The sequence below is a fragment of the Cupriavidus sp. H39 genome, assembly GCF_050271075.1.
In the GTDB taxonomy this organism is placed as follows: Bacteria; Pseudomonadota; Gammaproteobacteria; order Burkholderiales; family Burkholderiaceae; genus Cupriavidus; species Cupriavidus necator_B.
Map to the genome: position 1 here is coordinate 729,440 of NZ_CP189848.1, position 112,104 is coordinate 841,543.

At 67.8% G+C, this 112,104-nt stretch carries 103 protein-coding genes, 1 tRNA gene, 1 other RNA gene and 1 pseudogene (2 of these 106 only partly in view); 58 read left to right on the forward strand and 48 right to left on the reverse strand.

Going from position 1 to position 112,104, the window contains the following annotated elements:
• The 3 genes in view from ACOCMH_RS18845 to ACOCMH_RS18855 are tightly spaced (at most 27 nt apart) and all read right to left on the reverse strand, a layout consistent with a single transcriptional unit that may run on beyond the window.
• Window positions 1-176 carry the 5' end (the start) of an FAD binding domain-containing protein gene (locus ACOCMH_RS18845; protein ID WP_427312499.1) on the reverse strand. Its footprint begins 625 nt before the window's first position, so the window shows 176 of its 801 coding nt (coding positions 1-176); the start codon lies at window positions 174-176; its stop codon lies off the left edge, out of view.
• Window positions 177-203: 27 nt separating this feature from the next.
• Window positions 204-2,585: a xanthine dehydrogenase family protein molybdopterin-binding subunit gene (locus ACOCMH_RS18850; protein ID WP_427312500.1), complete on the reverse strand. Its 2,382-nt coding sequence runs from the start codon at window positions 2,583-2,585 to the stop codon at window positions 204-206.
• A gap of 12 nt (window positions 2,586-2,597) precedes the next feature.
• Window positions 2,598-3,095: a (2Fe-2S)-binding protein gene (locus ACOCMH_RS18855; RefSeq protein ID WP_427312501.1), complete on the reverse strand. Its 498-nt coding sequence runs from the start codon at window positions 3,093-3,095 to the stop codon at window positions 2,598-2,600.
• 333 nt (window positions 3,096-3,428) lie between these two features.
• Between ACOCMH_RS18855 and ACOCMH_RS18860 the strand changes: the two genes are divergently transcribed.
• Both ACOCMH_RS18860 and ACOCMH_RS18865 read left to right on the forward strand, forming a co-directional pair.
• Window positions 3,429-4,007, forward strand: a complete 579-nt coding sequence (locus ACOCMH_RS18860; RefSeq protein WP_427312502.1) for a YqaA family protein — start codon at window positions 3,429-3,431, stop codon at window positions 4,005-4,007.
• Between the two features lie 179 nt (window positions 4,008-4,186).
• Window positions 4,187-8,161: a DUF3683 domain-containing protein gene (locus ACOCMH_RS18865; protein ID WP_427312503.1), complete on the forward strand. Its 3,975-nt coding sequence runs from the start codon at window positions 4,187-4,189 to the stop codon at window positions 8,159-8,161.
• Between the two features lie 18 nt (window positions 8,162-8,179).
• Here ACOCMH_RS18865 and ACOCMH_RS18870 read toward each other — a convergent pair whose 3' ends face one another.
• A complete protein-coding gene (locus tag ACOCMH_RS18870) occupies window positions 8,180-9,199 on the reverse strand; it encodes a fimbrial protein (protein WP_427312504.1) in 1,020 nt (339 codons plus the stop codon).
• Window positions 9,200-9,358: 159 nt separating this feature from the next.
• On the opposite strand from ACOCMH_RS18870, the gene ACOCMH_RS18875 reads away from it, so the two are divergent.
• From ACOCMH_RS18875 to ACOCMH_RS18945, 15 genes are all read left to right on the forward strand, one after another.
• Window positions 9,359-9,796, forward strand: coding sequence for an HIT family protein (locus ACOCMH_RS18875; RefSeq protein WP_427312505.1), 438 nt, complete (start codon window positions 9,359-9,361; stop codon window positions 9,794-9,796).
• A gap of 140 nt (window positions 9,797-9,936) precedes the next feature.
• Window positions 9,937-11,802: an ABC transporter ATP-binding protein/permease gene (locus tag ACOCMH_RS18880; protein WP_171514211.1), complete on the forward strand. Its 1,866-nt coding sequence runs from the start codon at window positions 9,937-9,939 to the stop codon at window positions 11,800-11,802.
• A gap of 79 nt (window positions 11,803-11,881) precedes the next feature.
• Window positions 11,882-12,298 (forward strand): gamma-butyrobetaine hydroxylase-like domain-containing protein, encoded by a 417-nt coding sequence (locus tag ACOCMH_RS18885; RefSeq protein WP_012351720.1) that lies wholly within the window; start codon window positions 11,882-11,884, stop codon window positions 12,296-12,298.
• A 31-nt stretch (window positions 12,299-12,329) separates the two neighbouring features.
• A complete protein-coding gene (gene ubiE / locus ACOCMH_RS18890; RefSeq protein ID WP_171514209.1) occupies window positions 12,330-13,061 on the forward strand; it encodes a bifunctional demethylmenaquinone methyltransferase/2-methoxy-6-polyprenyl-1,4-benzoquinol methylase UbiE in 732 nt (243 codons plus the stop codon).
• Window positions 13,062-13,123: 62 nt separating this feature from the next.
• Window positions 13,124-14,116, forward strand: a complete 993-nt coding sequence (locus tag ACOCMH_RS18895) for a Tim44 domain-containing protein (protein ID WP_427312506.1) — start codon at window positions 13,124-13,126, stop codon at window positions 14,114-14,116.
• Window positions 14,117-14,240: 124 nt separating this feature from the next.
• Entirely contained in the window at window positions 14,241-14,921 is a 681-nt protein-coding gene (locus tag ACOCMH_RS18900; protein WP_427312507.1) for a ubiquinone biosynthesis accessory factor UbiJ, read from the forward strand.
• 64 nt (window positions 14,922-14,985) lie between these two features.
• Window positions 14,986-16,563, forward strand: coding sequence for a ubiquinone biosynthesis regulatory protein kinase UbiB (gene ubiB / locus ACOCMH_RS18905; RefSeq protein WP_427312508.1), 1,578 nt, complete (start codon window positions 14,986-14,988; stop codon window positions 16,561-16,563).
• A gap of 33 nt (window positions 16,564-16,596) precedes the next feature.
• Complete coding sequence (locus ACOCMH_RS18910; RefSeq protein ID WP_427312509.1) at window positions 16,597-17,217, forward strand: methyltransferase domain-containing protein; 621 nt, start codon at window positions 16,597-16,599, stop codon at window positions 17,215-17,217.
• Window positions 17,218-17,511: 294 nt separating this feature from the next.
• Entirely contained in the window at window positions 17,512-18,948 is a 1,437-nt protein-coding gene (locus ACOCMH_RS18915) for a sodium:solute symporter family protein (RefSeq protein WP_427312510.1), read from the forward strand.
• A gap of 163 nt (window positions 18,949-19,111) precedes the next feature.
• Window positions 19,112-19,459, forward strand: a complete 348-nt coding sequence (locus ACOCMH_RS18920) for an FmdB family zinc ribbon protein (protein ID WP_427312511.1) — start codon at window positions 19,112-19,114, stop codon at window positions 19,457-19,459.
• A gap of 14 nt (window positions 19,460-19,473) precedes the next feature.
• Window positions 19,474-20,187: a DUF502 domain-containing protein gene (locus ACOCMH_RS18925; protein WP_171514202.1), complete on the forward strand. Its 714-nt coding sequence runs from the start codon at window positions 19,474-19,476 to the stop codon at window positions 20,185-20,187.
• 65 nt (window positions 20,188-20,252) lie between these two features.
• Window positions 20,253-22,061 (forward strand): aspartate--tRNA ligase, encoded by a 1,809-nt coding sequence (aspS, locus tag ACOCMH_RS18930; RefSeq protein ID WP_171514201.1) that lies wholly within the window; start codon window positions 20,253-20,255, stop codon window positions 22,059-22,061.
• A 220-nt stretch (window positions 22,062-22,281) separates the two neighbouring features.
• Window positions 22,282-23,196 carry a hypothetical protein gene (locus tag ACOCMH_RS18935; protein ID WP_427312512.1) on the forward strand — a complete coding sequence of 305 codons (915 nt, stop codon included), beginning with the start codon at window positions 22,282-22,284 and terminating at the stop codon, window positions 23,194-23,196.
• A gap of 103 nt (window positions 23,197-23,299) precedes the next feature.
• The gene (nudB, locus tag ACOCMH_RS18940; RefSeq protein ID WP_427312513.1) at window positions 23,300-23,791 is read left to right on the forward strand and encodes a dihydroneopterin triphosphate diphosphatase; all 492 of its coding nucleotides are present in this window, start codon (window positions 23,300-23,302) and stop codon (window positions 23,789-23,791) included.
• On the forward strand, window positions 23,788-24,570 hold the full coding sequence (locus tag ACOCMH_RS18945) for an endonuclease/exonuclease/phosphatase family protein (RefSeq protein ID WP_427312514.1): 783 nt from the start codon (window positions 23,788-23,790) through the stop codon (window positions 24,568-24,570). Before nudB ends, ACOCMH_RS18945 begins: the two co-directional genes overlap by 4 nt.
• Before the next feature lie 12 nt (window positions 24,571-24,582).
• Here the strand turns inward: ACOCMH_RS18945 and mobB are convergent, their stop codons facing one another.
• Window positions 24,583-25,113 (reverse strand): molybdopterin-guanine dinucleotide biosynthesis protein B, encoded by a 531-nt coding sequence (mobB, locus tag ACOCMH_RS18950; protein WP_171514452.1) that lies wholly within the window; start codon window positions 25,111-25,113, stop codon window positions 24,583-24,585.
• Window positions 25,114-25,347: 234 nt separating this feature from the next.
• Between mobB and clsB the strand changes: the two genes are divergently transcribed.
• From clsB to ACOCMH_RS18980, 6 genes are all read left to right on the forward strand, one after another.
• Entirely contained in the window at window positions 25,348-26,559 is a 1,212-nt protein-coding gene (gene clsB / locus ACOCMH_RS18955) for a cardiolipin synthase ClsB (protein ID WP_427313317.1), read from the forward strand.
• Between the two features lie 346 nt (window positions 26,560-26,905).
• Window positions 26,906-27,496, forward strand: coding sequence for a TetR/AcrR family transcriptional regulator (locus ACOCMH_RS18960; protein WP_062796770.1), 591 nt, complete (start codon window positions 26,906-26,908; stop codon window positions 27,494-27,496).
• Window positions 27,497-27,571: 75 nt separating this feature from the next.
• Entirely contained in the window at window positions 27,572-29,359 is a 1,788-nt protein-coding gene (locus ACOCMH_RS18965; protein ID WP_427312515.1) for an acyl-CoA dehydrogenase C-terminal domain-containing protein, read from the forward strand.
• Window positions 29,360-29,435: 76 nt separating this feature from the next.
• Window positions 29,436-31,859 (forward strand): 3-hydroxyacyl-CoA dehydrogenase/enoyl-CoA hydratase family protein, encoded by a 2,424-nt coding sequence (locus ACOCMH_RS18970; protein WP_427312516.1) that lies wholly within the window; start codon window positions 29,436-29,438, stop codon window positions 31,857-31,859.
• 20 nt (window positions 31,860-31,879) lie between these two features.
• Entirely contained in the window at window positions 31,880-33,079 is a 1,200-nt protein-coding gene (locus tag ACOCMH_RS18975) for an acetyl-CoA C-acyltransferase (protein ID WP_427313318.1), read from the forward strand.
• 77 nt (window positions 33,080-33,156) lie between these two features.
• Entirely contained in the window at window positions 33,157-33,933 is a 777-nt protein-coding gene (locus ACOCMH_RS18980) for an enoyl-CoA hydratase (protein WP_427312517.1), read from the forward strand.
• Window positions 33,934-34,191: 258 nt separating this feature from the next.
• On the opposite strand, the gene ACOCMH_RS18985 is transcribed toward ACOCMH_RS18980, so the two are convergent.
• Window positions 34,192-34,596, reverse strand: coding sequence for an acyl-CoA thioesterase (locus ACOCMH_RS18985; protein WP_063236959.1), 405 nt, complete (start codon window positions 34,594-34,596; stop codon window positions 34,192-34,194).
• A gap of 111 nt (window positions 34,597-34,707) precedes the next feature.
• Between ACOCMH_RS18985 and ACOCMH_RS18990 the strand changes: the two genes are divergently transcribed.
• The 10 genes from ACOCMH_RS18990 to ACOCMH_RS19035 all read left to right on the forward strand — a co-directional run bounded on the left by ACOCMH_RS18990 (window position 34,708) and on the right by ACOCMH_RS19035 (window position 45,420).
• Window positions 34,708-36,606: an ABCB family ABC transporter ATP-binding protein/permease gene (locus ACOCMH_RS18990; RefSeq protein WP_427312518.1), complete on the forward strand. Its 1,899-nt coding sequence runs from the start codon at window positions 34,708-34,710 to the stop codon at window positions 36,604-36,606.
• Between the two features lie 200 nt (window positions 36,607-36,806).
• The gene (locus ACOCMH_RS18995; protein WP_427312519.1) at window positions 36,807-37,949 is read left to right on the forward strand and encodes an ABC transporter substrate-binding protein; all 1,143 of its coding nucleotides are present in this window, start codon (window positions 36,807-36,809) and stop codon (window positions 37,947-37,949) included.
• Window positions 37,946-38,815 carry an ABC transporter ATP-binding protein gene (locus ACOCMH_RS19000; RefSeq protein WP_427312520.1) on the forward strand — a complete coding sequence of 290 codons (870 nt, stop codon included), beginning with the start codon at window positions 37,946-37,948 and terminating at the stop codon, window positions 38,813-38,815. Before ACOCMH_RS18995 ends, ACOCMH_RS19000 begins: the two co-directional genes overlap by 4 nt.
• 13 nt (window positions 38,816-38,828) lie before the next feature.
• Entirely contained in the window at window positions 38,829-39,605 is a 777-nt protein-coding gene (locus ACOCMH_RS19005; RefSeq protein WP_427313319.1) for an ABC transporter permease, read from the forward strand.
• 45 nt (window positions 39,606-39,650) lie between these two features.
• Entirely contained in the window at window positions 39,651-40,595 is a 945-nt protein-coding gene (locus ACOCMH_RS19010) for a LysR family transcriptional regulator (RefSeq protein ID WP_427312521.1), read from the forward strand.
• A gap of 133 nt (window positions 40,596-40,728) precedes the next feature.
• Window positions 40,729-42,036: a Glu/Leu/Phe/Val family dehydrogenase gene (locus tag ACOCMH_RS19015; protein ID WP_427312522.1), complete on the forward strand. Its 1,308-nt coding sequence runs from the start codon at window positions 40,729-40,731 to the stop codon at window positions 42,034-42,036.
• 268 nt (window positions 42,037-42,304) lie between these two features.
• On the forward strand, window positions 42,305-43,204 hold the full coding sequence (locus ACOCMH_RS19020; RefSeq protein WP_427312523.1) for a glutamate/aspartate ABC transporter substrate-binding protein: 900 nt from the start codon (window positions 42,305-42,307) through the stop codon (window positions 43,202-43,204).
• 63 nt (window positions 43,205-43,267) lie between these two features.
• Complete coding sequence (locus ACOCMH_RS19025) at window positions 43,268-43,996, forward strand: amino acid ABC transporter permease (RefSeq protein WP_427312524.1); 729 nt, start codon at window positions 43,268-43,270, stop codon at window positions 43,994-43,996.
• A 9-nt stretch (window positions 43,997-44,005) separates the two neighbouring features.
• Entirely contained in the window at window positions 44,006-44,689 is a 684-nt protein-coding gene (gltK, locus tag ACOCMH_RS19030) for a glutamate/aspartate ABC transporter permease GltK (protein WP_306852892.1), read from the forward strand.
• Complete coding sequence (locus ACOCMH_RS19035; protein WP_427312525.1) at window positions 44,686-45,420, forward strand: amino acid ABC transporter ATP-binding protein; 735 nt, start codon at window positions 44,686-44,688, stop codon at window positions 45,418-45,420. The genes gltK and ACOCMH_RS19035 overlap by 4 nt, the downstream gene beginning before the upstream one ends.
• A 62-nt stretch (window positions 45,421-45,482) precedes the next feature.
• Here ACOCMH_RS19035 and ACOCMH_RS19040 read toward each other — a convergent pair whose 3' ends face one another.
• Window positions 45,483-46,313 carry a class II glutamine amidotransferase gene (locus tag ACOCMH_RS19040; RefSeq protein ID WP_171514184.1) on the reverse strand — a complete coding sequence of 277 codons (831 nt, stop codon included), beginning with the start codon at window positions 46,311-46,313 and terminating at the stop codon, window positions 45,483-45,485.
• 155 nt (window positions 46,314-46,468) lie between these two features.
• On the opposite strand from ACOCMH_RS19040, the gene ACOCMH_RS19045 reads away from it, so the two are divergent.
• The 5 genes from ACOCMH_RS19045 (at window position 46,469) to rnpB (ending at window position 51,138) form a co-directional block, all read left to right on the forward strand.
• A complete protein-coding gene (locus ACOCMH_RS19045; protein WP_427312526.1) occupies window positions 46,469-47,542 on the forward strand; it encodes a tartrate dehydrogenase in 1,074 nt (357 codons plus the stop codon).
• A complete protein-coding gene (locus ACOCMH_RS19050) occupies window positions 47,539-48,843 on the forward strand; it encodes a glycerate kinase type-2 family protein (protein ID WP_427312527.1) in 1,305 nt (434 codons plus the stop codon). The genes ACOCMH_RS19045 and ACOCMH_RS19050 overlap by 4 nt, the downstream gene beginning before the upstream one ends.
• Before the next feature lie 45 nt (window positions 48,844-48,888).
• Window positions 48,889-49,923, forward strand: coding sequence for a dihydroorotase (gene pyrC, locus ACOCMH_RS19055; RefSeq protein ID WP_171514181.1), 1,035 nt, complete (start codon window positions 48,889-48,891; stop codon window positions 49,921-49,923).
• Between the two features lie 11 nt (window positions 49,924-49,934).
• The gene (locus ACOCMH_RS19060) at window positions 49,935-50,774 is read left to right on the forward strand and encodes a DUF3025 domain-containing protein (protein WP_427312528.1); all 840 of its coding nucleotides are present in this window, start codon (window positions 49,935-49,937) and stop codon (window positions 50,772-50,774) included.
• 23 nt (window positions 50,775-50,797) lie between these two features.
• Window positions 50,798-51,138, forward strand: an RNA gene (gene rnpB, locus ACOCMH_RS19065) — RNase P RNA component class A.
• 63 nt (window positions 51,139-51,201) lie between these two features.
• On the opposite strand, the gene ACOCMH_RS19070 is transcribed toward rnpB, so the two are convergent.
• Window positions 51,202-51,624, reverse strand: a complete 423-nt coding sequence (locus ACOCMH_RS19070) for an OsmC family protein (RefSeq protein WP_427312529.1) — start codon at window positions 51,622-51,624, stop codon at window positions 51,202-51,204.
• A 725-nt stretch (window positions 51,625-52,349) separates the two neighbouring features.
• Here ACOCMH_RS19070 and rplM point away from each other — a divergent pair.
• The 4 genes from rplM to erpA all read left to right on the forward strand — a co-directional run bounded on the left by rplM (window position 52,350) and on the right by erpA (window position 54,398).
• On the forward strand, window positions 52,350-52,778 hold the full coding sequence (rplM, locus tag ACOCMH_RS19075) for a 50S ribosomal protein L13 (RefSeq protein ID WP_010813907.1): 429 nt from the start codon (window positions 52,350-52,352) through the stop codon (window positions 52,776-52,778).
• A 12-nt stretch (window positions 52,779-52,790) separates the two neighbouring features.
• On the forward strand, window positions 52,791-53,183 hold the full coding sequence (rpsI, locus tag ACOCMH_RS19080; RefSeq protein ID WP_018312775.1) for a 30S ribosomal protein S9: 393 nt from the start codon (window positions 52,791-52,793) through the stop codon (window positions 53,181-53,183).
• Window positions 53,184-53,440: 257 nt separating this feature from the next.
• Window positions 53,441-53,929, forward strand: a complete 489-nt coding sequence (locus tag ACOCMH_RS19085) for a bactofilin family protein (RefSeq protein WP_427312530.1) — start codon at window positions 53,441-53,443, stop codon at window positions 53,927-53,929.
• Between the two features lie 100 nt (window positions 53,930-54,029).
• Entirely contained in the window at window positions 54,030-54,398 is a 369-nt protein-coding gene (erpA, locus tag ACOCMH_RS19090) for an iron-sulfur cluster insertion protein ErpA (protein ID WP_010813904.1), read from the forward strand.
• A 60-nt stretch (window positions 54,399-54,458) separates the two neighbouring features.
• Here the strand turns inward: erpA and ACOCMH_RS19095 are convergent.
• Window positions 54,459-55,256, reverse strand: a pseudogene (locus tag ACOCMH_RS19095) (phytanoyl-CoA dioxygenase family protein).
• 89 nt (window positions 55,257-55,345) lie between these two features.
• On the opposite strand from ACOCMH_RS19095, the gene ACOCMH_RS19100 reads away from it, so the two are divergent.
• The gene (locus tag ACOCMH_RS19100; RefSeq protein ID WP_427312531.1) at window positions 55,346-56,272 is read left to right on the forward strand and encodes a LysR substrate-binding domain-containing protein; all 927 of its coding nucleotides are present in this window, start codon (window positions 55,346-55,348) and stop codon (window positions 56,270-56,272) included.
• Here the strand turns inward: ACOCMH_RS19100 and ACOCMH_RS19105 are convergent.
• Both ACOCMH_RS19105 and ACOCMH_RS19110 read right to left on the reverse strand, forming a co-directional pair.
• A complete protein-coding gene (locus tag ACOCMH_RS19105; RefSeq protein ID WP_427313320.1) occupies window positions 56,260-57,348 on the reverse strand; it encodes an anhydro-N-acetylmuramic acid kinase in 1,089 nt (362 codons plus the stop codon). The two genes, ACOCMH_RS19100 and ACOCMH_RS19105, sit on opposite strands and share 13 nt — an antisense overlap.
• A 50-nt stretch (window positions 57,349-57,398) precedes the next feature.
• On the reverse strand, window positions 57,399-58,790 hold the full coding sequence (locus ACOCMH_RS19110; protein ID WP_427312532.1) for a M23 family metallopeptidase: 1,392 nt from the start codon (window positions 58,788-58,790) through the stop codon (window positions 57,399-57,401).
• A 251-nt stretch (window positions 58,791-59,041) separates the two neighbouring features.
• Between ACOCMH_RS19110 and tyrS the strand changes: the two genes are divergently transcribed.
• The 4 genes from tyrS (at window position 59,042) to ACOCMH_RS19130 (ending at window position 62,226) form a co-directional block, all read left to right on the forward strand.
• The gene (tyrS, locus tag ACOCMH_RS19115) at window positions 59,042-60,283 is read left to right on the forward strand and encodes a tyrosine--tRNA ligase (RefSeq protein WP_427312533.1); all 1,242 of its coding nucleotides are present in this window, start codon (window positions 59,042-59,044) and stop codon (window positions 60,281-60,283) included.
• A 10-nt stretch (window positions 60,284-60,293) separates the two neighbouring features.
• Window positions 60,294-60,755 (forward strand): D-aminoacyl-tRNA deacylase, encoded by a 462-nt coding sequence (dtd, locus tag ACOCMH_RS19120; RefSeq protein ID WP_427312534.1) that lies wholly within the window; start codon window positions 60,294-60,296, stop codon window positions 60,753-60,755.
• A gap of 53 nt (window positions 60,756-60,808) precedes the next feature.
• On the forward strand, window positions 60,809-61,468 hold the full coding sequence (locus ACOCMH_RS19125) for a YbhB/YbcL family Raf kinase inhibitor-like protein (protein WP_427312535.1): 660 nt from the start codon (window positions 60,809-60,811) through the stop codon (window positions 61,466-61,468).
• Window positions 61,469-61,551: 83 nt separating this feature from the next.
• Entirely contained in the window at window positions 61,552-62,226 is a 675-nt protein-coding gene (locus ACOCMH_RS19130) for a histidine phosphatase family protein (protein ID WP_427312536.1), read from the forward strand.
• Window positions 62,227-62,234: 8 nt separating this feature from the next.
• Here ACOCMH_RS19130 and ACOCMH_RS19135 read toward each other — a convergent pair whose 3' ends face one another.
• The 17 genes from ACOCMH_RS19135 to ACOCMH_RS19215 form a co-directional block, all read right to left on the reverse strand.
• A complete protein-coding gene (locus ACOCMH_RS19135) occupies window positions 62,235-62,960 on the reverse strand; it encodes a queuosine precursor transporter (RefSeq protein ID WP_427312537.1) in 726 nt (241 codons plus the stop codon).
• A 185-nt stretch (window positions 62,961-63,145) separates the two neighbouring features.
• Window positions 63,146-63,730 (reverse strand): BPSL1445 family SYLF domain-containing lipoprotein, encoded by a 585-nt coding sequence (locus tag ACOCMH_RS19140; RefSeq protein ID WP_427312538.1) that lies wholly within the window; start codon window positions 63,728-63,730, stop codon window positions 63,146-63,148.
• Between the two features lie 44 nt (window positions 63,731-63,774).
• On the reverse strand, window positions 63,775-64,368 hold the full coding sequence (locus ACOCMH_RS19145) for a hypothetical protein (RefSeq protein WP_427312539.1): 594 nt from the start codon (window positions 64,366-64,368) through the stop codon (window positions 63,775-63,777).
• Between the two features lie 198 nt (window positions 64,369-64,566).
• Window positions 64,567-65,631, reverse strand: coding sequence for a Holliday junction branch migration DNA helicase RuvB (gene ruvB, locus ACOCMH_RS19150; RefSeq protein ID WP_427312540.1), 1,065 nt, complete (start codon window positions 65,629-65,631; stop codon window positions 64,567-64,569).
• 71 nt (window positions 65,632-65,702) lie between these two features.
• Window positions 65,703-66,284 carry a Holliday junction branch migration protein RuvA gene (ruvA, locus tag ACOCMH_RS19155; RefSeq protein ID WP_427312541.1) on the reverse strand — a complete coding sequence of 194 codons (582 nt, stop codon included), beginning with the start codon at window positions 66,282-66,284 and terminating at the stop codon, window positions 65,703-65,705.
• Window positions 66,285-66,349: 65 nt separating this feature from the next.
• Entirely contained in the window at window positions 66,350-67,591 is a 1,242-nt protein-coding gene (locus ACOCMH_RS19160; protein ID WP_427312542.1) for a glycerophosphodiester phosphodiesterase, read from the reverse strand.
• Window positions 67,592-67,658: 67 nt separating this feature from the next.
• Complete coding sequence (ruvC, locus tag ACOCMH_RS19165; protein ID WP_012351785.1) at window positions 67,659-68,204, reverse strand: crossover junction endodeoxyribonuclease RuvC; 546 nt, start codon at window positions 68,202-68,204, stop codon at window positions 67,659-67,661.
• A gap of 172 nt (window positions 68,205-68,376) precedes the next feature.
• Window positions 68,377-69,951, reverse strand: a complete 1,575-nt coding sequence (purH, locus tag ACOCMH_RS19170) for a bifunctional phosphoribosylaminoimidazolecarboxamide formyltransferase/IMP cyclohydrolase (RefSeq protein ID WP_427312543.1) — start codon at window positions 69,949-69,951, stop codon at window positions 68,377-68,379.
• Between the two features lie 22 nt (window positions 69,952-69,973).
• A complete protein-coding gene (locus ACOCMH_RS19175) occupies window positions 69,974-70,207 on the reverse strand; it encodes a Fis family transcriptional regulator (protein ID WP_010813887.1) in 234 nt (77 codons plus the stop codon).
• Window positions 70,204-71,265 carry a tRNA dihydrouridine synthase DusB gene (dusB, locus tag ACOCMH_RS19180; protein WP_427312544.1) on the reverse strand — a complete coding sequence of 354 codons (1,062 nt, stop codon included), beginning with the start codon at window positions 71,263-71,265 and terminating at the stop codon, window positions 70,204-70,206. The genes ACOCMH_RS19175 and dusB overlap by 4 nt, the downstream gene beginning before the upstream one ends.
• Window positions 71,266-71,587: 322 nt before the next feature.
• The gene (locus ACOCMH_RS19185; RefSeq protein WP_427313321.1) at window positions 71,588-72,826 is read right to left on the reverse strand and encodes a UbiH/UbiF/VisC/COQ6 family ubiquinone biosynthesis hydroxylase; all 1,239 of its coding nucleotides are present in this window, start codon (window positions 72,824-72,826) and stop codon (window positions 71,588-71,590) included.
• Window positions 72,807-73,286: a hypothetical protein gene (locus ACOCMH_RS19190; RefSeq protein WP_427312545.1), complete on the reverse strand. Its 480-nt coding sequence runs from the start codon at window positions 73,284-73,286 to the stop codon at window positions 72,807-72,809. The genes ACOCMH_RS19185 and ACOCMH_RS19190 overlap by 20 nt, the downstream gene beginning before the upstream one ends.
• Entirely contained in the window at window positions 73,283-74,683 is a 1,401-nt protein-coding gene (locus tag ACOCMH_RS19195; protein WP_427312546.1) for an aminopeptidase P N-terminal domain-containing protein, read from the reverse strand. The genes ACOCMH_RS19190 and ACOCMH_RS19195 overlap by 4 nt, the downstream gene beginning before the upstream one ends.
• Window positions 74,684-74,763: 80 nt before the next feature.
• Window positions 74,764-75,489: an N-acetylmuramate alpha-1-phosphate uridylyltransferase MurU gene (murU, locus tag ACOCMH_RS19200; RefSeq protein ID WP_427312547.1), complete on the reverse strand. Its 726-nt coding sequence runs from the start codon at window positions 75,487-75,489 to the stop codon at window positions 74,764-74,766.
• Window positions 75,489-75,812 (reverse strand): AzlD domain-containing protein, encoded by a 324-nt coding sequence (locus tag ACOCMH_RS19205; protein WP_427312548.1) that lies wholly within the window; start codon window positions 75,810-75,812, stop codon window positions 75,489-75,491. Before ACOCMH_RS19205 ends, murU begins: the two co-directional genes overlap by 1 nt.
• Complete coding sequence (locus ACOCMH_RS19210) at window positions 75,809-76,615, reverse strand: AzlC family ABC transporter permease (RefSeq protein WP_427312549.1); 807 nt, start codon at window positions 76,613-76,615, stop codon at window positions 75,809-75,811. The genes ACOCMH_RS19205 and ACOCMH_RS19210 overlap by 4 nt, the downstream gene beginning before the upstream one ends.
• A gap of 4 nt (window positions 76,616-76,619) precedes the next feature.
• Window positions 76,620-77,654 carry an aminoglycoside phosphotransferase family protein gene (locus ACOCMH_RS19215; RefSeq protein ID WP_427312550.1) on the reverse strand — a complete coding sequence of 345 codons (1,035 nt, stop codon included), beginning with the start codon at window positions 77,652-77,654 and terminating at the stop codon, window positions 76,620-76,622.
• A 250-nt stretch (window positions 77,655-77,904) separates the two neighbouring features.
• Between ACOCMH_RS19215 and ACOCMH_RS19220 the strand changes: the two genes are divergently transcribed.
• The 5 genes from ACOCMH_RS19220 to trpS all read left to right on the forward strand — a co-directional run bounded on the left by ACOCMH_RS19220 (window position 77,905) and on the right by trpS (window position 84,929).
• On the forward strand, window positions 77,905-80,346 hold the full coding sequence (locus ACOCMH_RS19220; protein ID WP_427312551.1) for an LPS-assembly protein LptD: 2,442 nt from the start codon (window positions 77,905-77,907) through the stop codon (window positions 80,344-80,346).
• A gap of 9 nt (window positions 80,347-80,355) precedes the next feature.
• A complete protein-coding gene (locus tag ACOCMH_RS19225) occupies window positions 80,356-81,828 on the forward strand; it encodes a peptidylprolyl isomerase (RefSeq protein ID WP_427312552.1) in 1,473 nt (490 codons plus the stop codon).
• 35 nt (window positions 81,829-81,863) lie between these two features.
• Window positions 81,864-82,964, forward strand: coding sequence for a 4-hydroxythreonine-4-phosphate dehydrogenase PdxA (pdxA, locus tag ACOCMH_RS19230; RefSeq protein ID WP_427312553.1), 1,101 nt, complete (start codon window positions 81,864-81,866; stop codon window positions 82,962-82,964).
• 17 nt (window positions 82,965-82,981) lie between these two features.
• Window positions 82,982-83,815 carry a 16S rRNA (adenine(1518)-N(6)/adenine(1519)-N(6))-dimethyltransferase RsmA gene (gene rsmA, locus ACOCMH_RS19235; protein ID WP_427312554.1) on the forward strand — a complete coding sequence of 278 codons (834 nt, stop codon included), beginning with the start codon at window positions 82,982-82,984 and terminating at the stop codon, window positions 83,813-83,815.
• Between the two features lie 70 nt (window positions 83,816-83,885).
• Window positions 83,886-84,929 carry a tryptophan--tRNA ligase gene (gene trpS / locus ACOCMH_RS19240; protein WP_427312555.1) on the forward strand — a complete coding sequence of 348 codons (1,044 nt, stop codon included), beginning with the start codon at window positions 83,886-83,888 and terminating at the stop codon, window positions 84,927-84,929.
• A 173-nt stretch (window positions 84,930-85,102) separates the two neighbouring features.
• Here the strand turns inward: trpS and ACOCMH_RS19245 are convergent, their stop codons facing one another.
• The 15 genes from ACOCMH_RS19245 to ACOCMH_RS19315 all read right to left on the reverse strand — a co-directional run bounded on the left by ACOCMH_RS19245 (window position 85,103) and on the right by ACOCMH_RS19315 (window position 101,183).
• Window positions 85,103-85,954, reverse strand: a complete 852-nt coding sequence (locus tag ACOCMH_RS19245) for a DMT family transporter (RefSeq protein ID WP_427313322.1) — start codon at window positions 85,952-85,954, stop codon at window positions 85,103-85,105.
• Window positions 85,955-86,019: 65 nt separating this feature from the next.
• Window positions 86,020-86,427, reverse strand: coding sequence for a lactoylglutathione lyase (gene gloA / locus ACOCMH_RS19250; protein ID WP_427312556.1), 408 nt, complete (start codon window positions 86,425-86,427; stop codon window positions 86,020-86,022).
• A gap of 84 nt (window positions 86,428-86,511) precedes the next feature.
• The gene (locus ACOCMH_RS19255) at window positions 86,512-87,372 is read right to left on the reverse strand and encodes a M48 family metallopeptidase (protein ID WP_427312557.1); all 861 of its coding nucleotides are present in this window, start codon (window positions 87,370-87,372) and stop codon (window positions 86,512-86,514) included.
• The gene (locus tag ACOCMH_RS19260; RefSeq protein ID WP_427312558.1) at window positions 87,369-88,133 is read right to left on the reverse strand and encodes a lysophospholipid acyltransferase family protein; all 765 of its coding nucleotides are present in this window, start codon (window positions 88,131-88,133) and stop codon (window positions 87,369-87,371) included. The genes ACOCMH_RS19255 and ACOCMH_RS19260 overlap by 4 nt, the downstream gene beginning before the upstream one ends.
• A 50-nt stretch (window positions 88,134-88,183) precedes the next feature.
• On the reverse strand, window positions 88,184-88,819 hold the full coding sequence (gene gmhB / locus ACOCMH_RS19265; RefSeq protein WP_427312559.1) for a D-glycero-beta-D-manno-heptose 1,7-bisphosphate 7-phosphatase: 636 nt from the start codon (window positions 88,817-88,819) through the stop codon (window positions 88,184-88,186).
• A gap of 31 nt (window positions 88,820-88,850) precedes the next feature.
• A complete protein-coding gene (gene glyS / locus ACOCMH_RS19270; RefSeq protein ID WP_427312560.1) occupies window positions 88,851-90,974 on the reverse strand; it encodes a glycine--tRNA ligase subunit beta in 2,124 nt (707 codons plus the stop codon).
• Between the two features lie 38 nt (window positions 90,975-91,012).
• Window positions 91,013-91,642, reverse strand: coding sequence for a hypothetical protein (locus tag ACOCMH_RS19275; protein ID WP_427312561.1), 630 nt, complete (start codon window positions 91,640-91,642; stop codon window positions 91,013-91,015).
• Window positions 91,639-92,583, reverse strand: a complete 945-nt coding sequence (glyQ, locus tag ACOCMH_RS19280) for a glycine--tRNA ligase subunit alpha (protein ID WP_171514141.1) — start codon at window positions 92,581-92,583, stop codon at window positions 91,639-91,641. The genes ACOCMH_RS19275 and glyQ overlap by 4 nt, the downstream gene beginning before the upstream one ends.
• Window positions 92,584-93,149: 566 nt before the next feature.
• Window positions 93,150-94,757: an apolipoprotein N-acyltransferase gene (gene lnt, locus ACOCMH_RS19285; RefSeq protein WP_427312562.1), complete on the reverse strand. Its 1,608-nt coding sequence runs from the start codon at window positions 94,755-94,757 to the stop codon at window positions 93,150-93,152.
• Window positions 94,754-95,641 carry an HlyC/CorC family transporter gene (locus tag ACOCMH_RS19290; protein WP_427312563.1) on the reverse strand — a complete coding sequence of 296 codons (888 nt, stop codon included), beginning with the start codon at window positions 95,639-95,641 and terminating at the stop codon, window positions 94,754-94,756. Before ACOCMH_RS19290 ends, lnt begins: the two co-directional genes overlap by 4 nt.
• 132 nt (window positions 95,642-95,773) lie before the next feature.
• Window positions 95,774-96,529 carry an rRNA maturation RNase YbeY gene (gene ybeY / locus ACOCMH_RS19295; RefSeq protein WP_427312564.1) on the reverse strand — a complete coding sequence of 252 codons (756 nt, stop codon included), beginning with the start codon at window positions 96,527-96,529 and terminating at the stop codon, window positions 95,774-95,776.
• The gene (locus ACOCMH_RS19300; RefSeq protein WP_427312565.1) at window positions 96,530-97,531 is read right to left on the reverse strand and encodes a PhoH family protein; all 1,002 of its coding nucleotides are present in this window, start codon (window positions 97,529-97,531) and stop codon (window positions 96,530-96,532) included. It abuts the gene before it with no gap.
• Window positions 97,532-97,561: 30 nt separating this feature from the next.
• The gene (gene miaB, locus ACOCMH_RS19305) at window positions 97,562-98,914 is read right to left on the reverse strand and encodes a tRNA (N6-isopentenyl adenosine(37)-C2)-methylthiotransferase MiaB (protein WP_427312566.1); all 1,353 of its coding nucleotides are present in this window, start codon (window positions 98,912-98,914) and stop codon (window positions 97,562-97,564) included.
• Window positions 98,915-99,004: 90 nt separating this feature from the next.
• Window positions 99,005-99,388 carry a hypothetical protein gene (locus ACOCMH_RS19310; RefSeq protein ID WP_427312567.1) on the reverse strand — a complete coding sequence of 128 codons (384 nt, stop codon included), beginning with the start codon at window positions 99,386-99,388 and terminating at the stop codon, window positions 99,005-99,007.
• 109 nt (window positions 99,389-99,497) lie between these two features.
• Window positions 99,498-101,183: a ClcB-like voltage-gated chloride channel protein gene (locus ACOCMH_RS19315; RefSeq protein WP_427312568.1), complete on the reverse strand. Its 1,686-nt coding sequence runs from the start codon at window positions 101,181-101,183 to the stop codon at window positions 99,498-99,500.
• Between the two features lie 312 nt (window positions 101,184-101,495).
• Between ACOCMH_RS19315 and ACOCMH_RS19320 the strand changes: the two genes are divergently transcribed.
• Both ACOCMH_RS19320 and ACOCMH_RS19325 read left to right on the forward strand, forming a co-directional pair.
• A complete protein-coding gene (locus ACOCMH_RS19320) occupies window positions 101,496-103,061 on the forward strand; it encodes a DEAD/DEAH box helicase (protein WP_427312569.1) in 1,566 nt (521 codons plus the stop codon).
• Between the two features lie 18 nt (window positions 103,062-103,079).
• Window positions 103,080-104,126: a serine/threonine protein kinase gene (locus ACOCMH_RS19325; RefSeq protein ID WP_427312570.1), complete on the forward strand. Its 1,047-nt coding sequence runs from the start codon at window positions 103,080-103,082 to the stop codon at window positions 104,124-104,126.
• 46 nt (window positions 104,127-104,172) lie between these two features.
• On the opposite strand, the gene ACOCMH_RS19330 is transcribed toward ACOCMH_RS19325, so the two are convergent.
• A complete protein-coding gene (locus ACOCMH_RS19330) occupies window positions 104,173-104,613 on the reverse strand; it encodes a universal stress protein (protein ID WP_427312571.1) in 441 nt (146 codons plus the stop codon).
• Window positions 104,614-104,960: 347 nt separating this feature from the next.
• Between ACOCMH_RS19330 and ACOCMH_RS19335 the strand changes: the two genes are divergently transcribed.
• The 4 genes from ACOCMH_RS19335 to ACOCMH_RS19350 all read left to right on the forward strand — a co-directional run bounded on the left by ACOCMH_RS19335 (window position 104,961) and on the right by ACOCMH_RS19350 (window position 109,191).
• The gene (locus ACOCMH_RS19335) at window positions 104,961-106,028 is read left to right on the forward strand and encodes a CaiB/BaiF CoA transferase family protein (RefSeq protein WP_427312572.1); all 1,068 of its coding nucleotides are present in this window, start codon (window positions 104,961-104,963) and stop codon (window positions 106,026-106,028) included.
• Between the two features lie 235 nt (window positions 106,029-106,263).
• A complete protein-coding gene (locus ACOCMH_RS19340; protein ID WP_427312573.1) occupies window positions 106,264-106,890 on the forward strand; it encodes a LuxR C-terminal-related transcriptional regulator in 627 nt (208 codons plus the stop codon).
• Window positions 106,891-106,983: 93 nt separating this feature from the next.
• Window positions 106,984-108,573: a L,D-transpeptidase family protein gene (locus ACOCMH_RS19345; protein ID WP_427312574.1), complete on the forward strand. Its 1,590-nt coding sequence runs from the start codon at window positions 106,984-106,986 to the stop codon at window positions 108,571-108,573.
• A gap of 30 nt (window positions 108,574-108,603) precedes the next feature.
• Complete coding sequence (locus ACOCMH_RS19350) at window positions 108,604-109,191, forward strand: YcbK family protein (protein WP_427312575.1); 588 nt, start codon at window positions 108,604-108,606, stop codon at window positions 109,189-109,191.
• Window positions 109,192-109,294: 103 nt separating this feature from the next.
• Here ACOCMH_RS19350 and ACOCMH_RS19355 read toward each other — a convergent pair.
• From ACOCMH_RS19355 to ACOCMH_RS19370, 4 genes are all read right to left on the reverse strand, one after another.
• A tRNA-Met gene (locus tag ACOCMH_RS19355) sits at window positions 109,295-109,371 on the reverse strand.
• A gap of 131 nt (window positions 109,372-109,502) precedes the next feature.
• Window positions 109,503-111,200, reverse strand: a complete 1,698-nt coding sequence (locus ACOCMH_RS19360) for an MFS transporter (RefSeq protein ID WP_427312576.1) — start codon at window positions 111,198-111,200, stop codon at window positions 109,503-109,505.
• A gap of 245 nt (window positions 111,201-111,445) precedes the next feature.
• Window positions 111,446-111,778 (reverse strand): DUF4212 domain-containing protein, encoded by a 333-nt coding sequence (locus tag ACOCMH_RS19365; RefSeq protein WP_427312577.1) that lies wholly within the window; start codon window positions 111,776-111,778, stop codon window positions 111,446-111,448.
• Window positions 111,775-112,104: the 3' portion of a sensor histidine kinase N-terminal domain-containing protein gene (locus ACOCMH_RS19370; protein ID WP_427312578.1), read on the reverse strand. Its footprint extends 1,218 nt past the window's final position; 330 of the gene's 1,548 nt are visible here — the last part of the coding sequence; its start codon lies off the right edge, out of view; it ends in the stop codon at window positions 111,775-111,777. Before ACOCMH_RS19370 ends, ACOCMH_RS19365 begins: the two co-directional genes overlap by 4 nt.

A 112,104-nucleotide genomic window follows, 5' to 3' on the forward strand; every position in this document is an offset into this window, starting at 1 on the left:
GCGGCCATGCCGGGAATGCGCACCACGTCGACCAGCATGGAAGGCGAGGCCAGCCGCAGCTTCATCGCCGCCAGCAGGCTCTGGCCGCCGCCGAGGAACTTGGCGTCGGGATCGGCCTTGAGCCTGGCCACCGCCGCCTTGGCATCCGCGGCGCGTTCAAAGTTGAATGCGTACATGTCGGTTTCCTTTGCGATGCGGTTGGATCACGGCTGGGGCTGCGCGGCCCGGATCGCCTGCCACACGCGATGCGGCGTGGCGGGCATCTGCACATCCTGCACGCCCAGCGGCGACAGCGCATCGACCAGCGCGTTGATGAACGCCGGCGGCGAGCCGATCGCGCCGGCCTCGCCGCAGCCCTTCACGCCCAGCGGGTTGTGCGTGCACGGCGTGCCGCTGGCGGTCTCGACGGTAAAGTCGGGCAGGTCGCCGGCGCGCGGCATGGCGTAGTCCATGTACGAGCCGGTCAGCAGCTGGCCGCTGTCGTTGTCGTAGACGCACTGCTCCAGCATGGCCTGGCCCAGCCCCTGGCCGATGCCGCCATGGACCTGGCCCTCGACGATCATCGGGTTGATGATGTTGCCGAAGTCGTCCACCGCGGTGAACTTGACCACCTGCGACGCGCCGGTGTCGGGATCGACCTCCACCTCGCACACATAGGCGCCCGCCGGATACGTGAAATTGGTCGGGTCGTAGAACGCGTTCTCGTTCAGCCCCGGCTCCAGCTTGTCGAGCGGGTAGTTGTGCGGGACGTAGGCGCTCAGCGCGACCTCGCCAAAGGTCTTGGTGCGGTCGGTGCCGGCCACGCGGAACACGCCGTTGCTGAACTCGATGTCGGCGTCGGACGCCTCCAGCAGGTGCGCGGCGATCTTCTTGGCCTTGGCCTCGATCTTGTCGAGCGCCTTGACGATGGCGGAGCCGCCCACCGCCAGCGAGCGCGAGCCGTAGGTGCCCATGCCGAACGGCACGCGCCCGGTGTCGCCATGCACGACCTCGACCTGGTCGAGCTGCAGCCCGAGGCGGTCGGCCACCACCTGCGCGAAGGTGGTCTCGTGCCCCTGGCCGTGGCTGTGCGAGCCGGTGAAGACGGTCACCGTGCCGGTCGGGTGCACGCGGATCTCGCCCACTTCGAACAGGCCCGCGCGCGCACCGAGCGCGCCGGCGATGTTCGAAGGCGCCAGCCCGCAGGCTTCGATGTAGCAGGAATAACCGAGGCCGCGCAGCTTGCCGCGCTGCTTCGCTTCATCACGTCGTGCGGGGAAGCCCTTGACGTCGGCCAGCTCCTGCGCGCGCGCCAGGCAGGGCTCGTAGTCGCCGGTGTCGTAGGTCAGGCCCACCGGAGTGGCGTACGGGAACTGGCGGATGAAGTTCTTGCGGCGCAGCTCGGCCGGATCGATCTTCATCTCGCGCGCCGCGGTTTCGACCAGGCGCTCGACCACGAAGGTGGCCTCGGGGCGGCCCGCGCCGCGATACGCGTCGACCGGCGCGGTATTGGTAAAGACCGCCTGCACCTCGGCGTAGATCGCCGGGGTCGCGTACTGGCCGGCGAGCAGGGTGGCATACAGGATGGTCGGCACGCTGCTGGCGAAGGTCGACAGGTAGGCGCCCATGTTGGCCACCGTATGCACCCGCAGCGCCAGGAACTTGCCGTCGGCGTCGAGCGCCAGCTCGGCCTTGGTCACGTGGTCGCGGCCGTGCGCATCGGTCAGGAAGGACTCGGACCGGTCCGCCGTCCACTTGACCGGCCGGCCTATCTTCTTCGAGGCCCAGGTCAGCGCCACGTCTTCCGGGTACAGGAAGATTTTGGAGCCGAAGCCGCCGCCCACGTCGGGCGCGATGATGCGCAGCCGCGATTCGGGCAGGCCCAGCACGAACGCGCCCATCAGCAGGCGCTCGACATGCGGGTTCTGGCTGGCCACGTAGACGGTGTAGCTGTCGTCCTGGCGCGCATAGCTGGCGTTGACGGCGCGCGGCTCGATCGCGTTGGGAATCAGCCGGTTGTTGACGATCTCCAGCGTGGTCACGTGCGCGGCTTTGGCAAAGGCGGCTTCGGTGGCGGCCTTGTCGCCGTGGCCCCAGGTGTAGCAGGTGTTGGCCGGCACCTCGTCATGCACCAGCGTCGACGCCGATGCGGCATCGGCGGCGCCGACCACCGCCGGCAGCTCTTCGTAGTCGACCTCGATCTGCTCGGCGGCGTCGCGCGCCTGCTGCAGGGTCTCGGCGATCACCAGCACCACTTGGTCGCCGACGTGGCGCACCTTGTCGTGGGCGATCACCGGGTGCGGCGGCTCCTTCATCGGCGTGCCGTCGATGCTGTGGATCAGCCAGCCGCAGGGCAGGCCGCCGACCTTGTCGGCGGCAAGGTCCGCGCCGGTCAGCACGGCGATCACGCCGGGAGCGGCCAGCGCCGCGCTCTTGTCGATCGCGCGGATGCGCGCGTGCGCGTGCGGCGAGCGCAGGAAATACGCGTAGCTCTGCTGCGGCAGCACGATGTCATCGGTGTACTGGCCGTTGCCGGTCAGGTAGCGGTAGTCTTCCTTGCGCTTGACCGGCGCGCCGACCAGGCGTTGATTCTCGGGTGCGTTCATGACCGGTCTCCCTTATTCCGCGCTGGCCGCGCTACCCTGCATCGCCGCCTGGCCCTGCTGCACCGCGCGCACGATGTTGTGGTAGCCGGTGCAGCGACACAGGTTGCCTTCCAGGTGCGCGCGGATGGTGGCGGCGTCGGCGCCCGGATGTTCCTGCACCAGCGCGGTGGCGCTCATCACCATGCCGGGCGTGCAGAAGCCGCATTGCAGCCCGTGGCATTCGCGGAAGGCCTCCTGCATCGGATGCAGTCCGTTACCGGCCTTGTCCCCGGCAAGCCCTTCGATGGTGGTCACGGTGGCGCCGTCCGCCTGCAGCGCCAGCAGGTTGCACGACTTGACCGCCCGGCCATCCAGGTGGACCGTGCAGGCCCCGCATTGGGCGGTGTCGCAGCCGACGTGGGTGCCGGTCAGGCGCAACTGCTCGCGCAGGAACTGGACCAGGAGGGTGTTGGGTTCTACCTGCGCGTCAACGGGCTTGCCGTTGACCGTCAGGCGGATCGGAATCGCCATGCTTGTCTCCATGTGGGGTGGACGCGCATGACCAATTCCAGAACCCCGAAAGCCACTGCGCGGGACTGGCCACGACGCGGTACTGCCGCTTGGTACTGCCGCTTGGAACGGCTATAGGACGGCTAATTCGTGATATTGGTGCTGCCGCTGCAACTGCTGAGGGTGCGCCGGCGCACGCTGCGGCCGGCGCGTTGGCACGGCCGGCGAACGATTGGCCGCGACAGGCTCTAACAGTTAATCACAAATCCAGCACAGGTGCCATGTGGTTTGCCCGCCCCCCGTCCGGGGCACGGCCGGCTAGAATGAGCCGCGCCACCGGCCCTGTCCCCTTACATGGAAGCCTTCTTCGACTGGCTGTTTGAAACCGTTGCCTTGCCCAAGGTAGGCCTGCCCGCGATCTTCCTGGTCAGCCTGGTATCGGCGACCCTGCTGCCGCTGGGCTCCGAGCCCGCGGTGTTTGGCTACGTCAAGCTCAATCCGCAGATGTTCTGGCCGGCGATCCTGGTGGCCACCGCCGGCAACACGGCCGGCGGCGCGATCGACTGGTGGCTGGGCTACGCCGCCAAGCTCGCACTGGTGCGCTACCACAAGCGGCGCCGCGCGCGCGAGCACGAGGCCGAGCACCTGCAGCACCGCGCCCACGCACGCAAGCCGCCCAAGCCCAAGCTGGACGCGCGCTACTTCCGCTGGATGCGGCGGCTCGGTCCGCCCACGCTGCTGCTGTCGTGGCTGCCCGGCGTTGGTGATCCGTTGTGCACATTGGCAGGCTGGCTGCGGTTGTCGTTCTGGCCCAGCCTGGCCTGGATGGCGGTCGGCAAGTTCCTGCGCTATCTGGCCATGACCGCCAGCCTGCTGTGGATACCGGATAGTTTTTGGCAGAACATTGCGCATACGGTGAAGGCCTGGTTCTGATCACCGTGCCGCCGGCGCCATTGCAGAGGCCCATCCGGCCCGCCGCTCAGGCGCTAATCCCTTGTTCCGACAAGGATTCCGCCATGCTGCGGTGCGGCGAAACCAGGGGTTGCAGTACAATCGCCCTTTAATGAACGATTCGCGCACAGTCCCCGTGCGCAGCAGGAAGCGGTCCCCCAATGAACGCCCCACTCGTGCTCGACGCCAAGCTCGCCGCGCAGGACGCCCCGCCGCGCCTGCGTGAAATTCCCTATAACTACACGTCCTTCTCGGACCGCGAGATTGTCATCCGCCTGCTCGGCGAGGAAGCCTGGCGCATCCTGGACGAGCTGCGCAGCGAGCGCCGCACCGGCCGCTCCGCGCGCATGCTGTACGAGGTGCTGGGCGATATCTGGGTGGTGCGCCGCAACCCCTACCTGCAGGACGACCTGCTGGAAAATCCCAAGCGCCGCCAGATGCTGGTCAGCGCACTGCACCACCGCCTCTCCGAGATCGAAAAGCGCCGCGCCGCCGACCGTGCCGAGCACGCCGAGCCCGCCGCCGAGGACCGCTCGCACCGCGTGGAGCAGCTGGTCGCCTTCGCCAAGCAGGCGATCGAGGACTTCAAGAACGAATTTGCCGCCGCCTACGACCTGCGCAAGCGCGCGCAGCGCGTGCTGGGCCGCGTCACGCAGAAGGACAACATCAAGTTCGATGGCCTGTCGCGCGTGTCGCACGTGACCGACGCCACCGACTGGCGCGTGGAATACCCGTTCGTCGTCCTGACCCCGGATACCGAGGAAGAGATCGCCGGCCTGGTCAAGGGCTGCTTCGAGCTGGGCCTGACCATCATCCCGCGCGGGGGCGGCACCGGCTATACCGGCGGCGCCGTGCCGCTGACGCCGATGAGCGCGGTGATCAATACCGAGAAGCTGGAACAGCTGGGTCCGGTTGAGCAGACCGACCTGCCGGGCGTGTCGCACAAGGTTGCGACCATTTTCTCCGGCGCCGGCGTGGTGACGCGCCGCGTGGCCGATGCCGCAGACAAGGCTGGCCTCGTGTTCGCGGTCGACCCGACTTCCATCGACGCCTCGTGCATCGGCGGCAACGTTGCCATGAACGCCGGCGGCAAGAAGGCCGTGCTGTGGGGCACCGCGCTGGACAACCTGGCGTGGTGGCGCATGGTGGACCCGGAAGGCAACTGGCTGGAAATCACCCGGCTGGACCACAACCTGGGCAAGATCCACGACGTGCCGGTGGCGACTTTCGAGCTGAAGTGGTCGGACGGCAACCGCGCCCCGGGCGAGAAGGTGCTGCGCACCGAGACGCTCGCCATCGAAGGTCGCAAGTTCCGCAAGGAAGGCCTGGGCAAGGACGTCACCGACAAATTCCTCGCCGGCTTGCCCGGCGTGCAGAAGGAAGGCTGCGACGGCATCATCACCAGCGCGCGCTGGATCCTGCATCGCATGCCGAAGTACATCCGCACCGTGTGCCTGGAGTTTTTCGGCCAGGCGCGCGACGCGATCCCCAGCATCGTCGAGATCAAGGACTACCTTGACGCCGAGACGAAGAAGCCGGGCGGCGCCATCCTGGCCGGCCTGGAGCACCTGGACGAGCGCTACCTGCGTGCGGTCGGCTACGCCACCAAGAGCAAGCGCAACGCGTTCCCGAAGATGGTGCTGATCGGCGATATCGTCGGCGACGACGAAGACGCCGTGGCGCGCGCCACCTCGGAAGTGATCCGCATGGCCAACGGCAAGAGTGGCGAGGGCTTTATCGCCGTCAGCCCCGAGGCCCGCAAGAAATTCTGGCTCGACCGCTCGCGCACCGCTGCGATCGCGAAGCACACCAACGCCTTCAAGATCAATGAAGACGTGGTGATCCCGCTGAACCGGATGGGCGAATACACCGACGGCATCGAGCGCATCAATATCGAGCTGTCGATCAAGAGCAAGCTGCAGCTGGTCGATACGCTGGAAGCGTTCTTCGCGCGCGGCAACCTGCCGCTGGGCCGCAGCGACGACGCCAACGAAATCCCCAGCGCCGAGCTGCTGGAAGACCGCGTCCAGCACGCGCTGACGCTGCTGCGCGAGATCCGCGCGCGCTGGCGCTATCTGCAAGACCATCTGGACACGCCGCTGGCGCAGGCCAAGGCCTCGCTGATCGGGCACGGGCTGGGCCTGCTGGGGCAGGAGTTCGAGGCGCGGCTGCAGCAGCAGCCGGACGCCAGCGTATTCCACCTGCTGCAGGACCGCACCATCCGCGTGTCGTGGAAGACCGAGATCCGCGCCGAGCTGCGCAAGATCTTCAACGGCGGCGAGTTCAAGCCGATCCTGGACGAAGCCCAGAAGATCCACAAGCAAGTGCTGCGCGGCCGTGTCTTCGTGGCGCTGCACATGCACGCCGGCGACGGCAACGTGCACACCAATATCCCGGTCAACTCGGACGACTACGACATGCTGCAGGACGCGCACCGCGCGGTGGCCCGCATCATGGACCTGGCGCGTTCGCTTGACGGCGTGATCTCGGGCGAGCACGGCATCGGCATCACCAAGCTGGAGTTCCTGACCGAGGAAGAGATCGGCGACTTCCGCGCGTACAAGCAGAAGGTCGACCCGCAGGGCCGTTTCAACAAGGGCAAGCTGCTGCCCGGCGCCGACCTGCGCAATGCCTACACGCCGTCGTTCGGCCTGATGGGGCATGAGTCGATCATCATGCAGCAGAGCGACATCGGCGCGATTGCCGAGAGCGTCAAGGACTGCCTGCGCTGCGGCAAGTGCAAGCCGGTATGCGCCACGCACGTGCCGCGCGCCAACCTGCTGTACAGCCCGCGCAACAAGATCCTGGCGACGTCGCTGCTGGTCGAGGCCTTCCTGTATGAAGAGCAGACCCGCCGCGGCATCTCGGTCAAGCACTGGGACGAGTTCTCGGACGTGGCCGACCACTGCACCGTGTGCCACAAGTGCGTGACGCCGTGCCCGGTCAAGATCGACTTCGGCGATGTGTCGATGAACATGCGCAACCTGCTGCGCAAGATGGGGCAGAAGAAGTTCAACCCCGGCACCGCGGCGTCGATGTTCTTCCTCAATGCCACCAGCCCCGAGACCATCAACCTGACCCGCAAGGTCATGATCGACTGGGGCTACAAGGCGCAGCGCCTGGGCAACGACGTGCTGAAGAAGATCGCGAAGAAGCAGACCGCGCACCCGCCCGCCACGGTCGGCAAGCCGCCGGTGCGCGAGCAGGTGATCCACTTCATCAACAAGAAGATGCCGGGCAACCTGCCCAAGAAGACCGCGCGCGCGCTGCTCGACATCGAAGACAACGAGATCGTGCCGATCATCCGCGACCCCAAGGCGACCACGCCGGAAACGGAAGCGGTGTTCTACTTCCCGGGCTGCGGCTCGGAGCGGCTGTTCTCGCAGGTGGGACTGGCCACGCAGGCGATGCTGTGGCACGTGGGGGTGCAGACCGTGCTGCCGCCGGGCTACCTGTGCTGCGGCTATCCGCAGCGCGGCAATGGCCAGTACGACAAGGCCGAGAAGATCGTCACCGACAACCGCGTGCTGTTCCACCGCGTGGCCAACACGCTGAACTACCTCGACATCAAGACCGTGGTGGTCAGCTGCGGCACCTGCTACGACCAGCTCGCGGGCTATGAATTCGACAAGATCTTCCCGGGCTGCCGCATCATCGACATCCACGAATACCTGCTAGAGAAGGGCGTGAAGCTGGAGGGCGTGACCGGTACGCGCTACATGTACCACGACCCCTGCCATACGCCGATCAAGACCATGGACCCGACCAAGCTGGTCAACGACCTGATGGGCGGCAATACCGGCGTCGGCAAGATCGAGAAGAACGAACGCTGCTGCGGCGAATCGGGCACGCTGGCGGTGACGCGTCCTGACATTTCGACGCAGGTCCGCTTCCGCAAGGAAGAGGAAATGACCAAGGGCGCCGACAAGCTGCGGGCCGACGGCTTTACCGGCGACGTCAAGATCCTGACCAGCTGCCCGTCATGCCTGCAGGGGCTGTCGCGCTACAAGGAAGATGCGTCGGTGCAGGCCGACTACATCGTGATCGAGATGGCCAAGCACCTGCTGGGCGAGAACTGGATGCCCGAGTATGTCGCCCGGGCCAACGCCGGCGGTATCGAGCGCGTGCTGGTCTGAGTGTGGCCGGCGTCCGGGCTACTGATAGCTCATGGTGAAGGTCGCATTGGCGAGCGCCGACCCTGGCGTCAGCGGACCGGTGCGTATGTAGCGCGCCGCTAGCGGGATGTTCAGGGTGGTGGCGCCGGCAATGGTGCCGACGTTGAACTGATTCAGGTTCCCGGCAGTGGCCGAGTCGGGTCCGAAGCTCACCGGCGTGCCGTTGTAGAGGATCTGGTAGGCGACGCCGCCAGCGCCCGATCCTTGCCCGAGCGACAGGTTGCTGCCGGCGTTGCCAGGCTGGGTGGCGTCGGTGATGGTCATGGTGATTGCAGTCGCCCCGGAGCAACTGAGCGAGATATTGAAGCCGGTTCGTCCGGCGGTCGCACCGGCGGCCGGCAAGGCGGCAACGCTGACCGTCGGCATGTTCACCACCACCGACGTATTCTGTACGGCGCAGGCTGGCGCAACGATGTTGGTGTTGCCCGCCACCGCAAGCTGGTTCACGATCAGCGAGCCATAGCTGGCCTGGGCCAGCAGGGCCGGCAGGGTGATGGTGCCCGGCATCACCGGACCCGTCACGACGAATTGCAGCCGGTAGCGTCCCATCGGGCCGTAGGGCGTCGTGGAGGGGTTGGCGACGGCCTGTGAAGTCTGCGGCCAGACCAGCGCCGTGCTGTCGACATCGGGGGAGCCAGAAAGCCAGTTGGCCCAGCCGGTCTTGATGCCTATGCCGCTTACTGGCGTCCGGTACACATTGCCGTACCCGGGCACGGAGACCATGGGGCTCGTATAGCCCCAGTTCTGCATGACGGTGCCCGTGCAGAGAATGCTGGTGGGACCTGCGGTGACCCAGCCGGAATCGTAAAGAATGGTGCCCGCTGCGGTGTTGCGGGGCACGCTGAGTTGTACTGGCAATGAAATGGTTGCGATGCCGCGCGCTTTGCCGCTGACGAAGCTGCAATCGGCGGCTGCCGGTACGGACAGCAGCAGGGCCGCCAGCGCCAATGTGCACGACACGATGGCCCTGCGTAAGAGCGGGTGGTGGCGGTGAGGCATGGCCTTCTTTGACCTTGGCGAGGGAGAAAGAACCAGTATTCCAGCCCGAGGAAGGTAATAGAATCAGGCGTTACTTAAAACGCCCGATCACGGCGAGTGAGTGCTGCCGCTTTCGCCAACGACCACGGGCCCCGCCATAACCATGGAAAGATTCGCTTCATGAGCCGCTCCCCCAACTGCCCCCTGTGCGAAACCGATGGCGGCGAACTGGTCTGGATGGGCGACCGTGCCCGCCTGATCCTGGTCGAGCATGACCGTTTCCCCGGCTTCTGCCGCATCGTCTGGAACGACCACGTAGCCGAGCTGAGCGACCTCGGCGAGGCCGACCAGGCCTGGCTGATGCGGCTGCTCGCGCGCGTCGAGCGGGTGGTGCGCGAGGTCATGACGCCCGACAAGGTCAACCTGGCGGCGTTCGGCAACATGGTGCCGCACCTGCACTGGCATATCATTCCGCGCTACCGCTGGGACACGCATTTCCCGGAGGCGATCTGGGCCGCGCCGCAGCGCGCGGCCGACGCCGCGCGCGTGCAGGAACTGGCCAGCCGGCTGCCGGCGCTGCGCACGGCCCTGGCGCTGGTCGAAGCGAGCGACGCCTGAGGCCGCCAGCCAGCGACAAGCCGCGCGCGCGGAACCCGCGCAGGGCCCTGACCGTCTGAATGCTGTTGCCGCCGTGGCCCGCCACGGTATCCAGAACAACAAGCCCGGCCGGCTACGCTGGCGGGCCAAGCGCTGCCGCTATGTCCTCCACTCCGACTTCCGTCACCGTACCGGGCCCCGCCGTACCGGCCAGGGCCCTGAAGATCCAGAGCCGCCTGCGCATGAGCGCCACCTGGGCGCTGATCAAGCCTTACTGGAAATCCGAAGACCGCGTCGCCGGGCTTGGGCTGCTGGCGCTGGTGGTGGTGCTTAACCTGGGCATCGTCTATATCAACGTGCTGCTCAACGAATGGAACCGCGTGTTCTACAACGCGCTGGAGCAGCGCGACTATGCCTCGTTCAAGGTATTGCTGCTGCGCTTCTCGTGGATCGCCGCGTTCTTTATCGTCGCGGCGATCTCGCGCCAGTACTACACCATGATGCTGCAGATGCGCTGGCGTACCTGGATGACCGGCCGCTTCATGGGGCACTGGCTGGGACACCAGGCCTACTACCGCATCGAGCAGACCCACGCTACCGACAACCCCGACCAGCGGATTGCCGATGACCTGCGCCTGTTCACCGACGGCGCGCTGTCGCTGTCACTGGGCCTGCTCAACTCGGTGGTGACGCTGCTGTCCTTCGTCGGCATCCTGTGGACCGTGTCCGGCCCGATCAGCTTTGCGCTGGGTGGCACCGAATGGACCATCCCGGGCTATATGGTGTGGTTCGCGGCAGGCTATGCGGTGATCGGCTCGCTGGTGGCGCACGTGGTCGGCCGCCCGCTGATCGGCCTGAACTTCCAGCAGGAGCAATACGAAGCCGACTTCCGTTTCACGCTGGTGCGCCTGCGCGAGAACAGCGAACCGGTGGCGCTGTACCGCGGCGAGCCGACCGAACAGGCCGGCCTGCGCGCGCGCTTCGACCGCATCCGCGCCAACTGGAACCAGCTGATGCGCTATACGCGGCGCCTGACCTTCGTCAGTTCCGGCTATGCGCAATTCGCCATCATCTTCCCGATCCTGGTGGCGGCGCCGCGCTACTTTGCCGGCAAGATGACGCTGGGCGGGCTGATGCAGACCAGTTCGGCCTTTGGGCAGGTGCAGGGCGCGCTGTCGTGGTTTGTCGACAGCTATGCCACGCTGGTGGGCTGGAAGGCGGCGGCCAACCGCCTGATCGACTTCCAGGAAGCGATCCGCGTGGCCGAGCGCCAGGAAGCATCGCATGACGGCAGCCGCGATATCGAGGTGGCCTACCATGGCCGGCCACAGGAGGGCATCGCCATCGACGGCCTGGCATTGGCGTTGCCGGTGCGCGCCGCGCGCGGCGCGGCGGTGGGCCAGCGGCCGCTGGTGGCGCCGTTCTCGCTGGCGGTGGCGCCGGGCGAACGCTGGCTGGTCAGTGGCCCGTCGGGCTGCGGCAAGAGCGTGCTGTTCCGCGCGCTGGCCGGGATCTGGCCGTATGGCAGTGGCACCGTGACCATGCCGGAAGACAAGCGCCGGCTGTTCCTGCCGCAGCGCAGCTACCTGCCGATCGGCACGCTGGCCGATGCCCTGGCCTACCCGGATGCCGGCACCGAGCACAGCAAGGAAGTCCTGCAGGCGGCGCTGCGCCAGACCCGCCTGGCGGCGCTGGCGGACCAGCTCGACGTGTTCGACAACTGGTCGCTGCGGCTGTCGCCGGGCGAGCAGCAGCGCCTGGCCTTTGCGCGCGCGCTGCTGCAGAAGCCGGACTACCTGTTCCTCGATGAAGCCACCAGCGCGCTGGATGAAGACACCGAGCGCGCCATGTACCAGCTGATGGTGCAGCAGTTGCCGCAGGCCGCCATCGTCAGCATTGCGCACCGCAGCACCGTGGCCGCGTTTCACCAGCGCCGGCTGCGCTACCTGCCGCAGGACGAGGCAGCGGCCCGGGCTGCGCAAGCCGGCGAGCCTGGGGTAAGCTATCGGGTCGTATGCGAAGCGTGACGCGGGGCTGCCGCGGCAGCCAGCGTCGCATTGCGCGGCAATCACCCTCAGGAGCGCCCGTTACCGGGCTGCGATCACCATGGCAGGCCTGGAAAAAGATACCCCCCATCCCACCGCGCTGACGGTCCACACGCAATCGCGCGTGCTGGAGATCGGCTTCGACAACGGCCGCAGCTTCCGGCTGCCGTTCGAGCTGCTGCGCGTGTATTCGCCCTCCGCCGAAGTCCAGGGCCATGGCCCGGGGCAGGAGGTGCTGCAGACCGGCAAGCGCGAGGTCGGCGTCGACGCGGTCGAGCCGGTCGGCAACTACGCCATCCAGATCCGCTTTTCCGATGGCCACGACACCGGCATCTATTCCTGGGACCTGCTGTACCGCCTGGGCGACAACCAGGACGCGTTGTGGCAGGACTACCTGCAGCGCCTGGAAGCGGCCGGCGCGGACCGCGACACCCCGATGCCCGCCGCCGGCGGCGGGCACGCCTGCGGCCATCACTGAGCCGCCCCCGACAATCCTGGAGTCTTGAAAGATGAGTGAAACCCACTTCGGGTTCGAGAAGGTCGACGAAACGGAAAAGGCCGGCAAGGTGGCCGGCGTGTTCCATTCGGTGGCCAGCAAGTACGACGTGATGAACGACCTGATGTCGGGCGGCATGCACCGGCTCTGGAAGATGTTCACCATTGCCCAGGCCGGCGTGCGCCCGGGCCACAAGGTGCTGGACATCGCCGGTGGCACCGGCGACCTGGCCAAGGCGTTCGCCAGACAGGCCGGCCCGACCGGCCAGGTCTGGCTGACCGACATCAATGAGTCGATGCTGCGCGTCGGCCGCGACCGGCTGCTGAACCAGGGCATCGTCACGCCGGTGGCGCTGTGCGACGCCGAGAAGATCCCGTTCCCCGACAACTACTTCGACCTGGTCACGGTGGCCTTCGGCCTGCGCAACATGACGCATAAGGACGCCGCGCTGGCCGAGATGCGCCGGGTGGTCAAGCCCGGCGGCAAGGTCATGGTGCTGGAGTTCTCCAAGGTCTGGAAACCGCTGGAGAAGGCCTACGACGTCTATTCTTTTAAGGTGCTGCCGTGGCTGGGCGAGCGCGTGGCAGGGGATGGCCCCAGCTATCGCTATCTCGCGGAATCGATCAGAATGCATCCAGACCAGGTCTCACTTGTACGCTTGATGGAACATGTGGGCCTGGAAAAGGTCGAATACTTCAATCTGACGGCCGGAGTGGTGGCGCTCCACGTCGGGCGCAAGTACTAGAAGCATTGAAATCGCCATGCCTCGCCCCAAGATGGGGTGAAACTGACAGGGGATAGCAGAATATGTCGTCATTTCGTGGAAAATTCCTGGTTGGGTCGCTGATTACCGCGCTTGCCCTCGGGATGGTGTTCGACGCCAATGCCAAGCGCATGGGCGGTTCGCGCAGCATCGGCAAGCAGTCGTCGACGGTCACGCAGCAGCGCCAGCAGGCGCCGCAACCGACTTCGCCGACCCAGCAACCGGCACAGCAGCCGAACCAGGCAGCCCCGGCCACCGCCGGTGCCGCCGGAGCGGCCGCCGCCGCGGCGCCCAAGCGCAACTGGGGCGGCATCCTGGGCGGCATCGCCGCCGGCCTGGGCATCGGCTGGCTGCTGTCGCACTTCGGCCTGGGCGGCGCGGCGCTGGGCTTCCTGTCCAACCTGATCCTGATCGCGCTGGTGGCGTTTGCCGCGATCTGGCTGATCCGCAAGTTCCGCGGCGGCAGCAAGCGCAGCCCGCAGCCGGCCTACGCCGGTGCCGGCAATGCACCGAACCTGGGCCACAATGCCGAGCCGATGTTCCGCGGCGAGCCGACGCCACTGTCGTCGGGCACCTCCTCGGGTAGCCCGTCGGCCAGCCCAGTGCTGCCGGCAACGGCAGCCCCGGTCGCAGCCGACGCCGTGGCACAGCAGCCGTGGGGCGTGCCGGCCGACTTCGACACCGAAGCCTTCCTGCGCAACGCCAAGGTCCACTTCGTGCGCCTGCAGGCCGCATGGGATGCTGGCAACCTTGACGACATCCGCGAGTTCACCACGCCGGAGATGTTCGCCGAGATCAAGATGGACCTGGCCGAGCGCGGTGCCGAGGTCAACAAGACCGACGTGGTCACGCTGGAAGCCCAGCTGCTCGGCATCGAGTCGGCGCCGGCGCAGCACCTGGCCAGCGTGCGTTTCTCGGGCATGATTCGCGAAAAGGCGGGCGAGGCGGCGCAGCCGTTCGGCGAGGTCTGGAACCTGGCCAAGCCCGCCACCGGCACCGGCGGCTGGCTGCTGGCCGGGATCCAGCAAGAGTCCTGATGCCGCACCCCCGGCGGTGATGCGCCGGGGGTAGTAGCTTAGAATGGAGGCCCACGTGAAAGCGTGGGCCTTTTTGTTGCGACGCCGCCCCGCGCGTCGCCACCTGCCCGCCAACCGCGCTGTCATGAATACTCTGCCTTCCGCCCTGGCCACGCCTGCCGTCTCGGCACTGAACCACCTGCTCGAGCAGGAGCCGTGGGCCCGCAACCAGCTGGCGCCGTTCGCCGGGCGCGTGATCCGCTTCGATGCCGCCGCCTTCGAACTGTCGCTGAAGGTGACCGAACACGGCTGCACGGAGCTGGCGCCCGCGGCCGAGGCGCCCGCGGTGACGCTGCGCGTGCCGGTGCAGCAGTGGCCGCTGGTGGCCGCCGACGTGGCCGAAGGCGGCCAGGCCGCCGCCATGCGCCATGTCCGCATCGAGGGCGATGCCGAACTGGCCAATACGGTGTCGACGCTGGCGCGCAACCTGCGCTGGGACGCCGCCGAGGACCTGTCGCGCGCGCTGCGCGGGATCCTGGGCGGGCCGGTCAGCGACAGCGTGGCGCAGCGCGTGGTCGACGGCGTGCGCGAGGTTCATGCCCAGGCCACGCGCGTCGGCCGCGCGCTGGTGGACAACGTCACCGACTACCTGCTCGACGAACACCCGACGCTGGTGCGCCACGCCGCGCTGGACGAGTTCGGCGCCGACGTGGGCCGCCTGCGCGACAGCCTGGCGCGGCTGGAGAAGCGCCTGGAACGGCTGGAGCGAGGCGCCACCCCGCCCGCGCCGGGGCCGTCCGGCAAGCTGCCGTCGCCGCACCGCTGAGCCGGCCGCGCCGCGCCTTCATCCACCAACCTGACTGCCTGCCCGGCCCTGTGAAGACTCCCGAATGACCCGCCTCCTGCGCCTTGGCAAGATCCTCTTCGTCATCCTCTACTATGGCCTGGACGAGCTGGTGCTCTCGGGCTTCAGCAGCCGCCGGATCCGCTTCCTGGTACGCGTCATCACCATCGGGCGCAAGCTCGACATGCCGCGCGGCGTGCGGCTGCGGCTGGCGCTGACACGGCTGGGCCCAATCTTCGTCAAGTTCGGCCAGGTGCTGTCCACCCGGCGCGACCTGATGCCGCCCGACATTGCCGACGAACTGGCCAAGCTGCAGGACCAGGTGCCGCCGTTCGATTCGGTGGTGGCGGTCAAGATCATCGAGCGTGCGCTCGGCCGGCCGCTGGACCAGTTGTTCGAGACCTTCGAGCATCAGCCGGTGGCCAGCGCCTCGATCGCGCAGGTGCACTTCGCCACGCTCAAGGGCGGCCCCTGCCACGGCCGCGAGGTTGCGGTCAAGGTGCTGCGCCCCGGCATGCTGCCGGTGATCGACAGCGACCTCGCGCTGATGCGCGACATGGCCACCTGGCTCGAGCGCTTCTGGGCCGATGGCAAGCGGCTGAAGCCGCGCGAGGTGGTGGCCGAGTTCGACAAGTACCTGCACGACGAGCTCGACCTGATGATCGAGGCGGCCAACGCCAGCCAGCTGCGCCGCAACTTTGCCGACACCAGCCTGCTGCTGGTGCCCGAGGTGTTCTGGGACTGGTGCAGCAGCACGGTGTTCGTGATGGAGCGCATGCACGGCATCCCGATCTCGCGCACGGAATCGCTCAAGGCCGCCGGTGTCGACATGCACCAGCTGGCGGAGGAGGGCGTCGAGATCTTCTTCACCCAGGTGTTCCGCGACGGCTTCTTCCATGCCGACATGCACCCCGGCAACATCCTGGTGTCGGTGCAGCCCGAGACCTTCGGCCGCTATATCGCGCTGGACTTCGGCATCGTCGGCGCGCTGTCCGAATTCGACAAGAACTACCTGGCACAGAATTTCATCGCCTTCTTCCGCCGCGACTACCACCGCGTGGCGCTGCTGCACGTGGAATCCGGCTGGGTCCCGCCCGAGACCCGCGTCGAAGAACTTGAAAGCGCGGTGCGCGCCTGCTGCGAGCCGTACTTCGACAAGCCGCTGAAGGAAATCTCGCTCGGCATGGTGCTGATGCGGCTGTTCCAGACCTCGCGCCGCTTCAATGTCGAGATCCAGCCGCAGCTGGTGCTGCTGCAGAAGACGCTGCTCAATATCGAAGGGCTGGGCCGCCAGCTCGATCCGGACCTGGACCTGTGGAAGACCGCCAAGCCGTTCCTGGAGCGCTGGATGCACGAGCAAGTGGGCTGGCAGGGGGCCTGGGAGCGGATCAAGGTCGAGGCACCGCTGTGGGCCAAGATGCTGCCCGACTTCCCGCGCCTGGCGCACCAGTTCCTGGAGCGGCGCGCGCTGACCAGCAACGGCGAGCAGGACAAGCTGCTGGCGATGCTGGTGCTGGAGCAGCGCCGCACCAACCGGCTGCTCGGCACGGCGGTGCTGCTGGTGGGCGGCTTTGTCGCCGGCATCGTGCTCACCCACCTGCTGGGCTGGGCGGGCTACTGGTAAATGCAGCCCCGGCAAGGGGACGGGAGGAGACCGATGAGCGATGCCACGAAGCCCGTGCCCAGCTTCACCACGCGCAACGCCGGGGAACCGGCGTTCTGGGACGAGCGTTTCAAGGAGGGCTTCACGCCCTGGGACCTGGGCGGCGTGCCCGAGGAATTCCGCTGCTTTATCGAAGGCCAGCAGCCGCGTCCCACGCTGGTGCCCGGCTGCGGCAACGGCTGGGAGGCGGCGTGGCTGTTCGAGCGCGGCTGGCCGGTAACGGCGATCGACTTCTCGGCGCAGGCGGTGGCGTCGGCACGGCGCGCGCTGGGGCCGGCCGGTGCCGTGGTGCAGCAGGCCGACTTCTTTGCCTTCACGCCAGAGCCGGCGTGCGAGTTGATCTACGAACGCGCCTTCCTGTGCGCGCTGCCGCCGGCGATGCGGGCCGACTATGCCGCCCGGGTGGCGCAGCTGCTGCCGCCGGGCGGGCTGCTGGCCGGCTACTTCTACCTGGGGGAAAGCCGCGGCGGGCCGCCGTTCGCGATGCCGGCCGAGGCCCTTGACGCGCTGCTGGCTCCTGCCTTCGAGCGCGTCGAGGACCGCCCCTCGGCCGCGCCGCTGCCTGTGTTCCAGGGGCAGGAGCGCTGGCAGGTCTGGCGCCGGCGAGGCGGCTGAAGCCCCCACCGGCCAGCCCCTGTGGTGAAGGCGATGCACCGCGTGGCGCATTCGCGCCAGCGGGGAATTTTTTTCGCCCACGCCGGTCTGCGTCGCTATAATCCGCGTTTTGATTCGGCTACGACCGCGGGCCAGGCCGCGTTTCCCACCAGCTGTGGGACACGCCAGGCAGCTCGACATGCGGCCCCGACCGATGAATTGGACTCCGGGCGGCGGCGCACCAGAACGTGCACCCATGCGCCGCCCGGCATTCGGTTTCTCGCCACAAGGGCACCTTCTGCATAGGGCGGCGGCATGCTGATCTGGTTTGTCATCATCTACTGGGTAATCTCGGTCGGCATCGGCCTGTGGGCGGCGCTGCGCGTGCGCAACACCACCGATTTCGCCGTGGCCGGGCGCAGCCTGCCGTTCCATATCGTCACCGCCACCGTCTTCGCCACCTGGTTCGGCTCGGAGACGGTGCTGGGCATTCCCGCCGTGTTCCTGAAGGAAGGCCTGTCGGGCGTGGTGTCGGACCCGTTCGGGTCGTCGCTGTGCCTGATCCTGGTCGGCTTGTTCTTCGCCCGGCCGCTGTACCGGATGAACCTGCTGACCATCGGCGACTACTACCACAACCGCTATGGCCGGCTGGCCGAGGTGCTGACCACGCTGTGCATCGTGGTCTCATACCTGGGCTGGGTCGCGGCGCAGATCAAGGCGCTGGGGCTGGTGTTCTATACCGTTTCGGACGGCGCGCTGTCGCAGGAGGCCGGCATGATGATCGGCGCGGCCAGCGTGCTGGTCTATACGCTGTTCGGCGGCATGTGGTCGGTGGCCATCACCGACTTCATCCAGATGATCATCATCGTGATCGGGATGATGTATATCGGCTACGAGGTCAGCGGCCAGGCCGGCGGCGTCGCCGCGGTGGTGTCGCACGCGGCCGCGGCCGGCAAGTTCGAGTTCCTGCCGTCTCTGGACCTGATCCAGATCATCGGCTTCGCGGCGGCGCTGTTCACCATGATGCTGGGCTCGATCCCGCAGCAGGACGTGTTCCAGCGCGTGACCTCGTCGCGCACCGAGCTGATCGCCGGGCGCGCCTCGGTGCTGGGCGGCGTGCTGTACTTCTGCTTCGCCTTCATCCCGATGTTCCTGGCGTATTCGGCCACCATGATCGACCCGGGCATGGTGTCGAAGTACATCGACACCGATTCGCAGCTGATCCTGCCGCAACTGATCCTGCAGCACGCCCCGATGTTCGCGCAGGTGATGTTCTTCGGCGCGCTGCTGTCGGCGATCAAGAGCTGCGCCTCGGCTACGCTGTTGGCGCCGTCGGTGACCTTCGCCGAGAACATCCTGCGGCCGTATTTCCGCCACCTCGACGACAGGCAGTTCCTGCGCGTGATGCAGACCGTGGTGCTGGTGTTCACCGCGCTGGTCACGCTGTTCGCGCTGAACTCGCACCTGTCGATCTTCCATATGGTTGAAAATGCCTATAAAGTCACGCTGGTGTCGTCGTTCGTGCCGCTGGCCTTCGGCATGTTCTGGAAACACGCCACCCGCCAGGGCGGGCTGGCGGCGATCCTGCTGGGCCTGTCGTCGTGGCTGACCTGCGAGGTCGCCTTTGCCGACGCCATGGTGCCGCCGCAGATGGTGGGCCTGGTGTTCTCGATCAGCGGCATGGTGGTCGGTTCGCTGTTGCCGCAGTGGATTGCAGATCACGCGCCGGTCAAGGAAGTCCATATCGCCTGACGTCACGGCGGCCGCCACCCCCTTATTTCCGCCGATCAGGCAGCCCCGGAACGGTTTATAATTCAAGGCTTTGCATCGCCGAGCGGGATATCCCGCTGCCGCCATGGCTTGCGGCGATGTCCGCCCTTGTACCGATTCCGAAGTTTTCTCGCGAAATAACACCATGCCGATCTATGCCTACCGTTGCGACGCCTGCGGCCACGGGCGCGATGTGCTGCAGAAAATGAGCGATGCCCCGCTGACCGACTGCCCGTCCTGCGGCGCCGCCGGCGCGTTCAAGAAGCAGCTGACCGCTGCCGGCTTCCAGCTCAAGGGCTCGGGCTGGTACGTGACCGACTTCCGCGGCGGCAGCAGTGGCGCCGGCGCGCCAGCGGCCGCCAGCGCCACCGGCGCCACCGGCGGTGCGGCCGAGGCAAGCGCCAGCGCCCCGGCGGCGGCTGAATCGTCGGGCAGCACGGCTGCCGCGGCGCCGGCCGCCGGCGGTTGCGGCAGCGCCTGCGCCTGCCACTGAGCCGGACCCGCGCCGTGGTCGCCAAGAAGACTTCCGCCCTGAAAACCTGGTTCCTGACCGGGCTGCTGGTGCTGGTGCCGCTGGGCATCACGCTGTGGGTGCTCAGCCTGATCATCGGCACGATGGACCAGAGCCTGGCGCTGCTGCCGGAGGCCTGGCGCCCGGACCGGCTGATGTTCGGCAAGCGCGTGACCGGCCTCGGCGCCATCCTGACGCTGCTGTTCATCCTGCTGGTCGGCCTGCTGGCGCATAACTTTATCGGCCAGCGCCTGGTGCGCTGGTGGGAAGCGCTGCTGGGCCATATCCCCGTGGTGGGGCCGATCTACACCAGCGTCAAGCAGGTCTCGGACACGCTGCTGTCATCCTCCGGCAACGCCTTCCGCAAGGCGCTGCTGGTGCAGTACCCGCGCGAAGGCTCGTGGACCATCGCGTTCCTGACCGGGCGCCCCGGCGGCGACGTGCAGAACCACCTGCAGGGCGAATACGTCAGCGTCTACGTGCCGACCACGCCCAATCCGACCTCGGGCTTCTTCCTGATGATGCCCAAGGCCGACACCATCGAACTCGACATGACCGTCGACGCCGCGCTCAAGTACATCGTCTCGATGGGCGTGGTGGCACCGGCGGAATTGCCGCGCAAGAACGGCAGCGCCCCCCGGCCGGCGGTCCCCGCCCATCCGGCCGGCAGGGCCAGCAGCGAGGAACCGGTCGAGACGACCGATCCTTGAGCCTCCAAACTGATCACGGGCTGCCCGATGCAATCGGGCAGCCGCGTTTTACCGGGAATCTCCTTATGTCCTCCATGCGTACTCACTACTGCGGTCTGGTGACCGAACAATTCTCGGGCCAGGAAGTGGCCCTGACCGGCTGGGTCCAGCGCCGCCGCGACCATGGCGGCGTGATCTTCATCGACCTGCGCGACCGCGAGGGCCTGGTGCAGGTGGTATGCGATCCGGATCGCCCCGAGATGTTCAAGGCCGCGGAAGAGATCCGCAACGAGTTCTGCATCCGCATCACCGGCAAGGTGCGCCCGCGCCCGGCCGGCACCGAGAACGCCAACCTGACCTCGGGCAAGATCGAGGTACTGTGCCACGAGCTGACCGTGCTGAACCCGTCGGTCACGCCGCCGTTCCAGCTCGATGACGACAACCTGTCGGAAACCACGCGCCTGACGCACCGCGTGCTGGACCTGCGCCGCCCGCAGATGCAGTACAACCTGCGCCTGCGCTACAAGGTGGCGATGGAAGTGCGCAAGTTCCTCGACGCCCAGGGCTTTATCGACATCGAGACGCCGATGCTGGGCAAGAGCACGCCCGAAGGCGCGCGCGATTACCTGGTGCCGTCGCGCGTGAACCCGGGACACTTCTTCGCGCTGCCGCAATCGCCGCAGATCTTCAAGCAGATGCTGATGGTGTCGGGCTTCGACCGCTACTACCAGATCACCAAGTGCTTCCGCGACGAAGACCTGCGCGCCGACCGCCAGCCGGAATTCACGCAGATCGACTGCGAGACCTCGTTCCTGACCGAGCAGGAGATCCGCGACCTGTTCGAGGACATGATGCGCACGGTGTTCAAGAACGCCATCGATGTCGACCTCGACGCGAAATTCCCGGTGATGGAGTTCCGCGAGGCCATGGCGCGCTTCGGCTCGGACAAGCCTGACCTGCGCGTCAAGCTGGAATTCACCGAGCTGACCGAGGTGATGAAGGACGTCGACTTCAAGGTGTTCTCGGGCCCCGCCAACAGCGACAACGGCCGCGTGGTCGGCCTGCGCGTGCCGGGCGGCGGTGCCATCTCGCGCGGCGAGATCGACGCCTACACCCAGTTCGTCGGCATCTACGGCGCCAAGGGCCTGGCCTGGATCAAGGTCAACGAAGTGGCCAAGGGCCGCGACGGCCTGCAATCGCCGATCGTCAAGAACCTGCACGACGCCGCCATTGCCGAGATCCTGAAGCGCACCGGCGCGCAGGACGGCGACATCATCTTCTTCGGCGCCGACAAGGCCAAGGTGGTCAACGACTCGATCGGCGCGCTGCGCCTGAAGATCGGCCACTCTGATTTCGGCAAGGCCAGCGGCCTGTTCGAGGACGCCTGGAAGCCGCTGTGGGTGGTCGACTTCCCGATGTTCGAGTACGACGAGGAAGACGCGCGCTGGGTGGCGATGCACCACCCGTTCACCAGCCCCAAGGACGAGCACATGGAGTACCTGGAGACCGATCCGGGCAAGTGCCTGGCCAAGGCCTACGACATGGTGCTGAACGGCTGGGAAATGGGCGGCGGCTCGGTGCGGATCTTCCGTTCGGACATCCAGAGCAAGGTGTTCCGCGCGCTCAACATCAACGACGAGGAAGCCCGCGCCAAGTTCGGCTACCTGCTCGACGCGCTGCAGTACGGCGCGCCCCCGCACGGCGGCCTGGCCTTCGGCCTGGACCGCATCGTCACGATGATGGCCGGCGCCGACTCGATCCGCGACGTGATCGCCTTCCCCAAGACCCAGCGCGCCCAGGACCTGCTGACGCAGGCGCCGAGCTCGGTCGACGAGAAGCAACTGCGCGAGCTGCATATCCGCCTGCGCACCGCCGAGCCCAAGCCCAACGCCTGACCGGTTCCGGGTCGTCTGGTCCGCAAAAAAGCCGCGCGATTGCGCGGCTTTTTTGCTTGATGCGCAACATCCGCGCCCCGCGCATTGGTTTCGATTTGTTACCGGTCGGAACGAAGGCAGCGCCAGGCGGGTCTTCTTCCTTTGATCCGCAATTCGACACGCAATTTGCCGAGGAACCCTGTCATGAAGGTTCCCGGCACTCGGGAGGAAATTCGTGAACATGACCCTGGATACCGAACTCATCCGCCAGTTCCTGCTGGCCCATCAGGAAACCATCCTGACCTGGCTGGCGGCGGGACTGATCATGATGCTGCTGGCCCGTTTCGAGCTGCGCCGCGCCCAGCGCCGCGCGGCGCAGGCCATGTCAGAATCGGTGGCCACCACCGTGGCCGCCTGCGTGCCGGATATCGCCCATGCGGTGCAGGCCGCGTCGCCCCAGGCGGTGGCCGAGCAGCCGGTCGAGATGCAGCGCGCCGAAGCCCTGCGCCGCCTCGCACTGGACACCGTCGGCGTGGTGATGACGCGCGGCCGCTGGCTCGATGAACTGGGCAACCTGCGCCTGGCCGACGATGCCTTGCTGGCCGGCCAGCGCGCCGACGGCGCCGATCCGCTGCTGGTGGTGGCGCCGCAACCGGTGGTGCAGGCCTACCTCGATGCGCAGCGCGTGTTCGAGGACGAGGCCGCGCAAGTGCAGGCGCTGCGCCGCGACGCCCAGCGCGTGCAGGAGGCGCTGCAGGCGCTGGACGCCGAGGCTGCGCATATCGAGCAGGAAACCGGCAGCATCGTACTGCGCTTCGAACAGGTCAACGCGCAGGCCGCCCAGGGCGTGGATGGCGGCGATTACCAGCGCTTCCTGATCCAGAAGTACAACACGCTGGGCCAGCGCGAGAAGGAAATCGCGCAGGAGCGCGCGCGGGTGCAAGGCGAGGCGCGGCAACGCGCCGAGGCCCTGGCCGCGCATGCGCATGGTGCGTCCAGGCGTTACCGCCAGGCGCTGGCGCCGCTGATGGACCAGCTGCGCGCGGCCTGGGGCCATGGCGACTCGCCGCAGGTGTTCGACACCTGGCAGCGCCACGGCACCACCGAGCCGTACCTGGCCCCGCATACCATGCACGGCGCGCGCAACGCGGCCTGATCCGGCGCGCGGGCGCAGCGTCCGCAAGCAGGCGGCGCGGCGCTTTCACGTGGCAAGCGCGCGCGCCTGCGCTATCCTTGGGTTTGTCCTTTGGCCCAGACCCATGTCACACAAGATCCCGGAATCCGTGCTGGTGGTGATTTACACGCCAGATCTTCAAGTCTTGCTGCTGGAACGCGCCGATCGCCCGGGCTTCTGGCAGTCCGTCACCGGCAGCCTCGACACCCTGGACGAACCGCTGGCGCTGACCGCGGCGCGTGAAGTGGCGGAGGAAACCGGCATCATCGCCGGCGAGCACCAGCTCACCGACTGGGGCCATGCCATCCAGTACGAGATCTACCCGCAGTGGCGCCACCGCTATGCCGAAGGCGTGACGCGCAATACCGAGCACTGGTTCGGCCTGCGCGTGGCCGAGGCGCTGCCGGTGACGCTGGCGCCACGCGAGCATCTGCAATACAAATGGCTGCCGTGGGAACTGGCGGCGCGGCAATGCTTCTCCAGCAGCAATGCCGAAGCCATACGCCAGCTCTGCTGGCGCGCTGGGGCCGTTGGCGACGTGGCCAGCAGGCAGCCGGCATTCGGAGGGCAGCCATGAAGCTGCGCGTGGTCACCTACAACATCCACAAGGGAGTGACCGGCATCTCGCGGCGCCCCCGCATCCAGAACGTGCGCGCCGGCCTGCATGCGATGGATGCGGACATCGTCTTCCTGCAGGAAGTGCAGGACCGCAACGACCGCCTGGTGGCCGCGGCGCTGTTCGACCCGGAACACACCCAGCTCAACTACCTCGCCACCGACGCCTATCCGCATTCGGTCTACGGCCGCAATGCGGTCTACGACTACGGCCATCACGGCAACGCGATCCTGTCGCGCCATCCGATCCTGATGTCCGAAAACCTCGATATTTCCGATCACCGCTTCGAACAGCGCGGCCTGCTGCACGCGGTGGCGGATGTGCACGGCGTCGAGACCCACCTGATCTGCGTGCATTTCGGCCTGTTCGCGCGCAGCCGCGTCCGCCAGGCCGAGGCGCTGGTGGAGCGGGTGCAGAACGTGGTCCCGGCCGGCGTGCCGCTGGTGATCGCGGGCGACTTCAACGACTGGAACCACCGGCTCGATGCGCAGATCTGCAATACGCTGGGCGCGGTCGAAGCGTCGCACGCGCGCGGCGCGCGGCTGCATACGTTCCCGAGCCATATGCCGTGGTGGCAGCTCGACCGGATCTATGTGCGCGGCTACGAGATCGAGCGCGCCCACGCGCTGACTGGCCGCGACTGGGCGCAACGCTCCGATCACGTGCCGCTGGTGGCGGAGCTGGGCCATCCGCTGGGCGGGATGGTGGAGCGGGACGCGACCGCGGACAAGGCCGCCTGAGGCCGGTTTGACTCAGCCCGCGCCGCCGTCGCGGCCGGGCACGCGGTAGTCGCGGATAAACGTGAACACCGCCGGCGCGTCGTTCAGGTCCAGCACCGGCAGCGTGGTCATGGCGGCGACGGCGGCGGGGTCATCGGTCGCAACCGCCACTACGCCCGGCACCTCGTCCCACAACGGCGCACGGCCCAGCGCGGGGCGGAAAACCTCCAGCTTGGGGAAATCACTGCGCTTGTACCCTTCCACCAGCACCAGGTCGGTGTCGGGCGGCAGCACCGCGAGCGCATCGTCGAGTTCGGGCGATGGCACGGCTTCGGGGTAATGGCGCATCAGCGTCAGGTGGCGCGCGCCGACCAGCACGACGTTGGCGCAACCGGCCGCGCGCATGCGCCACGAATCCTTGCCGGGCGTATCCGGATCGAAGCCGTGGTGGGTGTGCTTGACGCCGGCCACGCGCAGGCCGGCATCGACAAAGCATGGGATGAGCTGGTCCAGCAGCGTGGTCTTGCCGCTGCCGGATGAACCGGTAATGCCGAATACCTTCACCATGGTTTCCGTAGGGGGCGTCGGGAGTTTGCCTGCGCGCACCGGATCGTGCCGACGGTCAGACATCGGCATCGACGATAGCAGAGTTCCGCACGCCAATGTGCAGGCGGCGCCTTTGCGCGCGGCAAACTGTCCGATAATCACGGCATGTCACGGATCTCCTACTCTGCCCAGGCTGCAGACGCCCCGGTGCATGACACGGCCACCGCCGGCGAGCTGCCTTATCGCCACCACATGCTGCGCTGGGCCTGGCGCCGCGGCAAGCCCACCACTGGCAACACGGTGCGGCTGCTGCACGGCGGCCAGGACTTCTTTCCCGCGCTGATCGCCGCGATCGACCAGGCCGCGTTCCAGGTCATGCTGGAAACCTACATCTACGCCGACGACGAGGTCGGCCGCGCCGTCGCCGACGCGCTGATCCGTGCCGCCGCGCGCGGGGTCGCGGTGCGCGTGACGGTGGACGGCTTCGGCGCCGGCGACATGCCCGCGCAGCTGGCCGAGCGGCTGCGCGCGGGTGGCGTGCGGCTGCGCGTCTACCGCGCCTTGCGCGGCTTCCGCCTGGCCCGGCGCCACCTGCGCCGGCTGCACCGCAAGGTTGCCGTGATCGACCGCGAGGTCGCCTTTGTCGGCGGCATCAACATCATCGACGACCACAACCACGGCCCCTTCGAAGGCGCCAACCTGGGGCCGCGCTACGACTTCGCGGTGCAGATCAGCGGGCCGCTGGTGGACCGCATCGCGCTGTCGTCCGAGCGGCTCTGGTGGCGGCTGTCGCTGCGCGAGGCGCGTGGCAGCGAGCGCGCCGCCGCGGTCGCCGAATACCCGCTGGTGACCGACCTGCCGCCGCGCCCGGAGGCGACCGGCGGGATCCGCGCCGCGCTGCTGCTGCGCGACAACCTGCGCAACCGCCGCACCATCGAGCGCGAATACCTGCGCGCGCTGGGCGCCGCGCGCCACGACGTGATCCTGGCCAACGCCTACTTCCTGCCCGGCCACAAGATGCGGCGCGCATTGCTGGCCTGCCGCGAGCGCGGCGTGCGCGTGCGGCTGCTGCTGCAGGGCATGGTCGAATATCGGCTGCAGCACTACGCCACCCATGCGCTCTATGCGTCGTTGCTGGAGGCCGGCGTCGAGATCTACGAGTACGCCGAGAGCTTCCTGCACGCCAAGGTCGGCGTGGTGGACGAGGCCTGGGCCACGGTAGGGTCGAGCAATATGGACCCCTTCAGCCTGCTGCTCGCGCGCGAGGCCAACATTGCCGTTTATGATGCGGCCTTTGCCGCTGAACTGCGCGCAGCGCTGGAGCGGGCCATTGCACACCAGAGCGTACGAGTGCTGCCCGACGTGCATGCGCGCCGCTCGCCGCTGCACCGGCTGGCCAACTGGGCGGCCTATATGCTGCTGCGGCTTGGCGTGATCATCGCCGGGGTTACGGGCCGCTACTGAAGCGGCCCGCGGGCGGTGTGCGTTTGCTGCCATGCGGCAACGCGAACGCTGCACCGGTTGCAGCACGGTCGCTGGCGGACATGCTGCATTGCAGTCCGTTTAGAAACAGCGGTCTAATTAAAAGCTTGATGGCCAGGTGCCGCGCCAGAATAATCTGAACGACCGTTCTTTTTTGGCTTAGACTGCGTGCATTCGCGGTATGCACCGGCAAATCCGCCGGCCGGCCGCAAGCAATGAATGCAACGTCAGGGTCATACGCGGGGCCGCAGCAGGCCCCGCAGAACGGAGAAAAAACATGCGACACCAGTCAGCCCGTCTCGAATCCGCCGCTTCGTCCCCCTCGCCCATGCGCAAGGGCGAGATGACGCGCGTGGCGATTCTGGATGCCGCACTGGAATTGTCGTCCCGCGACGGGCTCGAAGGTCTGACCATCGGGCTGCTCGCGGAACGCATGCAGATGAGCAAGAGCGGTGTGTTCGCGCATTTCGGTTCGCGCGAGGACCTGCAGGTAGAGGTGGTGCGGGAGTATCACCGCCGGTTCGAGCAGGAGGTGTTCTATCCCTCGCTGCAGGAACCGCGCGGACTGCCCCGGCTGTGGTCGATGGTGCGGCGCTGGATGGAGAAGCGCATCCAGGAAGTGACGACTGGGTGCATCTACATCAGCGGCGCCGTGGAGTACGACGACCGCGCCGGCAGCCTGGTGCGTGACGAGCTGGTCAAGAGCGTCACGATCTGGCGGGCAGCGCTGAACCGCGCCATCAACCAGGCCAAGGAAGAGGGGCATTTGCGCGCGGATTGCGATCCGCGCCTGATGCTGTTCGAGATGTACAGCCTTGAACTAGGCTTGCATCATGACGCCCGTTTCCTGCGCCTGCCTGACAGCGCCGAGCTTGCCATGGTCGCGCTCAACAAACTGATTCAGTCTTACCGTACCTGAGGTCGCCCGGTCAGGCCGTCGCGCGCAAGCGGGACGGGCGGCGTGGCGGCATCGCACAACTCCAAGGAGTCTCTGATGGGCCAGTACACCGCACCGTTGCGCGACATGCAGTTCGTGCTCCATGAACTGCTCGGCGCCGAAGCCGAACTCAAGGCGATGCCGCCGCACGCGGACATCGACGCGGACACCATCAACCAGGTCATCGAGGAAGCCGGCAAGTTCTGCGCGGACGTGGTGTTCCCGCTCAACCAGACGGGCGACCGCGAAGGCTGCACCTACGTCGGCGACGGCGTGGTCAAGGCGCCCACGGGCTTCAAGGAAGCCTACCAGCAGTATGTCGAGGCCGGCTGGCCGGCACTGGCGTGCGATCCGGCCTACGGCGGCCAGGGCCTGCCGATCGTGGTCAACAACGTGGTCTACGAGATGCTGAACTCGGCCAACCAGGCCTGGACCATGTACCCGGGCCTGTCGCACGGCGCCTATGAGGCCCTGCACGCACACGGCACGCCCGAACTGCAGCAGACCTACCTGCCCAAGCTGGTGTCCGGCGTGTGGACCGGCACCATGTGCCTGACCGAGCCGCACTGCGGCACTGACCTCGGCATTCTGCGTTCCAAGGCCGAGCCGCAGGCCGACGGTTCGTACCTGATCACCGGCACCAAGATCTTCATCTCCGCCGGCGAGCATGACCTGGCCGAGAACATCATCCACCTGGTGCTGGCCCGCCTGCCGGACGCGCCGGGTGGGACCAAGGGCATCTCGCTGTTCGTGGTGCCGAAGTTCATCCCCGACGCCAGCGGCAACCCCGGCGAGCGCAACGGCATCCAGTGCGGCTCGATCGAGCACAAGATGGGCATCCACGGCAACGCCACCTGCGTGATGAACCTCGACAGCGCGCGCGGCTGGCTGGTGGGCGAGGCCAACAAGGGCCTGAACGCCATGTTCGTGATGATGAATGCCGCGCGCCTGGGTGTGGGCGCGCAGGGCCTGGGCCTGACCGAGGTGGCGTACCAGAACTCGGTCGCCTACGCCAAGGACCGCCTGCAGATGCGCTCGCTGACCGGCCCGAAGGCGCCCGAGAAGGCCGCCGACCCGATCATCGTGCATCCGGATGTGCGCCGCATGCTGCTGACGCAGCGCGCCTACGCCGAAGGCGGCCGCGCGTTCAGCTACTGGACCGCGCTGCAGATCGACCGCGAGCTGTCACATCCGGACGAGGCCGTGCGCAAGCAGGCCGGCGACCTGGTCGCGCTGCTGACACCGGTGATCAAGGCCTTCCTGACCGACAACGCCTTTACCGCCACCAATGAGGGCATGCAGGTGTTCGGCGGCCACGGCTACATCTCCGAATGGGGCATGGAGCAATACGTGCGCGACGCCCGCATCAACATGATCTACGAAGGCACCAACACCATCCAGGCGCTGGACCTGCTGGGCCGCAAGATCCTGGGCGACATGGGCGCGAAGATGAAGGCCTTCGGCAAGATCGTGCAGGAATTCGTCGAGGCCGAAGGCACCAATGAAGCCATGCAGGAATTCATCAACCCGCTGGCCGACCTGGGCGACAAGGTGCAGAAGCTGACCATGGAAATCGGCATGAAGGCAATGGGCAATGCCGATGAAGTCGGCGCTGCCGCGGTGCCATACCTACGCGTGGTGGGCCACCTGGTGTTCTCTTACTTCTGGGCCCGCATGGCCAAGGTCGCGCTGGAGAAGCAGGGCAGCGGCGACAAGTTCTACACCGCCAAGCTGGCCACCGCGCGCTTCTACTTTGCCAAGCTGCAGCCGGAAACCGCGGCGGAGATCCGCAAGGCGCGCGCGGGCTCGGCCTCGCTGATGGCGCTGGACGCGGATTTGTTCTGAGTCGACTCTACCCGTCGTTCCCGGCCGGGAACGACGGCTTCGCATCTGTCTAACGCTCACTAATCCAGGAGCGAGCATGTCCAATTTCATCGTCAAGAAGGTCGCCGTGCTGGGTGCCGGCGTCATGGGGGCGCAGATTGCCGCCCACCTGATCAACGCGCGCGTGCCCGTGGTGCTGTTCGATCTTCCCGCCAAGGAAGGCCCGAAGAACGGCATCGCGCTGCGCGCCATCGAGAACCTGAAGAAGCTGTCGCCCGCGCCGCTGGGCCTCAAGGATGAGGCCGGCCTGATCCAGGCCGCCAACTACGAAGACGATATCGCCCTGCTCAAGCAATGCGACCTGGTGATCGAGGCGATCGCCGAGCGCATGGACTGGAAGCACGACCTGTACAAGAAGGTCGCGCCGCACCTGGCCTCGCACGCGATCTTCGCGACCAACACCTCCGGGCTGTCGATCACCGCGCTGTCCGACGGGTTTGACGACAACCTGAAATCGCGCTTCTGCGGCGTGCATTTCTTCAACCCGCCGCGCTACATGCACCTGGTCGAGCTGATCCCGACCGCGACCACGCAGCCGCAGATCCTCGACCAGCTCGAAGCGTTCCTCACCACCACGCTCGGCAAGGGCGTGGTGCGCGCCAAGGACACGCCCAACTTCATCGCCAACCGGGTCGGCATCTTCTCGATCCTGGCGGTGTTCGCCGAGGCCGAGAAGTTCGGCATCCCGTTCGACGTGGTCGACGACCTGACCGGTTCCAAGCTGGGCCGCGCCAAGTCCGCCACCTTCCGCACCGCGGACGTGGTCGGCCTGGACACCATGGCGCACGTGATCAAGACCATGCAGGACAACCTGCACGACGACCCGTTCGCACCGGTCTACCAGACCCCGGCCGTGCTCAAGGGCCTGGTCGACGCGGGCGCGCTGGGCCAGAAGACCGGCGCCGGCTTCTACAAGAAGGAAGGCAAGGCCATCAAGGTGCTCGACGCCAAGACCGGCCAGTACGTCGATGCCGGCAAGAAGGCCGACGAGATCGTGGTGCGCATGCTGAAGAAGGAACCGGCCGAGCGCATCCGGCTGCTGCGCGAATCGACCAACCCGCAGGCGCAGTTCCTGTGGGCGGTGTTCCGCGACGTGTTCCACTACATCGCCGTGTACCTCGAGCAGATTGCCGGCTCGGCCGCCGATATCGACCTGGCGATCCGCTGGGGCTTCGGCTGGAACTCGGGTCCGTTCGAGGACTGGCAGGCGGCCGGCTGGAAGCAGGTGGCCGAGTGGGTGAAGGAGGACGTCGACGGCGGCAAGGCGCTGTCGGGTGCGCCGCTGCCGGCGTGGGTGTTCTCCGGCCCCGTCGCCGACAACCAGGGCGTGCACGCGGCGGCCGGTTCATGGTCGCCCGCGACGCAGTCGTTCGCCGCGCGCAGCACGCTGCCGGTGTACCAGCGCCAGGCCTTCCGCGCCGCGATCCAGGGTACGGCCGCGGCCGATCCGCGCAAGGCCGGCCGCACCGTCGAAGAGAACGACGCGGTGCGCATCTGGGTCAGCGAGGGCCAGGACGATGTGCTGGTGGTCTCGTTCAAGAGCAAGATGAACACCATCGGGCCGGACGTGATCGACGGCCTGACCCGCGCCATCGACCTGGCCGAAGCCGGCTACAAGGGCCTGGTGGTGTGGCAGCCGACCTCGCTGCAGCTGGGCGCGCCGGGCGGCCCGTTCTCCGCGGGCGCCAACCTGGAAGCGGCGATGCCCGCCTTCATGATGGGCGGCGCCAAGGGCATCGAGCCGTTCGTGAAGAAATTCCAGGATGGCATGATGCGCGTGAAGTACGCCTCGGTGCCGGTGGTGTCGGCGGCGTCGGGCATCGCGCTGGGCGGCGGCTGTGAGCTGATGCTGCACTCCGCCGCGCGCGTGGCCGCGCTGGAAACCTATATCGGCCTGGTCGAAGTGGGCGTGGGCCTGGTGCCGGCCGGCGGCGGCCTGAAGGAAGCCGCGCTGGCGGCCGCGCGCGCGGCGCAGGCCGCGGGCAGCACCAACTACCTGCAGTTCCTGACCAGCCGCTTCCAGAGCGCGGCCATGGCCAAGGTCTCCGCATCGGCGCTGGAAGCGCGCCAGATGGGCTATCTGCAGCCGTCCGACCAGATCGTCTTCAACGTGCATGAACTGCTGTACGTGGCGCAGAACACCGTGCGTGCGCTGGCCGACGCCGGCTACCGCGCGCCGCTGCCGATGCTGATCCCGGTTGCCGGCCGTTCCGGTGTGGCCACCATCAAGGCCTCGCTGGTCAACATGCGCGACGGCGGCTTTATCTCGGCGCACGATTTCCTGATCGCCGCGCGCATTGCCGAAGTGGTGTGCGGCGGCGATGTCGAGGCCGGCGCGCTGGTCAGCGAGGACTGGCTGCTGGCGCTGGAGCGCAAGGCCTTCGTCGACCTGCTCGGCACCGGCAAGACGCAGGAGCGCATCATGGGCATGCTGCAGACCGGCAAGCCGGTGCGCAACTAAATGGCAAGCGAGGAACCGACATCATGAAACAACTGCAAGACGCATATATCGTTGCGGCCACCCGCTCGCCGATCGGCAAGGCCCCCAAGGGCGCGTTCCGGCACACTCGCCCGGACGACCTGCTGGCCACCATCCTGAAGGCCGCGGTGGCACAGGTGCCGAACCTGGACCCGAAGCTGATCGAAGACGCCATCGTCGGCTGCGCCATTCCCGAAGCGCAGCAGGGCCTCAACGTGGCGCGCATCGGTGCGCTGCTGTCCGGCCTGCCCAATACCGTCGGCGGCATCACCGTCAACCGCTTCTGTGCCTCGGGCCTGAGCGCGGTGGCGATGGCCGCCGACCGCATCCGCGTGGGCGAGTCCGACGTGATGATCGCCGCCGGCGTGGAATCGATGAGCATGGTGCCGATGATGGGCAACTCCCCGTCGATGTCGCCGGAGATCTTCACCCGCGACGAGAACGTCGGCATCGCCTACGGCATGGGCCTGACCGCCGAGAAGGTGGCGCAGCAGTGGCAGGTCAGCCGCGAGGACCAGGACGCGTTTTCGCTGGCCTCGCACCAGAAGGCCATCGCCGCGCAGCAGGCCGGCGAGTTCCGCGACGAGATCACGCCGGTCGAGACCGTCGAGCGCTTCCCCGTCCTCGCCAGCGGCGAGGTGAGCGTGAAGACCCGCACCGTCGCGCTGGATGAGGGTCCGCGCCCGGATACGTCGCTCGAGGGCCTGGGCAAGCTGCGCGCGGTGTTTGCCAACAAGGGCAGCGTCACTGCCGGCAACAGCTCGCAGACCTCGGACGGCGCCGGTGCGCTGATCCTGGTTTCGGAGAAGATCCTGAAGCAGTTCAACCTGGTGCCGCTGGCGCGCTTCGTCTCGTTCGCGGTGCGTGGCGTGCCGCCCGAGATCATGGGCATCGGCCCCAAGGAAGCAATCCCGGCCGCGCTGAAGGCGGCCGGACTGAGCCAGGACCAGCTCGACTGGATCGAGCTGAACGAAGCCTTCGCCGCGCAGTCGCTGGCGGTGATGCGCGACCTGCAGCTCGACCCCGCCAAGGTCAACCGCATGGGCGGCGCGATCGCGCTGGGCCACCCGCTGGGTGCCACCGGCGCGATCCGCTCGGCCACGGTGGTGCACGCGCTGCGCCGCCACAACCTGAAGTACGGCATGGTCACCATGTGCGTCGGCACGGGCATGGGCGCCGCCGGCATTTTCGAACGCATCTGAGCGCCGCGGCATGATGGCCCGGGGGCCGCGCAACTGCGGCCCGCGGGCCCATGCCTGCATACCAAGACGAGGAGACCATGAGCATCCGCATCCGCATCGACCAAGGCATCCTGACGCTTCAGTTCGACCGCCTCGACAAGAAGAACGCCATCACCGCGGCGATGTACCAGGCGCTGGCGGACGCGCTGCGCTCGGCCGAGGCCGATCCCGACGTGCGCGCGATCCTGCTGCAGGGCCAGCCCGAGATCTTTACCGCCGGCAACGACCTCGAAGATTTCATGCAGCGTCCGCCCACCGCGGGCGAGGGCGCCGAACCGGCCCCGGTGTTCCACTTCCTGTACCAGATCAGCCATGCCAGCAAGCCCATCGTGGCGGCGGTCAGCGGTGCCGCGGTCGGCGTAGGCACCACCATGCTGCTGCATTGCGACCTGGTCTATGCCTCGGATACGGCCAAGCTGTCGCTGCCATTCGTGCAGCTGGGGCTGTGCCCAGAGGCCGCATCCAGCCTGCTGCTGCCGCGCCTGGTGGGATACCAGCGTGCCGCCGAAAAGCTGCTGCTGGGCGAGGCCTTCAGCGCGCAGGAAGCACTGGAAATCGGCCTGGTGACACGTGTGCTGCCGGTGGCCGAACTGCACGACTTTGCGCTGGCGCAGGCGCGCAAGCTGGCGGCGCTGCCGGCATCATCGCTGCGGGAAACGAAGCGGCTGATGAAATCGGGCGCGGTGGCCGAAGTGGAAAAGCAGATGGCCGACGAGGGCGCGGTGTTCCGGCGCATGCTGGTGGCGCCGGAGGCGAAAGAGGCGTTCAGCGCGTTCTTCGAGAAGCGGAAGCCGGATTTTTCGAGGTTTGCGTGAAACCCGCGACGGCGTGGAAGAGGAAAGTGGTGTCGGGTTGTTCTTAAGCCGCCCGATCTCGCCTAAGCAAGGTGTTCTCCCTCTCCCCTCAGGGGGAGAGGGCCGGGGTGAGGGGTGGGCTAGCAAGAAGCAAAAAGGAAGCGGGGCCAACGGTTTTTTCCGGTGCGGTGACTTCGGCCAGCACCCGCCCTCACCCCAACCCTCTCCCGCCAGCGGGAGAGGGAGCACACCGATCGATGGCCGGGAGCCGTCAGGCCCTCAGGCCGTCGGCAACACCCGCGGCTGCCGCGACTCATCCGTCGCCACATAGGTCAGCGTGGCCTCCGTCACCTTGACGATCTCGTTGCTGTGCCGCATGCGCTGCGCATAGACCTCGACCTCGACCGTGATCGAGGTCCGTCCGGTCTTGACGATGTCGGCGTAGAAACTGACCAGGTCGCCGACGAACACCGGATGCTTGAACAGGAAGGAATTGACCGCAACGGTGGCCACGCGCCCCTGCGCGCGCTCCACTGCCGGGATCGACCCGGCGATATCCACCTGCGCCATGATCCAGCCGCCGAACACGTCGCCATGTACGTTGGCGTCCGCGGGCATCGGTACCACGCGCAGTGCGGGATTCTTGCCGGCGGGCAAGGCGGGGACGGTATGGGGAGCGTTCATGAGGCGGTAGGGTGGACAACGGAAGTGGGGGCGGGCGCGGCGTAAAAAACCCTTCGCCTGCCACGTCATGCGAACTCTGCGACAATCGCGCATTGGCCCGAATTCTATCGTATGCGCCGCTATTCCACGACCGCCGAGCAGGCCCCCGACCCCGCCTCGGTCAAGCTCTTTCCCGGCCAGCGCGCCCCCCGCAGCGACTGGCAGACCGTGCGCAACCTGTTGCCCTATGTCTGGCACTACAAGTGGCGCGTAATGCTGGCGCTGGCCTGCCTGGTGGCGGCCAAGGTGGCCAACCTGGGCGTGCCGGTGCTGATGAAGCGGCTGATCGACAGCATGAACCTCACCGCGGGCGACCCGCGCGCACTGCTGGCGGTGCCGGTCGGGCTGATCGTCGCCTACGGCATGCTGCGCCTGTCCGCGACGCTGTTCACCGAGTTGCGGGAAATCCTCTTTTCCAAGGTCACGCAAAGCGCCGTGCGCGAGATCGCGCTGCAGGTGTTCCAGCACCTGCATGCGCTGTCGCTGCGCTTCCACCTGGACCGCCAGACCGGCGGCATGAGCCGCGACATCGAGCGCGGCACGCGCGGCATCCAGTCGCTGATCTCGTATTCGCTGTACAGCATCCTGCCCACGCTGGTTGAAATGGCGCTGGTGATCGGCTTCTTCATCCTGCACTACGACATCTGGTTCGCGGCCATCACCGGCTGCGCGCTGGTCGGCTATATCGTCTTCACCATCGTGGTGACGGAATGGCGCACGCACTTCCGCCGCCGCATGAACGAACTCGATTCGCGCGCCAACCAGAAGGCGATCGATTCGCTGCTGAACTTCGAGACCGTCAAGTACTTCGGCAATGAAGCCTACGAGGCGCAGCGCTACGACGAGAACCTGCGCAAGTACCGCACCGCGGCGATCCGCTCGCAGAACTCGCTGTCGTTCCTGAACTTCGGCCAGCAGGCCATCATTGCCGTCGGCCTGATCCTGATCCTGTGGCGCGCCACCGTGGGCGTGGTCGACGGCAAGCTGACGCTGGGCGACCTGGTGCTGGTCAACACGCTGATGATCCAGCTCTATATCCCGCTGAATTTCCTCGGCGTGATCTACCGCGAGATCAAGCAGGCCACTACCGACATGGACCGCATGTTCGTGCTGCTGGGCACCCACCAGGAGGTGGCCGACGCACCCGGCGCGCAGCCGCTGCGGGTCAGCGGGGCGCAGGTGCGCTTCCGCGACGTGCGTTTCGGCTATGAGCCGGACCGTACCATCCTGGACGGTGTGGACTTCACCATCGCGGCGGGCACCACCACCGCGGTGGTCGGGCACAGCGGCTCGGGCAAATCGACGCTGGCGCGGCTGCTGTTCCGCTTCTACGATGTGGGCGGCGGCGCCATCGAGATCGACGGCCAGGATATCCGCGCGATCACGCAGGACAGCCTGCGCCGGGCGATCGGCATCGTGCCGCAGGACACCGTGCTGTTCAACGACAGCATCTACTACAACATCGCCTACGGCCGCCCGGACGCGGCGCGCGAAGAAGTCATCGCCGCGGCGCAGGCGGCGCAGATCGACGCCTTTATCCGCGAGCTGCCGCAAGGGTACGACACGCCCGTGGGCGAGCGCGGCCTGAAGCTGTCGGGCGGCGAGAAGCAGCGCGTGGCAATCGCGCGCACGCTGCTGAAGAACCCGCCGGTGCTGGTGTTCGACGAGGCCACCTCGGCGCTGGATTCGCGCACCGAGCAGGCGATCCAGTCCGAATTGATGCGCCTGGCGCAGAACCGCACCACGCTGCTGATCGCGCACCGGCTTTCCACCGTGGTCCATGCCGACCAGATCCTGGTGATGGACCACGGCCGCATCGTCGAGCGCGGCACCCATGCGCAACTGATGCGCGCGGGCGGGCGCTATGCGGAGATGTGGGACATCCAGGCGCGCGCCGCCGCCAAGGGCGGCGACGCGGCCGGTGCCGAGGCGCTCGCGCTCGACGTGGGCGACGCCACGCAGGACGCCTGAGCCGTTATCCGCTGCGCCGGCTTGCACCCGGGCGCGGCGCGGATTGTCGGCAATCGTTGCCGGCGATGGCGCTGCGGCAATCGCCATGCCCGTTTCTGGTTCGACAATCGCGCGCGGGCCCGCCCTGAAACAGGGCCTGGAAAGCTGGCATGTCCCTTGCGGACGAATCCCTCCGAGATCCCTGTCCACGGAGAGATGCCATGCCCCAATCCCGCGCTGCGCTCCTGTCGCCCGGCGTTTTGACTGCTGCCAGCGAGAGCGTCGGCGACATCGGTGCGCGCCCGGCCCGTGCTGTCGCACGCCGCCGCCTGCTGAAGCTGGGCGCCATGCTCGGCACCAGCCTGGTGCTGTCGACACAATTCGCCGGCGCGGCCCATGCGCAGGCTGTCCCCACCAAGGTCCGGTTCCAGCTTGACTGGCGCTTCGAAGGTCCGGCGGCCCTGTTCCTGCTTGGCGAGCAGAAGGGCTACTACAAGGCCGAAAAACTCGACGTCTCGATCGATGCCGGCAATGGCTCGGGCAACGTGGTCAACCGCGTGGCCTCGGGCACCTATGACATGGGCTTCGCCGACATGTCGTCGGTGATGGAGTTCTACGGCAACAACCCCGACGCCAGGAACAAGCCGGTGGCTGTGATGATGGTCTACAACAACACGCCCGCGGCCATCCTGGCGCTGAAGAAGTCGGGCATCCGCGCGCCGAAGGACCTCGCCGGCAAGCGCATGGGCGCTCCGGTGTTCGACGCCGGCCGCCGCGCCTTCCCGATCTTCGCCCGGGCCAACGGCCTGCAGGCATCGTCGTTCCAATGGCAGGCGATGGACCCGACGCTGCGCGAGACCATGCTGGTGCGCGGTGAGCTCGATGCCATCACCGGGTTTTCGTTCACGTCGATCCTGAACCTGAATGCGCGCGGCGTGAAGGACGAGGACATCGTGGTGCTGCCGTACCCGCAGTTCGGCGTGAAACTGTACGGCAACGCCGTGATCGCGTCCGAGGAATTCATGAAGAAGAACCCGGAGGCGGTGAAGGCTTTCCTGCGGGCCTTCACCAAGTCGGCGCGCGACGTGATGGCGCGGCCGGAAGAGGGCATCCGGGCGCTCAAGGCGCGCGACGGCATCATCGACGACAAGCTGGAAGCGCGCCGGCTGAAGCTGGCGCTGGATAGCGTGGTCCGGTCGCCCGACGCCAGGGCCGAGGGTTTTGGCCGCGTCAGCAAGCCGCGCCTGTCGCTGATGGCTTCGCAAGTGGCCGATGCGTTCGGCACCAAGGGCCGCATCAACGCGGACGCACTCTGGACCGACGCGTTCCTGCCGAGCGCGGCCGAGCTGGATGTGCTGCGATGATGACGCGCCTGGCTGATGGCATGCCTGCCGCCGGCGGCGCTGCCGCGAGTGCCGCGGCCGGGCCCGTGGCGGTGGAACCCTTTGTCGATTTCAACCGGGTCTGGCTGGCCTATGACGACGCGCTCGCGCGCCAGGGTGAGTTCGCCGTGGAAGACCTGTCGCTGCAGGCCGCGCCGGGCGAGTTCATCGCCATCGTCGGCCCGTCTGGCTGCGGCAAGTCCACCTTCATGAAGCTGGCCACCGGGCTGCGGCCCGCCACGCGCGGCATCGTGAAGATTGCGGGGCAGAAGGTAAGCGGGCCGCTCAAGCAGGTGGGCATGGCGTTCCAGTCGCCCACGCTGCTGCCGTGGCGCACCACGCTCGATAACGTGATGCTGCCGCTGGAGATCGTCGAGCCCTACCGCTCGACGCTGCACGCGCGGCGCGACGAATATGTGGACCGCGCCCGCCGGCTGTTGCAAACCGTGGGCCTGGGCGGCTACGAGGACAAATACCCGTGGCAGCTCTCCGGCGGCATGCAGCAGCGCGCGTCGATCTGCCGCGCGCTGATCCACCAGCCGCGCATGCTGCTGCTGGACGAGCCCTTCGGCGCGCTCGACGCCTTCACCCGCGAGGAACTCTGGTGCGTGCTGCGCGACCTGTGGCACGCGCAGCGCTTCAACGTGATCCTGGTCACGCACGATCTGCGCGAGGCCGTGTTCCTTGCCGACACGGTCTACGTGATGAGCCAGCGCCCCGGCCGCATCCTGCTGCGCAAAGAAATCGGGCTGCCGCGGCCGCGCGATCTCGAGCTGACCTATACCGAGCCTTTCGCCGAGCTGGTGCACGCGCTGCGCGAGAAGATCGGCCATGTGCGCCAACACTGAGGCAATACCGACGATGCCGATGACCCTGACTTCCGCGCAGGAGCGCCGCGTGCAGCGCGTGGCGCCATGGCTCCTGCTGGCCGCGGTGCTGATGCTGTGGGAGGGTACGTGCATGGCCTTTGACGTATCCGGCTTCATCCTGCCGGCGCCGTCCTCCATCGTGGCCGCGCTGGTGGAATACGCGGACGTGATCGCCGGCCATGCATGGCGCACCTTCTGGACCACCATGGTGGGCTTCGGCGTGGCCATCGGCGTGGGCGTGCTGCTCGGGCTGGCGATGGGCTCGTCGCGGCTGCTCTATGCCGCCACCTACCCGCTGATGACCGCCTTCAACGCGCTGCCCAAGGCCGCCTTCGTGCCGATCCTGGTGGTGTGGTTCGGGCTGGGTGCGGGCCCGGCCATCCTGACCGCGTTCCTGATCTCGTTCTTCCCGATCATGGTCAACATCGCCACCGGGCTGGCCACGCTGGAGCCGGAACTGGAAGACGTGCTGCGCGTGCTGGGCGCCAAGCGGCGCGACGTGCTGTTCAAGGTCGGCCTGCCGCGCGCGCTGCCGTATTTCTTCGCCTCGCTCAAGGTCGCGATCACGCTGGCCTTTGTCGGCACCACGGTGTCGGAGATGAGTGCCGCCAACGAGGGCATCGGCTACCTGCTGGTGTCGGCCGGCTCCGCCATGAAGATGCCGCTGGCCTTTGCCGGCCTGGTGGTGATCGCGGTGATGGCCATGGCGATGTACGAGCTGTTCGCGGTGGTCGAGAAGCGCATGACCGGCTGGGCCCACCGCGGCTGAGCGCGCAGGTGACGAACCGCCGCGCGCCGGTGGATAATCCGCGTCATGGAAATCAAATGGCTTGAAGACTTCGTCAGCCTGGCCGAGACGCACAGCTTCTCGCGCTCGGCCGAACTGCGCCACGTCACGCAACCGGCGTTTTCGCGCCGCATCCAGTCGCTGGAGGCGTGGGTCGGCACCGAGCTGATCGACCGCTCCAGCTATCCCACCAGCCTGACCCCGGCCGGCAAGGTGTTCTACGAGCAGGCGCTGGCCATGCTGGCGCAGGTCAGCGAGACCCGCGCGCTGATGCGCGGCCAGCGCTCGGCCAACGCGCAGGTGCTGGAATTCGCGGTGCCGCATACGCTGTCGCTGACCTTCTTTCCGGAGTGGCTCAAGGCGCTGGAGCGCAGGCTCGGCACGCTGCCGTGCCGGCTGCGAGCGCTCAACGTCCATGACGCGGTGCTGATGCTGGTCGAAGGCGGCTGCGACCTGGTGATGGTCTACCATCACGCGCGCCAGGCCATCCAGCTGGATCCGGCGCGGTACGACATGCTGGTGCTCGGTACCGAACGGCTGTCGCCCTACAGCGTGCCCGACCCCGCCGGCAAGCCCCAGTTCCGGTTGCCGGGCACCGACAAGAAGCCGGTGCCGTTTCTCAGCTATACGCCCAACGCCTTCCTTGGCCGCATGGTCGACCTGCTGCTGGCCGAAACCGCCGAGGCGCTCAAGCTCGATAAATGCTACGAGACCGATATGGCCGAGGCGCTCAAGGTGATGGCGCTGGCGGGCCATGGCATGGCCTTCCTGCCCGAAAGCGCGGTGCGCGAAGATGTCGCGGCGGGGCGGCTGGTGCGGGCCGAGTCGGCGCGCGGGCTGCCGCTGTCGATCGACATGGAGATCCGCCTGTACCGCGAGAAGCCGGGCGAGAACGGCGGCGAGCGGCGCGCCGGGGCCCGGCGCAAGCGGCAACTGGTGGACCAGGTGTGGTCGACCTTGTCGGCAAGCTAGCGCTTGCGCCGGATCGCTCGCGTCTTCCGCAGGGTTATGCAAGGCTTGCATAACCTGATGACCAAACGGCATTGGATTCCGACCGTGGCCCCAGCCTAAGCTTGCGCCCATCTTCCACCCCGGAACCCACCCGATGTCTTCCGCAGCACCGACCAACATTGCTGGCCAAAAGCACGCACTTCCGTCTTACCTCAACGCCGACAACCTCGGCCCTTGGGGCATCTACCTGCAGCAAGTCGACCGCGTCACGCCCTACCTGGGTTCGCTGGCGCGCTGGGTCGAGACCCTGAAGCGCCCCAAGCGCGCGATGATCGTCGACGTTCCCATCGAGCTCGACAACGGCACCATCGCCCATTTCGAGGGCTACCGGGTGCAACACAACCTGTCGCGCGGCCCGGGCAAGGGCGGCGTGCGCTTCCACCAGGACGTGACCCTGTCCGAGGTGATGGCGCTGTCGGCCTGGATGTCGGTGAAGAACGCGGCGGTCAACGTGCCGTACGGCGGTGCCAAGGGCGGCATCCGCGTCGACCCGCGCACGCTGTCGCACGCCGAGCTGGAACGCCTGACGCGCCGCTACACCAGCGAAATCAACATCATCATCGGGCCGAGCAAGGACATCCCGGCGCCCGATGTCAACACCAACGCACAGGTGATGGCGTGGATGATGGACACCTATTCGATGAACTCGGGCAGCACCGCGACCGGCGTCGTGACCGGCAAGCCGATCTCGCTGGGCGGCTCGCTGGGCCGCCACGAGGCCACCGGCCGGGGCGTGTTCGTGGTCGGCTCCGAGGCCGCGCGCAATATCGGCCTGGAAGTCAAGGGCGCGCGCGTGGCGGTGCAGGGCTTCGGCAACGTGGGCGCCGTGGCCGCCAAGCTGTTCCATGAGGCGGGCGCCAAGGTGGTCGCGGTGCAGGACCACCGCACCACGCTGTTCGACCCGGCCGGCCTGGACGTGCCGGCGATGATGGAATACGCCTCGCACAGCGGCACCATCGAAGGTTTCCGCGGCGAAGTCCTGCGTACCGAGCAGTTCTGGGAAGTCGACTGCGACATCCTGATCCCGGCCGCGCTGGAAGGCCAGATTACCGCCGAAAACGCGCCGAAGATCACGGCAAAGCTGGTGATCGAGGGCGCCAACGGCCCGACCACGCCGCAGGCCGATGACATCCTGCGCGAGCGCAATATCCTGGTCTGCCCGGACGTGATCGCCAACGCGGGCGGCGTGACCGTGTCCTACTTCGAATGGGTGCAGGATTTCTCCAGCTTCTTCTGGACCGAGGAAGAGATCAACCAGCGCCTGGTACGGATCATGCAAGAAGCCTTCCGGGCAATCTGGCAAGTGGCACAGGAAAACAAGGTGACGCTGCGCACGGCGGCGTTCATCGTGGCCTGTACGCGGATCCTGCAGGCGCGCGAAATGCGCGGCCTGTACCCCTGATCGGGGCAGCAGGGACCGGGGCGAGGCACTCGTATGGTGCGATGCAATAATCGCCTTGGTCCGCTGGCTTCATGACCGTCAGACGCGGTCTCCGGCAAGCGCCGGAGACCGCGTTGTCGTATCCGGACGCGGTGCGCACGGATTGCCCCGAAGTGGGGTTCTAGGAGAAAACCCAGTTGTATTGCGGCGGATGCTGCGCAATACTGTTTCACCAGTGGGGGTTTTTATTCTTAGAATCCCGCTTTCTCTTCATGGTCAAGGAGATGTTATGAATTTTGCCAAGTTGGCTGCCCTGATGATTGCCGGGGGCGTGATGTGCGGGACGGCACAGGCAGCCGAACAACTGACGGGCACGCTGAAGAAGATCAAGGACACCGGCGTCATTACGCTGGGCGTGCGCGAGTCGTCGATTCCGTTCAATTACAACCTGGGCGGCGTGCGGCAAGTCGGCTATTCCTACGATATCAACATGAAGATCGTGGAAGCCATCAAGGACCAGCTGAAGCTGCCGAACCTGCAGGTCAAGGAAATCCCGATCACCTCGCAGAACCGCATCACGCTGCTGCAGAACGGCACCATCGACATCGAGTGCGGCTCGACCACCAATAACCTCGAACGCCAGAAGCAGGTCGCCTTTACCAACTCCATCTTCATCATCGGCACGCGCATCATGGTGAAGAAGGATGCCGGCATCAAGGACTGGGCCGACCTGAAGGGCAAGAACATCGTCACCACCGCCGGTACCACGTCGGAGCGCCTGCTGCGCAAGATGAACGACGACCAGAAGCTGGGCATGAACATCATCAGCACCAAGGACCACGGCCAGTCGTTCCTGACGCTGGAATCGGGCCGCGCGGTCGCGTTCATGATGGACGACGCGCTGCTGTACGGCGAACGCGCCAAGGCCAAGAACCCGGCCGACTGGATCGTCGTGGGCAAGCCGCAATCGCGCGAGTCCTATGGCTGCATGATCCGCAAGGACGACCCGCAGTTCAAGAAGCTTTCCGATACCGTGATCTCCGGCATGATGAAGGACGGCTCGATCAACACGCTGTACACCAAGTGGTTCATGCAACCGGTGCCGCCGAAGGGCCTCAACCTGGACTTCCCGCTGTCCGAAGACATGAAGGCCCTGATCAAGGCGCCGAACGACAAGGCGCTGGACTGACCTGACGGATCCAGCAGTGCGAAACGGAAGGCATGTCCTTCCGTTTCTTTTTGAGGACGCAACATGAACTACAACTGGCATTGGGGAGTCTTCCTCGAGCAGGCCGCCCAGAACGAGTCCTACCTGGACTGGATGATCTCCGGCCTGAAGGTCACGCTCGCGCTGGGGCTTTCGTCCTGGGTCATTGCCCTGGTCATCGGCTCGGTGCTCGGCGTGCTGCGCACCGTGCCCAACAAGTGGCTGTCGGGGATCGCCGCCACCTACGTCGAGATCTTCCGCAACATCCCGCTGCTGGTGCAGCTGTTCATCTGGTATTTCGTCATGCCCGAGCTGCTGCCCGGCGGCGAGGCAATCAAGCAGATGAACCCGTTCGCGCAGCAGTTCCTGGCCGCCATGCTGTGCCTGGGCACCTTCACCGCCGCGCGGGTCTGCGAGCAGGTGCGCTCGGGCATCAACTCGCTGGCGCGCGGGCAGAAGAACGCCGGCCTGGCGATGGGCTTCACGCTGCCGCAGACGTATCGCCACGTGCTGCTGCCGATGGCGTTCCGCGTGATCGTGCCGCCGCTGACCTCCGAGTTCCTGAATATTTTCAAGAACTCGGCGGTGGCGTCGACCATCGGCCTGCTTGAGCTGGCCGCGCAGGGGCGCCAGCTGGTGGACTACACCGCGCGTCCGTATGAATCGTTCATCGCGGTCACGCTGATGTACGCGCTGATCAACGTCACGGTGATGCTGCTGATGCGCTGGGTCGAGGCCCGCACGCGCGTGCCCGGCTTCATCGGCGGCAAGTAAGGGGGCGCCATGGCTTATTCCTTCGATTTCACCTCGATCAACCCGGGCACGCTGCACGTGCTGGGCGAGGGCATGCTGGTCTCGCTGAAGATCACCGTCACCGCGGTGGTGGTCGGCATCGTCTGGGGCACCATCCTGGCGATGATGCGGCTGTCATCATTCCGGCTGCTGAACTGGTTCGCGCAGGGCTACGTGACCATCTTCCGCTCGATCCCGCTGGTGATGGTGCTGCTGTGGTTCTTCCTGATCATCCCGCAAGTGCTGCAGAGCCTGTTCAACCTGTCGCCGGCGACCGACCTGCGCATGACCTCGGCGCTGGTGGCGTTCGCGCTGTTCGAGGCCGCGTACTACTCCGAAATCATCCGGGCCGGCATCCAGAGCGTGTCGCGCGGGCAGATGTTCGCGGCGCAGGCGCTGGGCATGACCTACGGGCAGTCGATGCGGCTGGTGATCCTGCCGCAGGCGTTCCGCAACATGGTGCCGCTGCTGCTGACCCAGGGCATCATCCTGTTCCAGGATACGTCGCTGGTGTACGTGAGCGCGCTGGCTGACTTCTTCGGCCAGGCCTATGGCATCGGCGAACGCGACGGGCGTATCGTCGAGATGCTGCTGTTTGCCGGCCTGGTGTACTTCATCATTTGTTTCTCCGCTTCGCTGCTGGTCAAGCGTTACCAGAAAAAGGTGGCTGTATGATCGAAATCAACAACGTTTCCAAGTGGTACGGCTCGTTCCAGGTGCTGACCGACTGCACCACCAGGGTCGCCAAGGGCGAGGTGGTGGTGGTGTGCGGCCCGTCCGGCTCGGGCAAGTCCACGCTGATCAAGACCGTCAACGCACTCGAGCCGTTCCAGAAGGGCGACATCCTGGTCGACGGCACCTCGGTGGGCAATCCCAAGACCAACCTGCCGAAACTGCGCTCGCGCGTGGGCATGGTGTTCCAGAACTTCGAGCTGTTCCCGCACCTGTCGATCACCGAGAACCTGACCATCGCGCAGGTGAAGGTGCTGGGCCGCTCCAGGGATGAGGCCATGGCCAAGGGCCTGAAGTACCTGGATCGTGTCGGCCTGCGGAGCCAGGCCGACAAATATCCCGGCCAGCTGTCGGGTGGCCAGCAGCAGCGCGTGGCCATTGCCCGCGCGCTGTCGATGGACCCGATCTGCATGCTGTTCGACGAGCCGACCTCGGCGCTGGATCCGGAAATGGTCAACGAAGTGCTGGACGTGATGGTGCAGCTCGCGCACGAAGGCATGACCATGATGTGCGTGACCCACGAAATGGGCTTCGCGCGCAAGGTCGCCAACCGCGTGATCTTCATGGACCAGGGCAAGATCGTCGAGGACGCCGACAAGGAAGAGTTCTTCGGCAATATCGACGCCCGTTCGGAGCGCGCGCGGCAGTTCCTGTCGAAGATCCTGCATCACTGAGCCGACTTCCGGCCATGAAAAAAGGGACGCCTCGGCGTCCCTTTTTCGTTTTATCGGAGCGCTCAGGTACAAGCCGTATTGGCGGCGTTCCTGGCCTGCACTTCGGGCGGGATCGGCACGCTCAGCGTCATGGTCGGGCGCCCGTGCTCGAACATGATCAGCTCGCCCGGGGCGAACTGGGTCCAGGTCTCGTTGTCGGTCAGCGGCGCGGTGGCGATCACGGCGACGCGGTCCTCCGGCGTGGTGACCTGCGCGAAGTCGATCGACAGGTCGGCGTCGATCAGGTGCGCGGTCGAGAACGGCCATTGCCGCACGATGTAGTAGAGGCGGGTCGAGCAATGGGCAAACAGCGCCTGCCCGTTGCACAGCAGGTAGTTGAACACGCCGTGCAGCGTGATTTCGCGGGTGATGTCGGCCAGCGCGTGGCCCAGCTCGTTCAGCGGCGGCTGCGAACCCGGGAAGCGCTTGCGCAGGCCCTGCATCAGTGTGCAGAAGGCCAGTTCGCTGTCGGTATCGCCAACCGGCTGGTACACGCCGGACAGGAACGGCGTAAAGCCATGCAGGTCGCCGTTGTGGGCAAAGATCCAGTGCCGGCCCCACAGCTCGCGCATGAAGGGGTGGCAGTTTTCTAGCAGCACGGTGCCCTGCGTGGCCTTGCGGATATGCGAGATGACGTTCTTCGACTTGATCGGGTAGCGCTTGATCAGGTCCGCCACCGGTGAGGTGCCGGCGGACTGGTTGTCGATGAACAGGCGGCAGGCCTTGTCTTCGAAGAAGGCGACACCGAAGCCGTCGGCGTGGTGGTCGGTCACGCCGCCGCGGGCGGCAAAGCCGGTGAAGGAGAACGTCACGTCGGTCGGCGTGGCGCAGTTCATGCCTAGCAGCTGGCACATGGCGGGGCACCGGTCGGCAGGGGGCTGCCGCTTTGCAATAGAATGCAGGCATTATCCCGCGCGCCGGCGTCGCTGCCAAGCAACGCGCGGACGCTCCAGCGCGGTCCAATGGTGCCGGCCTTGGCCCCGCCCCCCTGCTAGCAATCCCGAGAACGATGAGCCAATACAAGATTGCCGTGATTCCCGGAGACGGAATCGGCACGGAAGTCATGCCCGAGGGCCTCCGCGTGATGGACGCCGCGGCGCGCCGCTTCGGCATCGACTTCCAGTGGGATCACTTTGATTTTTCCAGCTGCGACTACTACGCCCGCCACGGCAAGATGCTGCCGGACGACTGGTTCGACACGCTGGTCAAGTACGACGCCATCTACTTCGGGGCGGTCGGCTGGCCGGATACGGTGCCCGACCATGTGTCGCTGTGGGGCTCGCTGCTGCAGTTCCGCCGTTCCTTCGACCAGTACGTGAACCTGCGGCCGGTGCGGCTGATGCCGGGCATCAAGAGCCCGCTGGCGGGCCGCGCGCCCGGCGACATCGACTTCTACGTGGTGCGCGAAAACACCGAAGGCGAGTATTCCAGCATCGGCGGCCGCATGTTCCCCGGCACCGAGCGCGAGATCGTGGTGCAGGAAACGGTGATGAGCCGTACCGGCGTCGACCGCATCCTGAAGTTCGCTTTTGAACTGACCCAGAAGCGCCCGAAGAGGCACCTGACCTCGGCGACCAAATCCAACGGCATCTCGATCACGATGCCGTACTGGGACGAGCGGGTCGAGGCCATGGCCGCGCATTACCCCGGCATCAAGGTCGACAAGTACCACATCGACATCCTGACCGCCCATTTCGTCCAGCATCCGGACTGGTTCGACGTGGTGGTCGCCAGCAACCTGTTCGGCGACATCCTGTCGGACCTGGGGCCGGCCTGCACCGGCACCATCGGCATTGCGCCGTCGGGCAATATCAACCCGGACCGCACCTTCCCCAGCCTGTTCGAGCCGGTGCACGGCTCGGCCCCGGACATCGCCGGGCGCGGCGTGGCCAACCCCATCGGGCAGATCTGGTGCGGCGCCATGATGCTGGAGCACCTCGGCCATGACGAGGCCGGCGCCGCGGTGCTGGGCGCGATCGAGAAGGTGCTGGCCGCCGGTCCGGAGCACGCGCCGCTGACGCGCGACATCGGCGGCAAGGCCGGTACCGCAGACCTGGGCCGCGCGATCGCGGAGGCGCTGTGAACGCCGCGTTCGCGGGGGACACCCGCGCACTGCTGCTCGCGACCTTCCACGCCGCCGTGGCGGCCGCCGATCCGCTGCAGATCGTCGCACGGCACCTGCCCCCGCCGCACGCCGGCGGCCGCACGCTGGTGGTGGGCGCGGGCAAGGCCGCGGCATCGATGGCCGCGGCGGTCGAGCGTGCCTACGCTGGCAAGGCTACGCTGGAAGGCCTGGTGGTCACGCGCTACGCGCACGGCATGCCGACCGACCATATCCGCGTGATCGAGGCCGGCCACCCGGTGCCAGACGAGTCGGGCGAACAGGCCGCGGGCGAGATCCTGGCCGCGGTGCAATCGCTGACACCGCAGGACCGGCTGCTGGTGCTGGTCTCGGGCGGCGGTTCGAGCCTGCTGTCGCTGCCGGCCGAGGGCATTCCGATGGCCGACCTGAAGGCGACCACCCGGGAATTGCTGCGCTGTGGCGCGCCGATCACCGACATGAACATTGTGCGCAAGCACATCTCGCGCATCCAGGGCGGCCGGCTGGCGCAGGCAAGCCAGGCGCCGGTGACCACGCTGATCGTCTCGGACGTGGCCGGCGACGATCCCAGCGCGATCGCCTCGGGCCCGACTGTCGCTGATCCCAGCACCTTCGATGACGCGCTGCAGATCCTGCGCCGCTACGGCGCCCAGGTCCCGATCAGCGTGCAGTCGCACCTGGAACGCGGCGCGCGCGGCGAGGTGCCGGAGACGCCCAAGCCTGGCGATCCGTTGTTCGATCGTGTCGACAACCTCATGATCGCCACCGCCCACGGCAGCCTCGAGGCTGCCGCTGCGCTGTTCCGCCAACGGGGCATCACGCCGGTGGTGCTGGGTGACACGGTGACGGGCGAGGCGCGCGAAGTGGCCCGGGTCTACGCCGCGCTGGTGCGCGAGATTCGCGCGTACAATGCGCCGTTCGCCGCGCCCGTGGCGCTGATTTCCGGAGGTGAGTGCACGGTCACTTTGCCGGCCGACGGCCCGGGCAAGGCGCGCGGCGGGCGCTGCTCGGAGTTTCTGCTGTCGCTGGCGGTCGAACTGGCAGGCATGCCTGGCGTGCACGCGATCGCCGCCGATACCGACGGTATCGACGGCTCTGAAGACAATGCCGGTGCGCTGGCCGACCCGACCACGCTGGCACGCGCCGAGGCCGCCGGCATGCCCGGCCAGCGCCAGCTGGACGCGCACGACGCCTGGGGCCTGTTCGATGCCATCGGCGACCTGGTCGTCACCGGCCCGACGCGCACCAACGTGAACGACTACCGCGCCATCCTGATACTCTGATTTCGACGAACGCCAGCCGCCGTGCGCGGCCGGCCCAAGCTAGCCATGACCCAGAAGCTCACCATCACCCGACCGGACGACTGGCACCTGCACCTGCGCGACGGCGCGGCGCTGGCCGCCGTGCTGCCCGACACCGCACGCCAGTTCGCCCGCGCCATCATCATGCCCAACCTGAAGCCGCCCGTGACCACGGTGGCGCAGGCGCAGGCCTATCGCGCCCGCATCCTGGCGGCGCTGCCGGCCGGCATGCAGTTCGAGCCGCTGATGACGCTGTACCTGACCGACAACACCAGCGCCGAAGAGATCGCCGCGGCCAAGGCCAGCGGCTTCGTCCACGGCGTCAAGCTGTATCCGGCGGGCGCCACCACCAACAGCGATGCCGGCGTGACCGATATCCGCCGTTGCTACCCCGCGCTGGAAGCCATGCAACGCGCCGGCCTGCCGCTGCTGGTGCACGGCGAAGTGACCGATCCCGCCATCGACATCTTTGATCGCGAGGCGGTCTTCATCGAGCGCGTGATGGCGCCGCTGCGTCGCGACATGCCCGAGCTGAAGGTGGTGTTCGAGCACATCACCACCAAGGATGCGGCGCAATACGTGCGCGACGCGAGCGGCCCGGTCGGCGCCACCATCACCGCGCACCACCTGCTCTACAACCGCAACGCGATCTTCACCGGCGGCATCCGCCCGCACTACTACTGCCTGCCGGTGCTCAAGCGCGAAACCCACCGCGAGGCGCTGGTGGCGGCCGCCACCTCGGGTAGCGAACGCTTCTTCCTGGGTACCGACAGCGCCCCGCATGCGCGCGGCCTGAAGGAACATGCCTGCGGCTGCGCCGGCTGCTACACCGCGCTGCACGCGATGGAGCTGTATGCCGAGGCCTTCGACGCCGCGGGTGCGCTGGACAAGCTGGAAGCTTTCGCCAGCTTCAATGGACCCGCCTTCTACGGCCTGCCGCGCAACACCGGCACGCTGACGCTGGAGCGGGAAGACTGGGAACTGCCGGCGGAGCTGCCCTACGGCGATACCACGCTGGTGCCGCTGCGCGGCGGCGAGACGCTGCGCTGGAAGGCGCGCTGAGCGCTGCGGCGTTGCAAGCCGGAGCAGCCGCGGCGGGCGCATCGTTCGCCGCTGCGCTGGCCGGGATCGACTGGTCCCGGCCATGGTTCCAGCCCTTTGCCGCGCGCGGCGCAGCGCTGGCGGCGGCAGTGCAGGGCGGGGCCGACCTGCGCGCATTGCTGGATGCTGAATCGGGCGCGCTGGGCCTGCGCAACGCGCGCGGCCTGCCGCTGCGCTTTGTCCCGCAGCAGGCCTTGCCCGAAGGCCGCGCTTACGAAGCGCATATCGACGCCACCGGCGAAGTCCCGACCCGCAACAATCTCCACGACTTCTTCAACGCGCTGGTCTGGCTGCATTTCCCGCAAGCCAAGCGCGTCCTCAACCAGATCCAGGCCGCCGTGATCGCGCGCGAAGGCGTGCGGACCGGGCGCGGCGGCGTACGCGATGCGGCCACGCTGTTCGATGAGAACGCGGTGCTGTTCCTGAGCGAGGGCGAAGAATTTGCCGAAGCGCTGCGGGGGTTTGCCTGGCAGCAGCTTTTTGTCGCGCAGCGCCACGCGTGGGACACCGCGTGCCGAGTCGTGCCGTTCGGCCATGCGTTGCTGGAAAAACTGGTGCGGCCGTACAAGGCCGTGACCGCGCATGCGTGGACGTTGCCGCCGCTGCCGGATGCCGCGCTGGACCAGGCGCTGGCGCTGTCGCTGGAACATGCGGCCGCAGCCGGCACGCTGCGCGGCGGCCGTTGCTTTGCGCCACTGCCCGTCATGGGAATCCCGGCATGGTGTGCCGACAACGCCTCGCCAGATTTCTATGCCGACACCACCGTGTTCCGGCCTGGGCGCCTGCGGGATTTACGCCGGCAACCGGATTGAATCGGTGTTAGACTGCGGCCCGCAAAGCAGGCCAGGCAACCGCTGCCTGCACCGCAAGGTGCAGGGGGAGGAAAGTCCGGACTCCACAGGGCAGGGTGTTGGCTAACAGCCATCCACGGCAACGTGCGGAATAGGGCCACAGAGACGAGTCTTGCCGCCGGGTTCGCCCGGGGGCAAGGGTGAAACGCGGTAACCTCCACCTGGAGCAATCCCAAATAGGCAGGCGATGAAGCGGCCCGCTGAGTCTGCGGGTAGGGAGCTGGAGCCGGCTGGTAACAGCCGGCCTAGAGGAATGGTTGTCACGCGCCGCTGGCCGCAAGGCGGGCGGTGTGCACAGAATCCGGCTTATCGGCCTGCTTTGCTTCAGTCTTCCGCATGACCCGGCGCCCGCGCGGCAGTCCGGGTCTGCAATCCACCATCTGGCTTTTCAGCCTTCGACGATTTCCAGCGTGTGCGTGATCTCGGCCGTCTTGGCCAGCATGATCGACGCCGAGCAGTACTTCTCGTGCGACAGCTTGATCGCGCGCTCGACCGTGGCGGGGTTGAGATTCTTGCCGGTCACCACAAAATGGAAGTTGATGCGGGTGAATACCTTCGGGTCTTCACCGGCGCGCTCGGCTTGCAGGTCCACGCTGCAGCCGGTGACGTCCTGGCGACCGCGCTTGAGGATCAGCACCACGTCATAGGCGGTGCAGCCGCCGGTGCCGAGCAGCACCATCTCCATGGGCCGCGGCGCCAGGTTGTGGCCACCACCCTCGGGGGCGCCGTCCATGGCAACGATGTGGCCGCTGCCAGTCTGGGCGACGAAGCTCATGCCCTCGGTGCCCATCCATGTTACTTTGCATTCCATTTTGTTCGTTCCTGTCCTTGGTATTGTAGGTTCGCGATCACAAACGCGTGATCACGAATCTTGCATTTCCCAGTATATGGCATCGTCAAGTCCGCGGTTTCGATGCCGATAACCTTATGAAACCTGAGGGTTTCCTCTAGTATGTCGGTTCGCCGACATGCCAGCTTTTTACTTAAGTAATTGATTTTTAAAATAAAATCGCGAATTGTCGTGGGACTATCTGCATTTCGCCATGCGAAATCTGATTTCGCACTGCAAATTCCCTTGCATCCGGGCAAACCCTAGGTATAATTCCAATCATTGAACGACGGCACTGACAGCCCGCCAGAGTGCGAAAGCGAAGCCACCCGGCCAAGCCCTCCGCACCGCCCGCCAGTCCCTCCGTCGATCTCCAAGTGTCTCCTCCACCCTCCTCCTTTGGTGGATTCAAACCCAAGCTCAACCGCTTGGGTTTTTTTTCGCCCCAGCGGACCCCGCAGCTTGGTCTCCCCAAGTGCATCGGACGCCCCCGGAGCGCCGCAGGCCGGCCGTGATCTTGACGAATACTTCAGTCTTTGCTTGTGTGGTCGCCACGGCCGCCAGTATAATCGAAGGCTTTTCCGTCATGCCCGCGGGAGAAAAAGCAGGACCGGCCACCCTTCATGGGGCAGCCACAAGACTTGCAGGGGCGAGCACAAGCCTTCGCGAGTCGGATTACGGGCACGAACCAATAGTCAGGAAAAATCATGAAGACCTTTTCCGCCAAGCCTCATGAGGTAAAGCGCGACTGGTACGTGATTGACGCGACGGACAAAGTCCTCGGCCGTGTCGCCAGCGAAGTGGCACGCCGTCTGCGCGGCAAGCACAAGCCGGAATTCACTCCGCACGTCGACACGGGTGATTACATCATCATCGTCAATGCAGCCAAGCTGCGTGTCACGGGTACCAAGGAAACGGACAAGAAGTACTATCGCCATTCGGGTTACCCGGGCGGTATCTACGAAACGACGTTCGGCAAGATGCAGCAGCGTTTCCCGGGCCGTGCCCTGGAAAAGGCTGTCAAGGGCATGCTGCCGAAGGGTCCGCTGGGCTACGCGATGATCAAGAAGCTGAAGGTTTACGCCGAAGCCGAGCATCCGCACGAAGCGCAGCAGCCCAAGGCGCTGGAAATCTAAGGAGGCCAATCCATGATCGGTAACTGGAATTACGGTACTGGCCGCCGCAAGAGCGCTGTGGCTCGTGTCTTCATCAAGTCGGGCAAGGGCGACATCGTCGTCAACGGCAAGCCCATCAAAGAGTATTTCGCTCGCGAAACCTCGCTGATGATCGTGCGCCAGCCCCTGGAACTGACCGCCCACGGCGAAACGTTCGACATCAAGGTCAACGTGACCGGCGGTGGCGAAACGGGCCAGGCCGGCGCAGTGCGCCACGGCATCACCCGCGCCCTGATCGACTACGATGCGACCCTGAAGTCGGCCCTGTCGAAGGCTGGCTACGTCACGCGCGATGCACGTGAAGTCGAGCGTAAGAAGGTTGGCTTCCACAAGGCGCGTCGTCGCAAGCAGTTCTCGAAGCGCTGATGCGTTATCGCGGGTCCGGTCTGGCCGGAGCCTGCGAGACCAAAGAAACCGCACGCTGGCCGTGCGGTTTTTTTTCGTTTGTGCACTACGGAACCGGTGGGCTGCTGCCGTCATAGCTGGCAGGCCGCCATACTTTTGTGGGGTATCCGGCTGCGCGCGGCTACAATCACGCCCTGCCGCTGACGGCAAGTCCGGCTTGCGGGCAGGTTGCGCCACGGGGCGGCCAGCCAGGCACGAACGAGAGAGGAGTGAGAGTCATGCTGTTTTCCAAGAAGAAGGGCCTTTCGATCGATACGCTGATTGGCGAAGACACCGCCATCGACGGCGACATGGTGTTTGCCGGCGGCCTGCGCCTGGACGGACGCGTGCGCGGCAACGTCACCGCGGCGCCGGGCAAGCCCAGCATGCTGGTGGTCAGCGAGAAGGGCGTGGTCGAGGGCGAAATCAGCGTCGGCCACCTGGTGCTGAACGGCACCGTCAAGGGCCCGGTTCAGGCCGCCGACCTGCTGGAGTTGCAGCCGCAGGCCCGGGTGCTGGGCGACGTGCGCTATGCCGCGCTGGAAATGCACCAGGGCGCGCTGGTCGAGGGCCGCCTGATGCCGATGGTGCAGGGCGAGGTCAAGGCGTTGCCGAATCCGGTCGGGGTCGCGCTGGCGGTCGAAGTGACCGAAGCGGCCGACGACGACGCCGCCACCGCAGGCGAAACTCCCGCTGCCGATGCCAGTCCCACCGAAAAGGCCGCCTAGCGGCGACTTCGGTGCCCTGAACCCCTTGAAAACACAAGGTTTCGGCACGATTTTCCAGTAGCGCTTAGAATACAGGCGTATCTAAACAGGAGAACACCCCATGAACGCAGTCGCAGAGGCACCCGTTACCGAGGACGTGCCGGCACCGTTCGTCTTTACCGACAGCGCCGCCGACAAGGTCAAGCAGTTGATCGAGGAAGAGGGCAATGCCGAGCTGAAACTGCGCGTGTTCGTGCAGGGCGGCGGCTGCTCCGGCTTCCAGTATGGCTTCACCTTCGACGAGGAAGTCAACGAAGACGACACCACCATGGTCAAGAACGGCGTCACGCTGCTGATCGACTCGATGAGCTATCAGTACCTGGTCGGCGCCGAGATCGACTACAAGGAAGACATCAACGGCGCGCAGTTCGTGATCAAGAACCCGAATGCCTCGACCACCTGTGGTTGCGGCTCGTCGTTCTCGGTCTGAGCGATCCCGGCCCCAACAAAAAACGCACCTTCGGGTGCGTTTTTTGTTGTCCGCGCCGGCTTACTGCGCGGCGCGCCAGACCACCGGAAACCAGTCTTCGCGCATGCGCTCACCGGTCTGCTGGCCGATGCCAGGGAGCGGTGGCGAGGTCCGCCCGGGCCGCTGCATAAAGCGCACGTCGTCGCCGAGGAAACGGGCCGAGAACGCCCGGCGCCGCCCGCTGCCGCTATTGCCGGCGGCGCCATGCACGGTGCGGAAGTCGAACACCACCGCATCGCCCGGTTCCAGTTCCGGGGCCAGCACGGTGTGGCTGCCGTCTTCCACGTCCGGCATTTCCATGAAGGCATCGTCGCCGCCGTAGAAATTCTCGTTGCTGGCCCAGCGCTTGGGGCGTACCAGCCGGGGTCAGCGATGCGAGCCGGCCACCACGCGCAGGGTATTGGCCTGCGTCACCGGGTCCAGCGGAATCCAGTAGCTCGCGGTCTGGGTGCCGTCGACGCAGTAGTAGGGCAGGTCCTGGTGCCATGGCGTAGGCTTGGCCGTGCCGGGCTCCTTGACCAGGATGTGCTCATGGAACACCTGCACCGCCTGCGACTGCATGATCCGTCCGGCGATCCCGGCCGCCGCGGACTCGCGGATAAAGGCGGCGAACGGGGCGATGCGCTGCCAGTTGCAATAGTCCTCGAAAAAGCGCCCGCCCTCGCCGGCGCGGACGTTCTCGATGGCGAAGGGCCCGGGTTCGGCGAGGTTCTGTGCGAAGCCGTCGCGCAAGCGCTCGACCCACTCGGCAAAGGCGCCGCGCAAGACCAGCACGCCGTCGCGCTGGTAGGTGTCGATCTGTTCCCGGGTAATGTCCATGGCGATGTGTGTGGGGGCGATGCGACCAGTATCGCCATGCGCATGGGATAGGAAAAGCATATATTTCCTATGTTGCGATATAGGAAATCATGATCCCTTTCTCCTTCCGCCAGCTCGAGTACTTCGTCGCCGCCGCCGAGCACGGCAGCATCAGCGCGGCGGCCAGGGCGCGCCATGTGTCGCAGCCCTCGGTATCGACCGCGATTGCTCAACTGGAGGATACGCTTGGCGAGCCGCTGTTCAGGCGCCAGGTCAGTCGTGGGCTGTCGCTGACCCCGGCCGGACAGCGCCTGCTTGGCCGGGCCCGCGACGTGCTGGCGCTGGCGGCCGGGCTCATCGTCGATGATGGCGCCGGCCGGGGCCTGAGTGGCCAGCTGTCGCTGACCTGTTTCCAGGATCTCGGCCCCTACTTCGTGCCGCGCTTGCTGGCGGCGCTGCGCGAGCGCCATCCCGGCATCTCGGTGACGCTGTTCGAGGCTGACCTTGCCACCGTCCATCGCACCTTGCAGGCCGGCAAGGCGGAACTCGCCGTGACCTATGAGCTGGGACTCGACGCGCGCACCGAGCGCCGCACGCTGGCGGAACTGGCGCCCTACGCGCTGCTCCCGCCCGCCCATCCGCTGGCCGGCGGTGCCGATGTCAGCCTGGCCGACCTCGCCGCCGAACGGCTGATCCTCGAGGACATCCCCCAGACCCGCGAGTACTTCCTGTCATTGTTCTGGGCCCACGGGCTGCACCCGGCGCTGCACCAGTACACGCAGACCTTCGAGATGCAGCGCGGGCTGGTGGCGCACGGGTACGGCGTGGCGCTGTCGTGCACGCGGCCCGCGGGCGACCACAGCTACGACGGCGTGCCGATTGCCTGCCGGCCGCTGCGCGAGCCAGTGACGCCGCAGCGCGTGGTGCTGGCGCAATCGCCGGCGATGCGCGCATCGCCGCTGGCGCAGGCGTTCATGGATTGGGTGGAGGCGGAGCAGGGCAGCGGCGCACGCGGCGCCGCGGTTCAGCGCGGATAGATGGCGCCCAGCACGCGCGCACCGGCGGCGCCGGTCACGGTGGGGACGTTGCCGGGCAGGCGCAGCAGGCACTGGCGCGCCAGCCAGGCAAAGGCGATGGCTTCGACCTGCGACACCGGCACGCCGTAGTCGTCGGAGGTCTCGATGGCCACGCCGGGCAGGGCCTGGGCGAGCCGTGCCATCACGAACGCATTGCGGGCGCCGCCACCGCAGACGATCAGCCGGCGCGCGGCCGGCGCACCGGTGCGCACGTCGCGCGCGATGGCCTCCGCGGTCAGCGCGGCCAGGGTTGCCTGCACGTCAGCAGGGGCGAGGTGTGGGAATGCCGCCAGCCGTGCTTCGAGCCAGCCGGGATGGAACAGGTCGCGACCGGTGCTCTTGGGCGGCGCCGCGCTGAAGTAGGGCTCGGCCAGGCACTGCGCCAGCAGCGCGGCGTCGACCTGGCCGCTCGCAGCCCAGTCGCCGTTGCGGTCGAAGGGCTGGCCGCGGTGGCGGCCAATCCAGTAATCGAGCAGCGCATTGCCCGGCCCGCAGTCGAAGCCGCTGACCGGGCCGCCCGCTGCCGGCAGGATGCTGATGTTGGAAATGCCGCCGATATTGCAGGCCACGCGGGTCTCGGCGTCGCTGCCGAACAGCGCGTGGTGCAGCGCCGGCACCAGCGGCGCGCCTTGTCCGCCGGCGGCGATGTCGCGGCTGCGGAAGTCCGCCACCACGTCGATGCCGGTCAGCTCGGCCAGGCGCGCCGGATGCTGGCTCTGGCGGGTATAGCCGATGCCGTCGTAGAGGCCGGGCCGGTGGCGGATGGTCTGGCCGTGGGCGCCGATGGCGGCCACCGCGGCGGGGTCCAGGCGCGCTTCGCGCAGCAGCGCGGCGACGCAGCCGGCGTACACCTGCGCCAGTGCGTTGGCGGCCAGCGCCTCGCGGTGGATTTCGTCCTCGCCGGGCTGCTGCAGGGCGCCGAAGGCCGCGCGCAGCGTGTCCGGGAAGGGCTGGCTGGCCGCGGCCAGCACCATTGGCCGCGCGCCGCTGAAATCGACCAGTACCGCGTCGGCACCGTCCATGCTGGTGCCGGACATGATGCCGATATAGCGTTCGCTGCCGGGCACGGGGATCACGGTAGACGCGGTCAGTTGGCGGCGGTCAGCACGTTGTAGGTGCGCAGCGCGTTGATGCGGCTGAGCAGCCCGCTGGTGTAGGTCAGGAATTCCTGGCGCGACTTGCCGGTCAGCGCCGGCGATTCCATCAGCGTGATGGTCAGCGGGTTCTGCGGCACGTCGTTGAAGCGGAATTCATAGTGCAGGTGCGGGCCGGTGGCCCAGCCGGTCGAGCCGACATAGCCGATCAGCTGCCCCTGGCGCACCGTCTGCCCCTGGCGCATGCCGGCAAAGCCGGACAGGTGCGCGTAGTAGGTGGAGTAGCCGTTGGGATGCGACAGGATGACGATGTTGCCGTAGCCGTTCTGCTGGCCCACGAACTCGACCACGCCGTCGCCGGTGGCCAGCACCTTGGTGCCGGTCGGGGCGGCGAAGTCGACGCCCTTGTGCTGGGCCCAGTCATGATGCAGCGGATGTTCGCGGCCACCGAAGCCCGACGACACGCGCGAGAACTCCACCGGCGAGCGCAGGAACGGCCGCTTCATGCTGCGCCCGTCGAAGGTGTAATACGCTCCGCCGTCCTTGCTGCCTTCGGGCGCGAACCACAGCGCCTGGTGCAGCTGGTTGCGGTTGATCAGCTCGACCGCGACCACGCGTCCGTTGCGCACGAAGGTGCCTTCGCGGAAGCCCGCTTCATAGATGATGCGAAAGCGGTCGCCGCCGGCGATATCGTGGTGGAAGTCGATCACGCCGGAGAAGATCGCCAGCATCTGCTGCACGACTTCATCGGGCACGTTGGCCGCGTCCATGGCCTTGAAGAATCCGCCCGCGGAGATCGCGCCCGAGGCCATCTCGTAGTGCACATCGTTGTCGACGCGCTGCACCTTGGCCTTGTAGGCCGCGGCGGTGTCGCCGCTGGCGGCGCGCACGCGCTCGATCACCAGCTCGCGCGAGGCCGCGGCGTCGCCGCCGAGGTTGGCCTGCAGCGACACCAGCGTGTTGCTCTCGTCGATTTCCGCCTGCACCGCCTGGCCCGGGTCCAGGTTGAACAGGCCGCGCGCGGTGGGGTTCTTGACGATGAACGCCTGCGCGTCGGCATCGTCGACGCCCAGGCGCTTGAGCAGGCTGGCGATGGTGTCGCCGCGCTGCATGCGCTCTTCGCGCACGTAGACGGCTTCGCTATCGGTCAGCTGTTCGAGCTGCTCGCGCACGTCGGGCATGCGCAGGGCCTGCTGCGTGCGTGGCGCGCGCGGGTCGTCATAGGCGCTGCGCGGTGCGACACCCATTGCCGCGGCCATGCCGAGCGTGAAGATCGCACCGACCGAAGCCGTCAGTTGTTTGCGCCGCCGCGCATGGTGGGGGTTGGTCGGATCGACCAGCACCACCAGTTCACGCGCGAAAACTTCGCGGAGTCTGGACCACATCACGTAAAATTCAACCTTGGTCTGAGCCCGCTGCCGGGGACGATGTGTCTCGTCTGCCTTCCTCCCCCGAGGTGCGGCGCGTGCTGTTCAATGTTCAGTATCATTTGGCCGCCTGCCTTGCTGCGCAAAGTGGCGGGTGGCGCACGGGAAAGGTTCTCGCCGGCGCCGGGAAACGCGGATTATACCAAAATCCGGCCCTGGCGGCAGTCGGCAAATTTCCTAAAATTTCAAGTATTTCAAAGACTTACGTCATGACTGAAGTTGCCTCGGCCGCACCGGCCAAATACCCCCTGACGCCTTCGGTGATGCAGGCCCTGGAGATCTCCAAGCGCGGCTGCGATGAACTGCTGATCGAGTCCGAATGGGCGCAGAAGCTGGCGCGCAGCGAGGCCACCGGTGTGCCGCTGCGCATCAAGCTGGGCCTGGACCCGACCGCGCCCGACATCCATATCGGCCATACCGTGGTGCTGAACAAGCTGCGCCAGTTGCAGGACCTCGGCCACCAGGTGATTTTCCTGATCGGCGACTTTACCTCGACCATCGGCGATCCATCGGGCCGCAACAGCACGCGCCCGCCCCTCACGCGCGAGCAGATCGAGGCCAACGCCCAGACCTACTACCGCCAGGCCAGCCTGGTGCTCGACCCGGCCCGCACCGAGATCCGCTACAACAGCGAGTGGTGCGATCCGCTGGGCGCGCGCGGCATGATCCAGCTGGCGGCCAAGTACACCGTGGCGCGCATGATGGAACGCGACGACTTCACCAAGCGCTTCCGCTCCGGGATTCCGATTTCGGTGCATGAGTTTCTCTACCCGCTGATGCAGGGCTACGACTCGGTCGCGCTGAAGTCGGACCTGGAGCTGGGCGGCACCGACCAGAAGTTCAACCTGCTGGTCGGGCGCGAGCTGCAGAAGGAATACGGCCAGGAGCCGCAGTGCATCCTGACCATGCCGCTGCTGGTGGGCCTGGACGGCGTCGAGAAGATGTCCAAGTCCAAGGGTAACTACGTCGGCGTGACCGAGGCGCCCGGCGAGATGTTCGGCAAGCTGATGAGCATCTCGGACGACCTGATGTGGCAGTACTTCACGCTGCTGTCGTTCCGCCCGATGAGCGAGATCGACCTGATGAAGCAGGAGATCGCTGCCGGCCGCAACCCGCGCGACTGCAAGGTGCTGCTGGCGCAGGAGATCGTGGCGCGCTTCCACAGCCAGGCCGATGCCGAGAAGGCGCTCGAAGACTTCAACCACCGCGCCCGCGGCGGCGTGCCGGACGAGATTCCGGCGGTGAGCCTGGACGGCGCGCCGCTGGGCATCGCGCAACTGCTCAAGCAGGCCAACCTGGTGCCGTCGACCTCGGAAGCCAATCGCAATATCGAGCAGGGCGGCGTCAAGATCGACGGCGCCACGGTGACCGACAAGGCCACTCGCGTGGCCGCGGGCACCTACGTCGTGCAGGTCGGCAAGCGCCGCTTCGCGCGCGTGACGCTGGCCTGAGGCGGCGCTCATGATCGCGCTGATCCAGCGGGTGGCCCAGGCCCGCGTCACGGTCGAAGGCCGCACCACCGGTGAGATCGGGGCCGGGCTGCTGGCGCTGGTGTGCGCCGAACGCGGCGACACCGAGGCGCAGGCCGAGCGGCTGCTGGCCAAGATGCTGTCGTATCGGGTGTTTTCCGATGCCGCCGGCAAGATGAACCTGCCGGTGCAGAACATCGATGGCAACGGCAATCCGGGCGGGCTGCTGGTGGTGTCGCAGTTCACGCTGGCCGCCGATACCAACAGCGGCACGCGCCCGAGCTTCACGCCGGCGGCCGCGCCCGAGGACGGCCGGCGCCTGTACGAGCATTTCGTCGCGCGGGCGCGCGCGGCGCATCCGCAGGTGCAGACCGGCGAGTTCGGCGCGATGATGCAGGTCAGCCTGGTCAACGACGGCCCGGTCACCTTCTGGCTGCGCGTGCCGCCGGCCTGAACCGATTCGAAGCTGCCGCGCCCTCCGGCGCGGCACCAAGACAGGAGAGACAGATGAAACTCTGGAGCAAGTCCTTCAACGACAATGCGCCGATTCCCGGCGAGTTCGCCTTCTGCGTGCCCGACGCCGCCGCCCATGTGGCCCTGTCGAACAACCGCAATCCTGACCTGCGCTGGGAGGACGCGCCGACCGAGACGCGCTCGTTCGTGCTGATCTGCCACGACCGCGACGTGCCCAGCCGGGGCGACGACGTCAACCAGGAAGGCCGCGAAGTGCCGGCCTCGCTGCCGCGCGTGGATTTCTTCCACTGGGTGCTGGTCGATATCCCGCCTGGCCTGACTTCGATCGCCGCGGGCTCGCACAGCGACGGCGTGATCGCGCGCGGCAAGCCGGGACCGGAAGCGACCGGCGGCACCGCGGCCGCGGGCGGCCTGCGCCACGGCATCAATGACTACACCGGCTGGTTTGCCGGCGATGCCGACATGAAGGGCGATTACTACGGCTATGACGGTCCGTGCCCCCCGTGGAACGACACACTGCTGCACCACTACGTGTTCACGCTGTATGCATTGGATATCGACCGGCTGCCGCTGGAGGGCACTTTTACCGGCAACCAGGTGCGCGAGGCGATCCAGGGCCACGTGCTGGCGCAGGCCAGCGTTACCGGCACCTATACGCTGAACCCGAAGGTGGCGAAGTCATCGGCGGCATGACGGCGCGCCGGTGCCGCGTACGCCGCGGTGCCGGGCTCGTGGCTTCACCCAAGCACCCGTAGTAAATCCCCGAAGGAAACGGCATGTCGCAAAGCCCCGGCCCGCATTCGCTGGCCTTTACCCACCTGATCGTGATCCGCCACGGCGAAACGGCCTGGAACCGGGAGCGCCGGCTGCAGGGCCAGCTCGACATTCCGTTGAACGAGACCGGCCATGCCCAGGCCCGCGCACTGGCGCATGCGCTGGCGGGCGAGCCGATCGATGCGGTGTATTCCAGCGACCTGTCGCGCGCGATGGCAACGGCCGCGCCGCTGGCCGAGGCGCTGGGACTGCAGGTGCGTGCCGATGCGCGGCTGCGCGAGCGCAGCTATGGCTCGCTGCAGGGCAAGACCTACGCCGAGGTGGCCGAGCACCTGCCGGAAGACTTTGCCCGCTGGCAGGCGCGCGTGCCCGACTATGCGCCGCCCGAAGGGGAATCGCTGCTGGGCTTCCACGAGCGCGCGGTCGATGCGGTGCTGGCGCTGTCGCGCCGGCATCCGGGCGAGCGCATCGCGCTTGTGGCGCACGGCGGCGTGCTCGACTGCCTGTACCGCGAGGCCACCGGCATGACGCTGGAGGCGCCACGCGAGCATGAGCTGCTCAATGCCAGCGTCAACCGGCTGCGCAGCGACAGCACCCACCTGACGCTGGCGCAGTGGGGCGATGTCAGCCATCTGGAGAATCTGGCGCTGGACGAAGTGGACCGGCGCGTACCGTAGCCGCGGCGCTAGACCCGCAGCCGGAACGGGGTGAAGTCGGTGTCGCGGTCGAAGTAGTCTTCGTCCTCGGCCCGCTTCAGGAAGCCCACCACCTTGTACGTCACCGGCGTCATCACCACTTCCCAGCCGGTCTTCAGCACGTACTGCGCCACGGCCACCTGGACCACCTGCTCCAGCGGCCAGATGCCGTAGAAGGCGATCACATAGAACAGCGACGAGTCCACCAGCTCGCCGGCCAGCGTCGAGCCGATGGTGCGCGTCCATAGCCACCGGCCGTCCGTCCACAGCTTCATCTTGGCCAGTACATAGCTGTTGGCAAAGCTGCCGCAGCAGAAGGCAATCAGCGAGCCCAGCGCGATCCGCCAGGTGTTGCCGAACACGTCCTGCAGGCTCTTCTGGTAGTCCGCCATGAACGGCGCGACCGGCATGTTCAGCACCACCACGCTCATGAAGGTGGCGAAGGCGAGCGCGGCAAAGCCGGCCCAGACCACGCGCCGGTCGCGCCCATAGCCGTAGACCTCGGTCAGCACGTCGCCGAAGATGTATGAGACCGGGAAGAACAGCACGCCCGCGCCGAAGGTGACCGTGCCGATCAGCGGCAGCGTCACCTGCGCCGCCTTGGCCGCGCCGATCAGGTTCGAGCACAGCAGCACGGTGACAAAGGCCACCATGACGAAGTCGTAGTAGCGGTAGACACGCGCGGCACGGGCCGGCCTGGCGGGTATGGCTGACATGAAGGCTCCGGTCGCGCGGGGGCGCAGTGGGTTGGGCGCGATTATGCCAGCAGGTGGGCAAGCTGGCGCGAGCCGGGCCCCGGCTGCGCGCCGCGCGCCAGAGTTCGCCCCCCCAAAAAAATTCCCGGCCGGAGCCGGGAATCTGTTCGGGAGTGGCGGCCCTGCAGTGGGCGGGACTAGCGGTGTCAGAGGTCCAGCTTGCTGATCTTGGAACCGTTCACCGAGACGTCGAACATCAGGCCGGCGTTGGTCTGCACGAATGCAATCACCGGCTGCTGGCTGGTCAGCGTATCGAGCCGGCCGTCCGCGCCGATCTTCGCCACCGCCACGTTGGCATCCGCGCCCGCCGTCCAGCCCTTGCTGGCCACGAACTTGTTGTAGGCCTCGGGCGTCATGAACATGATGATGACAGCCTTGGACTGCCCACCTGCGGTCAGCCCGACCGAGGCCTGCGTCGTGCTGTAGTAGCCGACCGTCGCGCCCTTCGAACGTAGCGCGCCCTCGCCGTATTCGGCGCCGACAATGAAGCCGCCGGCCAGTACGCGGGGGAATACCAGGACGCCCTGCGCACGCTGCGCCAGCTCGCGCGAGCCGTTAGTCGAGGAGAACAGCCGGTTCAGCGCGCCGTCGACACCCGCATCGATTTCCTGCTTCTTGGCGACCGCGTCCTTCGGCGCGCCGGTACCGGTGGTGGTGCAGCCCGCGGCCATCGCGGTGGCGACGAGCAGGCCCGACCCGGCAACCCGGGTAACAAAGTGGCGACGATTCATAGGTAACCTCCTGATGGGAAAAGTACCGCGTCTGATTCAGTGGCTCAGTTTGCTGCGGCTGCCGCGGGGGCCCTGACCGTAATGGCCACGACTTCACGGTAGACGATCTTGGCCATCTGGCCTTGCTTGATACCCTTCAGGTCGATGGCGGGGTCCTGGACCTTGACCGTGCGCAACGTCTCGCGCGGGCCGCGGAAGGTGATCAGTTGCCTGGCCGGGTCGACCTTGGTGATCTGTGCGGTCACCGTGGTGGTGATTTCGCGCATGATGCCGGGCTTGCCGCCCTCGGCCGCGCGCGTGGTGCGGTCGACCGATTCGGCCAGCGCCGTGGCCTTGCTGTCGACGGGCTCCAGCGCCGCCACCACGGCGGCGCCGCGTGCCACGGTGAGGATGTCCCCCTTGCGGATCTGGCCGAAATTGCGGGCTTCGTCGCCGGCCACCAGTTCCACCACGTTGCCGCGCGGCCCCTGGACCAGCACTGCCTTGGTCTCGGGATCGATATCGACGATCTTGCCGCTGATGACTGCTTCTTCCGCCACGCCGACCGGCGCGGGCGGGCGCTGCGCATTGGCACTGCCGGCGGCGAACGCGGTCAGGGCGAGAGCGGCGGCGAGCAGGCTGGAACACTGGCGGATCATGGCTTTCCTTGACAGGTTTGCGAAGGAGCCGTGCCCCGGCGGACACAGCCTTGCGGCACCGGGCAGGTGCCGATGAAGCCATTGTGGACAATCGGCCACCGGCCAGCAATCCACTTCGAAAAAATTTTGGGTGGGAATTTAAAACGTTTAATTGATCGCGACGTGTGCGTCATGGCGCATGTTCGCGCCGGCATGCGCTCAGGCGTCGCCGAACAAGGCGCCGGCGCCGCCGGCCGTGTCTTGCGGGCTGGCCAAGCCGAAATGGCGGTAGGCCGCCGCAGTGGCCACGCGCCCGCGCGGGGTGCGCTGCAGGTAGCCCTGCTGGATCAGATAGGGCTCGAGTACGTCCTCAATGGTGTCGCGCTCTTCGCCGATGGCCGCGGCGAGGTTGTCGACGCCGACGGGGCCGCCGCCGAACTTGTGCAGCACGGCCTCGAGCAGCTTGCGGTCCATCAGGTCGAAGCCCACGCTGTCGACGTCCAGCATGGCCAGGGCGGCATCGGCCATCGGGCGCGTAATGGTGCCGTCCCCCTTGACCTCGGCATAGTCGCGCACCCGGCGCAGCAGCCGGTTGGCGATACGCGGGGTGCCGCGCGCGCGCCGCGCGATCTCCAGCGCGCCTTGCGGATCGATGCTGGCGTGCAGCAGCTGCGCCGAGCGCGTGACGATGCGCGCCAGTTCCTCGGCGGTATAGAACTCCAGCCGCGCGACGATGCCGAAGCGGTCGCGCAGCGGGTTGGTCAGCATGCCGGCGCGCGTGGTGGCGCCCACCAGCGTGAACGGCTGCAGGTCGAGCTTGACCGAGCGCGCCGCGGGGCCCTCGCCGATCATGATGTCGATCTGGTAGTCCTCCAGCGCCGGGTACAGGATTTCCTCGACGACCGGCGAGAGCCGGTGGATTTCGTCGATGAAAAGGACGTCGTTGGCTTCCAGGTTGGTCAGCAGCGCGGCCAGGTCGCCGGGCCGCTCGAGCACCGGGCCCGAGGTCTGGCGCAGGTTGACCCCCATCTCGCGCGCGATGATGTGGGCCAGCGTGGTCTTGCCCAGCCCCGGCGGGCCGAACAGCAGCACGTGATCGAGCGCCTCGCGGCGCTTGCGCGCCGCGTGCATGAAGATGTCCAGCTGGCCGCGCACCTTTTCCTGGCCGACATACTCGTCCAGCAGCTTGGGCCGCAGTGCGCGCTCGAACGCCTCCTCCTGCGACGAGGCGGGGGTGGCGGCGATTACGCGGGCGGGGGCGGCAAGCTTGTCGGTTTCGATCATGGTGGTCAGGGGCCCGGACGGCGGCAACAATCCGCCATTCTACGCGTCCTCTGGTGGCTCAACGCTGCGGCTCAACCCTTGGACAGTGCCTTGAGCGCCAGCTTGATGCCCTCCGAGACCCCGGTGCCGGCCGGCACCTGCTTGATCGCGGCGGCGGCTTCCTTTTCCGAGTAACCCAGCGCCAGCAGCGCATTGAGCACGTCGACGGCACTGTCGGGCACCGCTGGCGCACCCGGCGCATGGCCCAGTTCGGCGCCCAGCTTGCCCTTGAGTTCCAGCAGCAGCCGCTCGGCGGTCTTCTTGCCGATGCCGGGAACGCGGGTCAGGCGCCCGGCTTCCTGCAGCGTGATGGCCTGGGCCAGCTCGGGCACGGACATGCCCGACAGCACCGCCAGCGCCATGCGCGCGCCGATGCCGGTGATCTTGATCAGTTCGCGAAAGGTGTTGCGCTCGGACGCGCTGCCGAAGCCATACAGCAGGTGCGCGTCCTCGCGCACGATCAGCTGCGTCAGCAGGGTCACCGGCTGGCCCACCGCGGGCAGGTTGTAGAAGGTGCTCATCGGCACGTCGACCTCGTAGCCGACGCCGTGGCAGTCAACCAGCAAGTGAGGAGGGTTCTTCTCGATAAGGGTGCCGGCGATGCGTCCGATCATGGTGGGGGAACAGGAGGTCAGGAAAGAAGCGGCCGCCAGTGTAGCGTGGCGGCCGCCAGGCCGGCTCAGCGCGCCGGTGTGTCGACGGCGCGCCGGCCCAGTGCCGGGTCGTCGGTGAAAAAGCCATCGATGCCGGCCGCGACGAAGGCTTGCACCTCGCGCTCCATGCCCGCCGGGCTGCGCGTGGCTTCGTCGCCGCCGGTCTGCAGCGCCTTGGGCAGGAAGCTGTTTTCCGGGCGGAAGGTGTAGGGATGGACAAACAGGCCGGCAGCATGGGCCTGGTGTACCAGCGCTGTGGGCGCTCCCAGGGCGCCTTGCGCATCACGGGGTACGACGCTGCTTTTTTCCGGGCCGATGCCGTCGGCGTAGGCCGCCACTTCGCGCAGGCCAGTCGTGTTCAGCATATCGCCGAAGGTGCGGCCATCGCCGGCCAGTTTCCAGTCGGCCGGGCCCTTGCGCGGGTTGCCGATCAGCTGAACCAGCTTGACGTTCTGCATTCCGCTGCCCAGCGTGCGGCGCAGCGCGCGCAGGCTGCCGCTTTCGAAACACTGGATAAACAGCGGCGCATTACGCAGGTATGGCTGTGCCCGCACCGCCGCAGCCAGTTTGTCCTCGAGCGGCAAGCCGATGCCGCGGAAGTAGCTCGGGTGCTTCAGTTCCGCATAGATGCCGATGGGTTTGCCGGTGCGCAGCGCGGCCTGCTCGGCGAGGCGCACGATTTCCTCGAAGGACGGCACCTCGAACTGGTCGTTCAGGCGTGCATTGGCCGGGCGCAGGCGCGGGATGCGCTCGCGCGCGCGCAGCGTCTTGAGTTCGGCCAGCGTGAAGTCTTCGGTGAACCAGCCGGTCAGGCGCTCGCCGTCGATCACCTTGGTGCGCTTGCGCTCGGCAAACTGCGGCAGTTCGGCGACGTTGGTGGTGCCGGTGATGTCGTTCTCGTGGCGCGCCACCAGCACGCCGTCGCGTGTCATGACCAGGTCGGGCTCGATCGCGTCGGCGCCGTCCTCGATCGCCTTGGCATAGGCGGCCAGTGTATGTTCGGGGCGAAGCGCGCTGGCGCCGCGATGGGCGATGACCAGCGGCTTCGGTTGCGGGGCCGCCGCAACCGGTGCGCTGGCGGCGGGTGCCGGCGCCGGCGGAGCCGGCGGTGCGGCGCGCTTGGGGCGCGGCACCGTGGCGCAGCCGGCGGCCAGCATCGCGCACGCCGCGGCGGCAGCGGTCGGCAACAGCCAGCGCCGGCAAGCGGCAACAACACGGGCAAGGCTGGCGCGCGAGCGCGGCGCGCGCAGTCGGGACTGGCTAGGCATGCGGCGTTCCTGTGATGGGTCCAAGGGCAGATTGTAAAAGACGCGGCCGCCTTCTACGGTGGCGTACTCAGCCGACCAGCCGTCCGCGCCGCACGCGCATGCCCTTGCGCACCAGGTCAGGCGCCAGGCCGGCCAGCGTGCCCAGCGTATCGCCGCCGTTGGCATGGCAGATCGCCACGCCCAGCGCGTCGGCCGCATCGCTGCCGGGCTGGCCGGGCAGCATCAGCAGCCGCGTGACCATTTCCTGCACCTGCGCCTTGTTGGCGCGGCCATAACCGACCACCGCCACCTTGAGCTGCAGCGCGGTGTACTCGAACACCGGCAGCCCGTAGCCCACCAGCCCGCAGATCGCCGCGCCGCGGGCCTGGCCGAGCAGCAGCGTGGACTGCGGGTTGACGTTGACGAAGACCTTCTCGATCGCCGCGCAATCGGGTGCGTAAGTCCGCGACACTTCGCTGATGCCGTCGTACAGCGTTTTCAGCCGTTCCGGCAGGTTGGCATTGCCGTCGCTCTTGATCGTGCCCGAGGCGATATAGGCAAGCTTGTTGCCTTGTTTCTCGATCACGCCGAAGCCGGTGGTGCGCAGGCCGGGGTCGATGCCTAGGATTCGCATGAGGTTGGGGTAGGGTGGACGCCGTTTAGTGTATTGCTTTTTGCGCGGAGGGCGCGGGCGGCGTAGCCCTTGAGGTGGGGCAAAAGTCTGCGAGGGCCCTTGAATGACCCGTTGCGGGGCTCCCTCTCCCGCAGGCGGGAGAGGGGAGCAAACCGGCGGGATGCCGGCCTGCTTAATGCCGGAAATGCCGCGTGCCCGTCAGCACCATGGCAATGCCGCGCTCGTCGGCGGCGGCGATGACTTCGTCATCGCGCATCGAGCCGCCCGGCTGGATCACGCAGGTCGCGCCCGCGTCGACCACCACGTCGAGGCCGTCGCGGAACGGGAAGAACGCGTCCGACGCCACCGCCGAGCCGGCCAGGGTCAGGCCGGCGTTCTGCGCCTTGATGCTGGCGATGCGGGCCGAATCGACGCGGCTCATCTGCCCGGCGCCCACGCCCAGCGTCATGCCGCCGCCGCAGAACACAATGGCGTTGGACTTGACGAACTTGGCCACGCGCCAGGCGAACATCAAGTCGTCCATTTCCTTCGGGGTCGGATGGCGGCGCGTCACCACGCGCAGCTCGGACGGCTGCACGTTCTTGGCGTCCGGGCTCTGCACCAGCAGGCCGCCGCCGACGCGCTTGAAGTCGAACTGGTTGATGCCCTTGCCCAGCGGGATCTCGAGCAGGCGCACGTTCTGCTTGGCCGCGAACACGGCGCGCGCGGCGGCGCTGAACGACGGCGCGATCAGCACTTCGACGAACTGCTTGGCCACCGCTTGCGCCGCGGCTTCGTCCAGCTCGACGTTGAAGGCGATGATGCCGCCGAAGGCCGAGGTCGAATCGGTCTTGAAGGCCTTGTCATACGCTTCCAGCGCATTCGTGCCCAGCGCCACGCCGCACGGGTTGGCGTGCTTGATGATGACGCAGGCGGCGCCCGCGGCGGCGTCGAACGACTTCACGCATTCCCACGCCGCATCGGCGTCGGCGATGTTGTTGTACGACAGTTCCTTGCCCTGCAGCTGCACGTAGTTGGCCAGTGCGCCGTCGACGGCCTTCAGGTCGCGGTAGAACGCGGCCGACTGGTGCGGGTTCTCGCCGTAGCGCATTTCCTGCACCTTGTCGAAGGCCAGGTTCAGCGTCTGCGGGTAGGCGCTGCGGGCCTGGTGCGACTTGTCGGCGCCCAGGCTGGTCAGGTAGTTGGTGATGGCGCCGTCGTACTGCGCGGTGTGCGCGAACACCTTGGTGGCCAGGCGGAAGTTGGTGTCGTAGCCGACGCTGTTGCCATTGGCGCGCATTTCACCGAGCACCACGGCGTAGTCGGCCGGGTCGACGATCACGGTCACGTCGCGGTGGTTCTTGGCCGCCGAGCGCAGCATGGTCGGGCCGCCGATGTCGATGTTCTCGATCGCGTCCGGCAGGGTGCAGTCATCCTTGGCCACGGTCTGCTGGAACGGGTACAGGTTGACCACCAGCAGGTCGATGGTGGGGATGTTGTGCTCGGCCAGCGCGGCCATGTGCTCGGGCAGGTCGCGGCGCGCCAGGATGCCGCCGTGAACCTTGGGATGCAGCGTCTTGACGCGGCCGTCGAGCATTTCCGGGAAGCCGGTGTAGTCGGCCACCTCCGTCACGGGCAGGCCGCTGTCGGCCAGCAGCTTGGCGGTGCCGCCGGTGGAAAGCAGCGTGACGCCGAGCGCGTTCAGTTCGCGCGCGAAATCGACGATGCCGGTCTTGTCGGAAACGGAGAGTAGGGCTTGCTTGATCATGGCAGTGGGAAACGCTTCAAATTCAAAGTAAACCGTGCTGCTGCAGCTTCTTGCGCAGCGTATTGCGATTGATGCCCAGATAGGCGGCCGCCAGCGACTGGTTGCGCTCGGCGCGCACCATCACGGCTTCCAGCAGCGGCCGTTCGACCGCCTCGAGCACCATGTTGTACATATTCGACGGCTCTTCGCCGTCCAGGTCGCGAAAGTACGTATCCAGGCTTTCCCGGATGCACTGGTCGATAGCGTTGCGGCTCATGCGGCAAGCAACTCCCCGTTTTTGTTGTTGTTCGCTTCGTCTTTGTCTTGCGCGGCGTCGTCGACATACACCAGCCGGTCGGAGATCTGCGCCTGCTCGTCGAAGAACGCGTTGACCGCCGCCAGTTGCTCGGCGGTGCTTTCCAGCGTGTTCATGCGGTGGCGGAACAGGTTGGCGCCGCGCAGCCCGCGCGTGTACCAGGCGATGTGCTTGCGCGCGGTGCGCACGCCGGTGAACTCGCCATAGAACGCGTAGTGGTCTTCCAGGTGCGCGTTCATGATGGCACGGATCTCGGCCACTTCCGGCGACGGCAGCATTTCGCCGGTCTTCAGGAAGTGCTCGATCTCGCGGAACAGCCAGGGCCGGCCCTGCGCCGCGCGGCCGATCATGAGCGCGTCGGCGCCCGTCAGCGCCAGCACCTGCCTGGCCTTCTGCGGCGTGGTGATGTCGCCGTTGGCGACCACCGGGATCGACACCGCTGCCTTGACCGCGGCAATGGTCTCGTACTCGGCGTCGCCGTGGTACAGGTCGGCGCGGGTGCGGCCGTGGATGGTCAGCATGCTGATGCCGGCGTCCTCGACCAGGCGCGCGACGCGCAGCGCATTGCGGTTGTCGCGGTTCCAGCCGGTGCGGATCTTGAGCGTGACCGGCACGCGCTCGCCGACCGCGGCGACCACCGCCTCGACGATGCGCACCACCAGCGGCTCGTTCTGCAGCAGCGCCGAGCCGGCGGCGACGTTGCACACCTTCTTGGCCGGGCAGCCCATGTTGATGTCGATGATCTGCGCGCCGCGGTCGACGTTGTAGCGCGCGGCCTCGGCCATCATCGACGGCTCGGCGCCGGCGATCTGCACCGCGATGGGCTCGACCTCGCCGGCGTGGTTGGCGCGGCGCATGGTCTTCTCGCTCTTCCACAGCTGGGCATTGGACGCCACCATTTCCGACACCGCGTAGCCCGCGCCGAGCTGCTTGCACAGCTGGCGGAAGGGCCGGTCCGTCACGCCCGCCATCGGGGCGACAAACAGGTTGTTGCGGAGTTGGTGAGGTCCGATCTGCACGACGGTTGGGCGGCGCCTGGGGCGCGGTTGGCGGTTCTGGTGGCCCGTCCTGGCGGCCCCGCCTTCACGGTGCAACAGGCGCCGCGACGGATCGGGACAGCCTGCTCTGAGGCTGGAACGAAACAGAGACGAAACGGAAAAACATGCCCCCTGCTGAAACAGCTGCCAGCGGTGGATCGGGACATGTGCGAGGGCAGGATTCTACCGCCAATCGGTCGCGATTGCCCAAGATTTGAGCATGCGCCGCGCATGGCGGCGCGGGCCGTGGCGCCATGCCACGCTGGCAGTGGCGCAAGCGCCACTGCCATCAAGGGGTACCAGTTCAGCGGCGCATCCCAAACATCATGTGGCGCGCCAGCGCGTGGCGCAGCGGCGGCAGGCATGCCAGCGCCGCCAGCGACGCGCCGCGCGCATGGGCCGCGAGCGGAAAGCCCACGCCGAAGACGCGCGGCAGCAGGTCAGTCACGCCGATGGTGACGGCGCGGTCCAGCCGGTGCCGGCTGGCGAACGCCTGCAGCGCTTGCGGGGTGCAGGCGCCGCGCAGCGAGTCGGCCAGCGCAAACGCATCGCGCAGGCCCAGGTTCAGGCCTTGTCCGGCGACCGGATGCAGCGTTTGCGCGGCGTTGCCGACGGCCACCACGCGCCCGTTGACCGTCACCGGCGCGGCGTTCAGTCCCAGCGGGAAGGCATGGCGCTTGCCCGCCAGTGTGAACTGGCCCATGCGGTCGCCGAAGGCGCGGCCGAGTTCGGCGGCAAACTGGGCTTCCGGCAGCGCGATCCGCCGCGCAGCCTGGTCTGGCGGGCAGCACCACACCAGCGCATAGCCTGGCGTGCCGTGTTCCTCATGCGGCAGCAGCGCCAGCGGGCCTTCCTCGGTAAAGCGCTCCCAGGCCCAGCCGGGCTGCGGGCGGGAGCAGGTCACATGGGCGATCACCGCGGTCTGGCGGTAGTCGCGCGTGCGCGCGCCGCGGCCCTGGTGCGCGGCCTGCTCGTGGAACAGGCCGCCCTCGGCCTGGACCGCCAGGCGTGCGGCAAAACTTGCCGGCTGGCCGTCGTGGCCGGTGCCGCTCAGCCGCACCAGGCCGGCATCGGCCGGGTCCGCGCCGCGTGGCACGGGATCCTGTTCGATCCGCTCGATGCGGGTCTCGAAGACGCGCCGCAGCCGGCCTTCTCCGGCCGCCTGCCCGGCCTGGGCCAGCGCCCGCTCCAGCACGTTGCACAGGTCGCCGTAGCGCACCACGTAGCCGAGCGCCGGCACGCCGTAGTCGTCATGGTGCAGCCGGACATGGCCGAAGCGCCCGCGCTGCGACACATGGATATGCTCGATCGGGCTGCCCGGCACCGGCCAGGCACCGATCTGCTCAAGCAGTTGGCGGCTGCCGTGCGACAGCGCGATCGCGCGCGGGTCGCGCGCCGCGCGCGCCGGCGTGGCGGCGTCGATCAGCGCGAGGCGCCAGCTGGTGGTCCGCAACAGCTGGCAGGCCAGCGCCAGGCCGACCGGGCCGCCGCCGACGATGGCGACATCGGCGGGGCCGTGAAAATCAGGCTGCGCCGCCGGCATCGTCACTGCCTCCTGCGTGGCCAGCGTTGGTCCCGGCCCGGGCGTCGGCGCTGCGCTTCCAGCAGATCGCGTCCGAGCGCGACTTGCCCGCCGCGGCATCGCGCAGCGCGTTGTCGAGCTTCTGGTCGTTGAAGCCCGGCAGCGCGCGCAACTGCTGCAGCAGGGCCGCATGGTTGGCGGCATCGAGCGGCACCACGCAGCCCTGGCCCGAACCCGGCTCGCCGATCAGGATCATCCAGGCGGTGCCGGCCCACGGCGCACGGTCGGAGACCCGCACCACCACGCGCTCGAGCACGTCCCACGCGACTTCCTCGCGCTGGCCGTCGGGGCGGTGCACTACCACGCGGTCGTCGTAGAGGTTGATGATGAACGGTTCGGTCGGATCGGGGCGGCGGGCGCTGCCAGCCTGGTTGCCGGCGCCGGCCTGGCCCGGCAGGATCCTGCGCAGCCAGCTGATCATTGCGGGCCTCCTGCGGTGGCGCGGTCGCGCATCAGCGCTTCGATCTCGTCGGCCAGCACGGGCACGCCGCGCGTGATCAGCTCGCAGTCGCCATCGGTGACCACGGCGTCGTCCTCGATGCGGATGCCGATATGCCAGTAGCGCTCGGGCACGTCCTCGGCCGGGCGCACATAGATGCCGGGCTCGATGGTCAGCACCATGCCGGGCTGCAGCGGCCGCCACGGGCGCTCGCCCTCGCCGCTGTGGCTGGCGACGCGGTATTCGCCCACGTCGTGCACGTCCATGCCCAGCCAGTGGCCGGTGCGGTGCATGTAGAAGCGGCGGTAGCTGCCGCTGGCCAGCACGTCGTCGAGCGTGCCCTCTTTGTTGCGGTCGAGCAGGCCGGTATCGAGCATGCCTTGCGCCAGCACGCGCACGGCGGCGTCATGCGGCACGTTGTAGGGCACGCCGGCGCGGGTCTCGGCGATGGCGGCCTGCTGCGCGGCCACCACCAGGTCATACAGCTCGCGCTGCGCCGGCGAAAAGCGGCCCGAGACCGGGAAGGTGCGCGTGATGTCCGAGGCGTAGCCATCGAACTCGCAGCCGGCATCGATCAGGCACAGGTCGCCGTCCTTCAGTTCGGCCGGGCCGGCGCGGTAGTGCAGCACGCAGGCGTTCGGGCCGGCGGCGACGATCGAGTTGTAGGCCACGCTCTGCGCGCCATGGCGGCGGAATTCATAGAGCAGTTCCGCCTCGAGGTGGTATTCGCGCAGGCCGGCGCGGGTGGCCTGCATCGCGCGCACATGCGCGCCGGCGGAAATCGCCGCGGCGCGGCGCATGGTGGCCAGCTCGCCGGCGTCCTTGAACAGCCGCATTTCATCGAGCAGCGTGCGGATGTCGAGGGCCACCGCCGGCGCGGCCACGCCGGCGCGGCCCTGCATGCGCACCGCGTCGAGCCAGCGGCGCATCTGCATGTCGGTGCGGATCGAATCGGCCAGCGGGTAGGCCAGCTGCGCGCGGTTGGCCAGCAGCGGCGGCAGCGCCGCGTCGATCTCTTCGACCGAATGCGCTTCGTCGAAGCCGAACGCGGCGCGCGCGCCTTCGGGGCCGAAGCGGAACCCGTCCCAGATCTCGCGCTCTTCATGCTTGGGGCGGCAGAACAGGATGCTGCGGTCGGCCTCGGCCGGATCGCCGGGCGCGCCGGCTACCAGCACCAGCACCGCTTCGGGCTCGGTGAAGCCGCTCAGGTAATAGAAATAGCTGTCGTGCCGGTACGGATAGTCGCTGTCGCGATTGCGCATGGCTTCCGGCGCGGTGGGCAGGATCGCCACGCCGCCGCCGCCGGCGCGCAGGTGCTGCAGCACACGGGCGCGGCGGTCGCGGCAGGCGGCGAGGAGGGCGGTGTCGGGTGCGGACATGGTCAGGCCTGGTAGAAAGGATCAGGCCGATTCTACCGCCGCTGGCGGCGCAGCTGCGCCAGTGGAGCGAAAGTCGCGCGCTAGCGTCCTTGTGCGGCCGACAGCATGGCGTCGAGCTCGCCCAGCTGCGCCGGCGTGCCCACGTTCTCCCAGCGTCCGTCGAAGCGCTCGCCGGTGGCGGTGCCGGCGGCGATGCAGGCATGGTAGATCGGCGTCATGGCCACCCGCGTGCCCGGGGCGATATCGGTAAACAGCCGGGTGTCGTAGAGCCCGATATTGCCGAAGGTGAGGCGCGTGCCGGTGGCTGCGTCGGCGTCCAGCGATAACCGGCCTTGCCCATCCAGCCCGAAATCACCGCGCGGATGGAACGGCGGGTTCGGTACCATCACCAGGTGCATGTGCGGCGCGGCCGCGCCCGCCAGCGCCTGCGCGCGCGGCAGCAGCGCGCGGAAGTCATAGTCGCAGAAGATGTCGCCGGACACGGCCAGGAAGATTTCGCCGCGCGCCGGGTCGTGCGACAGCAGCGGCAGGGCCCGGGCGATGCCGCCTGCCGTTTCCAGCGCTTCGCCTTCGGCCGAATAGGCGATGCGCACGCCGAAGCGGCTGCCGTCGCCGAGGGCGGCTTCGATCTGCCCGCCCAGCCAGGCGTGGTTGATGACGATGTCGCGCAGCCCCGCGCGCGCCAGCGCTTCGATCTTCCAGGCAATCAGCGGCTTGCCGCCCACCGTCAGCAGTGGCTTCGGGCAGGTATCGGTCAGCGGACGCATGCGGTCGCCGCGGCCGGCGGCGAAGATCATGGTCTTCATCAGAACAGGGCCTCCAGGGCAAGCAGCGTGGCCATGCCGCCGGCAATGGTCCAGCCCACGCTGCGGGTTCGTGCGGCAATCAGGATGGCGACCACGCCGGCCACCAGCCTGGCGTTGGTCGGGGTCAGGGCGAGTTCGCCCTGCTGCATCAGCAGGTCAGGGGCGATCAGCGCCGACAGCATTGCGGCCGGCACGAACTGCAGCGCGGTGCGGAACCACGACGGCAGCCGCACGCGGCCTTCGACGGCGATGAACGACAGGCGGATCAGGAAGGTGGCCAGGCCCGCAGCCAGGAAGACCCACAGCAGTGTCAGGGCCTTCATGCGGCCTCCTTGCCGGCAGTGCCGGTGCCGGTGTCGGCGTCGGTGGCATGGCTGGCCACACGCGGTCCGGGCCGGTTGCCGCGTCCCAGCACCAGCATGCCCGCGGCGATGCCGCCGAGTGCCGCCACCATCAGCCCAAGCTTGTGCGGCAGGCCGTAGCAGGCCACCGCCAGCGCGCTGGCGGCCAGCGCCGCGGCGACGTGCGAGCGGTGCCTCAGGCCCGGCACGATGATGCCGATAAAAGTCAGCGGCAGGAAGAAATCCAGCGGCCAGTCGCGCGGCACCTGGGCGCCGACCAGCACGCCGGCCAGCGTCGACAGCTGCCAGCTGGCCCACAGCGCGAAGCCGCCGCCAAAGTAATACCAGTGCCGGTAGCGGGCACGCGGGCCGGTGTCGCCCAGCCGGTGCGTCATCGCGGCAAAGGCCTCGTCGGTCAGCAGGTAGGCGATCAGCGCCTTCCAGCGCCGCGGCAGGTGCGCCAGCGTCGGCGCGATGGTGGCGGAATACAGGGCGTGGCGCAGGTTGACCATGGCCACCGTCAGCGTGATCACCACCGCCGGGGTGCCGGCGCTCCACAGCTGCGTCAGGATCATCTGCGAGGCACCGCCGAACACGATCGCGCTCATCGCGCAGGCCAGCCATGCGGGCATGCCGGCGCTGACCGCCAGCACGCCGTAGATCAGGCCGAACGGCACCACGCCCAGCAGCATCGGCGCGAGCGCGCGCGCGCCGGCCAGCCATTCGCCGGCGGCGGTGATGGCAGGCGCGGTACTGTCGTCCGGACCGGGGGCGTCGGCGCGCATGGCGTCAGAAGGTATAGCCGGCCGGGCTGGCGACGCCTTCGAGCGCGTCCAGCAGGCGGATCAGCCTGCGCAGTTCGGTATAGCGCCCGGCCACCTGGCGGGTGTACTTCATCACCAGCGGCAGGTTGGCCAGGTAGCCGTCCTTGCCGTCGCGGTGGTACAGGCGGGCGAAGATCCCCAGCACCTTGAGATGGCGCTGCAGGCCCATCCACTCGAAGTCGCGGTAGAACTCGCCGAAGTCGGCGTTGACCGGCAGCGCGGCCTTGCGCGCGCGTTCCCAGTAGCGGATCAGCCAGTCGAGCTGCTGCTCTTCATCCCATTCGATATAGGCATCGCGCCACAGCGAGACCGCGTCGTAGGTGATCGGGCCGAGCACCGCATCCTGGAAGTCCAGCACGCCCGGGTTGGCGGTCCCGTCGAGCACCATCAGGTTGCGCGAGTGGAAATCGCGGTGGACGTAGACCTGGGGCTGGGCGAGGTTGTTGGCAAGCAGTGCTTCCGTCACTTCGCGCCAGTCGGCCTGCTGGCCCTCGGACAGGGTGGCACCGACGTGCCTGGCCACGTACCACTGCGGGAACAGATCGAGTTCGCGTTGCAGCAGCGCGCGGTCGTACGCGGGCAGTTCGCCGGGACGCGTGGCGGCCTGGATGCGGACCAGCGTGGCGGCCGCGTCGGCGTACAGGCCATGCGCGGTGGAATCGTCGAGCCGCGACAGGTAGGTCTGGCTGCCGAGATCGGCCAGCAGCAGGAAGCCCTGGTCCAGGTCCTGCGCCAGCACCGTCGGCACGGTCACGCCGGCGGCGCCGAACAGCCCGCACACATGGATGAACGGGCGGCAGTCCTCGTGCGCGGGCGGGGCGTCCATCACGATCGCGGTGGGATGCGCGGGATGGCCGGTGCGCACGCGGAAATAGCGCCGGAAGCTGGCATCGGCCGAGGCCGGGGCGCAGGAGTCGGGATCGGCGGACCATGCCGGTCCGAGTCCGGCCACCCAGGCCTTGAGCTGGTCCAGGCGCGGGTCGTGGGGAAGAGCTGCCATACAGTTACTTGTCGGAGGCACGTGTGGGGATGGGGCGCGGGGGCGGAACGAAATTGAAACCCGTCAATGCAACCGCAAATGAAACCGGAAGTAAGCGGCAAGAGCACCCCGGGTTGCCCCGTATAATACCCGACCAGACCGGGGCGCCGGTGGGCTCCGGGCGGGGCCCCGTTGCCCCGCAGCCTGCCCCGACGGGGCCTGGCGGCCTGCAGGCGAGCCGCTGCCACGCCGAGACTGACAACCCGTGCGAATGACCGAACCACAACGATCACCGAACAACAGGGACTTGCCTGCGCCTGCTTCCCCCCGCGCCCCGGCCCGAGCCAGGCGCGCCGGCGGCCTGCATGCGGGCGCGCTGCGCCCGCTGGTGCTGGCCATGGCTGGCCTGTCGGCCGGCGCCCATGCGCAGATGACCGGCTCGGCGATCCCCGACCTCGATCAGGTCGAGCCGGTGTTCGAAGCCGCGCCGCCGGCGCCGCCGCTGCCGGTGGAATCCGGCGAACTGGTGCCGCGCCTGGCCGAGCCGGCCGCCAAGGGCCAGTCCAATCCCGACGCCCCCACCTTCATCGAAGCCGACCGCATGACCGGCTACAGCGAACGCGGCGTCGAGCTGGAAGGCCATGCCGAGTTGCGCCGCGACGGCAGCGTGGTCCAGGGCGACAAGCTGACCTACGACCAGGACACCGACGAGGCCTTCGCGCAGGGCAATGTGCGCATGTCGCGCAGCGGCACGCTGGCAGTCGGCCCGGAAGCGCGGCTCAAGGTCGAAGCCAACGAAGGCTACATGCTGTCGCCGGACTACTACTTCCAGCAGACCGGCGGCACCGGCAAGGCCGAGCGCATCGACTTCCTGGACCAGGACCGCAGCACCGCCCGGCAGGCGTCGTACACCACCTGTTCGCCTGACAACGCTGACTGGTATTTCAGCGCCAACCGGATCGACCTGGACAGCGACCGCCAGGTGGGCGTGGCCTACGGCGGCGTGCTGAATTTCTTCGGCGTGCCGGTCGCGGCCGCGCCGGCGTTCAGCTTCCCGCTGAACGATGACCGCCGCAGCGGCTTCCTGCCGCCGCTGATGGGCTACAGCTCGAAATCGGGTTTCGACCTGACCACGCCGTACTACGTCAATATCGCGCCCAACCGCGACCTGACCATCTTCCCGCGGCTGATGACCGAGCGCGGACTGCAGCTCGGCGGCGAATACCGGTACCTGAGCGAAACCTACTCCGGGCGGCTGCGCGCCGAGTTCTTGCCCGACGACCAGAAGACCAACTCGAATCGCTGGGCCTACTCGCTGCAGCACAACCAGAAGCTGGCGCCGGGGCTCAATGCCTACCTGAACCTGAACCGGGTCTCCGACGACCGCTACCCGGACGACTTCAACCGCAGCGTGTCGCAGTCGACGCTGCGGCAGTACACGCAGGAAGGCGGGGTCACCTACAACTGGCAGGACTTCACCGTGCTGGCCCGGGTGCAGAAGTTCCAGACGCTGCGGCCCAGCGAGCCATCGTACGAGCGCGTCCCGCAGCTCAACGGCAAGTACATCCGCTATGACCTGGGCGGCTTCGACGTGCAGATGGAAGCCGACTACACCCGCTTCCGCATTCCGCTGACGTCCACCGGCTTCCAGCAGCCGCAGGGCGAGCGCATGTATTTCCTGCCGAGCATCAGCTACCCGATCGTGCGCGCCGGCTGGTACGTGACGCCCAAGGTGTCGTTCAACGCCGCGCAGTACCAGATGGAAGCGGCCACCAACACGCCGACCGCGCAGAACAATCTTTCCCGCGCGATCCCGACCGTCAGCCTGGATTCGGGCATGACCTTCGAGCGCGATGCGCCGACCATCAGCCGGCTATTCGGGGTCAACTACGTGCAGACGCTGGAACCGCGGCTGTTCTACGTTTACACCCCCTTCAAAGACCAGAGCCAGTTTCCGCTGTTCGACACGGTGCAGTCCGACTTCGGCTACGGGCAGATCTTCAGCGAAAACCCGTTCACCGGCTACGACCGCATCGCCGACAACAACAAGCTGACCGGCGGCGTGACCACGCGCCTGATCGAGTCCGATACCGGCATCGAGCGCTTCCGCGGCACCATTGCCCAGCGCTATGACTTCACCGGGCAGCGCGTGCAGCTCAACGGCACGCTGGCGGACCCCAAGGCGGGCTCGTCGGACCTGCTGGCCGCCACCACCATCCAGCTGTTCCGCGGCTACTATCTCGACGCGGGGGTGCAGTACAACCCCGATTCGGACCGGATCAGCTACGGCAACGTGGCGTTCACATACCGCCCCGAGTCGCGCAAGGTGTTCAACGCCGGCTACCGCTACCGCCGGCCCACCTCGGTCACCGACAACACCGCGATCGACCAGTTCGAGCTGTCGAGCCAGTGGCCCATCACGCGCCGTGCCTATGGCATTGCGCGCTTTGCCTTCGACCTGTCCGCCAGCCAGATGGTCGATGCGCTGGCCGGCGTCGAATACGCCGCGGACTGCTGGGTCGGCCGCGTGGTCTACCAGCGTTTCCGCAACACCACCCAGGGCTACACCGGGCGGGTCTTCCTGCAGGTGGAGTTCCGTGGCCTTTCCAAGATCGGGTCCAACCCGTTGAACATCCTGCGCCTGAACGTGCCGGGCTACGAGCCGGTCTCGTCCAAGCCGGTGCCGACGACCCAGTTCGATCACTATGAATGACGGATTACGATGAAACGTCAAGAATTCGCCGCGTTTTCCTTTTTGCTGACGTCCTGGCACCGCCTGCTGCTGCCGGCCGTGCTGGCCGCGATGGCGCTGCCTGCCGCGGCGCAACTGAAGGCGCCTGGAGGCGCGCGTGCCAGCGGCATCTTCGTGCCGCAGACGTCCGACGTCACCGCGCCGTCCAGCCAGCCCAAGCTGGGGGTGCCGCAGCCTGGCGGGCAGAAGCGCTCGCAGTTGATCGACGAAGTGGTGGCGGTGGTCAACAACAGCGTGATCACGCGGCGCGAACTGCTTGACCGCGCCGACGAGATCGAAAGCCAGCTGCGCGCCGCCGGGCGGCCGGTGCCCGCGCGTGCCGACCTGCTGGGCGAGGTGCTCGAGCGCCTGGTGATGGAACGCGTGCAGACCCAGGCCGCGCAGGACGCCGGCATCCGCGTCACCGACCAGGAAGTCGACCGCGCGATTGAATCGGTGGCCCAGCAGAACCAGATGAACGCGGCCGAGCTGCGCCGCCGGGTCGAGGGCAGCGGCATGACCTGGACCAAGTACCGCGACGAGCTGCGCAAGCAGGTGCAGGTGATCCGCCTGCGCGAGCGCGAAGTCGATTCCAAGGTGCAGGTCTACGACGGCGAGATCGACAACTACCTGGCGGCGCGGGGCGGCCAGGGCGCGGCCAGCGGCCCCACCGAATACAACATGGCGCAGATCCTGGTGCGCGTGCCCGAGAACGCCTCGGACGCGCAGAAGCAGGCGCTGCGCGCCAAGGCCGAGGGGCTGCTCAAGCAGGCCCAGGGCGGCGCCGACTTCGCGCAGCTGGCGCAGGCCAGTTCCGAAGGCCCGGAAGCGGCCCAGGGCGGCGCCATGGGCTTCCGCGAAATCGGCCGCCTGCCGGCGCTGTTCGCCAATGCCGTGGTCGACCTGCAGCCGGGCGCGGTGGCGCCGCAGGTGGTCGAGAGCGCCGCCGGCTTCCATGTGGTCAAGCTGGTGGCCAAGCGCGCGGCGCCGGCCTCGGGCCCGGCGGCGGCGGGCAAGATCACGCAGACCCAGGTGCGCCATATCCTGATCCGCACCGGCCCCAACATGCCCGAGGCCGAGGCGCGCCGACAGCTCGGCACGCTGCGCGACCGCATCACCCACGGCGGCGACTTTGCCGATGCGGCCAAGCGCTTCTCGCAGGACGGCTCGGCGCAGAAGGGCGGTGACCTGGGCTGGGTCTCGCCGGGCGAGCTGGTGCCCGAATTCGAGCAGGCCATGAGCCGGCTGCGCCCGAACGAGATCTCCGAGCCGGTGGTCACGCAGTTCGGGGTGCACCTGATCCAGGTGCTGAATCGCCGCGAAACCGAGTTGTCGCCAGAGAAGCAGCGCGACTTCGCCCGTGCCGAAGTCCGCGAACAGAAGCTGCGCGCCGCCTATGATGACTGGGTGCGCCAGCTGCGCTCGCAGGCGTACGTAGAGTATCGGGTCAACCGGCAGCGCTGACGCGCCGCCCGCTGCGCCCATCCGCCTGAGCCGACATGCCCGACCCACTAGCCCTCGCCATCTCGACCGGAGAACCCGCCGGCATCGGCCCCGATATCACCATCGGGGCGTTGCTGCAATGGGGGGGTGCCAACCATGGCGCGGGCGGCGCGCCATACCGCTTCCATGTGCTGGGCGATGCCCGCCTGCTGGCCGAGCGTGCCGCGGCGCTCGGGGTCACGCACGCGTGGGAGCGGCGCATTGCCGACGGCGACATCGTGATCGAAGACGTGCCGCTGGCAGTGGCATGCGAGCCCGGGCGCCTCGACGCGCGCAACGGCCGCTATGTGCTGCAGCTGCTCGATGCCGCCATCGACGGCTGCCAGGCGCATGGCAACGCCGCGCCGCGGTATGCCGCGATGGTCACCGCGCCGGTGCAGAAGAGCACCATCAACGACGCCGGCGTGGCCTTCACCGGCCATACCGAATACCTGGCCCACCGCGCCGGCGTGCCGCGCGTGGTGATGATGCTGGCCGGCCCGCAGCCGGCGCACGACGACGCCATGCTACGCGTGGCGCTGGCCACCACCCACCTGCCGCTGCGCGCGGTGCCCGATGCGCTGTCGGTGCCAATGCTGGTGCAGACGCTGGCGATCATCGATGCCGACCTGCGCCGCGGCTTCGGCATCGCGCGGCCGCGCATCCTGGTCACGGGACTGAACCCGCACGCCGGCGAAAGCGGCCACATGGGCCGCGAAGAGATCGACATCATCGCGCCCGCGCTGGCGCAGTCCAAGGATGCCGGCATCGACGCACGCGGGCCGTTCCCGGCCGACACGCTGTTCCAGCCGCGCCACCTGCGCGATGCCGACTGCGTGCTGGCGATGTACCATGACCAGGGGCTGGCGCCGCTCAAGTACGGCACCTTCGGCCACGGCGTGAATATCACGCTGGGGCTGCCCTTCATCCGCACGTCGGTGGACCATGGCACCGCGCTCGACCTCGCCGGCACCGGCCAGGCCGAGCACGGCAGCATGATCGAGGCCATCCGCACGGCGGTTATCATGTCTGGCCATGCCAACGGCCGCCGGCCCGGCAGCGCGGGCGCCACGGGCCCCGCCGGCCACACCCCTTCCGGCATGCAGCCGCCATGCTGAAGCCGGACTAAGACATCATGCGTTCAAACGTGCACCAGGGCCATGTGGCCCGCAAACGATTCGGGCAGAACTTCCTGGTCGACGACACCATCATCCACGGCATCGTCAATGCCATCAGCCCGCAGGCCGGCGACGTGCTGGTCGAGATCGGGCCGGGGCTGGGCGCGCTGACCGACCCGCTGCTCGAGCGCATTGCGCAGATGCAGGTGGTCGAACTGGACCGCGACCTGGTCGAGCGGCTGCGCCGCCGCTATGGCGACCGCCTGCAGGTCCACGCCGGCGACGCGCTCGACTTCGATTTCGACAAGCTCGCCGTGCCGGGCCGCCCGCTGCGCATTGTCGGCAACCTGCCGTACAACATTTCGAGCCCGTTGCTGTTCCACCTGATGGAGTTCGCCGACCACGTGCACGACCAGCACTTCATGCTGCAGAAGGAGGTGGTGGAGCGCATGGTCGCCGAACCCGGCAGCAAGGCCTTCGGCCGGCTGTCGATCATGCTGCAGGTGCGCTACTACATGGAGCATGTGCTGGATGTGCCGCCGGGCGCCTTCAACCCGCCGCCCAAGGTGGACTCGGCCGTGGTCCGCATGATCCCGTGGCCGCGCCACGGCGACGGCCGGCTGCGTTCGCCCCATGCCGATTGCGACATCACCGTGCTCGGCGACGTGGTCACGGCGGCGTTCTCGCAGCGGCGCAAGGTGCTGCGCAACACGCTGTCGTTCCTGCGCGACCAGGTCGACTTCGATGCCATGGGCTTCGACCTGGGCCGGCGCGCCGAGGAAGTGCCGGTCGGCGAGTATGTCGAACTGGCCCGGCGTCTCGGCAACAAGGCCTCCGGCCGGGCCGCCTGAAGCCAGGGCGAATTCCCGAATCCCGAACACATCCAGAATCTCCCGCGACTATTTCGTGCAAGACCGTCCCATGACAGCCCAGTCCAACACCAGCCAAACCAACCGGCGTCCCGTGATCCTGACCGGCGACCGTCCCACCGGCCCGCTGCACCTCGGCCACTTTGTCGGCTCGCTCAAGAGCCGCGTGGCGCTGCAGGATACGCACGAGCAATACCTGCTGCTGGCCGACACCCAGGCCATGACCGACAACGCGCACGATCCCGACAAGGTGCGCCGCAACGTGCTGGAGGTGGCGCTGGACTACCTGGCCGTTGGCATCGACCCGGCCAAGACCACCATCACGGTGCAGTCGCACCTGCCCGCGCTGGCCGAGCTGACGCTGATGTACCTGAACTTCGTCACGGTGGCGCGGCTGGAGCGCAACCCGACCATCAAGGAAGAGATCCAGGCGCGCGGCTTTGGCCGCGACATCCCGGCCGGCTTCCTGTGCTATCCGGCCTCGCAGGCCGCCGACATCACCGCCTTCAAGGCCGAGGTGGTGCCGGTGGGCGAGGACCAGGCGCCGCTGATCGAGCAGACCAACGAAATCGTGCGCCGCATCAACCACCAGGTCGGCCGCGAGCTGCTGCCCGAGTGCAAGGCGCTGATTCCGGAATTCGGCCGCCTGCCCGGCGTCGACGGCAAGGCCAAGATGAGCAAGTCGATGGGCAACGCGATCGCGCTGGGCGCCGCGCCCGAGCAGATCAAGGCCGCGGTGCACAGCATGTACACCGACCCCAACCACCTGCGCGTGGCCGATCCCGGCCAGGTCGAGGGCAACGTGGTATTCACCTACCTGGATGCCTTCGATCCGAACACCGAGGAAGTCAAGGCGCTGAAGGAACATTACCAGCGCGGCGGGTTGGGCGACATGGTGCTCAAGCGCCGCATCGAGGGCGTGCTGCAGGACCTGCTGGCGCCGATCCGCGAGCGCCGCGAAGCGCTGGCCAAGGATCCGGACTATGTGTTCGACATCCTGCGCCAGGGCACCGAAAAAGCCCGCGCGCTGACCCAGCAGACGCTGGAAGAAGTGCGCGACGCGCTGGGCATGTTCTCGTTCGAGGCGCGCCGCTAAATTTGGGACGCCGGCCAGGCGGCACTGGTTTGGGCGCTCCCAAGCCGCCCGAGCTAGCCTGAGCAAGGAGTTCTCCTTCTCCCCTCATGGGGAGAGGGCCGGGGTGAGGGGTGGGCTAGCAACGGGCCACACGAAGCAAGGCCAACGGGTTTCAACCCGGCTCGTGGTGCCCCTCACGCCCGCCGATTCACCAGCACGATCCCCGCCAGTACCAGCACCGCCGCCACGGCAAAGCGCGGGCCCACGGCATCGTGCATCAGCACCACGCCGAAAGCGACCCCGAACAGCGGCGTCAGGAAGGAAAACACCGACAGCCTCGACGCCAGGTAGCGCTGCAGCAGCCAGAACCAGGTCAGGTAGCTGGCAAAGGCGATCAGCACCGACTGGTAGAACAGGCTCGCCAGCACCACGCCGTCGAACTGAACCGTCATGGTCTGGCCCCCGGCTAGCGCCATGGCCAGCAGCATCACCGCGGACACCGCCAGCTGGTACAGCAGCGTCTTGCTGGCCGGCGCGCTGGCCAGCGGGCTGGCGCGCACCACCACGGTGGTGGCCGCCCACAGCGCGCCGGCGAGGATGCCGAGCGCATCGCCCAGCAGCGTGCTGCCCTGCGTCGACGGCGCGGCGATGCCATCCGCAAAGGCCAGCGCCATGCCCGCGAACGCCAGTGTCACGCCCAGCCATTGCCCGGGCCGCAGCCGTTCGCCGGGCACCGCCACATGCAGTCCCAGCGCGGTGAAGATCGGCGCGGTGTACAGGAACACCGCCATGCGCGAGGCCGTGGTGTGCCCCAGGCCGACGAAGATGCAGAAAAACTCCGCCCCGAACAGCAGCCCGGCCAGCAGGCCGGCGTTCAGCGTGCCGTCGCGCCGCCACAGCGGGGTGCCGCGCCACGCCGCAAAGCCGAATACCAGCAGCGCTGCCACGGCCGAGCGCACGCCAGCCTGCAGCACCGCGCCCATCAGCGGCGCGGTGACCTTGATCACGACCTGCTGCAGTCCCCAGGCGGCGCAAAGCACCACCATCAGGCCGATGGCGGTGCCGTCGAGCGGCTGGCGCGCCAGGCTTTGCGTGCTCACGGGGCAGGCCTTCAGGGACGGCTGGCGTCGCGAGTGGAATGGCGCTCGATCAGCTCGATCTTGTAGCCGTCCGGATCTTCGACAAAGGCGATCACGGTGGTGCCGCCCTTGACCGGGCCGGCTTCGCGCGTGACCTTGCCGCCGGCGGCGCGAATGCGTTCGCAGGCGGCCGCGGCATCGTCGGTTTCCAGCGCGATATGGCCATAGGCCGTGCCCAGGTCATAGTGGTCGACGCCGTAGTTGTAGGTCAGTTCCAGCACCGCGGTTTCGCTCTCCGGGCCATAGCCGACAAAGGCGAGGCGGTACTTGTACTCGGGGTTGTCGCTCTCGCGCAGCAGTTGCATGCCGAGCACGCGGGTGTAGAAATCGATGGAGCGCTGCATGTCGCCGACGCGCAGCATGGTGTGGAGGAGTCGCATGGGAGGGCCTTCAACTGTTATCGGTAGCGGAAGGCGCCATTTTAGTAGCTTTGGCCGAAAGCCACCGGCCGTGCGAACGCCCCCTCAGAACGTCGGCAACAGCTCCGGCGGGTGCGCGCGCAATTGCGCGCGCGCGTCGCGGAACTCCGGAAAGATCGACTCCACGGTTTCCCAGAAGCGCGGGCCGTGGTTCATCTCCTTCAGGTGCGCCAGCTCATGCGCGGCGACATAGTCGATCATCGACAGCGGGAAATGCATCAGGCGCCAGTTCAGCCGGATCTTGCCGTCAGCGGTGCAACTGCCCCAGCGCGTGGCGGCCGAGGTCAGCGCGAAGCCGGTGTGGCGCACCCCGAGCTTGCCGGCATAGAGCTCCAGCCGCTCGGCCAGCAGCCGCCGCGCCTGCTGCTGCAGCCAGCCCTGCACGCGGTCCTTGATCTGCTGCTCGTCGGCATGGCCCGGCAGCGCCAGGTGCAGCACGCGGCGGTCGGCATCGAACAGCAGTGCGCCGATCGGCGACTCCAGCGCCAGCGTCAGCGGCTGGCCGAGGAAGGGCAGGGCGGCGCCGTCGCGCCATTGCACGGTAGGCAGGATGCGGCGCGCTTCGCGGTGGCGCCACTCGCCCAGCTTGTTGAAGATCCAGCGCTGCTTTTCCAGGATCGCCGACTCGATATCGGCCAGCGTGACCCAGCGCGGCGCCGTGATCGACAGGCCGCGGTCGTCGATGGTGAAGCCGATGGTGCGGCGCGCCGACCGCTTGAGCGTGTAGTGCAGCGGCCGCTCGCCGATCCGCAGCAGGCGCGCATTGGGCTGCGGCGCCGGCCATGCGGGCGCCTGTGGCGGCTCCGGTGCCAGCGGCGCCGCCGGCTGCGGGGCGTGGGCGGATTCCGCCAGCGGCAGCTCCAGCTGCGCGCCGTCGGCGTCGGCGGCGGGTCGCAGCAATTTCATGCGGCCGACTCGCTGCGCCGCGCGGTCTGGTAGCTTTCTGGGTCGATACGGCGCATGTCCCGTTCGATCCATTCCGCCACTTCCTGGTTGAGCTGGTCGGCGGTCTTGTTGGCCGACGCAATCGGCGGGCCGACCGAGATCGTCACCATGCCCGGATACTTCAGGAACGAATTGCGCGGCCAGACCCGGCCCGAATTGACCGCCATCGGCAGTACCCAGGCACCGGTCTCCACCGCCAGGCGCGCGCCTCCGCTCTTGTAGCGCGTCTTTTCCAGGCCCGACGGGGTGCGCGTGCCTTCCGGGAACATGATGATCCAGGCGCCTTCAGCCAGCCGCTCGCGGCCCTGGCGCGCGGCCGAGGCGAACGCGCGCGTGCCTTCCTTGCGGTTGATATGGACCATCTTCAGCATGCCCAGCGCCCAGCCGAAGAACGGCACCAGCAGCAGCTCGCGCTTGAACACGAAGCACAGCGGCTTGGGCATCAGGGCCACGTAGGCCACGGTCTCCCAGGCCGACTGGTGCTTGGACAGCAGCACCACCGGCTTGTCCAGCATGGCGTCCATGTGCTCATGGCCCTCGATGCGGTACTGGATGCCGCAGATGACGCGCGCCGCGCCGATGACCAGCCGGGGCCAGCCGCGCACGAAGCGGAAGCGCTGGTCGGCATTCATGAACGGGAACACCACGAAGCAGGTGCAGGCGTAGGGCGGCGTCAGCACCAGCAGGTACAGCGCGAACAACAGGGAACGGAGGAACGTCATGCGGGGGGCGCAAAGAGAAAATGGGTGCGGACGATCGGCCGCAGGCTGGGTCAGCCGGCGGCGCCATGGCCGCTCTGGGCACTGTGGGCACTGTGGGCACTGTGGGCACTCTGGGCCGGCTGCCGCTGCCCGCCATCGCTGCCGGTCAGCCAGCGGGCAAAGGCGCGCAAGTCGTCGTGCACCTGGGTGCCGGGCGGCAGGCCGCCCTTGTCCAGGGTCTTCTGGCCCTTGCCGCTGCGCACCAGGTGCGGCGCGCAGCCGACCGCCACGCCGGCTTCGAGGTCGCGCAGCGAATCGCCGACGATCGGCACGCCGCGCAGCTCGATGCCGAAGCGCTCGCTGATCTGTTCCAGCATGCCGGGGCGCGGCTTGCGGCAGTCGCAGCCATCCGCGGCGGTATGGGGGCAGAAGAACACCGCCTCGACGCGCCCGCCCAGCCGTGCCAGCGAGGTGTGCATCTTCTCGTGCATGGCGTTGAGCGCGCTCATCTCGAACAGCCCGCGGCCGATGCCAGACTGGTTGCTGGCGATTACCACGCGGTAGCCCGCCTGGTTCAGCGCGGCGATGGCTTCCAGGCTGCCGTCGATCGGCACCCATTCATCGGGCGACTTGACGAATTGTTCGCTGTCGAGGTTGATCACCCCGTCGCGGTCCAGGATGACAAACTTGGGCGGCGTCTGCGGCATGTGAGGCTCCGGCTATGGCTGCGGGCGGCGCTCAGGCGGCCAGCTTGGAGATGTCGGCGACGCGGTTGGCCAGCGCATGCAGCGAGGCCAGCAGCGCCAGGCGGTTGGCGCGCAGCTGCGCGTCCTCGGCCATCACCATCACGTCGTTGAAGAACTGGTCGACGGCGTCGCGCAGCTGGGCCAGGTCGCGCAGCGCGGCGGTGAAGTCGCCGCTGGCGAAAGCGGCTTCGACGGCCGGGCGCACGCGCTCGATGGCGACGTGCAGCGCGCCTTCGGCGTCTTCCCGGAACAGCGCCGGGTTGACCGCGCCCACCGGCTCGGTGTTCTTGCGCAGGATGTTGGTGATGCGCTTGTTGGCGGCGGCCAGGGCCTCGGCTTCGGGCAGCGCGGCAAAGGTGCGCACCGCTTCCATGCGGCCCAGGATGTCGTGCAGCTGGTCCGGGCGCAGGCTGACCACGGCCTCGACCTCATTGGTGGTGTAGCCCTTGTCCTTCAGGTAGCCGCGCACGCGGTCGTACAGGAAGTCGAGGATGGCCTCGGGCGCCGGCTTGACCGCGGCGATGCCGGCAAAGGCCTGCTGCGTCAGCGCCAGCAGCGACGACAGCGACAGCGCCAGCGGCTTCTCGATCAGCATGCGCAGGATGCCCAGCGCGTGGCGGCGCAGCGCGAACGGGTCTTTCTCGCCGGTGGGCTGCAGGCCGATGCCCCAGATCCCGACCAGGGTCTCGAGCTTGTCGGCCAGCGCCACCGCGGTGCTGACCGCGCCGGCCGGCAGCGCATCGCCGGCAAAGCGCGGGCGGTAGTGTTCGGAACAGGCCAGCGCCACGTCCTCGGCTTCGTCGTCGTGGCGGGCGTAGTAGGTGCCCATGGTGCCTTGCAGCTCCGGGAACTCGCCCACCATGTCGGTGAGCAGATCGGCCTTGGCCAGTTCGGCGCCGCGCATCGCGGCGGCCTTGTCGGTGGCCACGCCGGCGCCGTTGAGCGCATCGGCGATATGGCCGGCGATCTGCTGCAGGCGCTGCACACGGTCCAGCTGCGTGCCGATCTTGTTATGGTAGACCACGCTGGCCAGTTGCGGCACGCGCGAGGCCAGCGTCTTCTTGCGGTCCTGGTCGAAGAAGAACTTGGCGTCGGCCAGGCGGGGGCGCACCACGCGCTCGTTGCCGGTGATGATTGACTGCGGCGTTTCCGTAGCCAGGTTCGACACGATCAGGAAGCGGTTGCGCAGGTGGCCGTCGGCATCGGTCAGCGCGAAGTACTTCTGGTTGGTCTGCATGGTCAGGATCAGGCATTCCTGCGGCACCGCCAGGAAGGCTTCCTCGAAATGGCAGGCGTACACCACCGGCCATTCCACCAGCGAGTTGACTTCATCGAGCAGCGACTCGGGCATGATGACCTGGTCGGCGCCGGCTTCCTGCAGCAGCGCTGCGCGCATGCGCTCGCGGCGCTGGGCATAGCTGGCGACCACGCGGCCGGCGGACTCCAGCTGCTGCGCGTAGTCATTGGCGTGCGCGATCTCGATCACGCCATGCGACAGGAAGCGATGGCCCTGGGTCAGGTTGCTGGCCTGCAGCCCGAGCAGCGTCACCGGCAGGATCTCGGCGCCGAACAGCGCGATCAGGCTGTGCGCCGGACGCACGAAATGCACCGTGCTGCCGTCCGGGCGCTGGTAGCTCATGAGCTTGGGGATCGGCAGCTTTGCCACGGTGTCTTCCAGCGTGGCCTGCAGCCCGGCCGCCAGCTCGGCGCCGCGCGCGGTGTAGCGGTAGAAGAAGGCTTCGGCCTTGCCGTCGGAGGCGCGCTCGAGCGACTGCCAGTCGATCTCGGCAACGCCGACGGATTTGGCCAGCGCCGCCAGCTTCTTGGCGAGCGGGGCGGTCGGTTCGCCGTTGGCGTCCAGCGCCACCGACAGCGGCAGGACCTTCTCGCGCTGCTCGCGGTCCGGGGCGTTGCGGCGCACGCCGCTGACCAGCGCCGCCAGGCGTCGCGGCGTGGCGAACGGCGTCACGGTGGCGCCCGGCTCAAGCAGGTCGCGCTCGCCCAGGCCGGCGAACAGGCCCTGCGCGAAGGCGTCGCCCAGGCGCGCCAGGGCCTTGGGGGGCAGCTCTTCGGTGAACAGTTCGATCAGCAGCGAGTCGGTCAGGGGTTGCGACATGAATCGTATCCAACAGGTTGTAGCGCGCGCGGCCCGGGTCAGCAGCGCGGCGAAAGATTAGGTTCTACTCCGGACAGCAGCCACAGGCCGTTCTGTTGCCGGAATTGCAGCGTGGTGTAGGCGCATTGCGCGGCCGCCGCGGCGCTGGCGGCGCCATTGCTGCCGCCGCGGCTGCCCGCGGCCGGGAAGCGCGCATCGATGCGGCGCAGGCGCTTGTCGTAGCGGATCTCGTCGATGCGCCCGCCCACCCAGAAATCGATCTTGGGCGGCAGCTGCGCGGCCGAGTGGTAGGTCTTGACCTGGCGCCGGGTGCGGCCGTTGTGGGTCTCGGTTTCGACCCAGGTGAGCGGGTAGCGGATCGCGCTCTCATAGGCGCGCAGCGGCACCCGATGCCAGCCCAGGTCGCGCTGGCCGGACAGGTCGCACGAGAACGAGCGCACCAGTTGCGTCCACTGGTCGAGCGCGTTCAGCGACGGGCGCCACTGGCGCGCCATCGCCAGCTGCAGCGCCTGCGCGTCGGCCTCGCACACGTTGCTCAGTTCGGCCGGCAGCATCAGCACCTGCGCGCTGGGAGCGGCCTGCGCGCGCGCGCCGATGGCATTGCCCGCCGCGGCCAGCGCGGCGAGGGCCAGGGCATAGCCCAGCGCGCTGCGCGCTGGCAGCCTCATGCCCGCGCTCCGTCGCGCTGGCCGCACATGGGGAAGCCCAGGGCTTCGCGCGAGTCGTAGTAGGCCTGCGCCACCAGGCGCGACAGGTTGCGGATACGGCCGATATACGCCGCGCGCTCGGTCACCGAGATCGCGCCGCGCGCATCGAGCAGGTTGAAGGTGTGCGCGGCCTTGAGCACCTGCTCATAGGCGGGCAGCGCCAGCCGTGCGCCGGCCGTGCCGTCCTCGCCTTCGCCGTTGCCCATCAGGCGCCTGGCCTCGCCCTCGTGCTCGGCGAAATGGCGGAACAGGATTTCGGTGTTGCTGTGCTCGAAGTTGTAGGTGGATTGCTCCACCTCGTTCTGGTGGTAGACGTCGCCGTAGGTCAGCCGGCGCGTCTCGCCGTTCTCGACCCACTCGGTCCAGACCAGGTCGTAGACGTTCTCGACCTTCTGCAGGTACATCGCCAGCCGTTCGATGCCGTAGGTGATTTCGCCGGTGATGGGCTTGCAGTCGATGCCGCCCACCTGCTGGAAGTAGGTGAACTGGGTCACTTCCATGCCATTGAGCCAGACTTCCCAGCCCAGGCCCCACGCGCCCAGCGTGGGGTTTTCCCAATCGTCCTCGACGAAGCGGATGTCGTTCTGCTTCAGGTCCAGGCCGAGCGCCTCGAGCGAGCCCAGGTACAGCTCCAGGATGTTTTCCGGCGCGGGCTTGAGCACCACCTGGTATTGGTAGTAGTGCTGCAGCCGGTTCGGGTTCTCGCCGTAGCGGCCGTCCTTGGGGCGCCGCGAGGGCTGCACGTAGGCGGCACGCCAGGGCTCGGGGCCGATCGCGCGCAGGAAGGTGTGTACGTGGGAAGTGCCGGCGCCGACCTCCAGATCGATGGGTTGCAACAGCGCGCAGCCCTGCCGGTCCCAGTAGGCCTGCAGGGTCAGAATCATTTGTTGGAAGGTCAGCATAGAAAGACTTGGTAGAGGCAAGCGGAGGCAAGCCGAGGCCGCGCAGCGCGTGCCGGAGCCGCCGCATACGGATTTTGCCAAACCCTGAATTCTATCGGCTTTTTGGCCAGGCGCCCCGTTTGGCGGGGCTGCATAGGGCACGCACCGATGCCCGGCCAGGTCGGGCAATGTCGGCCCTGCGCAACGCCTCGGGAAAATACCGACGCCGATTTCAAGTCGGGCCGCTGCTTGCCGATAATGTTTTTGTATACAGTATGAGTAAGCAACCCGTTTCAGAGCGTTGCGATTGACAGCCCGTGCCGGTATGCAGGCACGGCGGCTTCCGGGCAGTACCGCGGCAGCCGATTGTCAGTAACTAATTTGTTGATGGGGACTTTCGGATCATGGCACTTCTTTCTCGCAAACCTTATCTGGTCGCAATCGCGGTCATGATCGCCGCGGCCACCGTGTCCGTGGTGACCGGGCTGCTGAGCTGAACCTGCCGGCGCTTATCTGACGCGCCACCACCCGCACCGGACCTGCAGCGGTGATCCCGCCGCGTCCGGTGTTTGCCTCGCCCTGTGCCTTCAGCCCGCGTCGCGCACTTTGCGCGCGCGCCACGCCGCCAGCCCCAGCACCAGCGCAAACAGTGCCAGCACCGGCGCATTGCCCCAACGGATATAGGGCGTCAGCCCCTGCATGCCCTGCACCTCGGCCGTCAGCGTGCCGACGGTGAAGGTCGGCAGGCGTTGCTGCACCGAGCCGTCCGGGCGCACCACCGCAGTCATGCCGGTATTGGTCGAGCGCAGCATCGGCCGGCGCGTTTCCAGCGCGCGCATGCGCGAGATCTGCAGGTGCTGGTCCAGCGCGATGGTGTCGCCGAACCACGCCAGGTTGGTCAGGTTGGCCAGCAGGTTGGCCGGCGCCGGCTGCTGGCGCAGCGTCTGCGCGATCTCTTCGCCGAACAGATCCTCGTAGCAGATGTTCGGCGCCACGCGCACACCGCGCACCGGCAGCGAGGCCTGGTCCAGCCCGCCGCGGCGGAAGTCGCCCAGCGGCATCTTCATCATGTCGACGAACCAGCGAAAGCCCAGCGGGATGAATTCGCCGAACGGCACCAGGTGGTGCTTGTTGTAGCGGTACAGGCGCTCGGTTTCCGGGCCCAGGCCGAACACGCTGTTGGTGAAGTCGACCGGCGAGTCGGCGCCGGCGGCGCCGAACAGCACCGTGGTGCCGCTGGCCAGCGCGTAGTCACGCACGGCGACGGCCACGTCGACCGGCAACTCCTGCAGGATCACCGGGAACGCGGTTTCGGGCGTCACCACCAGGTCGGCCGGCACCGCGGTGATCATGTCGCGGTACAGCTCGATCGAGCGCTGGATGCCGGCGGGTTCGAACTTGATGTCCTGCGCCACGTTGCCTTGCAGCAGCCGCACTGTCAGCGGCTTGCCCGCGGGCGTGGTCCAGGCCAGCGGCGCCAGCACCGCGCCGGCGGCGGGCAGTAGCAGCGCCAGCGCCAGCGCGCCCAGCGCGCGGTGCCGTTCGCCACTGCCCAGCCCGCGCACCGCGGCCGCCAGCAGCGCCGCCACGGCGGCCGCCAGCGCGCCGATGCCGTACACGCCCAGCACCGGCGCGAAGCCCGCCAGCGGGCCGTCGGCGTGCGCATAGCCGCCTGACAGCCACGGGAAGCCGGTGAACACCACGCCGCGCAGCCATTCAGTCAGGCCCCACGCCGCGCCGAACGCCAGCGGCGCAAGCAGCGTGCCTGCGGGGAGGCGCGCCGTCAGCCGGTGCCATAGCGCCCCGGCCAGCGCGGGGTAGAGCGACAGGTAGCCCGAGAACAGCACCACCGCCAGCGCGGCCATCCACGACGGCATCTCGCCGTACACGTGCATGCTGATAAAGAGCCACCAGATGCCGGACAGGAACCAGCCCAGCCCGAAGGCAAAGCCGATAGCGCCGGCCGCGCGCGTACGCTGGGCATCGGCCATCAGCGCGGCCAGTCCGGCCAGCGACAGGATCTGCAGCCACCACCAGTCATGCGGGGCGAAGGCCTGGGTATGGGCGATGCCGAGCACGCCGGCCAGCAGCAGCCGCGCCAGCGTCGCGGCGCGCGAATGCGCGCGCGCGCCAGGCACGCCCGCCGGGGCGGCGTCGGCAGCGGCGCCGTTGAAGAACGGGGCGGGAAGCTTCATGCGCTGGCCGCGCTGGCGCTGTCGGCGCTGGTTTCGCGGTGCACGTGCAGCAGATGCACCTGCCGCGCGTCGGCGCGCAGCACCTCGAAGCGGATCGGCGGCAGCGTGATGATCTCGCCGCGATGGGGCACGTGGCCCACGTGGTTGGACAGCAGCCCGCCGACGGTGTCGACATCGTGGTCGGAGAAGCCCGTGCCGAAGGCCTCGTTGAACTGCGCGATCTCGGTCAGGCCGTGCACGCGCCAGCTGCCGTCGGGCATCGGCAGGATATTGTCCTGGTCTTCGTCGAGGTCGAATTCGTCCTCGATATCGCCCACGATCTGCTCCAGCACGTCCTCGATCGTCACCAGCCCGGCCACGCCGCCGTACTCGTCGACGACCATGGCGATATGGTTGCGGTTGATGCGGAAATCGCGCAGCAGGATGTTCAGGCGCTTGGATTCGGGGATGAACACCGCCGGGCGCAGGGTTTCGCGCAGGTCGAAGGCGGGATCGGTGTAGTAGCGCAGCAGGTCCTTGGCCAGCAGGATGCCGATGATGTTGTCGCGGCTGCCTTCATAGACCGGAAAGCGCGAGTGCGCGGTCTGCTGCATGAACGGGATGAAGGTCTCCGGCGCGTCGGCGATATTGACCATATCCATCTGCGCGCGCGGCACCATGATGTCGGCGGCGGTCAGTTCGGAGACCTGGAACACGCCCTCGATCATCGACAGGGAATCGGCGTCGATCAGGTTGCGCTCATGCGCTTCCTGAAGCACTTCAAGCAATTCCGCGCGGGTGTCCGGCTCGGGGGAGATCAGGTCTGACAGGCGTTCGAGCAGCGATCTGGGCCGATCGGCCTGCTTCAGGTAAGCGGGCTTCGAACTGGGATAGGGGTCGTTCATTTCGCGGCGAGCGCGTGGTGGAGATCGTCTGAAGGATACACTAAAAGCCCGCCGGGCCCGTGACGGCGGCCCGCGACCGCGATGGATATGTGCCGCAGGAGACGCTTGTCGGCGCCGCCTGCGGCAGCCGCATCACGCGGCCCGTTCGGCTTTCTCGGCCCGGTAGGGATCGGCATAGCCGAGCGCCTGCAGCGTCTCGGTCTCGATCGCTTCCATTTCCTCGGCCTCGGCGTCGTCCTCGTGTTCGTAGCCTTGCGCGTGCAGTACGCCATGCACGACCAGGTGGGCGTAATGCGCCTCAAGCGGCTTGCGCTGTTCACGCGCCTCGGCTTCCACTACCGGGCAGCACAGCACGATGTCGCCGGTGACCGGGTCGTCCTCGCGCTCGGCATAGGCGAAGGTCAGCACATTGGTGGCGTAGTCCTTGCCGCGATAGGTGCGGTTCAGCGTGCGGCCCTCTTCCTCGCCGACGAAGCGGATGGTCAGCGCGGCGTCGGCGTACAGCGCCGACTTGACCCAGGTCTCCAGCTTGCGCCGTGCCGGCAGGCCGTTGCCCTTGCCGATGCCGTCGCCGTGCTGGACTTCCAGCTCCAGTGCCGGCGGCGTGGCCGGGGTGCCGGTGGTGGTGGTCAGCGGCGTGGCGGTCACCGCCACCGACAGCGCGTCATGGTTGTCCGGGCGCACCAGCAGGCCGGCCTGCTGGTGGGTATCGGTGTGTTCGGCCAGCAGCGCGACCACGCCGTCGGCGGCCTGCGACAGGTCCAGCGTCAGGCTGCGGCCGTCGGGCAGCTGCACCCGCAGCGCGTGCGCGGCGCTCTTGCGCGCGCGGCCTTCGTTATCGAACAGGGTCAGGCTGACGGCGGAAGACTTGGAGTTGGGGGATTTCAATTACGCGTCCTTGTGCTGGGCGTGGTATTCGTCATAGGCATCGACAATGCGCGCCACCAGCGGATGGCGCACCACGTCGATGCTGGTAAAGCGGGTGCAGGCGATGCCGCGCACGTCGCGCAGCACATGCTGCGCTTCCACCAGGCCGCTTTTCTGCCCCTTGGGCAGGTCGATCTGCGTGGTGTCGCCGGTGATCACCGCCCTGGAGCCGAAGCCGATGCGCGTCAGGAACATCTTCATCTGCTCAGGCGTGGTGTTTTGCGCCTCGTCCAGGATGATAAAGGCATGGTTCAGCGTGCGCCCGCGCATGTAGGCCAGCGGCGCGATCTCGATCATCTGGCGCTCGAACATCTTCTGCGTGCGGTCGAAGCCGAGCAGGTCGTACAGCGCGTCGTACAGCGGCCGCAGGTAGGGGTCCACCTTCTGCGCCAGGTCGCCGGGCAGGAAGCCGAGCCGTTCGCCGGCTTCCACCGCGGGACGCGTCAGCACGATGCGCTTGACCGCGTCGCGCTCCAGCGCGTCGACCGCGCACGCCACCGCCAGGTAGGTCTTGCCGGTGCCGGCCGGGCCGATGCCCATGGTCAGGTCGTGCGACAGGATATTGCGCAGGTAGTCGCGCTGCGCCACGGTGCGGCCCTGCAGGCCGGGGCGGCGGGTATGCAGCATCGGCGATTCGTCGCCTTCCTCGCGCTCGGCCTCGTCGTCATTGCCGTTGCCGGGCAGATAGCTGCCATGCGCGCTGAGCTGGCGGGTCTCGACCAGGCCCAGCTGCACGTCGTCGATCGACAGCGGCGTACGCGCGTGGTTGTAGAAACGCTCCAGCGCCAGCGCGGCGTCCTGCGCGTGGTTGCCACGGATGGTCATGCGGTGGCCGCGGCGCTGGATGGTCACGTCCAGCGCCTGCTCGATCTGGCGCAGGTTCTCGTCGAGCGGGCCGCACAGGTTCTGCAGCCGGGTGTTGTCGTCCCGGGGGGCGACAAATTCTGCGGAAGGGATTTTCATCGGTGGGCGATGGCCTCGGTTGCGGGTGCCTTACTGGCGCACCACGATCTCGCCGCGCAGCGAGTGCGGGAACGCCTGGGTGATGCTGACCTCGACCAGCTGGCCGACCAGCCGGTCGCGGCCCGCCTGCGGCACGCCTGGCAGGGCGAAGTTGACCACGCGGTTGTTCTCGGTGCGGCCGTGCAGCTCGGTCGGGTCCTTGCGCGCCGGGCCCTCGACCAGGATGCGCTGCACCGTGCCGACCATGTTCTGGCTGATGCGCTGCACGTTTTCCTCGATCGTGGCCTGCAGCCGCTGCAGCCGGCGCAGCTTGACCTCGCGCGGGGTATCGTCGTGCAGGTTGGCGGCGGGCGTGCCGGGGCGCGGGCTGAAGATGAACGAGAACGAGGTGTCGTAACCGATTTCCTCGATCATCGCCATCAGCTTGTCGAAGTCGGCATCGGTTTCGCCGGGAAAGCCGACGATAAAGTCCGACGACATCGACATGTCGGGCCGCAGCGCGCGCAGCTTGCGGATGATGCTCTTGTATTCCAGCACGCTGTAGCCGCGCTTCATCGCCATCAGGATGCGGTCGGACGCGTGCTGCACCGGCAGGTGCAGGTGGTTCACCAGTTTGTCGCAACGGCCGTACAGCTCGACCAGGCGCGAGGTGAATTCCTTCGGGTGGCTGGTGGTGTAGCGGATGCGCTCGATGCCGGGAATCTCGGCCACATACTCGATCAGCAGCGCGAAGTCGGCAATCTCGGCGGTATCGCCCATCTTGCCGCGGTAGGCGTTGACGTTCTGGCCCAGCAGCGTGACTTCGCGCACGCCCTGTTCGGCCAGGCCAGCCACTTCGGCCAGCACATCCTCGAACGGCCGCGATACTTCCTCGCCGCGGGTGTACGGCACCACGCAGTAGCTGCAGTACTTGGAGCAGCCTTCCATGATCGAGACGAAGGCGCTCGGGCCCTCGACGCGCGCCGGCGGCAGGTGGTCGAACTTCTCGATCTCGGGGAAGGAGATATCCACCTGCGACTGGCCGGTGCGCTGGCGGCGCGCGATCAGGTCAGGCAGGCGGTGCAGCGTCTGCGGGCCGAACACCACGTCGACATACGGCGCGCGCGCTACGATGCTGGCGCCTTCCTGGCTGGCCACGCAGCCGCCCACGCCGATCACCAGGTCGGGCTTGGCGGCCTTGAGCGCCTTCATCCGCCCCAGTTCCGAGAACACTTTCTCCTGCGCCTTCTCGCGCACCGAGCAGGTGTTGAACAGGATCACGTCGGCGTCTTCGACGCGGTCGGTGGCTTCCAGCCCCTGGCTGGCGTTGAGGACGTCGACCATCTTGTCCGAGTCATACTCGTTCATCTGGCAGCCGTACGTCTTGACGAAAACTTTCTTCATATGCCGATCTCAGTGGTTGACCTGGGGGCATCAGGGTGTGGCAACAACACGGCCGGCGCGTGGGGCGCGCCGGTCGCACTTCGGGGGTGGTTATTTCTTCAGCGCCTGCTGTTCGGACTCGCTCAGCACCCATGCGGTCAGCAACTGGCCGTACAGGTCAAGCTTGTACCGCACCGGCAGCTTCCGGCCCGCCACTGCGGCGCTGGCCAGCAACTGGTTGTCGGTGCCGAACAGGCGCAGCCCGGGCGCCACGCCTACGGTCTTGCCGTCGAGCGTGGCTGCCTGCGGCGCACCGGCCGACGGCGTGGCGAGCACCAGTTTCGCCGCTGGTGCATCCGCCGGAATCGCCCGTACCGGCTGGGCCATCGCACCGGCCGCCCCCAGTATCAGGGCCGCGCCGCAGGCCAGCCGCGCCAGGCGCGAAGACTGGATCGACTTCGGTGCCTCGCGGCGCGTATCACGACCTGCTGGCATGGGAGAACTCCGGCAAAGGGGCGAAGCATTGGCGGGAACGGCCCGAGGGCGGGCGCAACCGGGCATTTTACCCGCTCGCGGCCGCTCCGGTGCATGGACCGGAGCGCGTTCAGAACAGGCAGGATGCCTCTTGCAGCACGCGTTGCTTGGATACCGTGCCCATCAGTTCGCGGCTGGCCGCGTCGCGCACCAGCGGGATGCGGTTGATGCCGTGCTCGGCGAACACCGCCAGCGCATCGCGCAGGCGCGAGTCCGGCGTCAGCGCCGGAAAGTCGCGCTCGGCCAGCGCCAGCACATCATCCGGCGCCCCCTCGCGCTGCGCGCGCTGCAGCGCATGGATCGACAGCGCGCCGAGCAGCTTGCCGTCCGCGCGCACCAGATACAGGTAGCGCGTGCCGGTTTCGGCAAACTTGTCGGCGGCGGCCGCCAGCGTGGCGTTGGGGTCGAGCACGGTGTCGGTCGGGTCGCACAGGCCGGCCAGCGTCAGCGTGCGGGCCTGTTCGGCGGCCGCCGACGCCTGCGCGCGCTCGGCGATCACGCTGTACAGCGACAGCGTCTGGCAGCGCGACGCGGTGTAGTACGCCGCCACCGCGCCGATCATCGACGGCAGCAGCAGCGCGGGCGCCAGCGTCATCTCGAACACCATCAGCACCGACATCAACGGCGCCTGGCTGGTGGCCGCCAGGAAGGCGCTCATGCCCACCAGCGGCAGCAGCGGCGCCGCGCCCGCCGCCGCGCCCGGCATGCCGAGCGCCAGCAACTGGCCCAGCGCCGCACCGACGAACAGCGACGGCGTGAACACGCCGCCGACCGCGCCCGAGCCCATGCTGATCACCGTGGCCGCCAGCTTGGCCAGCAGCACGGCCGCCACCGGCACGCTCAGCGGCTGCTCCTGCAGCAGGGTCTGGATGGTCGAATAGCCGTTGCCGACCACTTCCGGCACCGCCATTGCCAGCGCGCCGACCAGCGCGCCGCCCAGCGCCAGCCGCGCCACCAGCCCGCCCGGCAGCACCGCGAAACGGCTGCGCGCGAAGCCGGCCGCGCGCAGGAACAACGCGCCGGCGATGCCGGCGGCCACGCCCAGCGCCGCCGCGGCCAGCAGGATCTGGGGGCGCAGGTCCGGGGCGATGTCGAGGCCGGGGTAGAGCGGCTGCAGCCCGCCGTGCCACTGGCTGACCATGGCGCCGGCCACCGAAGCCAGGAACAGCGGCATCAGGCGCTGCACCGCGAGCGCGCCGAACACCACTTCGGCGACAAAGACCGCGGCAGAAAACGGGGTGTGGTACACGGTGGCCAGGCCCGCCGCGGCGCCGCAGGCGGTCAGCATGCGGCGCATGTTGGAGCCGCCGCCGCGCTCGAGCCGGGTCGTGGGGAACAGCGACCCGCACAGCGCCGCCAGCTGGATCATCGCGCCTTCCTTGCCGACCGAGCTGCCGCTGACGATCGAACAGAACGACGACAGCGCGCGCAGCAGGGTGATGCGCACCGGCAGCCGGCCGCTGCCATTGGCGACCGCTTCCATATAGTCGGTCGCGCCGGGATGGGTGCGGGCCAGGCGGTTGGCCAGCACCAGCAGGCCGCCGGCGAGGGCGCCGCCCACTGCCGGCACCACTACGCGCCACGCCAGCGCCAGCGTGGCGAACACGGTGACCACGTCGGCATGGCTGGAAAACAGCACGACGCCGGCGCCGTCCAGCGCCTCCTTGAACAGCGTGGTGGCGATGGCGGCAATGATCCCGACCGGGATGGCCGCAAGCAGGATGACTTCCTGGTCTTCGAGGAAACGCAAGCGCATGGCGGCTTTCCGGGGCAGGCGAGGCGAGGGGCCGGGCCGCAGAAGCGGGGCGGACAGAGGCGGTCATGATAGCGCAGCGCCACCTGCGCAGACCCGATGTGCGCCGGCGCGCATTCGCGGCGGAAACCGGTGCCGAAGCGGGTGCATAATCCGCCTGCGCCAGACTGGTACACTAGCGCTCTTTCCTCCGCGGGCGGGCCGGTGCCCTGCCAGGCCGGCTTCCCGGCGTTCGCGTTCCGATTCCGATCGATTACAAGGAGCCATCCGGCGTTTGGCGCACCGCGTGCGCAGCGATGGCCCAAGCAGCAATTCATGTCTTTTTCTGAACTCGGCTTGTCCGACAAGATTGTGCGTGCCGTAGCCGAACAGGGCTACACCACCCCGACCCCGATCCAGGCCCAGGCCATTCCCGCCGTCCTCAAGGGCGGCGACCTGCTTGCCGGCGCCCAGACCGGCACCGGCAAGACCGCCGGCTTTACGCTGCCGATGCTGCAGCTGCTGTCCGAAACCGCGCCACGCCACGCCGGCGGCGCCCAGCGCCCCGGCCGCGTGGCCGTGCGCGCGCTGGTGCTGACGCCCACGCGCGAACTGGCGGCGCAGGTCGAAGAGAGCGTTCGCAACTACGGCAAGTACCTGCGCCTGCGCTCGATGGTGATGTTCGGCGGGGTCGGCATCAACCCGCAGATCGAGCAGCTCAAGCGCGGCGTGGAGATTGTCGTGGCCACGCCTGGCCGCCTGCTGGACCACGTGTCACAGCGCACCATCGACCTGTCGCAGGTGGAACTGCTGGTGCTCGATGAAGCCGACCGCATGCTCGACATGGGCTTCATCCACGATATCCGCAAGATCCTCAACGTGCTGCCGGCAAAGCGCCAGAACCTGCTGTTCTCGGCAACGTTCTCGGACGATATCCGCGCGCTGGCCGACCGCCTGCTGAACAACCCCGCGTCGATCGAAGTCGCGCGGCGCAATACCACCGCCGAGACCGTCGACCAGCGCGTCTACCCGGTCGATCGCGAACGCAAGCGCGAACTGCTGGCCCACCTGGTGCGCCAGCATGACTGGCACCAGGTGCTGGTGTTCACGCGCACCAAGCACGGCGCCAACCGCCTGGCCGAGCAGCTGACCAAGGAAGGCCTGTCGGCGCTGGCGATCCACGGCAACAAGAGCCAGTCGGCACGCACGCGCGCGCTGTCCGAATTCAAGGCCGGCACGCTGCGGCTGCTGGTGGCAACCGATATCGCCGCGCGCGGCATCGACATCGACCAGCTGCCGCACGTGGTCAACTTCGACCTGCCCAACGTGCCGGAGGATTATGTCCACCGTATCGGCCGCACCGGCCGCGCCGGCGCCGAGGGCGAGGCGATCTCGCTGGTCTGCGTGGACGAAGTGGCGCTGCTGCGCGATATCGAACGCCTGATCAAGCGCAAGCTCGAACAGACCGTGCTGCCGGGCTTCGAAGTCGACCCCAGCATCGCGCCCGAGCCGATTCAGAAGGGCCGCCAGCAGCGCGGCGGCGGACAGGGCCAGGGCCAGGGCCGCGCACGGGCCGAAGCGCGTCCGGCCGGCGACAGCGAGGGCGCGCAGCGCCAGCGTCCGGCCCGCCAGGGGCAGGGCGCGCAGGGCGGACAGGGTGCGCCGCGGCAGGGCCAGGGCGGCCAGCGCGGCAACGGTGCCGCCAACGGCAACCGTGCCGCCCAGCCCGCCGGCGCGCGCAACCCCGCGCCGCGCCGCGATGGCCAGGACCAGGCGCGCCCGCAACGGGCCGCGGCCCAGCCCGCGCGCCAGCCGCATGATGCCGCGCCGGCACCGGCGCGCAACCGCCGTCCGGCGCCGCAGGCGGCGCTGCTGGGCGGCAGCCGCAAGCCGGCGCGCTGAGCGGAGCCGGCCGGCACCATGCACGCCTCCGACGCTCCCGCCGACTCCGGTGTGCCCTATGCCGGCCTGACGCCGGAGCTGATGCTGGACGCGCTCGAGGGCGCCGGCCTGCGCCCCGACGGGCGTCTGCTGGCGCTCAACAGCTACGAGAACCGCGTCTGGCAGGTGGGCATCGAGGATGCCCCACCGGTCATCGCCAAGTTCTATCGCCCGGGCCGCTGGACCGATGCGGCCATCCTTGAAGAACACGCGTTCGTGCAGCAACTGGCCGACGCCGAGATTCCCGCGGTGCCAGCCATGGCGCTGGCGCCGGGCGAGGCCGGTACGCTGCTGCATCACGCCGGCTTCCGCTTTGCCGTCTTCCCCCGCTGCGGCGGCCGCGAGCCGGCGCTGGACCGCGCTGATACGCTGACCTGGCTGGGCCGCTTCATCGGCCGCATCCATGCGCTGGGTGCAACCCAGCCGTACCAGGCGCGCCCAGCGCTGGATCTCGACACCTTCGGCATCACCCCGCGCGACTGGTTGCTGGCCAGCGGCTGCATTCCGGCGGATCTCCTGCCCGCGTGGCAGTCGGTGGCGCAACTGGCGCTGGACGGCGTGCGGCGTTGCTATGAGCGCGCCGGCGACGTGCGGCTGCTGCGCGTTCATGGCGACTGCCATCGCGGCAATGTGCTGTGGATCGACGAGGACGACGCGCGCGGCGGCGCCCACGGCGAGCCCGGCCCGCATTTTGTCGACTTCGACGACAGCCGCATGGCCCCGGCGATCCAGGACATCTGGATGCTGCTCGAGGGCGACCGCGCGGCGATGCAAGGCCAGCTTGCCGACATCGTGGCCGGCTACGAGGATTTTTCGGAATTCCAGACGCGCGAGCTGTGGCTGGTGGAAGCGCTGCGCACGCTGCGGCTGCTGCACTACAGCGCCTGGCTGGCCAGCCGCTGGGCCGACCCGGCCTTTCCGGCCGCGTTCCCGTGGTTCGGTACCGCGCGCTACTGGCAGGACCGCATCCTGGAACTTCGCGAACAGGTCGCGCTGATGGACGAAGCGCCCCTGTGGGGCGCTTGAGGCTTGCCGGAACGCGGGCGCTCTACGCCGCCCGCCGTGCCGCTGCTTAGCCCTTCTTTTCCGGCGCCTTGACCAGCAGCACCGGGCAGTCGGCCTGCGCCAGAACGCGCCCTGCCACCGAACCGATCACCGCATCGAAGAACGACCCACGGCCATGCGTGCCCATCACGATGGCGGCCGCGCCGACCGAACGCGCATAGCCGACGATGCGCTCGGGCGCGAAACCGTGCAGCGGGTGCCGCTCGAATGGCACATTGGCCGCGGCGAGGATGTCGCAGACCCCCGCCATCGCCTTGTCGCTGGCTTCCTTGTGCCAGTCGTCGATGGTTTCCTTGCTGACAAAGGCGCGCACCTGGCCGCTTACTTCGGGCGCCACGTGCACGACATGGACGGTGAAGCCGTTCTGCAGCAGCTTGCCTTCGGCAATAAAACGTGCCGCGGCGTCGCTGAAGGCCGAGCCGTCGGTGGCGAGGACGATATGGGTCATGGCGGAATCTCCTGGATGGGGGCTGTCGGCAAGCGCCGCGACCATGTGGCCGCAACGCCATCTGGAACCATCATGCCCCCTAGTGTCCTGCCACGATGCGATTCAGATCAAGTCGCATAGGAACTGTCCGAATTTCTGGTGCGATAACCGGTTGGGGGGGCGGCCTGACGGATTCCGTCAATCCGGCTGAAGCATTTGGCCATTGCCCCGTCAACACGGCGACGCGTAGCATGCTCCCGAGCCCCGCGGCCAGCATGGCCCCCATGCGGCGAAGGGCAGACCGATCCAACCACCAATGCAAGCGGCCCCGCCTGGCACGCGCGGGCAGCGAACCGGAGACAACGATCATGAGTGAGCGCGGCAACCTGCAGCCCCTGCGCGGTATCAAGGTAGTGGAATTCGAAGGCATCGGCCCCGGGCCGTTGTGCGGTGCCATGCTGGCCGGCCTCGGCGCCGAGGTCACGCTGGTCACGCGCCCGGTGGCTCCCGACGCGCGCCGCATCCTGCGCGGGCAGCCGGTGCCGGCCGAGATGGAGCTGGAGCACGGCAAGCGCGTGGTGCAGCTGAACCTGAAGGCGCCCGAGGATGTTGCGGCCGCGCTGGACCTGGTGGCCGGCGCCGACGCGCTGATCGAGGGGCTGCGTCCCGGCGCGATGGAACGCCTGGGCCTGGGGCCCAAGGCCTGCCATGCCCGCAATCCCCGGCTGGTCTATGGCCGCATGACCGGCTGGGGCCAGACCGGCCCGCTGTCGCAGAGCGCCGGCCACGATCTCAACTACATTGCGCTGACCGGCCTGCTGTCGATGGCCGCGCGCGAAGGCAGCCTGCCGATGGTGCCTCCCACGGTGATGGGCGATGCCACCGGCGCGCTCGGGCTGGCCTTCGGCATTACCAGCGCCATCCTCAGCGCGCGCGCCAGCGGCGAGGGCTGCGTGGTGGATGCCGCCATCACCGATATCGTCGCCATGCTCGGCTCGCTGGTGCAGGTGTCGCGGGCGGCCGGCACGCTGGGCGGCCCGCAACCGAGCCCGTTCCATGATTCACCGTTCTACGACGTGTTCCCGTGCGCGGACGGACGCGCCATCACCCTGGGCGCGCTGGAGCCGCAGTTCTACCGCGAACTGCTCGAGCGCCTCGAACTGACTGACATCGACCCGGCCGCGCAGTACGACCGCGCACAGTGGCCGGCGGTGAAGGCCCGCATCGCCGCCACCATTGCCAATAAGCCCAGCACCCACTGGGAATCCGTGCTGGGCGGCACCGACGTGTGCTTCGCGCGCGTGCTGACGCTGGACGAGGCCGCGCGCCATCCGCACAACCAGGCACGGGGCACGTACCGGCTGTACCAGCAGGGCGAGCGCGAGCTGCCGCGCTCGGCGCCCGCGCCGCGCTTCCTGCCTGCCGGCACGGAATGACTGGCCGCGGCGTCGATGCCGCGGCCGCGCGCAGCGAGCCCCCACGCGCACCGCATCGCGCGACGCCGCAGGCAATTGACGCTAGCCGCGTCATCGAAGGAAAAGCCTGACTCTCGTGCAGAATCCGCTGCGTCAGCGCAGTGAGAATTCGGCGCATCAAGGCACCTCAGGGCCCTTAACCTTGGCATAGCCAGCCGCCTGGCCAATCCCTCGCCAGTTGTTAAGGAGCCATGAATTGCCACCCGCGCTGATCGTCGACGCACCCTCGAAGTTCCGCACCTTGTTGTGCGCCGAACTTGCCGCCAAATTCGATGGGGACGAGGTACTGGAAACGGATGGTGTCAGGGAGGGATTCCGCCTCGCCCGCGAACAGCGGCCCGGCCTGGTGCTGGTCGATGTCGAGCGCTTCGGCAATCCCGGCCTCGACTTCGTCCGGCGGGTGGCGGCCACGCTGCCGTCCGTGGCGCTGCTGGTGCTGTCCGGCACCGAGGCGGCCCAGGCGCCGGTGCGGGCCTTGCGCGCCGGCGCCCACGGCTTCGTGGTCAAGCAGCGTGGCCTGGACGAAGTGATGCAGGCCGTGCGCGGCGTGCTGAGCGGCTACCTGGTGTTTCCGCTGCAAACGCTTGAGACGGTGCGCCAGCTCGGCGAGCAGCAGCAGGCCGGCCTGCCGCGGTTGAGCAACCGCGAGATCACCATCCTCCAGTACCTGGCACGCGGACACTCCAACAAGTCGATCGCCGCGCAGCTGCTGATCAGCAGCAAGACCGTCAGCACGCACAAGGCCAATATCATGGCCAAGCTGCATGTGGGCTCGCTGGTCGAGATGGTGGACTACGCGCGCCGGCATCAACTGGTGTGGTGAAGGGCGCCTGCCGGGTTGGGCGCGTCGGGCCGCGCCGGTCCGCCATCGCGGGTAGACTGTTGGCATCTGTGACGAATCCGAGCTATCCGCCTGATGCCCCAGACCCTGAATGCTGTCGTGCGCGGCCTTGGCGCCGTCGCCATTGCCTGCGCCGCGTGGCTTGCCGTGCCGGCCTTTGCCAACGAGCCGATGTGGTTCGTGCAGGGCCGGCCGGTGCCCGAAGCCAGGCAGGCGGTGGACGCACTGGCTGCCGCGGCCACCGACGGTCTCGATCCGCGCGACTACGATGCCGAACCTTTGCGCCAGGCCGTGACCCAGGCCGCCAGCGGCCCGGCGTTGCCACCCGATGCCGCGGCCCGGCTCGATGCCGCGCTGAGCGCCGCCATGGAGCGGATGCTGGCCGACCTGCACGGCGGACGGATCAACCCGCGCGCGGTCCAGGCCAATTTTGCGCCACAGGCGGAGCGGCCCTTCGACGCCGCCACCTGGCTGCGCGAGGCCGTCGCCCAGCACCGTTTGCCGGATGCCATCCGCCAGGCGGCACCCACGTTCCCGCTCTACGGCACGCTGCGCCAGGCCCTGGCCCACTACCGCGACATCGCCAGGCAGCCGGTGTGGCAACAGCCGCTGCCGCCCTTGCCGGCCAGCAAGCTGACGCCGGGCCAGCCGTGGGCGGGCGCCGGCGCGCTGACCGCGCGCCTGGTGGCGCTGGGCGACCTGCCCGCCGGCACGCAGCCGCCGGCCCGCTACGAGGGCGCGCTGGTCGATGGCGTCAAGGCCTTCCAGTCGCGCCATGGCCTGGAGGCCGACGGCGTGATCGGCGCGGCCACGCTGGCGCAGCTGAACCTGCCCATCGCCGAGCGCGTGCGGCAGATCGAACTGACCATGGAGCGCATGCGCTGGACCCCGCTGGACGGCCCGCGCATGATCGTGGTCAACGTGCCGGAGTTCATGCTGCGCGCCTACGAGATCCGCGACGGCAAGCTCGACATCAAGCTGGAGATGAAGGTGATCGTCGGCAAGGCGCTCGACACGCGCACGCCGCTGTTCGAGGAGGACATGCGCTATATCGAGTTCAGCCCGTACTGGAATATCCCGCCGTCGATCGCGCGCCGCGAGACGGTGCCGCGCCTGCGCCGCGACCCGGCGTATTTCAGCCGGCAGGGGCTGGAGTTCGTCGGCGGCGACGGCAAGGCCGTGACCACCTTGTCCGAAGCGAACCTCGACGCCGTGCTGAACGGCAGCCTGCGCATCCGCCAGCGGCCCGGCCCGCTCAACGCGCTGGGCGACATCAAGTTCGTGTTTCCCAACAACGAGAACATCTACCTGCACCACACACCCTCGCCGCAGCTGTTCAAGCGCGACCGGCGCGACTTCAGCCACGGCTGCATCCGCGTGGAAGCCCCAGTAGCGCTGGCCCAGTTCGTGTTGCAGGATATGCCGGACTGGAACGAGACCCGGATCCGTGAAGCCATGACGCGTGGCAAGTCCAACACGGTGCGCCTGCAGCAGCCGTTGCCGGTGGTGCTGGCTTACGGCACGGTCATCGCGCGCGCCGATGGTCGTGTATCCTTCTTGCCTGACATCTACGGTCACGACAAATTGCTGGACAAGGCGCTGCGGCAACGCACCGCGCGCCCCCAGCCGCGCGCTGTTGCCAGCGCCTCCGGCGTCGCTCACTGAGGCGCCCCCCGCACATTCAGAGGAAGTAACATGACTGACGCGACGCGCAAGGCACGCCGCCGCTTTCTTCATACCACCGGAACCCTGGCGCTGGCCGCCGGCCTGATGCCGCTGGCCCCGCGCCGCGCGCTGGCCAGCCTGCCTGCCAACCAGGCGATGGCGGGCCTGCCGGATGCCCGCACATTGGCTTTCGATCACACCCACACCGGCGAGCGCGTATCGCTGGTCTATGCCGTTGGCGACCGCTTCGTGCCCGACGCGCTGACGACGCTCAACGGCTTCCTGCGCGACCATTACTCGGGCAAGGTCGGCACCATCGATCCGCAGTTGTTCGACCTGCTGTTCCAGGTCCGCCGCGAGTTGGGCACGGACCAGCCGTTCCAGGTCATTTCCGGCTACCGCAGCCCGGCCACCAATTCGCGCCTGCGCAGCACGCGTGGCGGTGGCGTGGCCAAGCACAGCCTGCACATGGATGGCAAGGCCATCGACATCCGGCTCGCCGGCGTGTCGCTGGCAGACGTGCGCGACGCCGCCAAGTCATTGCAGGGCGGGGGCGTCGGCTACTACGAGTCCGATCAATTCGTGCACATCGATACCGGGCGCGTGCGCTACTGGTAAGCGTTGCCTGTCGGGCTGCCCCGGTTGGGGTGCCCGTCCGCGCTGGCGAGGAGCCAAAGCAAAAAGCCGCGATCTCTTGCGAGATCGCGGCTTTTCAAATAGATGGTGGCGAATCAGGGACTCGAACCCCGGACCTGCGGATTATGATTCCGTCGCTCTAACCGACTGAGCTAATTCGCCAACGAAGACTGAGATTATACCTAGGGTTTCGAGGCTGTCAACACCTTGCGGCGAAGATTTTGCACGACGCTTCGCTCAAACAAAACGGCAGGCCACAGGGCCTGCCGTTTTAGTCAATGCCGCACGAATGCTCAGTCGTTGGCGTAGATGTTCACGTCCTTGGTCTCGCGAACGAACAGCGCGCCGATCACGAAGGTGATGGCAGCGATGATGATCGGGTACCAGAGGCCGTAGTAGATGTTGCCGTTCTGTGCCACCAGCGCGAACGAGATGGTGGGCAGCAGGCCGCCGAACCAGCCGTTGCCGATATGGTAGGGCAGCGACATCGAGGTGTAGCGGATGCGCGTCGGGAACAGTTCCACCAGCATGGCGGCGATCGGGCCGTAGACCATGGTGACGTAGATCACCAGGATGACCAGGATCACCAGCACCATGATCGTGTTCATCTGCGCCGGATCGGCCTTGGACGGATACCCGGCCGAAGACATGGCGCCGCCGACTTCCTTCTTGAACGCCGCGATCTGGCTCTTGCTGGCATCATCGAAGCTGTTGCTGTTGGCAAGCTTGGCGTCGAAAGCCTTGATTTCCTTGTCGCCGATCTTGACCGAAGCCACCGTGCCCGCCGGAGCGTTGACCACCTCATAGCTGGCCGATGCCTGGGCCAGCGTGCGCTTGACGATATCGCATGAACTGCGGAAGTCCACTTCGCGGGCGATCGGGCTGCCCTGGAACGAGCACTGCTTCGGGTCCGCGGTCACCACGATCTGCGCCGATTGCTGGGCACGCTCCAGCGCCGGGTTGGCGTAGTGGGTCAGCGCCTTGAACAGCGGGAAGTAGGTCAGCACGGCCAGCGCGCAGCCCGCCAGGATGATCCACTTGCGGCCGATCTTGTCGGACAGCGAGCCGAAGAAGATGAAGAACGGCGTGCCGATCACCAGTGCGCCGGCGATCAGCAGGTTGGCCGTCTTGGCATCGACCTTGAGTACCTGCGTCAGGAAGAACAGCGCGTAGAACTGACCCGTGTACCACACCACGGCTTGGCCGGCGGTCAAGCCGAGCAGGGCCAGGATCACGATCTTGAGGTTGCGCCACTGGCCAAATGACTCGGTCAGCGGAGCCTTGGAGGTCTTGCCCTCTGCCTTCATGCGCTGAAATGCCGGCGATTCGCTCATCGACAGGCGGATGTACACCGACATCCCCAGCAGCAGGATCGACAGCAGGAACGGGATGCGCCAGCCCCAGGTCTCGAAGTTCGGGCCGGTGAACTCGCGGCACAGCAGGATCACGATCAGCGACAGGAACAGGCCCAGCGTGGCCGTGGTCTGGATCCACGAGGTGTACGCACCGCGCTTGCCGTGCGGGGCGTGTTCGGCCACGTAGGTGGCGGCGCCGCCGTACTCGCCGCCCAGCGCAAGGCCCTGCAGCATGCGCAACGCGATCAGGATGATCGGCGCGGCCCAGCCGATGGTGGCGTAGCTGGGCAGCAGGCCGACGATAAAGGTCGACATGCCCATGATCAGGATCGTCACCAGGAAGGTGTACTTGCGCCCGATCATGTCGCCCAGGCGACCGAACACCAGGGCCCCGAACGGCCGCACGATAAAGCCGGCGGCGAAGGCGAGCAGCGCGAAGATGAAGGCCGAGGTCGGGTCAAGCCCGGCGAAGAACTGCTTGGCGATAATGGCCGCGAGCGAGCCGTATAGATAAAAGTCGTACCACTCGAACACCGTACCCAGCGATGAGGCAAGAATCACCTTGCGCTCTTCACGGGTCATCGGTGCGTTCTGCGCGCCCCCTCCGGGCACCGCGACGTTTTGCACGTTTGCCATTTGTCTCCTCCGTCTGGAATGAATCTCGGGCGGGGCGTGGCGCGCGGGAAGCACCGCGCGGCTGGCCACTATGCCCAGAGTTGCAGAGGATTGTGGGTTGCGAAACTTACTGCGGTCTGACAGATTCCGGCGCGCAGGCGGCAAAACCGTCGGGGTATACGCTAGCCGCCGGCAAGGCTTTGGATGCTGCGCTGCAAGGGTCGGCGCGCCTGCGCCGCGCAGAAATGCGGCTTGCGTGCGTGCCGCTATGCAGCATCGGCGCCCGGCCCGCGCGAGGCGCCTTGCGAGGGCATCGCCGACGGTGGCGCGGCGGGGCGCTCGGCCTCGGCATCGCTATGGTTCATGCGCCAGGCGTAGAGCGCGGCCATCAGCACGTAGACCACCAGCGCCCCCTGCGCGCCGACCCAGAACGAAAACGGCCAGCCAAAGAAGTCGAAGCGCAGGTCGCGCGCAAACCACGCCACCACGAAGGTGACCGTGAACCAGACCGCGAGCAGGCCGCCGATCCAGCGCAGGTTGCGGTGCCAGGCGAGGCGCTGGCGTGCTTCGGCGCCGCCGGGAGTGGGACTGTCATTCATACGGAGGGAAAGTTCTCGGGGCGGCGCAGCGTCACGCGGAAATGCGCACCGGCCAGCCGTGGCGATTGCTGGTAGACGTGGTCGGAGATCTGGACGTCGCCGCCGTGCTGCTGCACGATTTCGCGCACGATCGCCAGGCCCAGGCCGCTGCCTTCGGTGTTGGTGCCCAGCACGCGGTAGAAGCGTTCCATCACGCGGTCGCGCTCGGCCGGCGCAATGCCCGGGCCGGTATCTTCCACGTCCAGGTAAGCGAATGGTTCAAAGGCATCGGCGCTGACCCGCACCGTGGCCCGGCCGCCGCGCGGGGTGTAGCGGATGGCGTTGTC

Excerpts from the sequence above, each read along its gene's own strand:
- ACOCMH_RS18970 (WP_427312516.1), top strand. The coding sequence starts at position 29,436 with ATGTCCAATTTCATCGTCAAGAAGGTCGCCGTGCTGGGTGCCGGCGTC.
- ACOCMH_RS18880 (WP_171514211.1), top strand. The coding sequence starts at position 9,937 with ATGTCCTCCACTCCGACTTCCGTCACCGTACCGGGCCCCGCCGTACCG.
- ACOCMH_RS19085 (WP_427312530.1), top strand. The coding sequence starts at position 53,441 with ATGCTGTTTTCCAAGAAGAAGGGCCTTTCGATCGATACGCTGATTGGC.
- ACOCMH_RS18885 (WP_012351720.1), top strand. The coding sequence starts at position 11,882 with ATGGCAGGCCTGGAAAAAGATACCCCCCATCCCACCGCGCTGACGGTC.
- ACOCMH_RS19325 (WP_427312570.1), top strand. The coding sequence starts at position 103,080 with ATGCACGCCTCCGACGCTCCCGCCGACTCCGGTGTGCCCTATGCCGGC.
- erpA (WP_010813904.1), top strand. The coding sequence starts at position 54,030 with ATGAACGCAGTCGCAGAGGCACCCGTTACCGAGGACGTGCCGGCACCG.
- ACOCMH_RS18995 (WP_427312519.1), top strand. The coding sequence starts at position 36,807 with ATGCCCCAATCCCGCGCTGCGCTCCTGTCGCCCGGCGTTTTGACTGCT.
- ACOCMH_RS19105 (WP_427313320.1), bottom strand. The coding sequence starts at position 57,348 with ATGTCCGGCACCAGCATGGACGGTGCCGACGCGGTACTGGTCGATTTC.
- ACOCMH_RS19245 (WP_427313322.1), bottom strand. The coding sequence starts at position 85,954 with ATGGTGGTGCTTTGCGCCGCCTGGGGACTGCAGCAGGTCGTGATCAAG.
- glyS (WP_427312560.1), bottom strand. The coding sequence starts at position 90,974 with ATGTCGCAACCCCTGACCGACTCGCTGCTGATCGAACTGTTCACCGAA.
- ACOCMH_RS18860 (WP_427312502.1), top strand. The coding sequence starts at position 3,429 with ATGGAAGCCTTCTTCGACTGGCTGTTTGAAACCGTTGCCTTGCCCAAG.
- ACOCMH_RS18910 (WP_427312509.1), top strand. The coding sequence starts at position 16,597 with ATGAGCGATGCCACGAAGCCCGTGCCCAGCTTCACCACGCGCAACGCC.
- ACOCMH_RS19315 (WP_427312568.1), bottom strand. The coding sequence starts at position 101,183 with ATGCGCTTGCGTTTCCTCGAAGACCAGGAAGTCATCCTGCTTGCGGCC.
- ACOCMH_RS18920 (WP_427312511.1), top strand. The coding sequence starts at position 19,112 with ATGCCGATCTATGCCTACCGTTGCGACGCCTGCGGCCACGGGCGCGAT.
- lnt (WP_427312562.1), bottom strand. The coding sequence starts at position 94,757 with ATGAAGCTTCCCGCCCCGTTCTTCAACGGCGCCGCTGCCGACGCCGCC.
- ACOCMH_RS19005 (WP_427313319.1), top strand. The coding sequence starts at position 38,829 with ATGCCGATGACCCTGACTTCCGCGCAGGAGCGCCGCGTGCAGCGCGTG.
- ACOCMH_RS19130 (WP_427312536.1), top strand. The coding sequence starts at position 61,552 with ATGTCGCAAAGCCCCGGCCCGCATTCGCTGGCCTTTACCCACCTGATC.
- ACOCMH_RS19160 (WP_427312542.1), bottom strand. The coding sequence starts at position 67,591 with ATGCCTAGCCAGTCCCGACTGCGCGCGCCGCGCTCGCGCGCCAGCCTT.
- glyQ (WP_171514141.1), bottom strand. The coding sequence starts at position 92,583 with ATGCTGACCTTCCAACAAATGATTCTGACCCTGCAGGCCTACTGGGAC.
- purH (WP_427312543.1), bottom strand. The coding sequence starts at position 69,951 with ATGATCAAGCAAGCCCTACTCTCCGTTTCCGACAAGACCGGCATCGTC.
- ACOCMH_RS19210 (WP_427312549.1), bottom strand. The coding sequence starts at position 76,615 with ATGCGCGCCGACGCCCCCGGTCCGGACGACAGTACCGCGCCTGCCATC.
- ACOCMH_RS19125 (WP_427312535.1), top strand. The coding sequence starts at position 60,809 with ATGAAACTCTGGAGCAAGTCCTTCAACGACAATGCGCCGATTCCCGGC.
- ACOCMH_RS19185 (WP_427313321.1), bottom strand. The coding sequence starts at position 72,826 with ATGCCGGCGGCGCAGCCTGATTTTCACGGCCCCGCCGATGTCGCCATC.
- clsB (WP_427313317.1), top strand. The coding sequence starts at position 25,348 with ATGCTGCGCTGGGCCTGGCGCCGCGGCAAGCCCACCACTGGCAACACG.
- ACOCMH_RS19100 (WP_427312531.1), top strand. The coding sequence starts at position 55,346 with ATGATCCCTTTCTCCTTCCGCCAGCTCGAGTACTTCGTCGCCGCCGCC.
- ACOCMH_RS19195 (WP_427312546.1), bottom strand. The coding sequence starts at position 74,683 with ATGTCCGCACCCGACACCGCCCTCCTCGCCGCCTGCCGCGACCGCCGC.
- ACOCMH_RS19110 (WP_427312532.1), bottom strand. The coding sequence starts at position 58,790 with ATGTGGTCCAGACTCCGCGAAGTTTTCGCGCGTGAACTGGTGGTGCTG.
- miaB (WP_427312566.1), bottom strand. The coding sequence starts at position 98,914 with ATGAAGAAAGTTTTCGTCAAGACGTACGGCTGCCAGATGAACGAGTAT.
- ACOCMH_RS19135 (WP_427312537.1), bottom strand. The coding sequence starts at position 62,960 with ATGTCAGCCATACCCGCCAGGCCGGCCCGTGCCGCGCGTGTCTACCGC.
- gmhB (WP_427312559.1), bottom strand. The coding sequence starts at position 88,819 with ATGCCGCAGACGCCGCCCAAGTTTGTCATCCTGGACCGCGACGGGGTG.
- aspS (WP_171514201.1), top strand. The coding sequence starts at position 20,253 with ATGTCCTCCATGCGTACTCACTACTGCGGTCTGGTGACCGAACAATTC.
- ubiE (WP_171514209.1), top strand. The coding sequence starts at position 12,330 with ATGAGTGAAACCCACTTCGGGTTCGAGAAGGTCGACGAAACGGAAAAG.
- dtd (WP_427312534.1), top strand. The coding sequence starts at position 60,294 with ATGATCGCGCTGATCCAGCGGGTGGCCCAGGCCCGCGTCACGGTCGAA.
- ACOCMH_RS19045 (WP_427312526.1), top strand. The coding sequence starts at position 46,469 with ATGAGCCAATACAAGATTGCCGTGATTCCCGGAGACGGAATCGGCACG.
- ACOCMH_RS19205 (WP_427312548.1), bottom strand. The coding sequence starts at position 75,812 with ATGAAGGCCCTGACACTGCTGTGGGTCTTCCTGGCTGCGGGCCTGGCC.
- ACOCMH_RS19330 (WP_427312571.1), bottom strand. The coding sequence starts at position 104,613 with ATGACCCATATCGTCCTCGCCACCGACGGCTCGGCCTTCAGCGACGCC.
- rpsI (WP_018312775.1), top strand. The coding sequence starts at position 52,791 with ATGATCGGTAACTGGAATTACGGTACTGGCCGCCGCAAGAGCGCTGTG.
- ACOCMH_RS19070 (WP_427312529.1), bottom strand. The coding sequence starts at position 51,624 with ATGGAATGCAAAGTAACATGGATGGGCACCGAGGGCATGAGCTTCGTC.
- ACOCMH_RS19260 (WP_427312558.1), bottom strand. The coding sequence starts at position 88,133 with ATGACGTTCCTCCGTTCCCTGTTGTTCGCGCTGTACCTGCTGGTGCTG.
- rsmA (WP_427312554.1), top strand. The coding sequence starts at position 82,982 with ATGCGTTCAAACGTGCACCAGGGCCATGTGGCCCGCAAACGATTCGGG.
- ACOCMH_RS18965 (WP_427312515.1), top strand. The coding sequence starts at position 27,572 with ATGGGCCAGTACACCGCACCGTTGCGCGACATGCAGTTCGTGCTCCAT.
- ACOCMH_RS19320 (WP_427312569.1), top strand. The coding sequence starts at position 101,496 with ATGTCTTTTTCTGAACTCGGCTTGTCCGACAAGATTGTGCGTGCCGTA.
- ACOCMH_RS19190 (WP_427312545.1), bottom strand. The coding sequence starts at position 73,286 with ATGATCAGCTGGCTGCGCAGGATCCTGCCGGGCCAGGCCGGCGCCGGC.
- ACOCMH_RS18980 (WP_427312517.1), top strand. The coding sequence starts at position 33,157 with ATGAGCATCCGCATCCGCATCGACCAAGGCATCCTGACGCTTCAGTTC.
- ACOCMH_RS19255 (WP_427312557.1), bottom strand. The coding sequence starts at position 87,372 with ATGAAATTGCTGCGACCCGCCGCCGACGCCGACGGCGCGCAGCTGGAG.
- ACOCMH_RS18990 (WP_427312518.1), top strand. The coding sequence starts at position 34,708 with ATGCGCCGCTATTCCACGACCGCCGAGCAGGCCCCCGACCCCGCCTCG.
- ACOCMH_RS18870 (WP_427312504.1), bottom strand. The coding sequence starts at position 9,199 with ATGCCTCACCGCCACCACCCGCTCTTACGCAGGGCCATCGTGTCGTGC.
- ACOCMH_RS19225 (WP_427312552.1), top strand. The coding sequence starts at position 80,356 with ATGAAACGTCAAGAATTCGCCGCGTTTTCCTTTTTGCTGACGTCCTGG.
- ruvA (WP_427312541.1), bottom strand. The coding sequence starts at position 66,284 with ATGATCGGACGCATCGCCGGCACCCTTATCGAGAAGAACCCTCCTCAC.
- ACOCMH_RS18855 (WP_427312501.1), bottom strand. The coding sequence starts at position 3,095 with ATGGCGATTCCGATCCGCCTGACGGTCAACGGCAAGCCCGTTGACGCG.
- ACOCMH_RS18850 (WP_427312500.1), bottom strand. The coding sequence starts at position 2,585 with ATGAACGCACCCGAGAATCAACGCCTGGTCGGCGCGCCGGTCAAGCGC.
- ACOCMH_RS18875 (WP_427312505.1), top strand. The coding sequence starts at position 9,359 with ATGAGCCGCTCCCCCAACTGCCCCCTGTGCGAAACCGATGGCGGCGAA.
- ACOCMH_RS18985 (WP_063236959.1), bottom strand. The coding sequence starts at position 34,596 with ATGAACGCTCCCCATACCGTCCCCGCCTTGCCCGCCGGCAAGAATCCC.
- ACOCMH_RS19010 (WP_427312521.1), top strand. The coding sequence starts at position 39,651 with ATGGAAATCAAATGGCTTGAAGACTTCGTCAGCCTGGCCGAGACGCAC.
- tyrS (WP_427312533.1), top strand. The coding sequence starts at position 59,042 with ATGACTGAAGTTGCCTCGGCCGCACCGGCCAAATACCCCCTGACGCCT.
- rplM (WP_010813907.1), top strand. The coding sequence starts at position 52,350 with ATGAAGACCTTTTCCGCCAAGCCTCATGAGGTAAAGCGCGACTGGTAC.
- trpS (WP_427312555.1), top strand. The coding sequence starts at position 83,886 with ATGACAGCCCAGTCCAACACCAGCCAAACCAACCGGCGTCCCGTGATC.
- ruvC (WP_012351785.1), bottom strand. The coding sequence starts at position 68,204 with ATGCGAATCCTAGGCATCGACCCCGGCCTGCGCACCACCGGCTTCGGC.
- ACOCMH_RS19000 (WP_427312520.1), top strand. The coding sequence starts at position 37,946 with ATGATGACGCGCCTGGCTGATGGCATGCCTGCCGCCGGCGGCGCTGCC.
- ACOCMH_RS18865 (WP_427312503.1), top strand. The coding sequence starts at position 4,187 with ATGAACGCCCCACTCGTGCTCGACGCCAAGCTCGCCGCGCAGGACGCC.
- ACOCMH_RS19350 (WP_427312575.1), top strand. The coding sequence starts at position 108,604 with ATGACTGACGCGACGCGCAAGGCACGCCGCCGCTTTCTTCATACCACC.
- ACOCMH_RS19215 (WP_427312550.1), bottom strand. The coding sequence starts at position 77,654 with ATGGCAGCTCTTCCCCACGACCCGCGCCTGGACCAGCTCAAGGCCTGG.
- nudB (WP_427312513.1), top strand. The coding sequence starts at position 23,300 with ATGTCACACAAGATCCCGGAATCCGTGCTGGTGGTGATTTACACGCCA.
- ACOCMH_RS19035 (WP_427312525.1), top strand. The coding sequence starts at position 44,686 with ATGATCGAAATCAACAACGTTTCCAAGTGGTACGGCTCGTTCCAGGTG.
- ACOCMH_RS18945 (WP_427312514.1), top strand. The coding sequence starts at position 23,788 with ATGAAGCTGCGCGTGGTCACCTACAACATCCACAAGGGAGTGACCGGC.
- ACOCMH_RS18960 (WP_062796770.1), top strand. The coding sequence starts at position 26,906 with ATGCGCAAGGGCGAGATGACGCGCGTGGCGATTCTGGATGCCGCACTG.
- ACOCMH_RS19310 (WP_427312567.1), bottom strand. The coding sequence starts at position 99,388 with ATGCCAGCAGGTCGTGATACGCGCCGCGAGGCACCGAAGTCGATCCAG.
- pdxA (WP_427312553.1), top strand. The coding sequence starts at position 81,864 with ATGCCCGACCCACTAGCCCTCGCCATCTCGACCGGAGAACCCGCCGGC.
- pyrC (WP_171514181.1), top strand. The coding sequence starts at position 48,889 with ATGACCCAGAAGCTCACCATCACCCGACCGGACGACTGGCACCTGCAC.
- murU (WP_427312547.1), bottom strand. The coding sequence starts at position 75,489 with ATGAAGACCATGATCTTCGCCGCCGGCCGCGGCGACCGCATGCGTCCG.
- ruvB (WP_427312540.1), bottom strand. The coding sequence starts at position 65,631 with ATGATCGAAACCGACAAGCTTGCCGCCCCCGCCCGCGTAATCGCCGCC.
- ACOCMH_RS19220 (WP_427312551.1), top strand. The coding sequence starts at position 77,905 with ATGACCGAACCACAACGATCACCGAACAACAGGGACTTGCCTGCGCCT.
- ACOCMH_RS18935 (WP_427312512.1), top strand. The coding sequence starts at position 22,282 with ATGACCCTGGATACCGAACTCATCCGCCAGTTCCTGCTGGCCCATCAG.
- ACOCMH_RS18895 (WP_427312506.1), top strand. The coding sequence starts at position 13,124 with ATGTCGTCATTTCGTGGAAAATTCCTGGTTGGGTCGCTGATTACCGCG.
- ACOCMH_RS19020 (WP_427312523.1), top strand. The coding sequence starts at position 42,305 with ATGAATTTTGCCAAGTTGGCTGCCCTGATGATTGCCGGGGGCGTGATG.
- ACOCMH_RS19365 (WP_427312577.1), bottom strand. The coding sequence starts at position 111,778 with ATGAATGACAGTCCCACTCCCGGCGGCGCCGAAGCACGCCAGCGCCTC.
- ACOCMH_RS19360 (WP_427312576.1), bottom strand. The coding sequence starts at position 111,200 with ATGGCAAACGTGCAAAACGTCGCGGTGCCCGGAGGGGGCGCGCAGAAC.
- ACOCMH_RS19175 (WP_010813887.1), bottom strand. The coding sequence starts at position 70,207 with ATGAGCCGCAACGCTATCGACCAGTGCATCCGGGAAAGCCTGGATACG.
- ACOCMH_RS19040 (WP_171514184.1), bottom strand. The coding sequence starts at position 46,313 with ATGTGCCAGCTGCTAGGCATGAACTGCGCCACGCCGACCGACGTGACG.
- gloA (WP_427312556.1), bottom strand. The coding sequence starts at position 86,427 with ATGCGACTCCTCCACACCATGCTGCGCGTCGGCGACATGCAGCGCTCC.
- ACOCMH_RS19345 (WP_427312574.1), top strand. The coding sequence starts at position 106,984 with ATGCCCCAGACCCTGAATGCTGTCGTGCGCGGCCTTGGCGCCGTCGCC.
- ACOCMH_RS19300 (WP_427312565.1), bottom strand. The coding sequence starts at position 97,531 with ATGAAAATCCCTTCCGCAGAATTTGTCGCCCCCCGGGACGACAACACC.
- ACOCMH_RS19025 (WP_427312524.1), top strand. The coding sequence starts at position 43,268 with ATGAACTACAACTGGCATTGGGGAGTCTTCCTCGAGCAGGCCGCCCAG.
- gltK (WP_306852892.1), top strand. The coding sequence starts at position 44,006 with ATGGCTTATTCCTTCGATTTCACCTCGATCAACCCGGGCACGCTGCAC.
- ACOCMH_RS19335 (WP_427312572.1), top strand. The coding sequence starts at position 104,961 with ATGAGTGAGCGCGGCAACCTGCAGCCCCTGCGCGGTATCAAGGTAGTG.
- ubiB (WP_427312508.1), top strand. The coding sequence starts at position 14,986 with ATGACCCGCCTCCTGCGCCTTGGCAAGATCCTCTTCGTCATCCTCTAC.
- ACOCMH_RS19140 (WP_427312538.1), bottom strand. The coding sequence starts at position 63,730 with ATGAATCGTCGCCACTTTGTTACCCGGGTTGCCGGGTCGGGCCTGCTC.
- ACOCMH_RS18915 (WP_427312510.1), top strand. The coding sequence starts at position 17,512 with ATGCTGATCTGGTTTGTCATCATCTACTGGGTAATCTCGGTCGGCATC.
- ACOCMH_RS19145 (WP_427312539.1), bottom strand. The coding sequence starts at position 64,368 with ATGATCCGCCAGTGTTCCAGCCTGCTCGCCGCCGCTCTCGCCCTGACC.
- ACOCMH_RS19015 (WP_427312522.1), top strand. The coding sequence starts at position 40,729 with ATGTCTTCCGCAGCACCGACCAACATTGCTGGCCAAAAGCACGCACTT.
- ACOCMH_RS19275 (WP_427312561.1), bottom strand. The coding sequence starts at position 91,642 with ATGAGGCTGCCAGCGCGCAGCGCGCTGGGCTATGCCCTGGCCCTCGCC.
- ACOCMH_RS18900 (WP_427312507.1), top strand. The coding sequence starts at position 14,241 with ATGAATACTCTGCCTTCCGCCCTGGCCACGCCTGCCGTCTCGGCACTG.
- ACOCMH_RS19290 (WP_427312563.1), bottom strand. The coding sequence starts at position 95,641 with ATGAACGACCCCTATCCCAGTTCGAAGCCCGCTTACCTGAAGCAGGCC.